Below are 114091 nucleotides of genomic sequence, written 5' to 3' on the forward strand. Positions count from 1 at the left end.
AGGCTCTGAGTGATTTTGAAAAAGACCTGATCATCGCTCACTATGCAAATAGTGACATGCCGCTCACAGCGTTTGCAGATCGACTTGGTCAAGATCCCGAACGTTTGCGGCGACTGAAAAACAGGAAGGCCGGTAAGCAACTTCTTGCGTGGTTAGAAAGAACCAACCCACCTTACCATTACATCAATTACCACTTCACTGATGAACGACCAGTCCCCTATGCGCTTTCGCATTATCGAGAAATTAAGGAGTTCTTGGAGAAACGCGGTGATGACTAAGCGCCCATACCCCGCATGGCAGCACCGTCACGAAGCGGTGCTGCTTTGGATGCTGCAAAATCCGGCAGGCAAGCGATACGAATGCGCTCGGGCTACCGGATACTCCCGCTGGCAAATCAGCAGGATTGTGAACTCACCGGAGTTTAAACGGCGGTATCAGGAAGTGCTGGATTGGCGTCTTGAGCAAGTGGCGTTACGGATGTTTGACGGACGGGGTTCCGACCGATCTGGTGAACAAAAATAGTTAAAGAAAAACAAAAATGTGGTTTGGTGCGCTGGACAGCGTCTCCGCTTTTGACGCGAAAGCAACAAATTATCCAGACTACCACATGAAGCCGACGATTGATCGATACTGGTTCAAGAAAACTGAGAACGCTCAGCCCTAGACCAACCAGTGATGTGCTCCAGCGCAACACGCAAGACTAAGATTGGTACCTGTGCGACATTTCCAGAACGCGCAAGACAAACCCGCAGATCCAAAACCCATTTACTGCAGGCACGTCTAAGGCAGGTAAGCGCAGTCTTGGCATCGATAGGGAATGCAGCGGCTCCCTACACGATAAAGGAAGCTAGCCGCCTTCGCAGTGTTGAGTTAAAACTGACCTAACATCCCGTTATCGTCCAATTGGAATAGTTGCCGAAAATTCTTCCCCGGCCTTTTTGGGTTGAACCAACCAGAACCCTACAAGGACAAGCCCGAAGGCTAGCCAGGCAATGAGGGGAAGGATTTCGTTTAAAAGCAACATGCCCCATGCGATGCCTGCGAGTGTTTGGGAATACGCAATCTGACCGGCGAAAACGGCACCAGCTTCGGCCACGATGTGCAGGGCCAATGCAACCGCGACGCCGGAGGCAAGACCAAGGACAAGAATGATCATTCCCACCCGGCCACCGCCAGCCGAGGGCCAGATCATCGTATCCGTCGCGATGGCGACAGGAGCAAGCATCACGGTCGACAGCGCCATCATGATCCCAACCGTCATAAAAGCGTCTATCTCCCTCGGTCGCCAAGTCATGAGGATGGTGTGGATTGCAAGCAGCATAGGAAGAAGCAACGCAGCACCTAGCCAAAGAATACTGTCCGCGGCGCTTCCGCCACCCTGACCAAACAGAACTGCTGAAACGGCGACAAATCCGATGCCAAGACCAAGTAGCCTTTGCAAACTCGGTCGTTCAACCGCGATCAATGCTGCCAGCGCAAATACCATGAAACCTCTGGAACTGCCGATCAAGGCGATCATAGATGCTTCGACATGGCTTGCGATCGTCACTGTGGCAATTTGATAGAAGCAACCCAGCACCAAGGCCCAGATTAGGAAAAAGCCGAGATGTCTCTTGCGGATTTTCGGCCTACCGCCCCTCACGATCCCAATTCCGAAGCATGCCACCGCAGCGACCGAATTCGCCCAGACCACGACACCAAGCGAAGGCACTTCGAGCGCGGCGGTCATGCGGCCGAGTGCAGGAACGATCCCGAATATCAGCCCGGCAATTAGAACCAGAATAGTTCCGCGCAAGGTTCGTGCCGTCTGATCAAAGCGCTTTTCGCGCACGTAGACCTCTTGCGCAAGGCTTTGAAATACGATCGCCAGGCGGCCTAGGGAGTCCGAACGCGTTGAAACATCCTCGATGGCAAGCTCCGTCGGCCGAAACGCTCCGGCCTCAATTATGTGCGCAGCTTTTATCAAGCGATCCACATCGCGAAAATATGTCAGCTCCCGGTCACGGAGCCGTTTTGCAGCAAGTACAGCCTCCATTCTAGCGTTCAAGATCGGGGGCTCGAAATCCTTGGGGAGGAAATCGACCGCGCCAAGCTCTATGGCTCGAACGACACTCGCTGTTTCGTCATCCAGCGAGGAAACAACGATTACCGGGATTTCACTAAGCGCATCGTCGCTGCCCATCGCTTCCAATACGCCGTAACCGTCAAGGCCCGGCATAACGATATCCAGAAGTACGGCATCAAATTCTTCTTCGCCCAGGCGCCGGAGCGCTTCGCCGCCATCGCTTGCTTTCGCGGCCCGGTGACCGAGCGCGATCACCGCCTTGGCCAGTTTCGTCGCGCTAGTGCGGCTGTCATCAACGACGAGAATGGAAGCCGTCATCTCTTCTGTCTCGGCACTTGGTTGGCTGGCCGCAAGGGATTGGTTGGCTTTATCGCTCAATCGGTCGCTCCGCTAGCATTCAATCCGACCTCGACTAACTTGCTAAGTTCCTGCACTGCCAATGCCATTTGCACAGCGATCTCATCCACCTTTTCTCCATGCTCCGAGCCCCGGTTGTCTCGGCATTCCTGCTCCATTGTTGCGCATAATGCGGAGAGTTCAACAGCCCCGAAATCGCGTGCATTGGATTTCAGTGTGTGCGCAGCGATGCGCAAAGCATCGATATCGCCCAATCGGGAAGCCAACTGCATCCTGTCCACCAGTTCCGGTGCTTCGCTCTGGAAATCACGCAAAAGCTCATCAAGATCCTCAGTGTCGCCACCGATTACAGCCAGTAGACGCCGGAGCGCATCGATATCGATTACCGAAGCATTCATGTCAGTCTTCCCCATCGTTGGTTTCACCACCTTCGTCCGCCAAATCATGCCTGAAAAGCGCTGCTGTCTGTAAGCTTGCCAGGAGCTTTTCTTCGTCGATTGGTTTACTCAGATAATCGTCCATTCCGGCGGCCAAATAGCTGTCGCGGTCCGATACCATTGCATTTGCCGTTAGGGCAACGATGAAGGGCCGCTCGCCATCGCCGGCAGCTTCACGAATTTTCTTGGATGCCTCGACCCCATCCATCTCAGGCATTTCGATATCCATCAACACTACGTCGTAGGTAGCCACCGCGCATCGATCGACCGCTTCCTGTCCGCTAGCTGCAATATCCGCGGTATAACCGTTCTTATTCAATATTTTTTTCCCGACTTTCAAATTGATCTTGTTGTCGTCCACCAGGAGAATCGTTATTTCAGCGGGCGGCCAGACTTCTTCTTCCGCCGGGACTTGATGGGTTGCGGAGCCAGTGCCGGAGCCAACCGCCAACGACAACCCCCTTAGCAATTGCGCCGACTTTGGTGGCCTCGTCAGCAATGTAATCTGGCTAGTCAAACGCAGGCGGCTCAAAAACGTATCATCGGTTGGCAACATCGATGTTAACATGATAGCCGGAAGCTCAATGCCCCTGCTATTTATGCGAATTTTTTCCAACAGCTCGAGTCCGGGCGTGTCGGGTAGATCGAAATCAAGTAACACGACGTCGAACTTTTCCCCTGCATTGACCAAATCGATTGCTGATTTCCCCGTGCCCAACGAAGTACAATTTATACTCCATTGGGATAATTTCTCACTCAAAATATTCCGTCTGGTTTTATTGTCGACGACAAGCAGTGCACGCTTGTTCCGAACGGTGTTCAGTTGGATTGTGGTATCCAGAGAAACCGGTAAGTCGGCAACTTGTACCGGCAGATCGAAGCTGAAGGTTGAACCGCTTCCAAATTCGCTTTCAACGTGGATTTTTCCGCCCATCAACTCAACTAGACTTTTGGTTATCGCAAGCCCTAGACCGGTCCCCCCGAAGCGCCGCGACGTCGAGGCATCTACCTGACTGAACGAATGGAACAATCGAGTCATGCGGTCAGACGGGATACCGATCCCTGTGTCGCGCACAGAAAACCGGAGGGCAGCTTCCTTGGGTGTGGCGTAAGTGACAGAAAGTACAACTTCGCCTGAATCAGTGAATTTCACCGCGTTGTTGAGCAGGTTTAATAGAACTTGTTTCAATCGTGTCGGGTCACCAACGATTCCGCGCGGAACATCTCGAGCTATATTGCAAACAAGCGCTATTCCCTTTTCATCCGCTTTAGCGGCAACAAGCTCAGTTGCGGCCTCAACGGATTCAGTTAAATCTATAGGGATTTCCTCGAGCTCGAGCGCCCCTGCTTCGACTTTGGAAAAGTCAAGAATGTCATTGATGATTTCCAGCAACGTTTCAGCAGCATCGACAATCGTCGTGGCAAAGTCGTGTTGCTCAGAGTTCAGCCGCGTACCCATAAGTAAGCGGCTCATGCCGATAACCCCGTTAAGCGGTGTTCGGATCTCATGGCTCATGGTAGCCAAGAATGCACTCTTCGCTTCGTTTGCAGCTTCGGCGGCATTCTTGGCCATTTCCAACTCGTTGCTCATCAGCTTTATGTCGGAAATGTCGGAAATAACTACCACAGTGCCACCGTTTTGGGATTTTCGGATGCTAACCCTATACCAAGTGTCGTGTTCACCTTCCTGGACATAGGCACGGGTCCCGCTGCGGAATCGCTCTTTCTGCCGCTCGGCCCAGCCATCGTCATTGGCTGCTTGCAAAAACCGCCTTTCCCGGCGGGACAGATCGATGATTTCAGTAAATGAATTGCCCGGCTGACAAGCGCTCTGCACAGTGCCGAACATGATCTCGTGATAACGGTGGTTTGCCACAACAAGGCGCTCATCCTGGTCGAACAGAGCGAAACCCTCCGAAATGCTCTCGATCGCATCAGACAGCCTTTGACGAGCCTGAGAGATTTCGCGTAGATTGCTTTCTTCCATCTCCACCGCAGTGTTCCGAAATACGGTGAGCGCCCGCATCAAATGCGCGATTTCGTCGTTACCGCTGGGCTTGGGAAGAGGATCGCGTAGATTGCCTTCAGCTAGGGCAAGTGTCGCGCCACTGAAGGCACTGAGGCGGGCTCCGAGGCTTCGGTTCAAATAATAAATCGCTCCAATAATCGCCAATAGGAGCCCGCCAAACACGACCAATAGTGTCGTTCGGCTTGACTTTAGGGAAGCGAGAACATGCGCCGCGCTGCTGTTCGTCATCTCGCGGGCGCCAGAGACTATCTCATCGGAAATATTGCTCATTTCAAGCGTGAGCCCATTTGTCTTCAAAAGCGTTTCTTCGACGATCGAAATGTTGCGTAACTCACTTTCGCGGAGCGCGAGAACACCAACCTCGCCATCACCCGAACCAATCAGCTGGGCGACCATCTCGACCACAGACATGAAATCCAGAACTCCTGATAAGCGATTGGAAACCTCACTTGTTGCGGCTTTAATGGTGCTAAGTTCGCCTCGTAAAAGATCCAAATCCGATTTGTCACGCGCGAAAGCGGCCACCGACAGGATACCGACGACCCGGTTTCCCAGCGCCTGCAATTCCAAAAGTGCTCCAAACCGGCTGACGCTCGCTTCTGTGATCGCCTCAAGGCTCTCCGACACCTGTCGGTTGAGGTCGACACTTTCCGTTACCGTCTGTCCGCGGAGCAGCGTTACGGAAAGACGCACCTGCCGGTCAAATCCAACGAATGCGTCTTCGATCTGCTTAAAAAGGTCATCGCGCACCAAGGGCTGTGTGATGCCCTCCGACAAGTTTATCCTTAGCTGGTCGAACGCACCGGACTTTCCCACAGTCAGCGACAGCAGGTATTCGAATGCGCCTCTCAGATCGGCGGTATCGACAATCCGATTTGCCGAGGGGTCAGAATTGATGATGACGATATTCCGTCTGGCCACCGAACTGGATCGCACGAACTCGCGCCAATGTTCGTCATGTTCGTCAATAGATATCGATGCGAAAGCTCCCGCGACTGCCTCTCGCATCTTTGCTTGCTCTGCGCTTATCGCCAAGATTGGAATAAGCCCTTTCAAACTGATGCCACTTATCCGAACAAGCGAAGCATCCGTGAACGCCGCAATTCGTTCGCTTTCTTCCCCAAGCTTGACTGTTTCATATGCGATAAGCGGTCTGAGCGTTTCGTTGAACGCAAAGTGCCGATCAGTCAGCAACTGGATTTCACGGTCTGCCTGCTCGCGGATCTGAAGCCTTTGATCGACGGTCTGTGACAGCTCGTGTGTAAGGGCAGAAACTTCCGACAATAGCGCTTTGAGACTTATTTCGTCATCGGCGCCAGCGCCGGTCAATTCGAGATCTGAAATTTCATCTAGCGTTTTTTCAATGTGATCGTTCAAGGCGCTGTTTTTTGACGTCAATGCGACGACGTTTTCTGCGGTTGCCATGGCCGCGGCCGCCGTCCTGATTTTGGTCATCGACTGTGACACGTTATAGGCAGCTATGACCGAAGGCAGGTTTTCTTGTGTAATCGAGGAAAGTTGAACCTGAACCAAATTAATAGCGCTTTGTGCGACTATCGTGCCAGTTACCACCAGCAGCAAGATGAATGCAAAAACGGCAAACATTTTGGCGCGAATGGTTGACAGAAGACCGCCAATACCGTGCTTCCTGCGAGAGTCCGGGCCTCTATGCGCCCCACTCAGACGCGCATCGGGGCTAGCCGGTTGATTTTGTTCGCCCGCCCCGGTCACTCGAGCGAGAAATCTTTGATATCATCAGGCGACAGATAGGCCACCGACGGACTAAGCATGACGTCGAGATGAAGCTTGAAAATCCTCGTAGAATCTCTATCTTTTTTTGCCCACTTGAACCAGAGGGGCAGTGCGACCTTCCTGAACCTCTCAACATCGTCTTCGGTAAGCCGCGTCACTTCCACCCCTGCAGCCTGAAAATCCGCCCAGGCCTTGATATTTGCATTTTGGTGCGCCGTAAAATGCTCGGAGGAAAACGCACGAACCAATTCGGTGATAAGCGCCTGTGTCGGCGTAGGCAAATCGTTCCACACGCCTTGATTGAACGCGACTATAGTCAGGTCGACGGGTTGGTGGAGGCAAGGCGTCGATGTCGGTCCCATGACGATGTATTTGCTGACATCGGCGAACCCGAGGTCAAAATTCATTGCCGGTCCGGCAAAATCCGCGGCATCGATCGCTCCACTTTCCAGAGCAGGTTGAACTTCCGATCCAGCCAGTGCGATTGTTCGCGCGCCGATCGCCTCAAAGCAATCGGCAACCAATCCGCCGGGCATTCGAATACTCAATTCTTTGAAATCATCGAGCGAATGGATCGGCTTGTTTGAGTGGATCAAGTTCATGTCGTGGTGAACATGGCCAACGAATTGTAGCCCGTGCCGTGCATATAGCTCTTGCGCAAGTTCGGTACCGCCGTAGCTATCAAACAACATGTCCCACTGGTGTGGGTGAGGCAATCCCATTGGGAAGGACGTCAAGAACGCGCCTGCGGGCATGGCCCCTGTAATTGCTGAGTAATGGGGAACCCACTGCATGGCATCCAGCACCCCCGCCGAAGTAGCATCCATCATGTCGAATATCTCTGCGATAGAGCCCCCCGGGAATGGCAGAAGTTTCACTTCACCGCCCGTGAGTTCTTGAACGGATTCGCACCACTTCGCGAATGTCGAGTATCCGATGGTCTTCTCAGTCCACAGACTTTGTATTTTTAGGGTTTTCCCCTTGGCCGTCGCGGCATTGCTCAAAAACGGAGTCGAAACTCCAACCGCAGCCGCTGCGCTTCCTCCAGCGACTACACGTTTCATGAATCCCCGGCGCCCAGCACCTTTTACACTCTCCAATCGTCTCTTGGAAATTGGTGCTTCCATTTTTGGCTCCCCCCCCCCAAATATCTTGAGTAATATTCATGCACTATGCGCCAAATTGAGAAACTGGTTAACTATTTATTTTCAAAACGCAGTGGCGCCTCACGGAGATCTCACCTTTCAACTAGTAATTCGCATGATGTAAAGTAAGCAAATCTCCGAAGGTGTAGGCATTCACGTAGCCGCTAGATCTAGCCGCGTAGGATTTCACACTCCATGCAATCATGTAGAGTGATAACCTTAGTCGATGCCGCCTGAATGGCGTCTTTTCTCTATTATTCCGTTGGTTTGCACTTGTAGCAAACGGCTGTTTTCCACGCTTTTGCATCTAATTGCGAATGCTTGCGTTCACAATCGGAAGATGGCAACAGCCGCGGGGAAGGCTGACTGCACATGGAAAGCGGCTTTGGGGAAAGTGGTTTTGGGTATTCTCCCATGCGGCGGGAGAAATCGAATTCTTTTCTGACGATGATTTCGAATGTGGCCCGATGCACGATCTCGGTCGCGGGCTCATCGAGCCTCCGCTGAATTTGCCAGCGTTGGCTCAGCCTGGGCGAAAGGAAGCAGCATGACATTTCGTTTCTGGGTTCGATCTTTATGGCAGCGCTATGGTCCCAGGCGACGGCTGATCACCGTCGATTCTGACACGCCTCCAAGCCCGCTCCCATCGCGTCATATTTACCTTTGCCGCGATGATGGTGATGATTGGTCGGTGTCCATGCGGTGCCCCTGTGGATGTGGAGACGACCTCGAGCTTATGTTGTTGAAAGAAGTGAAGCCTAACTGGTCGTTCAAAACCAAAATTGAGGAGCCACCGACCCTTCGGCCGTCTGTTTGGCGAAAGTCTGGTTGCGGCTCCCATTTTTGGTTGCGCAATGGATACATTCACTGGTGTTAGGCCAAACGTCTTCCCCGTCACAAGATACCCGCCTTTCGCAAGAAATCTGCTTTTTACTCGAGGAAACTGACTTGCTGCTCTTGCAGCGAACCACGGCTTCCCGCCCTTTTCTGCTATAGGTTGAATTGTTGAGATTCCGTAATATTTCCTGTGTGTCCTTAGAAGGATGCGTGTGATGAGGCCAATGGGGGTCGGGTGGGGATCCAAATGAAGCCAACTTGGTTGAGCGCTATTCACGAATCTGGGAAAGCTGTCGATTTATGCAGCAATCAATGCGATTTGGTACCCATTGTGGTACCCAGAACGACAAAAGGCTCAACCATCTCTGGCTAAGCCTTTGATAATATGGCGATCCCTGAAGGACTCGAACCCTCAACCTGCTGATTAGAAGCTCGGTCCAGACGGTTTCTCTGTATTTCTCCCATTTTCGCCACACTGACAAAAACACATTTAAAACAACGATTTACGTTGACGCGCTCCACGCTCACATTTCATGAATAACGCCAGAATTCGGCGTCGATTGCTTCCTTATAGCTTCCTTATTTCCGCGCCGACTTGAACGGAGTGAGACATGAAACTGACAAAACGTGTGATCGAAGGATTGGAGCCGAAAGCCGATAGCTACCTTATCTGGGACGCCGAGGTGAAAGGATTTGGGGTTCGTGTCTACCCCACGGGCAAGCGCACCTATGTCATCCAGTATCGCGCCGGGAAACGCACACGTCGACTCACACTTGGGCAGCACGGACCTCTGACAACCGATGAGGCCCGCAAACTTGCAAAGCAGCGTCTGGGCGACGTAGCGCGCGGAGAAGACCCTTCGGCAGATCGGCAGACCCAGCGTCGCGCGCCTACTGTTGCGGCACTCTGTGACCGCTTTCTGGACGAGTATGTGGCGCAGCATTGCAAACCCAATACGCTGCGCTCTTACCGCACGATCATTAAGAACCACATTCGCCCTAAACTGGGCGCTTTCCTGATCAATGATGTGAAACGCGCGGATGTGGCAAACCTGCATTTTGACATGCGCAACACGCCCTACCATGCAAACCGCACGCTGATGGTGATTTCAAAGATGTTTAACGTCGCAGAAGATTGGGGATTGCGTGAGGAAGGCGCGAACCCAACCCGCCGCATCAAGAAATATCGCGAAGAAGAAAAGAAGCGCTATCTCTCCGATCAAGAGCAATATCGACTTGGTCAAGTTCTCCAAGACGTTCTCGCTGAAGGAAGCGAAACCATCCATGTGGTGTCAGCCTATTTGCTTCTGATGCTGACAGGGTGTCGCCGCAACGAGATCCAGACCCTCAAATGGGATTACGTTCATTACAATCACCTCGACCTGCCAGACAGTAAGACCGGACGTCGGCGCATTCCATTGCCCAGAGAAGCCTATGACATCCTCATGTCCCTGCCCCGCCGCGAGGGAAACCCTTATGCAATATTGGGGACCACTGACGAGGGACATATCACCGATCTGGAACGCCCATGGCGGCGCATCCGAGAACGTGCTGGTCTGCCAGACGTCCGCATTCACGACCTGCGCCACACCTATGCATCGGTAGCCATGAAAGACGGGATCGACCCGTTCACACTGAAAGAGATACTGGGCCACAAGAACCTGACCACCACGCTCCGATATGCGCACCTTGCCGACGATGCGGTGCAGAGGGCGGCGGGGTCGGTTGCCAGCCGATTGGCTGGGACATTGCAACAAACTTCAAATGATCACCCCAACCTACGTATCGTAGGAGTGTAAATCGCCTCGTATCTACATACGTAGGGAATCCTGCCCGGCGTATACCCGGGTAGGAAATTTGCCCCGAAGCAGGGCAGGTTCAGTAATGTCTGCAATGTGGACTTTACGTTCGTTCATCTCAACAATCAGGTCGACCACTACCCGTGCTTTGCGGCCATTGATGGATGAGGCTCGTTGCTCCGAGTTAATCCCCTAGGATAGCCTATCCAGAGAACGTTCGCCGAGCGCAGACATGCATTATGGATTAGGCTTGCTTCGCATCATCAGCTTTCTGCCAAGTCGAGCACCGTTTGCGCTGTATCCGAAACTTCTTTGCAACTTTGTCGTCCAGTGAATGCGCGGTCCTTATACACACAGCCGACAATCGAACTAGGTTGTCATAACCGAAGTGGGTTCGCTTTCCTTCTTTAAAATTGAAGCCAAGGTCCTCAAATGGCCCTACGCGTTCCAGAAAGATCTTGTTGAGGTGACCACGGTTGTGAGCGTGAATGTTTCTCATCTCCACGAAGATCTTTAGCAGCCTTCGATCTTCATCGCTCTCAAACATCTCGATGCCCAAGGCGTCTGAGATGTACTTTTCGACTTGCTTCATACCCCCATACGACAAGGCGTTGATCTTTCGATCGATCAGGTAATCAATCATTTCCTTGCGGCTAGCGAAGTCGAAGACTTCTTCAACACGAAGAGTTTCACCAGACTTCACTAGCTCATGTCGCCGTTGCATGCTTTCTTGAATGATCTTGGATAAGTACCAGAGAAAACCATCGACGATATTGGTATTCATGTTCTTAGAGTTCAGCCTTGCGAACGAGCTGTATCGCTTTACTGCTCTGTCAGAGTTTTCAAGCGTCTCTGTTAGTTCTGCGCGCCTTGTCTCGTCCGTCTCACCGGGGAGCAGTGCTTCACTGGTTATTTTCGCTGTCCTGTCCGTAGCGTGAGCTAGTTCCAGCCCAAAGTAGAATAGCTCGATTGTCTCCCGGTACTCTTTGAGGAAAAGCCAAAACGGCTCAGTGCAGGTCGACTGGAAGTTCGGCAGATAGAAGTTATCGAATTTATCAGTCAATTTCATTCAGCCTTGATACCGACGAGCTGACTATCGCTCCGATCTGCCAAGAAATCTAGCGGTCATTGCGATTTCCAATCCCATGGCACCTTCGCATTCCTCGATGGCCTGACCGATGGGTAGGCACACTACCAGTACGTCTGACTGCCGCATTCGGCAGTTTGGGCTTTTTGCGGTCTTTCGAATAGTCTGGTGGAGCTACTTGTTCATGCGCATTGAGACTATGCAGCCAACCTTACCATGTGCTTCAAAACAGATTTCCCCCTCAACCCAAGTCAGCAAAAACTCACATTCGGTACCACCTGATTATATAATTATGCGGTAATACCACGGTAGGGACGAGTAACTAATAAGCTCTGTGTCATGCCATTAAGTTTAAACCCGTGCGTTAGGCTGGATCCTACGCCTTATGCCCCATTCCCCTAACGCATTATAACGCTCGCCCCCACGGGTTGTGTTGACCGTCAATCCGTTACATTAGAGCTAGGCCTGCCAATTTGTTCTGGATTCCTGCCTTGCCTACCCATCGGACATTTCACATGGTCCCCCATTACTTCCTGCTTCAGGTTTTCGACAAAACGCCGGAAACAATACTTGTTGAAGCATCGCCCGGACGAGAAGCTGCGTGGTCAAATTTGTGGACCTTGGGCGTGAGCAAGCCGAATGACTGACACACTCGCAAGATACGATGATCCGGATTTCCCCGCCGAACGCCCCAAAGAAATCAGATCGCGCATCACACCTGAGCTTCTTGAAGAAATTCGTCGTGTAAGCGGAATTGAAACTGATGACGACAGTTTGAGGCACCGTCTTGGAAAAGACCTGCGGCGATATCAAGCGGCGGTCAGGCAAGCATACGAACCGGTTAATCCGTCGCAGATTAGAGAGTTGAGAAGTTTGCAAAAAGCTGCAGAGCGATTTTCTAAGGCGATAGAAAAGCTCAATGAACGAAACGTATTTGATATCGACTATGCGATACAGTACCGCCCACCATTTAATGGAAAATTCAACTTTCCCGAACAGGAGGATTATTGGGAGGCCAATGGAAATTCCACACAACGCGCTCAAAACCTTGCAAAAATGATCTCTTGGTCCATTGACCGCGTGTTTGACGAACGAGAGGAAGAAAAATCTCCAACCAAGCGCACTTTGAACACGCCGCTCGATCACCTTATTCAAGACCTTACCACCGCGTTCAGAAACGGTACGGGTGAAAGCCCCAAGCGCCATTGCCACTATCATCCCATAGAAGAAGCTTACACGGGTAGGTATTTCGATTTTGTGCTCATTATTCTGAAGGCATTTGCGGTTAAAAGTTTCCATAGCGAAGTCGCTTTAGGGAAACGAATTGTGCGAGTTCTTAGGGATATGAATTCTTAGGACAACTAAAAACACAAACGTGCATTCAACTGTCCTTTGAAGATCTTTCAGCCACGCCGCATCTTCCCCTCAACGCAACCAAATGCAGCGAGGTGAACATGCTAACCCAACCGCACCCAGACTATTTTGATCAACTGATCGACGAGAAAGAAGCCGCCAGCTACCTCTGTTATTCGGTTCGTGCCTTGCAGAACTGGCGCGTGCGCGGTGGCGGCCCGCTTTTCATCAAGGTTTCTGGCCGTTCGGTCCGTTACACGCGCCGAGATCTGCAAAAATGGATCGCCGAAAAACGCGTGGCCAACACCAGCGCTGCACCTTCTTAAAAATAGAGTTTTGCCCCGCAACGGTTGGTAGCGGTTGTGGGGATTTTGGGGCCGGACGGCTCTTCCAAGGGCGTGGGGTAAACGCACCTCACGCCCTTTCTGTATCCGCTGCCAGCAATTCAAAGGAGATTGCCACATGAGCAACCAACCCGCACACAAACTCAGGCTGGGCCTGATCAACGCAACCATCTGGGCTAATGATGGATTCTATTCCATCGACCTAACCCGGTCTTACAAAAACGCAGACGGGCAATGGCAGAACACAAACAGCCTTGCGCATTCTGACCTGCTGAACGCAGCCAAATGCCTTGAGCGGGCAGAAATCTGGATTGGGAGGCAGATCAATGCAAGCAAGTGAAGCAAAAGCCGGACAGCATGTCCGGCCCCAAAATAAAAGCTACCCCGCCGGAGGCTCCCAAGCGCGTGGCGAAGCACACCGTTCGAATGGGCGCACGCCCAAGAGGGGGGTGATAGTAGCACCCCCCTCTGGAAATACAGAACCCCCTGAAGACTACACAGTATTGCATCGGGGTTTTGACACTCTGGCCCTGTCTATTCAGGCCAATATCGGCCCGAAACTTTTTGAATATCTGGAAGCGCAGAAAGCAATTGCCGAGGAAGAACAGAAAGATGTGCTGATCTCCTATGGCAGCGCAGAGTTCTTACTGAAGCCCTACGGCGGCAAAGGCTATCGGTTCTTACTGGATGGTGGCCCCGAGGGGGCAAGCTGGTCGATCAAGAAACCCAATGCGCGGGACAAATGGGGTATCCGCCTGTCCTTCGGATCGTTCTTCCTGTCCCTCCATGGGCTGGGAGCCGCCAAGGCGCATTGTGAGCGCGTTCTGGACTACTTTGGTGTTCGCTATGGCCCAGAGGACGTCAGCATCTCTCGCGCTGATTTCTGCGTCGATGTGCTGGCGAATGATCTCACGCTGGACCCGAACAACCTGATTGCGCACAGCGCCGCCCGGCGGCGGGATAACATTACATATGAGGATGTGGCCGTGCACGGAAAGTCCGGTTGGGTTTCCTCCGTCACCTCGGGCAGCGTCTCCAACCGACAGGTGATCATATATAATAAACGGTCTGAAGTGATTGCCCATGGCAAACGCCATTGGTGGGACATCTGGAACCATACGTTACGTAGAGGTGTGGGCAACACCAACGCCCCCTATACATTACATAATGGGCACGTCCCCGGCCCGCTCTCCCCTGACAAGGAGCAGGCCGCTCAGAACCAAATCTGGCGGGTTGAATTCCGGGCAGGCAAAGACCTGTTAAAAGACCGCTGGGGCATTCGCACGTGGGAGCAGTTCTTCAACCAGTTTGGCGACCTCTGCCGGTCTTCTGGTGAACTTGTCCGATATGCGGAACCCGACCCCAACGACGGCAACCGCGCCCGCTGGCCCAATCATCCCCTGTGGGATGTGGTGTGTGCTGAAATGAATGACGACTTGATCGAGATGCGCAGCGGAGCAGATCCTAACCCAATGAAGGAAGTGCAGCGCGAAGAGCATATTGCAAGCTTGCTGAAACAGGTAACAGGCACCTGCATAACCATGGCGGCGCTCGAAGGGTGGGAGCATGAAGAACTGCCTGTGGCATTCACCAGCTTTGCAGAACGCATGACGGAAGCCGTGAACGATAACCCCGAGCGTGCGGCCAAACAGTTGCAGGACGCCAAGGATCGATATGTGTTTGTTCGAAGGCCGGAGGGACCTCCTACATAACGTTACCTATACGTAGGAATGATCCGAAATTGAGAAGCGCCCTATGTAACGTTTACGTAGGGCGCTTTGGGGGCTGGGTAGGTGCCATGACTCCGTTGCTTATGGTAGCATTGAGCATTGTTGGCGCGCTGCTTGACCATTGACATTTCCTTAGGTTTTAGCGCATAAATTGTCTAACAGCCTTATCCGGTGGAAAGCTCTAAGCGTGATTTTGAGTTGATCGTGTTAGAGGGGACTACATAAGTGCCGCGCCAGCTATGATCAAAAAGCTGGATTGCTGCACTCGGCGATCGACTACTTGGTAGTTGAATCCGTGGCAGAGAACTCAGCGTAATTCAAAACGGAGTATGACTTCATACTCCGTTTTTATTTTTCCGGTAGAAGGTGATCGTTGGGGAAAATGTTTATGTATCTCCGTTTTTCACTCTTAAGTGAGCGCTCTGCACCCGACGAAGTTTTAAGGTCCGACTGTATCGTTGCTGATTTCGCAGCGGTTACATCATAGTGGAAGCCTGGAAACAGTGCGACCCCGTAGCGAAACCTCCCGCACGCAAAAGCTTTTTCCTCAGATCCAATTGGGTGAGCAATTCCATGGCATTCGGTGTCTTTTGCGGGTTTAAATATCAACGCTTTATCATCTTTAAATCCTTCGCGGACTTTATCCCTAGTTTGGCGAAAGCGCATCTTTAAGGATTTTATTTCACGAGACAATTTATCCGAGCTAAGGTCATTGTACCAATAAGTTTTAAGATCTCTTGTGATGGAAGAATTGAAATTTCGTAACGGCAGGGAAAGAGGAGAAGATTTTCTGCTTGCGTATGTTGCTGCGGAAATCTCGTGAAGCATTGGGCGGACATCATTAATCTTGTTTTCAATGTACTCTCTCGTTGGCCGAACCTTGTTCACTAAGTTCCGTGGCACAGTTTCGACCCACGCAGAGTGACCAAATGTACTCCACACTTCTCTAAACTGCTCTGCCGTCTCTGGCTCATAGAACCACAAGGATAGTCGTGCTGGCTCAGAGTGGCCTCCCGCGTTATAAAGTTCCTTTACTAGCACCCTAAGCGCCAGCGAAATTGAAGCCCGCGTTGCGCCAACTTGTTTCTTCTTTGCTGCCGGCGCCAAGATGCACGCACCAGCAATTCGAGCCTTCATCGAAGTCAGCTCGGTCGACAAAGGAGCGTTTGCCCCAATGAAAACTATGTAATGCTCGACTGTCATTTCTTTGAGTTCAGCTTGACCAAGATATCGAGCGGAATGCTAATCCGAGAAAGCTCCTCGTCGGACAATCCATCAAAAACATTGAGAAGGTTTTGTAGATGACCGGTGCCTCTAGGGCTTGAAGGCCTCTTGAGAACCGAGAAAGCCTCTTGACCAAGCAAGTGCTTTTCCAACCAAAGTTCTATTGCTTGGTGAGTAGCAGCAACGCGTTCAGAAATCGGAGATCCTCGCATTTCCTTCGTCAGGTCATCCGGAAAAATTTTATAGCAATTCCCTTCCATTTTAGCGACTTGTTCATCAGATATCTCGACTTCACCGTGGTCACCAATGCACACAATTCGAACTATTCCATCAATAGGCTTGATGAATGCATCCCAGAACTCCTGCCTATAAGACACGTTTCGATTTGGTTCGGCTAGCTTGCCTTTTGGAGCGAACAAATTCTCAACATGGTCTGGAACTGTAATTGATAATGGTACAGCCCCGATTTTTTGATGGATGTTGGGATGTTGAACAACTTTCACTATGGGGTTTCGTCGCAGGTATTCATGCAAGCCATCATGGAGAACTGCGGCGCTTTCTGGCAGCTCATTCTTTAGCCTGAACCCCAAGTTACTTAGGTAACAGGCCGAACCATGTTCGTCCCAATGCTGCTGTACAATTTCCTCGATGAACTTTGAAGTTGCAATGTCCGGCGTTTCTGGATCAGTCATGATCAGTTCCATTCTCATTCGTTGGTCGGCCCGCATTCAATCCAAACCGATTTCCGCTCGCATCCATGGTGCTACTTAAGCCCTTGCTGCACAAGAAAATAATGTGTGGTTAAGCTCTACTCAAATCTCGTCTGCGGTCCGTGCGTCCACAAGTGGTTTGCTATGGTGCCCTGAATTTCTTCTGATTGAGCATCTCATCTCACAACCAAAGAGCAACTGACTGCTCGCGCCGACGGCATTTCCACGTCGTCTCTTGGAATTTGCGCCAGTTCACTTCGCGCTTGCAGTGAGCTTCCACAATTGCCCAACCTGCAAATGCAGCGTTGGCTGGTTGGTCACAGAATATGGGGTCGCGATAGGTTCGGAGCAGCTCTGAAGTGTGTTTCGCATCAAGTTCAGTAAAGGGCCGGAAGAAATGGTCAACAGTGCCTACAAAGATTCTAACCGTGATCCCAATACAACAAACAAATCTTGATTGTATTGCTTCCTTATCGCTTCCCTAAGAATATGCCCCTCATATTGCACAAGGCAGACAAGCTGATAACATACTGATTTATAGTAATAAAATGGCGATCCCTGAAGGACTCGAACCCTCAACCTGCTGATTAGAAGTCAGCTGCTCTATCCAGTTGAGCTAAGGGACCGCTGGGCACACGCATACCCTTGTCACCCGGTCCCTTTCAACCGCTAATTTGTCAGAGTTCGCTGATCTTTCTGGCCACCACCCAAGATGCGGGCAACCCCAGAATAAAACCAATTATCGCTGAATAAACAATAGGTTGCCCAGTATCAAATCCAGTTACCAGCGCGGCAATAATCAAGATCCCGGCAAATGTACCTCCAAGCAGAAGGTAAATAACGGCGGTCAAACGGAACATTGGCTTTCCTTCATGGCTATATATCAATTCCGCGAAGTCTTACGCCCCTGCCCGGCTCATTCCTTGATCTGGATCAGTCGCCCATCATTGCCCGTGCGACATAGTAACTCACTGGAAATCCTAAGATAAACCCGACCACAGCGGCCCCAAGCAATGCCCACAACCCGGTCACGCCAACCACCAATGCGCCGACCACAAACACCGATGCCACGGTTGACCCGATGATCCCGTAGAACGTCATGACAATCTTGAACAGCGGTGATTTCATCTGCCCCCCTGTGACCGCAACGCCGAACGCTCGGCTCAGCAAAACTTTAAACTCTTTAACGAGGATCGGGGACAAATTTGCAAGTTTTCACCCCCCGAAAACCGAAACTTTAAACTTTTTCAAGGCCCCAGATGTCCACAATCCTCCCACCCCTCTACATCCGCCTGACCGACGTGCGCCTCAACCTCACCGAAATGATCCGACGCACCCTGAAGGGCGAGGAGCGCATGATCATCACACGCCACGGCAAACCGATTGTCGCGCTGGTCACGATCAACGAATTGCACCGGATCTGGGCTGATGAGGATTACGAGCTTTTTGGGCCGGTGAATCCCGAAACCGGCAAACGCTATGGCCGGGATTGGGTTGCCCGGACGGGGTGGAAACGCCCCCTGTCCGAACAAGAGGTGCAGGCGAAAGAAGACGCGCGCGAGAAAGAATGGGCGCGGCTGGAAGAGAAGATCAATTCATGGGGCCCAGAGGATCTGGACCCGGAACTGGCCGAGGCTGCGGCAAAGCGGAAACGGAAGGAGAAGGCGCGTGCGGATGCGGAGGAACGTGAGGGGGATGGGGAACCCGTGGGGCGCAAGCGCTGGTGGAGGTGGTGGTGAGTTGGGTCACCTGAGCAGGGGCAGCGCCCGACCCTGGGTGGGCATCGGTATCGGCGTGTATGGTGACTGGGTGCCGCTGTCGGACTGGTTGCGTGTGGTGCGAGGCAGAGGAAGCGCCCTCCCGCAGGGATGAGGAAGGGACAGTCGCTCCAGTGGAGCGGCGAAAGCCCTTACGAACGGGCGCTGCCCCTGCGGGGCGGGATAATGACGCAGAACAGCAACAAGTGCGCCCGTGATTTACTGCGTAATTCGCCGCCGCGCACTGGGGCAATTTCAATTACCCCCACATCTTGCACGACGGCAACAATATTGTGGATACACTCCGCCACCCCACAATATCTTGTTGATCCAGACCGGCCCGATCCTTATAGATCACCCTACAGGTGCTAGACGCGGAATGCATACTGACGCAGCAAGCGGAGTTCGGGGGCCAGACGGCAAGCGGGCTCCGCTTCGCATTTGGGGCAACGCTTTTTCGATGTTGTGAGGGGGTAGAATAGGTAAAGGCGCCAGGTGCTCAGACGCGGTCTTTGCATTGGCCTTGCGGCCCCCTGACGCCTTCCTGAATTGGCTTTCCCGAAGGTCGGCCCATTCAACGGTTCGGGTTCGAAAGAACCCTCCCCTGCCAGTTCCGATCCGGAGATCTTTCCCGGCGAACCAGTCCCGATCCGAAGACCTGTCCCGGCAAACCAGTCCCGATCCGAAGATCAGTTCCGGCGATCCAATCAAGATCCGAAAATCTCTCTTGGTAAACCAGACCGGACCCGAAGACCCTTTCCAGCCCACCTCAACCCGAGGGCCTTGGTGTCCAGCGTGCCTTCCGAAGATGACCTGCTGTAAGAAGACTGTTGCACCGGGATGCGATTCCCTCAAGCAAAAATCTGCGAATTTCGCAAATTTCTTGGGGATAAGCTGTTGATAAACAACGGTTTTATTTGTGGAAAAACTGTGGACGCATGCCGAATCCCATCGTGATCCCAAGGGGTTGGGATGTGGATAACTCTGTGAAGGGAGGTGCAGGCGATTTTCCGGGAAACGCGCCTGCGATCAGTTGTCCATCTTCAATGCGCTAATGAAAGCTTCCTGAGGAATATCCACCTTACCGAACTGGCGCATCTTCTTCTTACCCGCCTTCTGCTTCTCCAGCAGTTTCTTTTTCCGGGTCGCATCGCCGCCGTAGCATTTCGCGGTCACGTCTTTGCGCATGGCCGAAAGCGTCTCGCGCGCAATCACCTTGCCGCCAATCGCCGCCTGGATCGGGATTTTGAACATGTGGCGCGGGATCAGGTCCTTGAGCTTTTCAACCATCGCCCGGCCGCGCATTTCGGCACGGTCCCGGTGCACCATGGTGGAAAGCGCGTCGACCGGCTCGTCATTCACAAGGATCGACATTTTCACGAGGTTGTCCTCGCGATAGCCGATCATCTGGTAATCGAAGCTCGCGTAGCCCTTGGTCACCGACTTCAGGCGATCATAGAAGTCGAACACAACTTCATTGAGCGGCAGGTCATAGACCACCATCGCGCGGGAGCCGGCATAGGTCAGGTCCATCTGGATGCCGCGGCGGTCCTGACACAGTTTCAGCACGTCGCCCAGATATTCGTCCGGCACCATGATCGTCGCCTTGATGCGCGGCTCCTCAAGGTGGTCAACGGTGGAGAGGTCGGGCATGTCCGCCGGGTTGTGCAATTCGATCATCGAGCCGTCTTTGAGATAGACGTGATAGATCACGCTGGGCGCGGTGGTGATCAGCTCGATGTTATATTCGCGTTCGATCCGGTCGCGGATCACTTCGAGGTGCAGTAGACCAAGGAAGCCACAGCGGAAGCCAAAGCCCAGCGCGGCCGAGGTTTCCATTTCAGAGCTGAATGACGCGTCGTTCAGCGCCAGCTTCTCAATCGAATCCCGCAGGTCTTCAAACTCGGCATTGTCCACCGGAAAGAGGCCACAGAACACCACCGGCTGGGCGGGTTTGAAGCCCGGCAGCGCCTCGGTTGTGCCCTTCTTCTCATGGGTGATCGTGTCGCCCACGCGGGTGTCGCGCACCTGTTTGATCGAGGCAGTCAGGAAGCCGATTTCACCCGGTCCCAACTCGTCAATCGGTTTCATCTCAGGCGTGAACACACCGACGCGATCCACCGGATAAACGGCGTCGGTCGACATCATGCGGATGCGGTCACCCTTTTTCAGTTTCCCGTCGATGATCCGCACCAGAACGATCACGCCGAGATAAGCGTCATACCAGCTGTCCACCAGCATCGCCTTGAGCGGCGCATCGGCGTCCCCTTTCGGGGCGGGCAGCTCGTTCACAATCGCTTCAAGCGTTTCGCGGATGCCCACGCCGGTCTTGGCCGACACCTGAATGGCGCCGGTGGCGTCAATGCCGATCACATCCTCGATCTGTTCCGCCACGCGGTCACATTCGGACGCAGGCAGGTCGATCTTGTTCAGGACCGGCACGATCTCGTGATCGGCCTCAATCGCCTGATAGACATTGGCCAGCGTCTGCGCCTCAACCCCTTGGGTCGAATCCACAACCAAGAGCGATCCTTCCACCGCGCGCATCGAGCGGCTGACCTCATAGGCAAAGTCCACGTGGCCGGGGGTGTCGATCAGGTTGAGCACATAATCATCGCCATTATCCGACGTGTATTCGATCCGCACCGTGTTGGCCTTGATCGTGATGCCGCGCTCGCGCTCGATATCCATACTGTCGAGCATCTGCTCTTTCATATCCCGATCCGCGACGGTGTTCGTCTCCTGGATCAGGCGATCAGCCAGCGTGGATTTCCCGTGGTCGATATGCGCCACGATGGAGAAATTGCGGATGTGGTTCAGGTCAGTCATAAGAGGAGCGTATTATAGGGATTTGGGGATTGGTCAATGGGTGACACGAAGCAAGCGCACCAAGACGAGTTAGAAATAGCCCAGAACACAGAGATTCAGAAGCTTGGTTGGTTATCTTCATATTCAAGGCAGATTTTGTTGGGTAGACACGCTTTGAGGTCTTTCTATGTGCTTTCTGATCAAATGGCGCAATATGAAGCTAAATCCGTTTCAACGCTCTCTCATAACACTGCGGGTGATACACTTCGATTACTGCGCGCTCTAGTTGAGGTCCTAAGCGGTATCAACAAGACCACGTCCCGAATCTCCGCACCGTATGAACCAATCGATCGACCTGTGGTCTTTTTCTTAGGAGAAAGCCGCATCGGAAGAATGTTGTCTGTTTCAACTAGCCCCACTGATATGCCGGCAATTGCGCCTGGCACCGGTTTTTCTATCGACGGCCTTTCTACAAACAATAATGCACGCTGGATAAGTCAGTCTGTGCAAGAACCTGCAATAGGGATTCTGGCCTTCGAAACAGCCAAAGTCAGAAAAGGTATTGGCCTAAGTAATAAAGCGCTTGCTGACTCGCGCTGCGAACAACTGCTCCTCACCAAGCTTTGGCCCCTCGAACAGGGCAGGGTTTGGCAAGCAGGCGAGCTGTTCGCACCATTCAACTCAGCGCACAAAGGGGCGTTCAACTTCTGGGCTGACTGGTACCAAGGCTTCCTCGACGGCAAACCGCTCGATTGGGAACTGCAACGCCGCGTGGCGCTAATCCCGGATGAGGACTGGGAAAATGGGCCGGAGCATATTGCGCAGAAGATTGAAGAGATCAAAGCCGCATATCTGGCAGAAAAGCTCCCCGTCGCAGAAGACCTTGCCTTTGACCAAGACACCTGCACCTTCCATACAGTCCCGCGCGTGATGGCCAAGCCCGACTTGCTGGGTGCAACCCTCAGTCAGGTTGAGGATGCGCTCGAGGATGTGATGGAGAATTACTCCAACGGAATCAATGAACGCTCAACCGAGTTTAAGAAGCTTTCTCGCACCTTCCGCAAATACGGCAATGACCCGCAACGGATCGAGATGGATTTCACAACGGTTCATGCGGGGCTGACGCGTCAGATTATCAGCGGCGAACTCCCCCCAAGCGAAGAGAACCTCGCCCTGCAATCCGCTCTGGAAGAAGGGGCCAAAGCCGTGCGGGCGACCCACCCAGAGGTGGCCGAGAACCGACGTATATTGCAAGAGCAGAGCTTGCGGGAGTTGACCCCTGACGAGAAATCCACACTGGAAGAGGCACTTCCGGTCTTGCAGGCCATTTCTGATGAAGCATTGGCCGAGGAATGGGCGCAGGACATTCCCGCGCTTACCAATGACAGCCTGATGCCCATACCAGATACAGCTCCGAGATTGCCCGGGGCAGACGAAGCAACGCGCATCTTCGGGCGCACGTCGAAGATGGCCATCATGATGCAGAAATATCCTGAAATCGTGGAGCGTATTCACAACAGCACAACCTATAAATCTGTAAAGTTGATCAAAGACGGTGCCACTGTGGTCGGTTGGGTTATGCTAATTGTTGGATTGGGATTGCGCGTTCTGGGTATCATCTAACCGGCACGGCGGAACGCCTGGCCACTCCCGACCCTCCCCGTCACACCAAAGGTGTGCCGTTGATAATTGGCATGCCTTCGGCATGACGGGAGGGCGTTTTGCGACGTTTCAACAAACGATGGGTAGCGCGAGAAGAAGTGACATCGCAAAGTGCGAGGGTTTCGACGCCCACCCAGGGTCGGGCGAGGCCCTTCCATCGCCCCTCACCCCATCGGCAGGCGGTTCCTTCGCACCATTGTCCGCAACGTAAAGCTCGACCGCATTCGGTTCACCCCGTCCACCCGCATCAGGTGGTTTTCCATGAACTCGTCAAAAGCGGTCAGGTCGGCCACCACGACGCGCAAAAGGATGTCGCGGGATCCGCTCATCAAATGGCATTCCATCACCTCTTCCATGCGGGAAATGGCACGTTCGAAGGCGGTGATTGCCTCGCGGCTTTGGCTTTCCAGTTCGACCTCGATGAACACCGTGACCGGCAGGCCAAGTTTGGTCTGATCGACCCGCGCGCCATAGCCGGTGATCACGCCGCTTTCTTCCAGTGCCGCGACCCGCCTTGCGCAGGGGGTCGGGGACAGGCCGACCGCTTCTGCAAGCTCCCCGAGTTTCTGGCGCCCATTCACCTGAAGGGCGGAAATGATGCGTCTGTCGGTGGCGTCCATAAATTTTCTCTCGTGATTCTGGTTTTGACATCAGATTATCACCAAAATTAGAAACCTTCACGCGTGAAATTGGTGAAAATCCTCACCGGGCCCCGGCTACCCTTGGGGAAAGGGAGAATTTCATGACCATCACCACCATCCCGACGAGCAGCCATGAAGAGGTTGTGCGCGTCGAAGACAAAGCCACCGGTCTGGTCGGCTTTATCGCCATCCACTCCACCACGCTGGGCCCAGCGGCTGGCGGGCTGCGTATGCGGCCCTATGCCAGCGAAGACGACGCACTGACCGATGTGAAACGCCTGTCCGAGGGTATGACCTATAAGAACGCGGCGGCTGGCCTGCCGCTGGGCGGTGGCAAGGCGGTGATCATGGGGGATCCGCGCACCGAAAAGACGCCGGAACTGCTGCGTGCCTTCGGAAAGGCCGTTGAGGCCTGTCAGGGGCGCTATTGGACCGCCGAGGACATGGGCATGACCACGGGTGACATGGCGGAACTGGCCAAGGAAACCCGCTATGTGGCGGGGCTGGCGGATGGTGAGTTTGCGTCGGGAGATCCCTCGCCGATCACCGCGCGCGGGATCTTCAACTCGATCCGCCGGGCGGCGCTGCATCAGTTCGACAACCCATCCCTGCGTGGGCGGACCATCGCCGTGCAGGGGCTGGGCAATGTGGGATGGAACCTGTGCTATCGCCTCGCCGCTGCTGGCGCCAAGCTGATCGTGACCGACATCAATCCCGAGCGGGTGAAGATGGCCGTGACCAGCTTTGGGGCAGAAGCCGTGGGGCTGGATGAGATCTATGCTGCAAAGGCCGATATCTTTGCCCCCTGCGCGATTGGTGGCATCCTGAATGCCGACACCATCCCGCAATTGCGGGTCGAGGCCGTGGCCGGTGGGGCCAACAACCAGCTGGCCACCCCGGAAGATGCCAAGCGCCTGCATGATCGTGGCATCCTCTACGCACCTGATTTCGTGGCCAATGGCGGGGGCATCATCAATGTCGCCACAGAGATCCTCGAAATCTCGGGTCGGGTGGATTGGGTCGACGACAAGCTCGCCGCGCTGGATGCCACCATGGATGCGATCCTGTCCGAAGCGGCCCGCCGCAAGGTCAGCCCGGCGGATGTGGCACAGGATGTGGTCGGCCAGACGATCCGCACCAAGGCGGCCTGACCCCACCCGCCAACAGATGCCGCTATATTGCGCATGGACCTTGCAAGGGACCAGCGCTAGGCTCCGGTCAATAACCATTGGCCGGAGCTTTCCATGCCTGACCAACTGCCCATCCTGACGGTCACATTGAACCCGTCCCTCGACATGACCACCGAGGCCGACAAGGTCCGGCCCGAGGACAAGATCCGCTGTGATGCGCCCAGCCTTGATCCCGGTGGGGGCGGCACAAATGTGGCCCGCGCCATCAATATCCTAGGTGGTGAGGCAACGGCTTTTGTGGCGTTGGCCGGGTTTCGGGGCGATCAGATCGCAGCACTTCTCGCCCAAGAAAAAGTTCCGTTCGACCGGTTTGACATGCCGGGCGAAACCCGTCTTTCCCTTGCGGTCAGGGATCGGGCACAGAACACACAATATCGCTTTGTCATGCCTGGTCCCCAGTGGACACCGGTCGATGCGCACCACTGCCTGAAAGAAATCAAAGCTCGGCTGCAACCAGAGATGATGGTGGTGCTGTCGGGCTCCATGCCTCCGGGGCTACCCGATGATTTCACGACATCTCTGGCCACTCTGGTCGCCCAGCAAAAGGGCACGCTGTTGCTGGACACCTCCGGGGCTGCGCTGGTCCATGCGGCCCAGCAGGGGCAGGCGGATGACGGCGCGCACCAGATTTCGGTGCTGCGTCTGGCTCAGGCAGAAAGTGAAATGCTGGCCGGGACTGCCCTGATCAGCCTACGGAACGCTGCTGATTTTGCCTCAGGTCTGATTGATCGCGGAGCGGCCAAGATGGTTGTGCTCGGGCGTGGCGCGGACGGGTCGATTCTGGCCACACGAGAGGGCGCTCATTTGGCAAGTGGCCCCGATGTCCCGGTGCGCTCAAAAGTGGGGGCCGGAGACAGTTTTGTCGCGGCGTTCACCTTGGCGCTGGCGAACGGGTGTCCGCCCGAAGATGCACTTGTGAATGGTGTTGCCGCCGCCTCTGCCGCAGTGATGACCGACGCCACCGCCCTTTGCACCCGTCCGGATTTCGAGGCTTTGCATCCACAAATCAAACGCATTAATGTGTGACCAGACACAATTCGGATCGGTGGTTCCATTCGCTGGATTCACCGCAAAAATTGCATAAAACCCGTTTTTGTGTTAAAATGAGAGCAATGAGCCCCCACCAATGGGGGCCAAATTTCGGGCCACAGCGCCCAGCAGTCGAGCAAAGAAGAGGCCGCCGAATGAAACATCTGGTGATCACCTGCATCATGAGTGTCAGTGTTGTCGCGTCCACCCCCGTCTCGGCGGGGAGCATCCAGAAAGCCTGCCTGAGTGCGGATCGTTCATCCGCATCCCGCAATCTCTGTGGATGTATTGAGGATGTAGCAGGGGCTATGTTGAGCAGGAGCGAACAATCGCGCGTGGTTAAGTTTTTCAAAGATCCGCACAAAAGCCAGGAGCTGCGCCAGTCGGATCGTCGTACGGACGAGAAGTTCTGGCAAAAGTACAAACAGTTCGGCGAAGCTGTCAGCACCTACTGCAAAAGCTGATCTTCGTGCTGCGTCTTACCGATTAAGGGACGTCAACAGACCACGGGACGCCGCTTCGACCAGATCCAAAGTCTGATCGAAATCGCGGGTGTAATAGGGGTCGGGCACGTGATCCATTCCGCTGTCCGGCGCGTAATCAGTGAAGATTTTAACCGGGGTGTTGCTGCCAGTCGGACGCAGCCGTTCGATATTCGCAACATTTTCGCGGTCCATGCCGATGATCAGGTCAAACCGATCAAAATCATTCCGCAGGAATTGGCGCGCACGCAGCGGTGCCAGCTCATATCCCCGCCCTCTTGCGGCCTGTTGCATTGGACCGTATGGAGGCGCGCCCACATGCCAGTCGGATGTGCCGGCGCTGTCGATCACAAGGTCCAGTTCCGGAGCCGATTGTGCGGCAATCGAACGGAACACGCCCTCGGCGCTGGGAGATCGGCAGATGTTGCCGAGGCAGACAAAAAGAACACGCGTGGTCATTTGGATCTGATACCGGATCCCTCTGGCCTTGTCACCTGATCCGCAATAATGCGCCCATGCACTCGCCATGTGCTTGCAAACTTTAGAACCATCAAGATGATGACCCCATGAAACGTGCAAAACCATATGCCCAAACCTGTCCGATCTCCCGGTCGCTTGATGTCATCGGGAACCGATGGGGGCTTCATGTCCTGCGGGAGCTGCATGCAGGGCCCACATCCTTTGGTGAAATCAAGGCTGGGCTGCCCGGTATTGCCACCAATATGCTCTCATCCCGCCTGTCCGAACTGGTTGACGCCGGGCTGGTGCATAAGGCGGGGCGGTCTTATCGCCTGACCCCGTCAGGGATCAACACCCGCGGCATCCTGTTCGAGCTGGCCCGATTCGGGCGCCAAATGCCAATACCGGATGAGCCGTCAGAGCCGGAAAACAGCCGCTACCGCGCTGTATCGCTGGCGGGCGCAATCGAACGGGTAGCGACCCCGCAGACAAACTTGCGGGCCGAACTGGTGATTGACGGCGAGCCGTTCACGTTGATCGTCGCAGACCGGCATGTCTCGCTTGAAATGGGTCCCTTGCCCTTGCCGCCGGTGCGGCTGCGTTTCGCATGGGATGACGTGGACAGGGTCGCCGATGACATGGGCCGTTTTGCCGAATTTGCCGAAGCGCAGGGGATCGAAGCACAGGACCCGGCTGATGTGGCCGCCCTGCTTGACCTTCTGCAAAAAGCCATCGACTGTCTGGGCGGGCATCGCTGATCCCTCCAGACGGAACCCTGCGCTTGCCCGGACAATGAAGGGCAAGTCATGGCACATCACCAGAATATCGTCATCCTCACCGGCGCCGGTGTCTCGGCTGAAAGCGGGCTGGGCACGTTTCGTGACGCGGGTGGTATCTGGACCAAATACGACCTCGAAGAGGTGGCCACACCGGAGGGGTTCGCCAGGAACCCTGCCTTGGTGCATGAGTTCTACAACGCCCGTCGCGCAAATTGCCTGGATGCTCATCACAACGAAGCCCACACAGCGCTTGGCCGCCTGCAAGCCGAGCATCCCGGCCGTGTGACTCTGATCACCCAGAACATCGATGACCTGCACGAACGGGGCGGCGCGACAGGGGTGGTCCATATGCATGGCGAACTGCTTCGTGCCCTCTGTGCCGCCTGTGCCCATCGCTGGGATGCCCCCCGCGAAATGGACCCCACCGCCCCCTGCCCGTCCTGCAACGCCGCTGCCACCCGCCCCGACATCGTCTGGTTTGGCGAGATCCCCTATCACATGGACGAAATCTACAGCTTGCTCACCGAAGCTGATCTGTTTGTGGCCATCGGCACCTCTGGCACCGTCTACCCGGCTGCGGGATTTGTCTCCGAGGCCCGCGCCATGGGAATCGCCACGCTTGAGATCAATCTCGAACCGTCCGAAGGCAGCGCGCTTTTCGACCGGACCCTGCACGGGCCGGCCACCGAAACGGTCCCAGAATGGGTGGAAGGCGTGCTTGGAGCATAGGGGACCCCGCCCCATCACGTTTAAAGGCAGTCCATACCCGACCCACACAAACCCTGACCGCACCCAATTGGGTGCGGTCATTCGGAGAGTTTCGGCACTCTATTTGCAAAGGGAAATGCCGAGGCGCTACAAAAGCGCTCAATCTCATACGCGTTTCGAGACGAACATGTGCCCCATGTTCACCCCGAAACACCGATGGGGGTGACTAAACCCCAGATCGGAATGCCCGGCCCGCAGGGGACGCGAAGACCGCGTGGCCGGACAATTCGAATTCTACGCCTTTTCAGTTGCTTGCGCCAGATGCGGCGCCCTCGCCTTGGTTCATGTTTCCGTGATCCATATTGGAATGATCCATTGCCCCCTGGTTCATCTTCATTTCGCTGCCCATCTGGCCACGCTTCAGATCCACCGGGATCTCGACAACAAGCTCACCCGCCTTTTCAAAAACGAGGGTCACGGTCACCACATCCCCGTCAAGTATCTTGCCCTTGAGGCCCATGAACATCACGTGATCCCCACCACGCTTGAGCTCATGCATGCCACTTGCGGGGATCGCAAACCCTTCGGGCACATGCATCATCTTGGCCACACCCTGATCGTCGATTTTGTGGGTGTGCAGCTCGACCCGCTTGGCAATATCCGAGCGCACGTCGATCAGCTGATCCGCCTCATCTCCATGGTTCATGATCTGCATGAAAGCAGCCCCGGCCTTGGCGGACAGACCTGAAGCACGGGCATAGGCGTCTTGCACCATGATGTGGGTTTCGGCAAAGGCGGGAAGGGTGACAAGCGCAGCAGCGCTGGCGAAAAGAAAGGTTTTCATCTTGGACATGTTAGCTCCTATAGTCCTGACCTGAATGGGAAATGCGCGAGGTTGCGCGAAAGGGAACACCCTGCAATCACAGGTGTTTTGCGCTCCGCTCATTGCGTGAAGAAGATGGGCAGGCCTGTGCCGGACACGGCTTTCCCACGCAAACGGACGGCAAAACGCCCGGACGAAGGGTCAGATCAGGGTTGGAGGACCGCGGGCCGCAGGGGTGGTTTCGGGGCGTTCTGTCACCGAAAGCGTAACCGTGATCGGGGTAAGAGTGACCAGACGCCCTTCGGGGCGATCCATCACAGGCACATGGAATTCAGCCACAAAATTCTGCGCCCCATCGGGGCAGACATTCTGGGTCTCGATCGGTTCACCATCGGGTCCCACGGTGATCGTGGTCATGCCGATACCGGTACAGATCACCATCTCCAGCCCGACCATGCCAGACGGCCCCATGAGCAGCGGACCTTCGCCCCGCGCCTGCGCAAGCGAAAAGCCGGTCACAACAAGGACCAACGTAAGGAGATATGCGACAAAACCGCGGATCATGCGTAATGGCTACGCCTGTCTATCGGGCTTGGCAAGCGACAAAAGGTAACAGGGGGGCGGAGGACATTAGACTTTGGTCTTCGCATCCAAGCGCTGCCCAAATATCCGCTGTGAGCCCATTGTGACGGATACTACAAAACCCACACGTGCTTGCTATATCGGCCATGTGCGCAATTGAAGTTCATACTGAAACTTGAACTCGGCCTAGATGGAGAATTAGTTCCACTTCGTTTTGAAGGATTCTGCCAGTACGCTTGAAACCGAAAGCCTCATAGAGCGGTAACGCACATCCCGGTTCATCGACAACTCCGACCACAAGTTTGCTACGCTTCTTTCTGTGCGCCAGTTCTCTTGAGAAATCCAAAGCGGCCAATCCGTGGCCACGGCGCTGATAATTCCGATCAACCATCAAGCGCCAAATATATATTCCGTCCGGGTCATCACCTTCGTCCAGTTCGGCTTCGGGGTGTGACATATCGACGATTGCCAATAAACCGACCGGCTCATCGTTATCCCAGATCCCAAAAATTTCAGAACCGGGTTCAAATATTGATTGAGCCATCGTCAAAAGGTTGGAAGCCACCAAATTTGCCTGATCTTCCCTCACTTCAAGGGCGGCAAGTTGGCGTACTGTGCCTCGCGATAATGGATGAAATTCTGACATAAAAAACAGATAGCAGAAATTGGTCCATGCTCAAAATTCCAAGACTGGTTTTGGGGATACCTGAAGGGTTCTAGATTCTGCTTGGTCACGCATAGCCGCCTTTGATTAAGGTCAAAAATGCCTGACAGTTGGGCCTCATTTTCCTGAGGGGCGGCGATGAGTTTCACAGAGTCTCGCGCATTGTGTCAAAGGTTCGAGACATCCCACATTGCGCGGCGAATTGAAATTTGACTGGCCCCAAACAGGAAAAACCGCCCGGAGGTTTCCCTCGGGCGGCATATCCTACCGGTCTGAACCGGGATGCTAAAGCTTAGGCAGCGGGCTTATGCTGCGGCCTGGGCTTTTGCGACGTCTTTTTTGATCTTCAGCGCATTGGCCGACAGCTCAGTGTCTTTGGCTTTGGCCAGGAACGCGTCCAGACCACCGCGGTGATCAACCGAACGCAGGGCAGCAGCCGAGATGCGCAGTTTGAAACCACGACCCAGAGTCTCTGACTGCAGGGTAACGTCGTTCAGGTTCGGCAGAAACCGACGACGGGTTCTGTTTTTCGCGTGGCTGACATTGTTGCCAGTCATCGGGCCTTTTCCGGTCAGTTCGCAAACGCGCGACATGGTCTCTTCCTTGCTTCTCGGGCCAAATTGGTAGGATTTTGCGATGTTTGGGCGATAGGGTTCTTCCCCTGTTCCCGCACACCGTCCGCTTTGGATACCCACATTTGGCCGGTCAATAGTCATAGGCGCCGCAAAAGCAGCACCTCGAATTCCGTTCGCGCTCATTAAACGTGATTTGGGGGCACGTCAAGTGAGTCGGAACGAGAAGTTCGACGTACGGCTTCGGGGCCGGTTCAGTCAGGGAACTAAGGGATTCGCGGGACCGGGGCAAGGAAAACCCTGCCAATAGAGACGGGAAAGCCCCGGAATTTTGAGGACACTCCGTTTCATGCTAGGTTCACCTTCCATTTCAAGGTCCTGGCATGACATTCACCCATCGCATTTCTGCTCTTCTGCTGACATTCTCTCTTCTGCTTCCGGCAGATCTTCATGCGTCTGATCTGATGTTGCCACGCGAACCGAGTAAAGCCGATATCCCGGCTCGCAATTATCTGGGAGAGCGGGTGCGCGGCCTGACCTTTCGCGCCACCAGCGTGAGCCGACGTTCAGATGGGCAAATGGTGGTGATGTATGGTTTCATTGTCGGGCGCCCCAGTGGACGTGCCAATTTCTTTTACTGGAATGATCTTCAAGGCATCGAATGCCATGGCACCACACGCAAAGACGACCGGGGGCGTGGTGTGGGCGTAAATATCTGCCGCCAGAACGGGCGGACCATCCTGCGTGACAAGGTTACGATCCCGTCAGAGAAATACATGCACTTCCACGGCACCACCAAGCAAAAGAACCGGGACCTGCAAGGCCGGGTGGTATGGACCATCCTGCGCTGGCATCTGCGGTCGGGCTTTCCCAACCCGCAGCCGCTGATTGATGCGTTTGGGCACGAATGAAAAAGCGCGCACCGAGGCGCTCGCTTTTATGTCATTCATCCGCAAGGAACCCGCCGGACTGCCGCTCCCACAGACCTGCATAGGTGCCGCCCATGTGCAGAAGCTCGTCATGTGATCCCTGTTCAATCACCCGGCCCTCATCCAGCACGATGATCCGGTCCATCTGGGCAATCGTCGACAGGCGGTGGGCAATGGCAATCACCGTCTTGCCCTCCATCATGCCGTAAAGGGTTTTCTGGATCGCGGCCTCAACCTCGCTGTCGAGCGCCGAGGTGGCCTCGTCCAGCACCAGAACAGGCGCGTCCTTGAGCATCACGCGGGCAATGGCGACGCGCTGGCGCTGACCACCCGACAGTTTCACACCGCGTTCGCCCACCTGGGCGTTATAGCCCCTGCGTCCCTGCGGGTCGGCAAGCGTCTGGATGAACTCATGCGCCTCAGCCCGCTTGGCGGCGGCCATCATGTCGCCCTCGCTGGCATCAGGGCGACCATACAGGATATTGGCGCGCACCGAGCGGTGCAAAAGCGAACTGTCCTGCGTGACCATGCCGATCTGCTTGCGCAGACTGTCCTGCGTGACCTGCGCCACATCCTGACCATCAATCAGAATGCGCCCGCCTTCGGGGTCACGGAACCGCATCAAGAGGTTGACCAGCGAAGATTTCCCCGCACCGGACCGCCCCACAAGCCCAACCTTCTCACCAGGGCTGACGGTGATCGACACATTGTCCAAGCCTCCTTTGCCCTTGCCGTAGTGATGGGTCAGCCCGTCAAAGCGGATCTCACCCGTCTTGATTGCCAGCTCACTTGCATCCGGCGCATCGGTCAACTCATGCGGCACGGCAATCGACCGTAGCCCCTCGCGGATCACACCGGCATGCTCAAACAGCCGAATGGTCACCCACATGATCCAACCGGACATGCCGTTCAACCGCACGGTCAGCGCCGAGGCCGCGGCCACTTCACCCACGGAAATCAGTCCAGATGTCCAGAGCCAGAGCGCGGGACCAAGCACGCCGGTGATCAACATCCCGTTGAGGATATTGAGGCCAAAAGAAAGCTCGGTCATCAGCCGCAGAAATCGCATGAAACGCAGCCGCAAGCGGCGCAAGGCCGAGAGCACATAGCGCTCCTCGCCTTGCCCCTGCGCAAACAGTTTCACGCTTTCGATATTGGCATAGGCATCCACCACCCGCCCAGTGACCAGCGAGCGCGCGTCCGACCATTTCTCGGAGGCCACGGCCACGCGTTTGGCGATATGGCGGGTGTAAAGCACGTAGAGGGCCAACCAAATCCCCAACGGTAGAGACAGACGCCAATCGACCGCACCAAGGATCAGCATTGCCGACAGCACATAGGTGGTGGCGTAGAAGATCCCTTCGAAGAACATATAGGTGCTGTCCTCGACCGCCGGGCCAATCTGCATCACCCGGTTGGACAGGCGCCCGGCGAAATCGTTCTGGAAAAAGGACAGCGACTGACCCAGCATGTGCTTGTGCGCGCGCCAACGCACCTGCTCCTGCATATTGCCCGCAAGGGTTTGTTCAAGGAAAAACCGGTTCGCCACAATCGCAATAGGGCGCAAGATCAGGATAAACAGCGCGGCAGACAAAAGCTCCCACCCATGAGCAGACCAGAAGCTTTGCGGCTCAGATGCGTTCATCAGGTCGACCACGCGACCGGTATAGAAAATCAGCCCGGTCTCGATCAGCGCCACCAACACACCGGTCAACGCCATCCAGACCATCCATTTTTTGAACGGTCCATACTGGCTTTTCATGAACGCCCAAAGCGTGGCAGGCGGGGCGCCGCCCTCATGGGGGGCAAATGGATTCACAAGGTTTTCGAAATAACGAAACATGAGGGACTCCGAATGTCGGAACATATACTTGCGCAAATACTGGAATGGCGCAGAAGGATGGGATGAAACGTAGGGGCGGTCAAATCACGACAGCCCAAAACAGGACCGGCGAATTAATCTCGGTATAGGGTCCTGGCTGGTTTCATCGGCATATCTCCTTCAATGCTGCTTCATGCCTAGCCCAGATGTTAGCGCATATCAAGCCCCCGCCGAAAGGGCTCACACAGCTCCCATCCACCTCAAAGATGAGTGTAAACGCGTCCCACCCGCATTTTCAGGAAATGGGAACTGGGGCAATGGTCGCACACAATCTTGAACGGCAACGCAATCGGAGGGCGTGGATTTGGATATTTATAGTCAGAAGAAGGGCAATCTTTCCGTTTCTTCAGACCCTAAATATCCCCGCCGGAGGCATAGGCTCACGCAGTGAGCCACCCCCCATCGACCAAAGGGAGAGAAGGTGCGGGAGGAGATTCTCAACCTGGCGTCAGCTCATCTCGGCGCGAATATGGGAAATCATTTCCTCCGCCGCCTTGCTTGCCCCAACTTCGCCACGCTCCACCTGCCCACCAAGCACATTCAACCGATCGCGGATCTCGCCTTTTTCCAGCGCGGCGAGAAGGCCGATCCGCACATCTTCTTCAAACCAGTGGCGCGCCTGCTCGGCCCGGCGGGTCGACCAGTGCCCCTCGGCACGGCGCCAGTCGGTCAGTTCGGTCATCGCCTCCCAGGCCTCCGGCAGGCCCGTATGGGTCACAGCAGACACCATCAGCGCTTTGGGGAAATGGACAGGATCATAGGGGCGCTTGCGCAAAAGGCGCAGCGCGCCCGCATAATCGGCACAGGTGCGCATGGCGGTTTCCTTGAGCGGACCATCGGCCTTGTTCACCAGAATGATGTCGGCGATTTCCATGATGCCGCGTTTGACCCCCTGCAACTCGTCGCCGCCCGCCGGGGCGATCAGCAAGAGAAACAGGTCGGACATGTCCGCCACCATGGTTTCGGACTGCCCGACCCCCACGGTTTCAATCAGCACCACATCAAATCCCGCCGCCTCGCACAGCGACACCGCCTCGCGTGTCCGCCGCGCCACGCCCCCCATCTGCGCCTGCGAAGGGGAGGGCCGGATAAAGGCGTTTTTCTCGCGCGACAGGCTTTCCATCCGGGTCTTGTCACCCAGAATGGATCCACCGGAACGGGCGGAAGACGGGTCAACTGCGAGCACCGCCACCTTCAGCCCCTTTTCGATCAGGAACATGCCAAAGGCTTCGATAAAAGTGGATTTGCCCACGCCCGGCGTGCCGGACAGGCCGATGCGCAGCGCTTCGCGTTTCAGGGGGGCAAGGGCCTCAAGCAACACGCCCGCCTGCGCCCGGTGATCCTTGCGCGCGCTTTCCACCAGCGTAATTGCCCGCGCCAATGCCCGCCGTTCACCCGCGGCCACGCGATCTGCCAGATCCTGAATATCCATACCTGCCCTCCCGAAATCTGAAAATTGAATAGCGAGGGCACAGGCCTTCGTCCAGAGAGTTAGCGCTACATTGTTATGTTTCAGAAGGGGCTTTGCCCCTCGCCCCTTCGAGACTCACCCCAGGATATTTTAGACCAGAAAATGAAGGGCTGGACGGGAGCGGCGCGCTTTCCGATAAGGGGGCATGATTGATGATCTGCCCATCCATGACGCCATTCCTGATCTTCTTGCTGCTCTGGAACAGGCGGGACGCGCGGTGTTGATGGCCCCTCCGGGAGCGGGCAAGACAACTGTCGTTCCGCTGGAAATGCTCGCAGCGGGGGCGTTTGACGGGCGATTGATCATGCTCGAGCCGCGTAGGCTGGCGGCGCGTACCGCCGCCGAACGCATGGCGCAGACACTGGGGGAGCGTGCGGGCGAAACGGTGGGCTATCGCATTCGCGGCGAGGCAAAGGTTTCGAAAGCCACCCGGATCGAAGTCGTCACCGAAGGGATCCTGACCCGGATGCTGCAATCCGATCCCTCACTTGAGGGCGTGGGCGCGGTGATTTTTGATGAATTTCACGAACGCTCCTTGGTGGCGGATCTTGGACTTGCGCTGACTTGGGAAGCAATGGGCGCGCTGCGCGATGATCTGAAGCTTGTCGTGATGTCTGCCACGCTTGATGCTGATCCGGTGGCGCGCCTTTTGGACGATGCGCCGATTGTGCGCTCAGAAGGGCGCGCCTTTCCGGTGGAAACGAAGCATTTGGATCGGCCTCTGGCCAAGGGTGCGCGGATCCCCGAGGCAACGGCTGATCTGGTTCTTCAAACGCTGCCACAGACAGAGGGCGGCGTTCTGGTGTTTCTGCCTGGCGAAGGGGAAATCCGCCGTTGCGAAACCGCCTTGAAACGGCGGCTGCCCGCAGACTGCCATTTGCACCCGCTTTTTGGCGCGATGGAGTTTGCGGCCCAGCGTGCCGCAATCCAACCCGCCAAGAAAGGCCGCAAGATCGTGTTGGCCACGGCCATCGCCGAAACCTCGCTGACCATTCAGGATATTCGGGTGGTGGTCGATGCCGGGCTTGCACGCCGCGCCCGGTTTGATCCGGGGTCCGGCATGTCACGGCTGGTCACCGAACGGGTGTCCAAAGCCGAAGCCACCCAGCGGCAGGGCCGCGCCGGGCGGGTGGCCGAGGGAACCTGTTATCGCCTCTGGACCAAAGGCGAAGAAGGCGGCCTGCCCCCCTTCCCGCCCGCCGAAATCGAAACCGCCGACCTTGCCCCCCTGGCACTGGAGCTTGCCATGTGGGGCAGTACGGACGGATCCGGCCTGGCCTTTCTCACCCCCCCCAACTCCGGTGTTCTGAGCGAAGCACAGGCTCTGCTGGTTGACCTCGGTGCACTCGACACGGACGGAAAGATCACCAATCACGGGCGACAGCTTGCCCGCCTGCCGATGCATCCACGTCTGGGACATATGATGGCCACAGCCGGGAAACCCGCGGCTCCGCTGGCGGCGCTTTGGGTGGATCGCGATCCGCTTTCGCGCGGGGTGGATCTCGACCTGAGCTTGCGACTTGATGCGATCCACGATCCCAAGGGCTTTGCCCGGAGGCGCGGTTTGCAATCCAACAGAGGAGCGGTTGAGCGGATCCGGGCTGAGGCCAAACGCCTTGCACGCATGGTCACACACACATCTGAATTCACCGACGCGCAAATGGCGGCGCTGGCCTATCCTGACCGGGTGGGCCTTCGCCGCCCCGGTGACATCCCGCGCTTTGTTTTGTCAGGCGGCAAGGGCTGCGTGATGGATGAGGTCGCCTCACTGGCGGGCACCCGCCTGATTGTCGTCACCGACACCGATGGCAACCCGCGCGAAGCAAAGATACGTCAGGCCATCCAGATCAGCGAAGGTGAGCTGCGCGAGATCTTTGCAGGTCAGATCGTCTGGCACGACCACTGTGAATGGTCGAAACGAGACGGGCGCGTGGTGGCGCGGCGGCAGGAACGGTTGGGTGCGGTTGTTCTGGATGACCGGATCTGGAAAGACGCGCCCCCTGCCTCCATCGCCCACGCAATGCTGGATGGCGTGCGCGACATGGGATTGCGCCTGTCAGATGCCGCGAAACGCTTTGTGGCGCGGGTCGAGCTGGTGCGGACGGGTGGTACGGATCTTCCCGACATGACCGAAGCTGCCCTGATGGACACTCTTGAAGACTGGCTCCTGCCCCATCTGACAGGTGTGAAAACCACCGCAGACTGGAAAAAGTTTGATGCGCTTGAGGCACTGCGCGCGCGGCTTGACTGGAACCAGATGCAGGCGTTGGATCAAGCTGCCCCTGCGCATTTCACCACACCTTTAGGCCGCAAAGTACCCATCGACTATTCCGGCGAGACGCCGGAAATTGAAATCCGCTTGCAAGAAATGTTCGGCGTGACCCGACACCCCACCGTGGGCCGCACGCCACTGCGCGTCACCCTGCTCTCGCCTGCGCGCCGCCCCGTGCAGACCACGCTCGACATTCCCGGTTTCTGGGCCAACTCCTATGCGGATGTGCGCAAGGACATGCGCGGACGCTATCCGAAACACCCCTGGCCCGAAGACCCAACCCAGGCGGATCCAACCTTGCGGGCAAAACCCCGTTCCAAATAGCACATTGTATCGCACCGAGGGATGCTGGCCGCTGAGATCCCCCTTCTCTTTTCCTTGTTCCAAATATTCTGGGGGAGGGTCCGCCTAATAGGCAGGAACGGGGGCAAAGCCCCCGTCAGGCTCACGAAGTGAGCCACCGGACGCACCATGCAAATGACATGCCCCTTTCCGCCGCCACACCCTGTTGTGAGGCAAAAGGTTGCGGTTCAAAAGCGCGGCCATTGGGTTGAAGTTTATCCACAGACCCCTTATTTCCCACCGATACGCAGTAAAAATACAATAAACAGGCCGTTCCCGAACCAACCATGCCACCAATGCTGAAATACGCTTGGGATGAATTTGTATTCCCTATGTTCCGCCGCCCGCGCCGCGCGCAGGTGGCTGCATTGTGCTATCGGGGCAATGGAGATGAGAAAGAGGTCCTCTTGATCACATCGCGTGGCACCGGTCGCTGGATCCTGCCCAAGGGCTGGTTGATGGAAGACAGGCCCGCCTCCGAAGCCGCCGCTCAGGAAGCCTGGGAAGAGGCCGGTGTGACAAAGGGCAATCTGAACGAGACGCCTGTCGGGGCCTTTTCCTATGACAAGGAACTTGAGGATGGCGCCATTGCCCCCTGCGAGGCCACCGTCTTCCAGCTCAAGGTCAAGGAACTGACCGACGACTTCCCGGAAGCCAACGAGCGCAACCGCACTTGGGTGCGGCCGGATGAGGCGGTGAAGATGGTGAACGAGCCTGGCCTGAAAAAGCTGTTGCGCAATTTCTGACTTGCTTTGAAGCCTTCTCTTCTAAGCTTCTGTCGTTCGGGAGCTGCGTGACAATTTGCTTTTCCCCTCACACGCAGAATCCCTTGCATTTGCACCGTCGACCCGCTAGCGCAGCCAGAGAATGTAACGTCTGCGCGACGGATTTATGACGCCCCTCAATAGAATCGGGCAAAATCCGTTCTCGCATGATCGGGCCAGAGACGAGAGGGAACCGGGCCATGACAAAGACAACGAAAGGCCGTCAGTGGCGCTCGCTGGACAAGGATCTCAAAAGGATCAGCCAGCTTGAATATGCTGCACAATATACATCGCGCCCTCTGGTGGGCATGGGCATTGCGCTGGCATTCATCGTGATAGCTGCCCTTGTAGCTGCAATCTTCTTCGGATCAACACCAACCTCGTTTGTGGTGGTAATGGCAGCCGCGTTCGGTGCCTACATGGCAATCAACATCGGCGCCAATGATGTTGCCAACAACATGGGTCCCGCCGTGGGGGCAAATGCTCTGACCATGGGTGGCGCCATTGCGATTGCCGCGATTTTCGAAAGCGCTGGCGCGATGCTTGCAGGGGGCGATGTTGTGTCGACCATCTCGAAAGGCATCATTGATCCGTCTGGCTTTTCTGAAGTGCGCGTCTTTGTCTGGGCGATGATGGCAGCGCTGATCTCATCCGCGCTTTGGGTGAACCTTGCGACCTGGATCGGGGCACCGGTCTCGACCACTCATTCGGTTGTGGGGGGCGTGATGGGCGCCGGTATCGCAGCGGCGGGTTTCGCCGCCGTGAACTGGCCGACCATGGGCAAGATTGCCGCCAGCTGGGTGATTTCTCCGGTTCTTGGGGGTGTCATTGCCGCCCTTTTTCTGGCGTTCATCAAGGTCAAGATTGTCTATCAGGATGATAAGATCGCAGCCGCGAAACGTTGGGTTCCGGTGTTGGTTGGCATTATGGCAGCCGCCTTTGGCACCTATCTCGCCATCAAGGGTTTCAAACGTATCATAAAGATCGATCTGGTGACTGCGCTGATGATCGGAGCTTTGGTTGGCGGCGCGGCCTATGCGATTTCGGCTCCGCTGATTGCAAAACAGGCTCGAGGTCTTGAGAACCGCACCAAATCTCTGAAAACGCTGTTTGGCCTGCCACTGATCTTCTCGGCTGCGATGCTGTCCTTTGCGCACGGCGCCAATGATGTGGCGAATGCGGTCGGTCCTCTCGCGGCCATTGTGCATGCCGAAAGCGTGGGTGATTTTGCCGCCAAGGTTCCGATCCCGGTCTGGGTGATGGTGATCGGTGCCTTCGGTATCACCTTCGGTCTGGTGTTGTTTGGCCCGAAACTGATCCGCATGGTGGGCAGCCAAATTACCAAACTCAACCCGATGCGCGCCTATTGTGTAGCCCTTTCGGCCGCCATCACCGTGATTGTGGCCAGCTGGCTGGGCCTGCCCGTCAGCTCGACCCATATCGCTGTTGGCGGCGTGTTTGGTGTTGGTTTCTATCGCGAGTGGCACATGGAGCGCCGCCTGCGCAACAATGTGGCCAAACGTCCAGACGCAAAGCGCCTGGGTGCCGAGGAGCGCCGCCGCCGCAAGCTGGTCCGTCGTTCGCATTTCATGACAATTGTGGCCGCCTGGGTGATCACCGTCCCGGCCGCTGCGATCCTGTCCAGCGTGATCTTCTTCATCCTGAACTCGGTCGTCGGCTGATCATCTTCAGACCCTGAAACACCAAAAGCCGCGCTCACCAGCGCGGCTTTTCATTTGAAACGACACAATTTTCACGATGGCGATTGACCAAACCACCACTCTGCCAGCTGTGCCCCTGCCCCCAACGCCAGAATTCCAATCAGGTAAAAGATCAGCATGATCAGCAGCACCAGCCCCGCAAGGCGGATATATCGCATGATCCAATACCGCGCATAAATCCCTCCGAACCAATAGGACCAGAGACCTGCCACCAGCAGCGCTCCGAACAGCGGATCCCCAAGGGCTTGGGAAAAGGGAGAATAGGGTTCAAAACTCATGCGGGACACTGGGGTTGAGGTGGCGCCTACCGCTGGCAGAAATACAAAAAAAATGCACTTAAACAGGGAATGAATAAAACACGAGGAACCGTTTAATACTGGCAGGTCTGCGCAACAGAAATCCCGGCCACCTCAGGGTCAGAATAAACCCGGAACGCGACACAAATTAAGACGGGTGGACCAAAAAAGCCCACCCGTCACATCTTTATCACGTGATGGTTGTTTTACTTATCCAAACACCAGCGCATCACCGCCTTTTGGGCGTGGAGCCGATTTTCGGCTTCGTCAAAGATCACTGACTGCGGGCCGTCCATGACCGAATTGGTGACTTCTTCCTCACGGTGCGCTGGCAGACAATGCATGAAAAGCGCGTCGTCTTTGGCGGCCTTCATCAGATCATCATTGACCTGATAGGGCCGCAGCAGGTTGTGGCGGCGTTCGCGCGCCGACGGCGCATCATGCATGCTGACCCAAGTATCGGTCACAATCAGATCCGCATTTTTCACCGCTTTTGTCGGGTCGCGTTCGATCTCAACCGCGACACCAGCCTTACGTGCCTCATCCACAAAGACCTGCTCGGGGTTAAGCACTTCCGGCCCGGTGAAGGTCACATCAAATCCAAACTTGCCCGCGGCGTGCAGGAAAGATGCGCAGACATTGTTGCCATCCCCGGCCCAGACCACTTTCTTGCCTTCGATCGAGCCGCGATGCTCTTCATAGGTGAGGATATCAGCCATGATCTGGCATGGATGCGAACGGTTGGTCAGCCCGTTGATCACCGGCACATCGGCGTATTCCGCCATCTCCAGCAGCGTGGCCTCTTCAAAGGTACGGATCATGATCAGGTCCACGTAACGCGACAAAACACGAGCGGTATCGGCCACGGTTTCCCCATGACCGAGCTGCATCTCAGAGCCGGACAGCACCATGGTCTGCCCGCCCAACTGGCGCACACCCACGTCAAAGCTGACGCGGGTCCGGGTCGAGGGCTTTTCAAAAATCAGCGCCACCATGTGATCTTTCAGCGGCAGATCACTGTCAGGCGTGGCCTTGGGCAAACCCTTGCGCGCCTGTTTCATGTCATGCGCGGTGGAGAGCATGGTTTTCAGGTCCGCAATGTCGGTTTTGTTAATGTCGAGAAAATGGGTCATGCGTCCTGCTCCTCTTGAGCGGCAATGGCGGTTTCAACGGCCTCGGCCGCTGTATTCAACCGCTCCAGCGCGGCGTTGATGTCTTTGTCGTCGATGTTCAGCGCAGGCAACAGGCGCAGCACATTGTCGCCTGCTGGCACCACCAGAACATCGGCGTCATAACAGGCGGACAGCACGTCGGTGTTTGGCGCCTTGCATTTGAGGCCCAGCATCAGGCCCGATCCACGCACGCTGTCAAAGACCGCGGGATGTTCGGCCACCAGCCCTTCGAGTTTCTGACGCAGAAGCCCCGCCTTGCGGTTTACCTCAGCCAGGAAGGCTTCATCCGACACGATCTCCAGCACCTTGCCGCCCACTGCGCAGGCCAGCGGGTTGCCGCCATAGGTCGATCCGTGCGTGCCCGCCACCATGCCCGAAGCCGCATCTTCGGTGGCCAGAACCGCGCCCAGCGGAAAGCCCCCACCAATGCCCTTGGCAACCATCATGATATCCGGCACTACCCCGGCCCATTCATGGGCAAAGAGCTTGCCGGTCCGGCCCACGCCGCATTGCACCTCGTCAAATATGAGCAAAACGCCAGCCTCATCACAAATCTCGCGAATCTGTTTCAGATCCGCATCCGACACCGGGCGGATACCCCCTTCGCCCTGAACGGGCTCGATGATTACCGCGGCGGTGGTGTCACTGATCGCGTCTTTCAACGCGTCCAGATCCCCAAAGGGAAGATGCGTGAACCCGGGCAGGAGCGGCCCAAATCCGGTGGTGAGCTTCTCGCCACCTGCCGCGGCAATGCCCGCTGACGACCGGCCATGGAACGAACCCTCAAAACCGATGATTTCGACGCAGTCATGATCGCCTTCGTCATACCAGTATTTACGTGCCATCTTCACCGCCAGTTCACAGGCTTCGGTGCCCGAGTTGGTGAAAAACACGGTGTCTGCGAAGGTCTTCTCGACCAGCGCATCCGCCAGCGCCTGCTGGCCCGGGATCTCATACAGGTTCGACACATGCCACAGCTTTGCGGCCTGATCCGTAATCGCTTCGACCAGTGCAGGATGGGCGTGCCCCAACGCATTCACGGCGATGCCTGCGCCCAGATCCAGATATCGCTCGCCCCCATCCGTGACGAGCCAGCTGCCCTGGCCCTCAGCAAACGCAAGGGGAACACGGTTATAGGTCGGCAAAAGCGACGGGATCATGGTCATTTCCTTCTAGGATACAAGAAAGCCCTTTGGTGCCGTGTGGCGGGCCTCAAGTCAACAATTTCAATTGGTTTGGAAGAGATGCGCCAAAATGGCGCGGATCAAGCGAAAGCGGACGTCAGGCGCAAGTGCGTCGGCGTCGGTCAGCAGCGCGAAGGCCGCGAATTGTATTGGTCCGTTTGATCATGCGCCGGGATGTAGCTTGCAACACGCATTCTGTCCAGTCATTTCAACTCCCCCTTTCGCTTGCACGGACTGCGCGATAGGCAGGAGAGATGGAAACGCGCCAAGACCCAGTTGCCGCTGCAGGGTTCATCCTGCTGGCCTCGGCTCTCATTGCCGGAACGACCCTGCTTGCCAAACTGGCAGGGCAGGACCATCTGGGTGATCCGCTGCATCCTTTGCAGATCAGCCATGGACGGTTCCTGTTTGCCTTCATTGCCATCAGCTTGATGGCAGGCGTGTTGCGTCCACGCTTCTCGCGCCCCGCTTTGGGCCTGCACGTGGCGCGCTCGGCCTCAGGCTGGGCTGGAATATCGCTGATGTTCGCCGCGGTCACGTTCATTCCGTTGGCGGATGCCACGGCGATCAGCTTTCTCAACCCGATCATCGCCATGGTACTGGCGATCCCGCTGTTGGGCGAGCGGGTTGGCCCATGGCGCTGGGGTGCGGCGGCAATTGCCCTTGTCGGTGCCTTCGTTCTGATCCAGCCCGGCACTGGAAGCTTTCACCCCGCCGCCCTTCTCGCGCTTGCTGCCGCCTTTATCATGGGGTTCGAGATCACCCTGATCAAACGGCTGACCGGGCGCGAGGCCCCGTTGCAGATCCTTTGGTTCAACAACGCGATCGGCTGCACCATCGCGACTATTGCCGTGCTGTTTGTCTGGCAGACACCCAGTGCCGGGCAATGGATCGCGCTGGCTTGTCTTGGCACCATGATGGCCACAGCGCAGGCCTGTTTCATTCAGGGCATGAAGCGGGCGGATGCGAGCTTTGTTGCCCCGTTCCAATATGCGACGTTGATTTTTGCGGGGCTTTACGACTTTGTGGGCTTTTCCGCGATTCCCGCTGCAACCAGCATCTTGGGCGCCGGGATCATCATTGCTGGTGGTGTGATCCTGGCCTGGCGTGAGACCCGAGCAACACGCCGCCCAATACAAGCGCGCTAATGGCTTGTATCCCGCGCCGGGGTGACTAATATAAGCCTTCGTGAATTCACGGGGCTGACGGGCCCTGACAAACGTGGGCCTCTGGCCCGGATAAATCGTGGGCCTATGGCCCAACAGACCGAAAGACGGGAAAATACATGTCCTGGACCGACGAACGCGTTGAGATTCTGAAAAAGATGTGGGGCGAGGGGCAATCAGCCTCGGTGATCGCCAAAGAACTGGGTGGCGTGACCCGCAACGCAGTGATCGGCAAGGTGCATCGCCTTGGCCTGTCAAACCGCACCGGCGGTGGTGGCAAGGCCGCGAGCAAGGAAAAGGCTGCTCCAAAAGCGGCGGCCAAACCCAAGGCCGCGCCCAAGCCCAAACCCGCACCCAAGAAAGAAGCGGCCCCCGCCAGCGAGGCGCCGGCTGCCGCACCAGCGGCGGAAAAGCCGGCTGTGCCCGCCCGCAAACAGATCATCCCGGCCGGCCAACCCCTGCCGCCGCAACCCTCGGCCAACGAGGTTAGCCCGGAAGCGCTGGCCAAGGTCAATGAGATCGAAAAAGGGGCCAAGAAGCTCAACCTGATGGAGCTGACCGAAAAGACCTGCAAATGGCCGATCGGCGACCCGGCCACTGAAGAATTCTGGTTCTGCGGTCTGCCGGTCCAACAGGGCAAACCCTATTGCGAGGCCCACGTGAGTGTGGCCTTCCAGCCGATGAGCTCGCGCCGCGACCGCAAGCGGTAATCGCTGTAACAACAGAAATTCAGAAAGGCGTGGGCATGTCCCGCGCCTTTTTTATGGTCCAAATTCTGGATGTGATTGAGGGGGCGCTGCCCCCGCCTTCGGCCCCCCGGGATATTTAAGGCAAGAGGAAGGCGGCAGAGCCGGAAACATGCTATACTGCGGCAGGATCTGGACGAAGGAACCCATCATGCAGCTCGGCACGTTTTCCCTAAGCCTCACGGTAAAGGACATCGCGGCATCGCTGAAATTCTATCAGGCGCTCGGATTTAGGCAGATCGGCGGTGAGATGGATCAGAACTGGGTGATCGTGCAAAATGGTGACACTGTGATTGGTCTGTTTCACGGGATGTTCGAGCGCAATATGATGACCTTCAACCCTGGCTGGTCGGCACCGGGTGTAAGCGCCGAAGAGTTCGACGATATCCGCACCATCCAGAACCTGTTGCAAGAGGGCGGTATCACCCCCTCCAGGCCTGTTGATCCGGATGGTACTGACCCAGACCACCTGCTGATCACCGATCCTGACGGCAACACGATCATGCTTGATCAGCACGTGCCAAAACAGGAGTGACGGCTGAGTGTCTGCCCGAAGGTCACTCTCCTCCACAAGAAGCAGATCAGAGAATCCCCTTTATTGCCTGACCGGATGCCGCTATACGGCCCGCCATGACTGACGCCATCAACCCGCCCAACCTCCGCCCCGACCTGGCCCCCAAGGCCCGGATCACTGACCCCGTTCGTGACGGACAGCCAAAGATCGGCATGGTCTCTCTTGGCTGCCCCAAAGCTCTGGTGGACAGCGAGCGGATCCTGACCCGGCTGCGCGCCGAAGGGTATGCGATCAGTCCGGATTATTCCGGCGCCGACGCGGTGATCGTAAACACCTGCGGGTTTCTTGATTCAGCCAAGGCCGAAAGCCTTGAGGCCATCGGGGAAGCGCTGAACGAAAACGGCAAGGTGATTGTGACCGGCTGTCTGGGCGCAGAAGAAGATTACATTCGCGGCACCCATCCCAGCGTGCTGGCCGTGACCGGTCCGCACCAATATGAGCAGGTTCTGGATGCGGTACATGGCGCGGTGGAACCGTCACCAGATCCGTTTGTCGACCTGCTGCCAGCCTCTGGCGTGAAACTCACCCCGCGGCATTACAGCTATCTGAAAATCTCGGAAGGCTGCAATCACAAGTGCAAGTTCTGCATCATCCCTGACATGCGCGGCAAGCTTGTGTCCCGCCCCGCCCACGCGGTTGTGCGTGAGGCCGGGAAACTGGTGGAAGCGGGCGTCAAGGAACTCTTGGTGATTTCGCAGGACACCTCGGCCTATGGGGTTGATATCAAACACGCGGAAGAGCGCGGCCATCGGGCCCATATCACCGATCTCGCCCGCGATCTTGGGGCGCTTGGCGCGGGTAAAGACCTGTGGGTGCGGATGCACTACATCTACCCCTACCCGCATGTGCGCGAGATGATCCCGCTGATGGCGGACGGGCTGATCTTGCCCTATCTCGACATTCCGTTCCAACACGCCCACCCCAACACGCTGAAACGCATGGCGCGCCCGGCGGCGGCTGAACGTACGCTGGACCGGATTGCAGAGTGGCGCGACATCTGCCCGGATATCACCCTGCGCTCGACCTTCATCGTCGGCTATCCCGGTGAAACGGAAGAGGAATTTCAGACGCTGCTGGATTGGATGGACGAGGCGCAACTGGATCGGGTTGGCTGCTTCAAATACGAGAACGTCGATGGTGCACGGTCAAACGCCCTGCCAGATCACGTCCCCGCCGAGGTAAAACAAGAGCGGTGGGAGCGGTTCATGGAGAAGGCGCAAGCGATCTCCGAAGCAAAACTCGCCGCCAAGGTCGGCCAGACCATGGATGTGATCATCGACGACATCGACGAAGACGGCATCGCCACCTGCCGCACCAAGGCGGATGCGCCCGAGATCGACGGGAACCTGTTTATTGACGAGGGGACCGAGGGGCTGAAGGTTGGTGAGATTGTGAGTGTTGAGGTGGATGAGGCTGGGGAATATGATTTGTGGGGGCAACTACGATAGAGTTTGTAGATGAGCAGAACGAACTGGCGAGACCAGCTACCTTCGATGAAATGGTTCAGGAGCTGGCATTCTCTGTTTGATGTAGAGCAGAAGCTATGGCGAACTGTCGACAAACTAGAAGAAGTAGCTGGTGGACACTTTGCTCGACACGCTGAACGCACCCATAGCCAACTTCGTGATGAAGTCCTGCCTACTGTCCAGTTTGCGAAAAAGCTCTGTTCACTGCCAAATCATTGGGACCAATCAATTGAGTTGCGCTTTTGCCTCGATAACGGCAAAGGCGGTGAGGTCGAGTTCGATGCAGAATACCGCTGGCATTCTTTACAACCGAATTTCAAAGCGTCGTCTTTGGGCAGAATAGAAGTTACAAGAGTAGGCGTAGAATTCAAGAAAGACAAAGACAGAGATTTTGCCTGGCAAAAAGCCGAAACGCCTGAAGAACACCTTGCGCTCGTACATGCCAAGGATTCAGAAACTTGGCCTCTGATCCGACAAGAGATGCTAGATTCCGTAAATAAGAAGCTTGCGAACAAGAGGTACTCCGAAAACACAGCTCTGCTGCTCTACGTAGATTGTGATGAAAGCTGTAATTCTATCAATTGGATTCGCCATCATGATCAGAACTTCTTCTCATCGCTTTGCGATCAAACCCGAGGTTCTTTTTCACACCTTTTCGCATGGGGGCCGTCCTCTGGGGTGTTTTTCAAAGACCTGACAAAGCCTAGCGCCTCACATTAGCTGGGTAGGAAGCACCCTCCTTCGGGGAGGGTCGTGCGCTGCCCCGCCTACAGCCGAGAGATACAGAAGACATAAACGACCAATACGAAAAACGCCGCCCAAAAGGGCGGCGTTTTCGTTTCCAATGTGCGGTCAATCACGCGTCTTGCAGCGGCGCCACTTCAATCTCGCGTTCCACCCGGGCTTTCATCGCGCGTGCGGCGGCGTGGGAGGCGGCCAGCGTGGTGAAATAAGGGATCTTGTCCATCAGGGCGACGTTGCGCATCTGGCGGCTATCGTTCACCGATTGCGCGCCGTCGGTTGTGTTCATCACCAGTTGCACGTCACCGTCTTTCATGTGGTCGACGATGTTGCGGCCCGGCTCGTAGAACTTATTCACCTCTTCCGCTTCGATGCCATTTTCCTTGAGGTATTTGGCGGTGCCGCGGGTAGCGATGATCGCAAATCCCAGATCTTTCAGCATCTTGGCAGTTTCAACAAGTTGCTCAGACTTGTCGGATTCTTTGATCGACAGGAACACTTTGCCTTCGCTCGGCAACACGGTGCCTGCGCCAAGCTGTGCCTTGAGGAAGGCCATGGCAAAGCTTTTGTCCGCGCCCATCACCTCACCGGTTGAGCGCATTTCCGGCCCAAGCAGCGTGTCGACACCGGGGAAGCGGGCGAACGGCAGAACGGCCTCTTTCACTGCATAGGTGTCGATCTCAGGATCCACCAGATCAAAGGCGTCGAGCTTCTCGCCCGCCATGACCCGTGCCGCAATCGAGGCAATCGGGCTTTGCACTGCTTTCGCCACAAAAGGCACGGTGCGCGACGCGCGCGGGTTCACTTCGATCAGATAGATCTCGTTATCCTTTACCGCGAACTGGACGTTCATCAGGCCCACCACGTTCAGCGCCAACGCAAGCGCTTTGGATTGCTCACGCAGACCAAGGATAATTTCCGGCGAAAGCGAATAAGGCGGCAGCGAACAGGCGCTGTCGCCCGAGTGCACGCCGGCCTCTTCGATGTGTTGCATGATGCCCGCCACATGGACCTTTTCACCGTCCGAGAGTGCATCCACGTCGACTTCAACGGCCCCTGCCAGATAGCTGTCGAGCAGCACCGGGCTGTCGCCCGACACCACAACGGCTTCGGCGATGTAACGCTCCAACTGGGCCATGTCGCGCACGATTTCCATCGCACGGCCACCCAGCACGTAAGAGGGGCGAATGACCAGCGGGAAGCCGATGTCTTCGGCGATGGCCAGCGCTTCGGCGTCGGTGGACGCAATGCCGTTCTTCGGTTGCTTCAGGTCAAGCTGGTTCACCAGCGCCTGGAACCGTTCACGGTCTTCGGCAAGGTCAATTGCGTCCGGCGTGGTGCCGAGGATCGGAATGCCTTCTGCTTCAAGCGCGTTTGCCAGCTTCAGCGGGGTCTGACCACCGAACTGCACAATCACACCATGCAGGGTGCCGTTTTCCAGCTCTTTGGTCAGGATTTCCATCACATGCTCAAAGGTCAGCGGTTCGAAATACAGACGGTCCGAGGTGTCATAGTCGGTCGAAACCGTCTCGGGGTTGCAGTTGACCATGATGGTTTCATAACCCGCATCGGTCAGTGCAAAACAGGCGTGACAGCAGCAGTAATCGAACTCGATCCCCTGACCGATCCGGTTCGGGCCACCGCCGAGGATGACCACTTTCTTGCGATCCGACGGGCGGGCCTCGCATTCCACTTCGCCCATCATCGGGGCTTCGTAGGTCGAGTACATATAGGGCGTCTGGGCCTCAAATTCGGCCGCGCAGGTGTCGATGCGTTTGAACACCGCATTCACACCAGCCTTACGGCGGGCATTGCGCACATCGGTTTCATCAAACCCGGTCAGCTTGGCCAGACGGGCGTCCGAGAAGCCAAGCATCTTGAGCTTGCGCAAACCGGCGGCGTCCGAGGGCAGTCCGCTTTCTTTCACGGCATTCTCGGCATCCACAATCTCGCGGATCCGGTCGAGGAACCACGGGTCGAATGCGGTCACGCGCTGGATTTCGTCGTTCGACAGACCAAAGCGCATGGCTTGTGCAATTTTCAGGATGCGATCCGGGCGCTGCTCGGAGATTGCCTTGATGATCGCGGCTTCTTCCGGGGCACCGGGGATTTCGATCTCATCAAAGCCGGTCAGGCCGGTTTCCATCGAAGCGAGTGCCTTTTGCATCGATTCGTGGATGGTGCGGCCGATCGACATCACCTCACCCACCGATTTCATTGCGGTGGTCAGCTCGGGCTTGGAACCCGGGAATTTCTCGAATGCAAAGCGCGGGATCTTGGTCACGACATAGTCGATGGTCGGTTCAAACGAGGCAGGCGTGACTTTGGTAATGTCATTGTCCAGCTCGTCGAGCGTATACCCCACGGCGAGTTTCGCAGCGATTTTCGCAATCGGGAAACCGGTGGCTTTTGATGCTAGCGCGGACGAGCGCGACACGCGCGGGTTCATCTCGATCACGACCATACGGCCATCTTCCGGGTTCACCGCCCATTGCACGTTCGACCCGCCGGTTTCCACACCGATCTCACGCAGCACGTTGATCGAGTGCGTGCGCATCAGCTGGTATTCCTTATCGGTCAGCGTGAGCGCCGGGGCCACGGTGATCGAGTCGCCCGTGTGCACGCCCATCGGATCGACGTTTTCAATGGAACAGACGATGATTGCATTGTCGGCGGTGTCGCGCACCACCTCCATCTCGTATTCTTTCCAGCCCAGAAGGCTTTCATCGACGAGGATCTGGTTCACCGGGCTCGCATCCATGCCGGTGCGGCAGAAATGTTCATATTCTTCACGGTTATAGGCAACACCACCACCTGTTCCACCGAGGGTGAAGGCGGGGCGAATGATGGCCGGGAGGCCGATGTCTTCCAGCGTTTCCAGCGCGATTTTCACACCTGCATCAAGGTCGGTTTTGCCATTCTGGTTGGTGGGTGCGGTGACGATGGTGGCGCGGGGATTTTCAATACCCAAGCGGTCCATTGCCTCGCGGAACAGTTTGCGATCCTCTGCCATTTCAATCGCGTCACGCTTGGCGCCGATCAGCTCCACATTGAACTTCTCAAGCACACCGAGGTCATCCAGTTCCAGCGCGGTGTTCAGACCGGTCTGACCGCCCATGGTCGGCAGCAGCGCATCGGGACGCTCTTTCTCGATGATCTTGGCCACCACTTCCGCGGTGATCGGCTCGATATAGGTCGCATCTGCCATATCCGGGTCGGTCATGATGGTGGCCGGGTTCGAGTTCACCAGAATGACGCGGTAGCCTTCTTCGCGCAGGGCTTTACAAGCCTGAGCGCCGGAATAGTCGAACTCACATGCCTGACCAATGATAATGGGGCCCGCCCCGATGATCATGATGGAATTGATATCGGTTCTTTTAGGCATGGGGTCCCCCGTCGGCAGGTCAAGGCAGAGTGTACGCGCGAGTCTGCCTCACACGCAAATTGTCCTGCGTTATAGTGATCGGAAGTCGCAACGCAAGCCCCCAATGCACCTTCTCCTCACCTATTGAGCAAACCGGGGGCTGAAGAAGGGGGTGACGGAGGGATGTGAGAGCCGACGGCCTGGTCTTTTGCACGTGCCAACATCCAAACCACACCAAGGAAGAAACTCAGGGCCGCTATTATCTGGTAAGCCGAGAGAAGGATGCCTTGCTCCAATCCCGCCAACATGCTGAAGGCTGTGTAGGACCAGACCATGATTGCAATCACGTTCACCAACACCGATTGCCAGCCAGGCTGATATCCGATCAGGCCGGGCAACAGGATCAGCGGCAAGATCATATAGTGAGACCACGACAGCGGTGCGGCGAGAATGAGCAAAAGGGACATGGCCAGAAATCGCAGGAACAAACGTGGATGCTCTGGCAGATGGCGCGGCAATCGCCAGATCATCAAAGTGCCCACCACAAGGGTCAGTTTCCCGGCCCAACCGATCCACACCGGGCGCGGCTCTAATTCAGGGGACGCCATGAGCAGATCCAAATTGCCCAAGAAGAGACCTCTTATGTGATAAAGTCCAAGTTCCAGAGTGACATTCAGTTGTGACACCAAGAGGCCGGCGTTGGCATGATAAAGTTTGGTCAGAAACGCCTGATGCAAGGGCCAGCCCGCAACTGCGACGGACAAAAGTGCCAGCGCGACCCCCGTCAAGACAAACCCCGCCACGGACCGCCAGTTTCGGTCCATCACAAACAAAACCACGAAAAGCAGCGGCATCATCTTCACGGCGGCGGCAGCGGCTAGCAAAGCGCCTCCCAGCATCCGATACTCCCGTGTCACGCACCAAAACGCGGCCACGGTCAACAGGGTGACCAGCACATGAGGCTGACCGTACAGCAGCAGGATTTGAGGCGCAGCCGTCAACAAAAGCCCGGCGGCGGCAATCAGGGAGTAGAGCATGAATCCCGGCCCGCCGGTCTGGGAAGTTCTCAACCCGCGACTGGTCCAGTCCCAGATCATCAACGCACAAGCGACCAATCCCAGCACGTTCAGAACCAGAATTATCTTGGCAAACTCCAGATACTCCAGAATCGGGGTAAGCGGTGCCAGAAGCCCGGCCCAAAGCGGTGGATAGACATATGGCATGATCTGCTGTGGATGGCCGCCAAAGGCGATTGCAAGCGCTTCCCATTCAGCTGGATTATGAACCCAGAGAAAGCTGTCAACCGGACCGTACACCAGATCCATCTGCCCCGATTGAAAGAAATGAGCTGCGAAGTAGACGGCGGTCAGGTCAAGCGGCCACGCCCCCCAAAAGCGGTACAGGAGTTGGGCGGCCAAAGCGGCCCAGATCAGCGTTCCAATCATGCGGTCGGATTGCCCCGTCACGAACCACCTGTTTCCATTTTCATCAGTCGTGCCTGCCCGGATTTTTCTGAATTGCAACAGCTCCGGTGTTCTGACAACTATACCGCGCAATCCCCTCGGCGCAAATCCCGCAAAAGGACTTTTCTCGTACCGGGCACCCTGTTCCTCTATCGCCGACGCGTAAAACTTCGACAAAGTGGCGCATTCTGCCCTTCACCCTGCGCACCACGATCTATAAAGGCCAGCGCGAGAGCAAAAGGACCGCACGTTGCAGTTAAGATTTGACCAAGGCCCGGAAGGTGATGCCATCCAGTTTGCCCGCCCGATCGATGTGATTGAGGCGATGGGTCCGGATGAGGTCCCTGCTGCGCTCGCCGCTTTGGATCTGGCCCGCGCGAACGGGCATTGGTTGGCAGGGTACGCCAGTTATGAGCTGGGCTATGCGCTGGAACCGAAGCTTGCGCCCTTGATGCCGGAAAACCGTCGCCTGCCGCTTTTACGTTTCGGAGTGTATGAAAACCCGGTGCCGGCCACCCCGCTGCCCGAAGGCGAGGCCGGGTTGGGGGCGTTGAAACCACAATGGACATCCACCCGTTATCGCAGCGCTTTTGATCAGGTGCATGAGGCGATCGGGGCCGGTGACATCTATCAGGCCAACCTGACCTTCCCGATCACCTGTGACGCCTATGGCGATCCGGCGGCACTTTACGCCACCCTGTCTGCCCGCCAGCCCGTCTTACACGGGGCAATGGTGCAGCAGGACGGGTTTCCCGACCTTCTGTCCCGCTCGCCCGAGCTTTTCTTCCGCACCGATGCGGAGGGACGGATTGAAACCCGCCCGATGAAGGGTACCCAGCCGCGCTCGGTTGATCCGGAGGAAGATGCGGCAAATCGCGATTTCCTGATCCACGACGAAAAGAACAACGCCGAAAACCTGATGATCGTGGACCTTCTGCGCAATGACATCTCGCGCGTGGCCAAACCGGGTTCTGTGCATGTGCCCGAGCTTTTCCGGGTGGAAAGCTACGCCACCGTGCATCAGATGGTGTCGACCGTGGCTGCGGAACTGGCTGACGGCGTCGCGCTGTCTGACATCCTGACGGCACTGTTTCCCTGTGGCTCAATCACCGGGGCGCCGAAGATCCGCGCAATGGAGATATTGCGCGAACTGGAGCCCAACCCGCGCAACATCTATTGCGGCACCATCGGCTGGGCGGCACCGGATGGCGCATCCTGCTTCAATGTGGCCATACGCACGCTTATGATTGAAGATGGCGAGGCCACGCTCAATGTTGGGGGTGGCGTGGTCTGGGACAGCACCGCCCTGTCGGAATATGAGGAAGCCCTATGGAAAGCCCGCTATGCCGAAGCATTACGGATCTTCCCGAGCGAACCCAACTGATCGAAACGTTTGCGCTTGGGCCGGATGGGGTGGATCGGCTGGATCTGCACATGTCACGGATGGCGCGATCGGCCGACGCTCTGGGATTTGAGTTTGATGAACCCAAAGCGCGCGTTCTGGTGTCAGGAACAGACGCATCCGAACCGCTGCGCGCGCGCCTCACCCTTTCGCGGGACGGGATGTTGGATCTGAGCACCGCCCCCATGCCCGCCCCGGCAACAATGTGGCGGTTTGCAATCCATGACACGCGATTGTCGTCACATGATCTCTTGCTGCTTCACAAAACGACCCAGCGCGAACTTTACAATTCTGCCCGCGCCGCCCTGCCCTCAGACATAGACGAATGGGTTTTCCTCAACGAACGGGATGAAATTTGTGAAGGCACGATCACCAATATCGCTGCGCGCATCGAAGGCAGGTGGCTGACCCCACCACTGGCGTCCGGCTGCCTGCCGGGCACCTTTCGTCAACACCTTCTGAACCTCGGCGAGATTGAGGAGGCAGTTCTGCATCCCTCAGATCTGCATCGCGCAGAAGAGATCCACCTGATGAACGCTTTACGCGAGCGGATCCCTGTCCAGCTTGTTTCGTAATCACACCGCGACCCGGAAAACCGCACCTATGATCTGATCAACCTGCGTTTCCAGGCGTTTCCCGCAGCGTTCCGCCCAGCGGACGCAGGATCGCAAATGCCAAAAGCAGGAACAAGATTGGCACATACACCATCAGATGCAGCATGACATGCAGTTCGGCCCACAGCTGCGCTTCGAGCAAGAACCACATGACCGGAAGATTGAAGGCCAGAAGGAAGCCGAGATATTGTCCGATCCCCACCCGTGTCCATTGCAACACCAGTGCGGGCATCAGGTAGGCCGGAAGCAGGAAGTAGTGCACCCAGGCGAGTGGTGCGGCCAAAGGCACCAGAAGAGCCAGCGCATAAAGCTGCGCCCCGACCCGCTCATGGCGTGGCATCTTGCGGGTACACCACCAGATCGCCGCCAAGCCAGCCACAAAGATGGGTTTCACAATCACCTCGACCCAGACCGGACGCGGCACCACATGCTCGGCGCTGTCATAGACCGGAGCGGTCCCACGGATCAGGTCGATGAGCTGATACAGGTAGGCATCCAGTGGAACACCAACATTGGACATGAACAAAAGCCCGTTCAGCGTGCTCATCTTGCTGAAGAACGTGTCATGCAACGGCCAGCCCATCCATAGAATGCTTACGGCAAGTCCCCCAAGCGAGGCCACGGTAAATGTAATCAGCGCCTTCCAACTGCGATCCCAGAGAAAGACAATCGCAAAAGCCGCCGGGGTAATCTTCAGGCAGGCCGCAAGCGCCAAAAACAAGGCGCCGCTCATGTCGGATCCTGCCTGATATCGCTCAAACGCCAACAGGCAGAGGAAAAACACCAAAAGCTGCATCTGCCCCAACACCAGTGCAAAGTTAGACTGCACGGTGATCGCAAGGATTGGCAGGCTCATCAGCATCCAGACCGGCAAGCTGGTCAACCGGCGCCCCACCAAACGCCATGCAAGGAAAACCGATCCATAAAGCAGGGCAATATTGATAAAAAGCAGGGCTTTCATTGCGGTGCGCGGGGACATGAGGTCCGCAATCGGCGCCATCACTGCCGCAGTCCAGGGCGGGTAAAGGAACGGATAGGTCGCCACATTGCTTTCCCCAAACAACGCCAATGCCTCGGCCCAGCGTTTGGGGGTTTCCGGCCCGATCACGTCAGAGGGGCCAGCATAGATCTGGTCCAGTTCTCCGAGCCCATAGAAATACCCGGCGAAATAATAGGCGCTGAAATCCGCAGACCAATTGCTCCAGAACGTCATCAGGAAATAGAGCGTGGCCCCGAGATAAAGGAGCACCACAAATTTTCCTGCCCGCGCACCGGTCAGCAGCGAGGCAACCGGTTCGGTCGCCTGCACGGGGTCATACCCCTGCGCCTCACCCGGGCTCTTTTCATCAATTGACGTCATGAATTCTTCTCTGCTCGAAACGCCTATAGTTGCGTCATCCTACCGTTTGCAGAGCTTTCTTGCCAAGTAGAATGCAAAATCGCCCCCTTCTGCTTGACTTTCACGCCAGAGACTAGTGTATCAGCCTGAAGTTCAGAGGCCTCCCCGAAGAAAGGGTGAATTCATGCACGCATATCGCAGCCACACCTGCGCCGAGCTCAACAAATCCAACGTGGGCGATACCGTTCGCCTGTCCGGCTGGGTCCATCGTGTCCGTGACCATGGCGGGGTGTTGTTCATCGACCTGCGCGATCATTACGGCATCACTCAGGTGATCGCCGACGGCGACAGCCCGGTGTTTGCCGAGCTGGAAAAGGTCCGTTCCGAATGGTGTATCCGCATCGACGGCAACGTGCTTCAGCGTGACGAAAGCCTCGTGAACCCGAACCTGCCAACCGGCGAGATCGAAGTCTTTGTGCGTGACCTCGAAGTTCTGGGCGACGCGGGTGAGCTTCCGCTGATCGTATTCGGCGATCAGGAATACCCGGAAGAGACTCGCCTGAGATACCGTTTCCTCGACCTGCGCCGCGAGCAGATGCAGGACAACATGAAGCTGCGTTCGGACGTGGTCATGTCGATGCGCAAACGCATGTGGGACGCCGAGTTCCGCGAGTATCAGACCCCGATCATTACTGCATCAAGCCCTGAAGGCGCGCGCGACTTCCTCGTGCCGTCACGCCTGCACCCGGGCAAGTTCTATGCCCTGCCACAGGCGCCGCAGCAGTTCAAACAGCTGATGATGGTCGCAGGCTTTGACAAGTATTTCCAGATCGCGCCGTGCTTCCGTGACGAAGACCCGCGGGCTGACCGTTCGCCCACCGACTTCTACCAGCTCGACATGGAGATGTCTTTTGTCGAACAACAGGACGTGTTTGACACGATCCAGCCAGTGCTGCGCGGCGTGTTCGAGGAATTCGGCGGTGGCCGCAAGGTCGACACCAACTGGCCGCAGATCTCCTATAAGGACGCGGCCCTGTGGTATGGCTCCGACAAGCCGGACCTGCGCAACCCGATCAAGATGCAGGTCGTGTCCGAGCATTTCGCCGGCTCCGGCTTTGCGATCTTCTCCAAGCTGCTGGAGAACGAAGGCACGGAAATTCGTGCTATCCCGGCCCCGAAAGGTGGTTCGCGCAAATTCTGTGACCGGATGAACAAGTTTGCCCAGCAAGAGGGCCTGCCGGGCATGGGCTATATCTTCTGGCGTGATCAGGGTGAAGGCATGGAAGCCGCCGGTCCGCTGGCCAAGAACATTGGCCCCGAGCGCACCGAAGCGATCCGTCGCCAGCTGGGGCTGCACGTGGGAGATGCCGCCTTCTTCCTCGGCGGCAAGCCGAAAGCCTTTGAAAAGGTCGCAGGTCGTGCCCGTGACGTGATCGGCGAAGAACTCGGCCTGACCGACAAAGATCGTTTCGCCTTTGCCTGGGTCGTCGACTTCCCGATCTATGAACAGGACGGGGAAACCGGCAAGATCGATTTCGAACATAACCCGTTCTCGATGCCGCAAGGTGGTATGGATGCGCTGAATGGCAATCCGCTGGACGTGCTGGGCTATCAGTATGACCTGGCTTGTAACGGGTATGAAATCCTGTCCGGCGCGATCCGGAACCACAAGCCCGAGATCATGTTCAAAGCCTTTGAACTGGCCGGATACGGCAAGGAAGAAGTTGAAAAGCGCTTTGGCGCTCTGGTCAACGCGTTCCAATACGGCGCCCCACCGCACGGTGGCTGTGCCGCTGGCGTGGACCGGATCGTGATGCTTCTGGCCGATCAGGAAAACATCCGCGAAGTGATGATGTTCCCGATGAACCAACGCGCGGAAGACCTGATGATGGACGCGCCCAGCGTGCCAGACAACGAGCAACTGCGTGAATTGCATCTGCGGGTCATCCCGCAGGAGTGATCTTGCATCGGTGTTGAAACAACAAAGCCCGGGTCCAGTGCCCGGGCTTTTGTTTTGCATGGTTTGCGAGTTGATCACAGATGAGGTGGAAACGCGCGCTTTGCAGGCACTTGGATCCAATCAGACCTTGGTGCCATCGGCATCCAACAGCTGCTCTGGTGTGGGCAGGCCATTTGCTACCGCATCGCCCGGAACCACAAACGACAGTGCAATGGCAAGCATCAACATCATTACGCCGATCGACAGAACGGCCCAGTCAATAACGGCATTGCCGTATTCGTCATCAGCAAAGGCTTTCAAAATCGTCTTCATTGGCCAATCCTCTCCGCATCTAGGTGTCGCAAAAATATTCAGGACATCCGTCGCATTGATTAAAGCTCGCATGGAATTGGGGCGGGAATATGAACCTGTTTGGGCAAAAGCAGGCTATCCGGCGGCAAATTGGGTTAGAGATACTGGTTTGCCTTATCACCAAATAAACAATCAAATGCGTTAGTTGTGGCAGGTTTGCGTGCGAATTTCAGGGCGCCAGTAAGGCCTGCATCCCCATGACGGCCTTTGCAACGACCGCATTTATGCAAAGGCATTTCAATGCGTTATCGCTCACAAAGCGCGACGTTCAGACAGGCGTTTCTCTATTAGTCCTGCAACCCGATCATACCGCTGACGCAGCTCGGTGTGGGTTGCCCCGCCTCTTGCCAGATCATCAGCGGCGATTTGCAGCTTTTCATCATGCGCTGTGCGCGCAACCCCGCCAAGAAACCGTGCAATGTACCCAATTTCTGCGGCATCCGGGTCATCCCGCATGATCTCGGCCATGTGGCTTAAATCATCCTGTAACGCCATCTCATCCGGATGCACCACATCGCTGGGCAACTCACGTAGCCCTTTTGGACCTTCGCCCTGCGGCAGCAGGTCCAGCACTGTTTGCTGGAAGACGGCAAGGCTTTCCAGCGGTTTGGTCATGAACCGATCCGCCCCCGCCTTGAGCGCCGCCGCATGAGCCCCGTCATCACCACTGATCGCAAGGATCACCGATACCCGACAGGTTTCCATTGCCAGTTCCCTGATCAAATCGGCCCCCGATCCATCCGGCAGCCCCATATCCACAATCACGATGGTCGGGCGATAAACCCGCAAATGGCGATGCGCCGAGGCCAGGCTGTCCGCTCGCCGGATCCGCGCCCCGGATCGCAAACACAAAAGCCGGATGGCTTCCGACGCATATCTGCTGTCTTCAACCACCAGAACGGTCTTGCCTTGCAACGGACGGTCAGGGGTTGCGGGTTGGTTCATCATGAAGCGTTCGAGATCATCACTCATAGCAGCGATTCCTTTCCCTTCCCACGAAAGCGAAAAAGGGTGAACAGCGGGTTAACACCTAGTGCCTCTACATCAAACGCACCGCATATGCTGCCCTGCGGCATAACATTCCTTGCCCCATTGCGCCCAACACGGCATAAACCCTCAACACTTGATGTAAGGGAGAGAGAGATGATTGGACGCCTGAATCACGTCGCCATTGCCGTGCCGGATCTGGAGGCCGCATCGGCGCAGTATCGTGACACTCTTGGGGCCAAGGTGAACCCGCCGCAAGACGAACCGGATCACGGCGTGACCGTGGTGTTTATCGAATTGCCGAACACCAAGATCGAACTGCTTTACCCTCTGGGTGAGAACTCTCCTATCGCCGGGTTTCTTGAGAAAAACCCCGCCGGTGGCATCCACCACATCTGTTACGAGGTTGATGACATTCTTGCCGCGCGTGACAAGCTGAAAGAGGCTGGTGCGCGTGTGCTGGGCACCGGAGAGCCGAAGATCGGCGCCCATGGCAAGCCGGTCCTGTTCCTGCATCCGAAAGACTTCAACGGCACCCTGGTCGAGTTGGAACAAGTCTGATGAGCATCACCGCGGCCATTGTCCTTTACGTCGTGATCTGGTTCGTGACCATGTTTGTGGTCCTGCCCATCCGTCTGCGCACGCAGGGGGATGAGGGTGAGATTGTGCCGGGCACCCATGCTGGTGCCCCTGCCAATTTCAATCTCGGGCGGACTCTGATCATCGTCACGATCTGGGGCACCATCGTCTGGGCAATCGTGGCAGGGATCATCGTCTCCGGTGTGATCGAAGTGCGCGATTTCGACTGGTTCAATCGGATGGGACCGGAAGAGTAACCACCGTAGGTTACTCTTTTCCATCGGACGCTAAAACCATGATATCATTGAGTCTTTTTAAGCTTTCCGGGCGCCAGGTGGTTTTGGTATCGTAATAGGTCTCAACCGCCATATGATCCGGCGGCAAGATCACCCAAGGCTGTTTGGTAGATGTGAAAATATGCACGTCCGGCGGCATTAGATCAGGGTTGTCCAAAGACCCCACCCGCACAAAGCGGATGTAATCCCGCAGCCCCCCGAAGTAATAATTGCTCCACACCGTCACCCTGCATTTCGGGCATCGCGCCATGCGTTGGCCTTTTCCTGACGGCGACGGAAGCATCATCTCTTCAACATCACCGGACAGCAACTTCACCCGGTCAGTTTCAACCAGGGCATTGACCGCAAAGGCCCCGCCGGATTGCCTCTGACACCATCGGCAGTGGCATCCATGTACGATCAATGGACGAGACGTAACCCGGTAGCGCACATGCCCGCATGTGCATCCCCCGTCACACGGCTGAAATTCATCCGACATCATGAATACCTCCCCTTCCTCTGCGGATCATACCCAATTTGCGCCAATTTGCGAAATACAAGCGTTGATCCGACCTGTGAGACTCACTTCATCCGTCACTCTCATGTTATACTCTCGGCAGCAGGAGGGAGGATCATGGTCAAGACAGCTCTTATCACCGGTGCGTCGAGTGGTATTGGTCAAGGGACCGCCATAAGGCTTGCATCCGAAGGTTGGCACATTCTGGCCCATGGCCGCCGGTCCACGGCCCTTGAAAAGACACTGGAACTGGTCCGGTATGCCGGCGGAACCGGAGAAACCTTCGAGGCTGAGATGGGCAACATGGAGGCGGTTGCCGAACTGGCAGATTGGGCTACATCGCGAGACCGGCTTGATGCCCTTGTTCATTGCGCTGCAAAGTTCACCTATGGTCCGGTTTCGACGGATCGGTTTGACGACTGGGACCAGTCGATAGATCAGGTGCTGAGGGCCACCATTCGACTGACAGCCCATATCCTTCCGGCCATCCGCAACACCGAAGGCACATTTGTTTACATTTGTGGGCCAACATCCTGGCTCGGCTGGAAAAACCACGCCATCCATTGTGCACTCCGCCATGCGCAGGCCGGATTTGCCAAGGCTCTGTTTGAAGATGTGCGGGAAGATGGGGTGCGGGTGACGCTTGTCCATCCGGGTTTTGTCAATACAGCGGGCATCAATCCAGAGGGGAAAGATCCAGCGAAGATGATCCAGATGGAGGACATTGCCGAGGTGATCGCATCATCAATCACCCTGCCAAACACAGCTTGCGTTACTGAATTGAAACTGATGCCGCAACGCAGCCCCTATCTATAGTGGCGTGTCAGCGCAGCACAACCATCATCAAAATGCCAAGCGCGCCGCCAAATACCAACACCATCATGATCGGATTGGCGATGAATGCGGTCCACCAACCGGGCAGTTCACCACCCCCGGTCATTGCCAACGCAAGTGCATATTCCAGCATGTTGTCACCCCCTGCCCTAAAACGGGCTTGGATATTCTACCACATGCGGGGGAATATCCCTAATGTGAGGCGCTTAGCGCCCCACCAATCGGTGGAACATATGGGTAAACGTCGCCGCGCCAAGGATCGGGATCAGCAGGTTGACCAGTGGGATCGACAGCGGCACCGCCATCAGCGTGCCCGCAATCCAGATCTGGCCATTATGGCGTTTGCGTAAGGCATGAGCGGCATCGCGCTCTATCCGGCGCATCGCTGCCATGGTGAAATACTCCCGCCCCAGCAGATAGCCGTTCACCGCGTAAAACAGGATTGGCGCAAGCGGGCCGACAAAGAAAAACAGGATCAACGCGATCAGGTTCACGCCAACGATGACGCCGAAAAACCCAAGGCTTTCACGGATCGCTGTGGTGATGGGCTGTTCAGCATTGGGGGCGAGATGGGGGTAGTGCTTTGCTTCAACCGCGTCTGCCACTTCGTCCAGAAACAGGCCCGTAAACGCACCCGCAACCGGCACCATCAGCACTGCCGAGAGCACAATCATCAGAAGGAGCGCCAACCACATGGCGACACCGCCCACAAACGACACCTCTCCCACAAAAGGCAGACTCAAAACGTCGGGCATCAGGAACCCGACCAATGTGACCATACCCCAGCTGATTGCCACCAGAAGGCCCACGGTCAGGCCCAATCCCTTGAGCAGAACATTGCGAAATCGCGGATCGGTCAATTGCCCGACCGAGCGGAAAAAATCGTCAAACATCTGTCGCTTACCTTATTTCTCCACCCAAGTGGTGATCGCATCAATGTCCGGGCGTGGGCGCTCTGGCGGGGCGATGGTTTCGGTGCCGATATGCACGATGCCCGCGATGCATTCGTGGTCTTCAAGACCCAGCCCATCCCGGATGAAATCGCGATCCAGCGCAGCCCAACCGGTCAGCCAGTTTGCCCCCCAGCCGCTCGCCAACGCGGCATTCAACAGCTGCAAACAAGCCGCCCCCGCCGAATAGGTCTGTTCAATCGCTGGCACCTTCTCAGATGCAACGGGGCTTTCCACCACAACCACCGCAAGGGGCGAGTTGTCATAGGCGTGGCGCTCCTTGGCCACCTTCATCTCGTCGATACCCAGCGCCGCGCCACGTTCGCTGACCAGCGCGCCCAATCGCTCCAGCGCGGGCTTTTCCAGCACGATAAAGCGCCAGGGCTCCAACTTGCCATGATCCGGCGTGCGTCCAGCCGCAGTCAGGATCGGCAACAAATCAGCCCGGTCTGGACCCGGTCCTGTCAACGTCTTGGCAGGCCGCGAACGGCGGGTCAGCAGGAAATCAAGGGCAGCTTGGTTGCGATCAGGCATGACATATTTCTCTTTCGTCTGCAGAATTGCCGGCTGGGCCGCAGAACGGCAGGCACCGGGAACATGTCGGGCCTTGTACCGCATTCGTCAAGATGTAAACCAAATTTACATCCAGAAATCTTGCCCCAAATTCCGCGCGCCCTTGCCCGGTCCGGCAATTTCCGCCACCAAGGCCATATGAAGAAAGGCGCCCTCACTCACCTCGCGATCCCCGGCACTTCATTGGCCGTGCGCGTCACTCCAAAAGCGGCGCGCAATGCGGTGGAAGAGGTCGAAGGTGGCTTGAAAATCAGCGTGACCGCGGTGCCCGAGAATGGCAAAGCCAACAAAGCGGTCGAGAAACTCCTCTCGACCGCCCTGGGCATTTCGAAATCACGCCTGACACTCACCCAAGGGGCGACGTCACGCGACAAGATCTTTCTGGTGGATTAATTGTCCACGCGGGGAATTGAAGACGGTGCGTAGTCATACCCCGCATCACCGCCTTCATCCCCACCAAGCGGGTCCGGACCATAGCGGTTTGCACCGCGCGTGCCTTCGGTCACGAACCAGAACAGAAGCAACAGGAAGCCAAGGACCGGCACCAGCACGATCCAATACCACCAGCCGGTGCGGTCTTTGTCGTGCAACCGACGCACAGCAACCGAAATGGCCGGAAGGAAGGTCGCAAGGGCAAAGAGACCGGACAGGATCGGCATGTTCGTCTGGGCCTCAAACCCGCCTTCCATCGTGGTCACGGTGCCAAACACAACGCTGTCCACCATCGACAGAATGATCTGTCCGCCCCAAACAAAAAGCGCAAACCACCAGAACTCTGACCGCGCGGCCCGACCTTGGAAAGTTACGTATTTGGAGAAACAGGTTTTGATCGCGGTTTGAAAATTCACGTCATCTACTCCTTTTTGCCAATCTTCGGCTCTTCACCCTTCAGAATACGTGTGATGTTCGCCTTGTGACGGTAGAAAATCAAGACAGCCAGTGCTGCCGCGAGAAACGTAAGGCTGCCCTTGCCCAGAAGAAGTGCCACCATTGGTGACAGTGCAGCGGCCACCAGTGCCGACAGGCTTGAAATACGAAAGATTACCGCTGTGACCAGCCACGCACCGCAGGCCGCCAGCCCCAATGGGAACGACAGCGCCAGCATCGTGCCCAGCCAGGTCGCCACGCCCTTACCGCCTTTGAACCGCAGAAATACAGGAAAACAGTGCCCAAGAAAGGCAAAGAACCCGGCCACTTGCGCCGCATCTTCTCCAATCAGGAAACGCGCAATCAGAACCGCCGCCCCCCCTTTGCCCGCATCGCCAATCAGCGTCAGAAATGCCGCCAGCTTATTTCCGGTGCGCAACACATTGGTGGCGCCGATATTGCCCGACCCGATCTGGCGCAAATCCCCCAATCCAAACAGCCGTGCAATCACGATGCCAAACGGGATCGAGCCCAGCAAATAGCCCAATACGGCCACAAGGATCAGGGCGACCGGCGCCGAAGTGATGTCAGGCATGGTGGTTCCTTTGTTTCAGATCTTATCAGTGGCACAAGGCAAGCGCGTCTTACAACCCAAAGCCTGACGCCCTTTTTCTTGCCTAAAATACCTCGGGGTGAGCGGCAGAGCCGCGAGGGGCGGCGCCCCTTCACCCGTCAAAGACACTCTCACCCGCCACCCAGGTGCCAATCACACGGCCTTCCATGCGGGCCCCGTCAAAGGGAGTATTTTTCGACTTGGACCTTAACTTTGACCGATCGAGCACAAACGGCGCATCCGGATCAAAAAGCACAAGATCGGCCGGCGCCCCTTCGTCCAGACGCCCCCCGGGCAGGCCCAACAGCTTGGCAGGATTGAGCGACATGGCCCGCCAGATGGTCGGAAGGTCAATCAGCCCCGAATGCACCACACGCATCGCCGCTGGCAGCAGGGTTTCAAGACCCACGGCCCCTGAAGCGGCTTCTTCAAATGGCAGGCGTTTGCTTTCCTCATCCTGCGGAGTGTGGAAGCTCGACACCACGTCGATCAACCCCGAGGCCACCGCTTCGATCATTGCCAGCCGGTCCTCTTCCGCGCGCAGCGGGGGCTTCAGCTTGAAGAAGGTTCGATAGTCGCCCACGTCCAGCTCGTTCAGGCAGAGATGGTGAATGTTTACACCGGCGGTTACGTTCAGACCTGCCTCTTTGGCGCGGTTCAGCGCTGGCAGGGTCTTTGCTGTCGACAGGCTGTCGGCGTGGTAACGCACGCCGGTCATTTCCACGAGGGCCAAATCCCGCTCCAATCCCATCCGTTCCGCCATCGGCGACACGGCAGGCAGGCCGCGCAGGCTTGCAAATTTGCCCGAGGTCACGGCGGCCCCCTTCGAAAGGGTCGGCTCTTGCGGGTGGCCAATGATCAACGCGCCCAGCGACTTGGCATAGGTCATCGCGCGGGAATAGACCTTGGGGTCGGTCACGACATGATCACAGTCGGTAAAGGCAACAGCACCGGCATCAAGCATGAAACCCATCTCAACCATCTCGCGCCCGGCGCGTTCTTTGGTGAGAGCGGCAAGAGCGACCACATTCACCGGAGCCACTTCCGCCGCCCGGCGGGTGGCAAAAGCGAGCGTTTCCGGCGTGTCCACGGCAGGGGTGGTATCGGGGCGAATGACCATCGTGGTCACGCCACCGGCTGCTGCGGCTGCGCCCGCGGTGCGAAAGCTTTCCTTGTGGCGCTCGCCCGGTTCGCCGATTTTCACACCCATATCGATGAGGCCGGGGGCAAGACATTTTCCACCGCAATCGATCACCTCGCCTTTCGGTTTCTTGTTGATCGACTTGATCACTCCATCTTCGACCGTCAATGAGCCCAGCGCATCCTCGCCGGTTTCCGGGTTGATCAGGCGGGCATTGGTGAAAGTGGTGGTCATCGAAGCAGTCCCTTTGGCATGGGGTTTGGTTGCAAATGTCCTAATGTGTTTTGGCGGGCGTTTCTACAGAGAGTTTATGGGCGGTGGATCTCTGAGGGAAAGATACTTCTGACAGGGATATTTTCGAACCAAAGATGAGGGGAAACTGCCGGCGATTTTTTACCTCTGACTAAGGATTCTGACAGAGTTTGGGAAACCTATAGATGCCGATTAGATGCCGATTGATGCCGATTGATGCCGAGATTTCAGATTGAATCCTCTGACCGCAATGAGCCCAAACAAACCAGATATCTCCTATTATCGAACGTCTTTTTGCAAGGTAGGAAAACACTTTCTTCTATCCCGTTAATTCAATCTCACACCGCTTAAGATTCGGATGGTTTTGCAGTAATTGCGGAAACTCAGCAGGACCCTCAGGTATCAGTTTGCCGGTGATGTCTATGCAGGTGGCAATCTCAAGCATTCGCTGAGCTATGTCCGCAAAGTTTTGCCCGTATTCCGTGACCAAACCGGGGAGGATACGGAATCCATTCAAGACGATGTTCGTGTCGTAGGGATAGACGACCACTACGCTACAACTGTCCAACTCACCAGGTTGAATACGTTGCGGTTGGAGTTCGCATCGAAAGCCGTGCTCAATCTCTGCGTTTTTCGGTAGAAACTTCAACGTATAAAAGCCATTCCAATAGGTGTCGTAGCCTTCGACCTGTAGGAATGGGTCATTCACTAAGTCGAAGAAGCAATGACTACAGTCTCGAGAAGGAATGGGCGTCAATGCCATTTGTAAGGCTAGATACCGAGCTCCGGTAAAACTCTGATCTCTGGTGCGACGTATGACGAAGTCCTGATACTTCAAAACCGGGTCATTATCCAAAAATTCCCGCAGCCAAATTGACGAGCGGACCCCGAAGTGAGTGGAGAAATCCACGTTCGCTTTTGGCCATTGGTGAAGCTCTCCCAACAAGAACTCACGTGTCTGAACGTGAATCACGCCGTTGTCCAAATGGTTTTCGCGATCTTCGTGAGCCAGCACCGTCGCCGGGACGAGCAATAACGCAATCAGCACAAAAGTTTTCATCAAACCCTCAGATCAACACGCCGTTGGTTGCCAAGATCACGCCGGTTTCCGGCTGTTCCAAAGTCATCAGAGTAGAAGCAGACATTTGCGGCAATATTGTGAACGGCAGTTTCGTCCGCAAGGCAGCCGTTGCCGCTGTTCTATTGGAACAACCGCGTTCGCAGCGGTGTCCGATCAAGCCCCACGCGCCCGATCAATCTGCGCCTTCGTCTCTTTCGCATCCGCCTGGTATTTCAGCATGTGCTTGTCACCGGCGATAGTCACCACTTGGGCGGCGGTGAAGATTGTGTTCACGGCGGTGATATTGTCCATAAGGATCCCTGACCCGGTCGGGCCAATCAGGCGGCGGTTGGTGAGGGTCCAGATGAACCCGGTCTGCTCTTTGATCAGGTAGACTCCGCGAATGGTGATCGCGGCCACAGCTCCAACCACCCCGGTCCACGCATGGGCATTTCCCATCGCCATCAGCACAACCACCATCAGCACCGACCCAAGTGCCGCAAGCATGACATGTTCTTTGACATAGGTGGTGCGGTTGCCCTGAAAGCGCGCGATCACCTCTTCGCCCAGATCAAGATCGGGGGTGGTTTGATCCTCAAGTCTTGGTTCCAGTTTCATTTCAGCCATGCTCCGCGCCTTCGCTCTCAAGCGTTTTTTTCAGTTCTTCGGTCAGATCGCTGGGGGCATCTGTATCCAGCCGTTGAGTGGCAATTGCATTGCCCCGCCGGATCGTAACCACGACCGCGTGCGGCATGGGCTTGACTGCCGCAACACTGTCGCGCCCAAATCGCATCCCTTTGCGCAAATGAAGCGCGCGGTCGGTCAAAGCCCAATCCCCCTGATGACGAAGCCCCAGCATGAAAGCAGCAAAAGCGAGGTAAAATATCAGCGCAAAGACGGGCACCAAGGACCAGCTGAACAGCCCGACGAAACTGCCGAGCACGCCGTAGACCGCGGTGGTGCCAAGTGTCGTGTAAACGGCAATTCTGAGCGCGGTTTCGCGCCGGGCTTCGCCTCGAAGGATCACCTCTTCGCCCTCATCCAGCGACAGCCAGTCTTTTGCGGCTCGCTTAGGCATAGGTTTCTTTCTCGGCCTGTTCCTGGGCGATGATCCGGTGGTTGCGGGCCAAGAGGTCCATCGCGGCCATGCGCACGGCCACGCCCATTTCGACCTGTTCCTGAATGACGGATCGGTTGATGTCGTCGGCAATGGTCCCGTCAATCTCCACCCCCCGGTTCATCGGACCGGGGTGCATGACAATCGCGTCATCCTTGGCATTAGCAAGCTTTTCGGCGTCCAGCCCATAGCGGTGGTAATATTCCCTCTCGGATGGGATAAACCCGCCATCCATACGCTCTTTCTGAAGCCGCAGCATCATCACGACGTCGGCGTCTTTCAGACCCTCATTCATGTCATGAGACACCTCAACCCCGAACTGGTCGATCTGGCTGGGCATCAGGGTAGGTGGTCCGACAAGGCGCACACGGTTTTCCATTTTCCCCAGCAGGATCAGGTTCGAACGCGCCACGCGCGAATGGGCGATGTCACCGCAAATCGCGATGGTCAGACGGTGTAGGCGGCCTTTTTCGCGCCGGATCGTCAGCGCATCCAAAAGCGCCTGCGTCGGATGTTCGTGCTTGCCGTCGCCCGCATTCAAGACCGCGCAGTTCACCTTCTGCGCCAAGAGGTCCACCGCGCCGGAATGCGGGTGACGCACAACCAGCAGGTCAGGATGCATGGCATTCAGCGTCAGCGCGGTATCGATCAGGGTTTCGCCTTTTTTGATCGAACTGGCCTGCATCGCCATGTTCATAACATCCGCGCCCAACCGCTTGCCAGCAATCTCAAACGACGCCTGCGTGCGTGTGGAGTTTTCAAAAAACATGTTGATCTGCGTGAGCCCCTTGAGCGCATCAGAATGTTTCACCTGCCGGCGATTAAGCTCTACATATTCATCCGCAAGATCGAGGATGGCTTTGATTTCCTCGGGGTGCAGATGCTCGATGCCCAGAAGATGGCGCTGGCGAAATGTCATGGGGGCCTCCGGTCCGTGTCTTCCTGCGTGTCTGGGCCGGTTATATGGGCGGGCGAGCGCGACGTCTATCCTGCATTGCCCATGGGGTGAGGGCTTTGCGGCACCGGAAGCGATTAATTCTAGAAAACTAGAAAACTAGAAAACTAGAAAACTAGAAAACTAGAAAACTAGAAAACTAGAAAAGAGGAGCCAGACCCGCCCGCGCTGGTCAAGCCGTTCTCCTGGAAAACACGCGTCCATGTTTACCACCTTTCAACCAAAATCGTTGCTTCCAGCCTGTTGCCCGCACGGAATGCTCTCACAGCCTTCCCGATCCCACCGGGAATTTTGATCAGAGAAAGCCCCAGAGCAACCGGGCACTTTGGCACTCCAAGTCGCAACACCCGTTGCCCCTGCCTTTCCCACCGCCTACCCTGCATCTCATGGAATCACCCGCGCTCTCTGATCTCGACTGGCACATCGCCCGCGCACATCTTGACTGGCAGGTCGAGCTGGGCGTGACAGACGCCATTTGTGACGCGCCGATCAACCGGTATGAACTGGAAGCGCGAAAGCCCAAAACCGCCGCCCCCGCACACCCAAAACCGCAGGCCATCCAGCCGGGGAAAGTCACCGAACCAGAAGTGGATTACGTGGCGATTGCCAAGGAACAGGCGGCACGGGCGCAGGATCTGGATGGGCTCAAGGCAGCGCTTGAGGCATTCGAGGGCTGTGACCTGAAAAAAGGCGCACGCAATACGGTGCTGGCCGATGGCAATCCCGCGGCACGCGTGATGATCATTGGCGAGGCCCCCGGTCGAGACGAGGATATTCAAGGCAAGCCTTTTGTGGGACGCGCCGGGCAATTGCTTGACCGGATGTTTGCCGCGATCAACATGGGACGCGAGGCACCGCTGTCGAAAGATGCGATCTACATCACCAATGTGATGCCGTGGCGCCCGCCGCAGAACCGCGAACCCACCCCACAGGAAATGGCGATGATGGTGCCGTTTGTGCAGCGCCATGTGCAGCTGGTGGCCCCTGATGTGATCGTGCTGATGGGCAACACGCCGTGCCAGGCCGTTCTTGGCAAACGCGGCATCACCCGGATGCGCGGCCGTTGGGAAGAAGCGTGGCACAAACCGATCCTGCCGATGTTCCACCCCGCCTATCTGCTCCGTAATCCGGCCGCAAAACGCGAGGCCTGGGCTGATTTGCTGGAGCTGCAGGCCAAGCTGCGTTCGCTCTGATCACCCCTTGATCCACATCAGGGATTTCCCGATATGTTCAGGGCAGAACTGCGCCACATGCATTGAAAGGCCCGACCATGTCTCACATCCCCGCCAACAACACCCGCGCGTTCATTCCGGTGCGCATTGCGATCCTGACGGTCTCAGACACGCGGAGCATGGATGAAGACCGTTCCGGCGACACGCTGGTGAAGCGGTTGGAAGGCGCCGGACACCAATTGGCCGATCGCAAAATCATCCGCGATGAACGCGGTGAGATTGCCGACCAGCTGCGCGCATGGTCGCTCGATCCCGAGATCGACGTGATCATTTCGACCGGAGGCACCGGGCTCACCGGGCGCGACGTGACGGTTGAGGCGCATCGGGACGTGTATGAAAAAGAGATTGAGGCCTTCGGCACCGTCTTCACCATGATTTCAGTGCAGAAAATCGGCACTTCTGCGGTGCAATCGCGCGCCACGGGTGGCGTGGCCAATGGCACCTATCTCTTTGCCCTGCCCGGCAGCACCGGGGCCTGTAAGGATGCATGGGACGAGATCTTGGAGGCGCAGCTCGACTATCGCCATCATCCCTGCAATTTCGTCGAGATCTTTCCTCGCCTTGAAGAACACAAGCAGCGCAAGAAATAAACGACGGAAATCGCCCATTTAGGCGTATCACCTCCAACACATGTGACCATCCACACCTTGCCACCGGGCAAAAGCCGGGCAAGATGGGAAGGTACCCAATTGGAGTGACGCATATGCGCTTTCTTGGCCGCAGCCTGTCCGGGCTTTTCCTGCTTGCCGCCACACTTGGCCTTCTGGCGCTTGCGGGCCTGCAGCTGTCTTCTGCTTTCAAAGAGCGGGCAGAACGCGAAAATGCGCGCCCGCAGGGGCGTGAACGGCTATTCACCGCCAATGTGATCCCCTATCTCGAAGGTCGTCAGGTGCCGATCCTTTCTGTGCACGGCGAACTTGCCGCGCGCCGCTCACTGGATGTGCGCACCTTGGCAGGCGGCACCGTGGTGGAAATGACCGAGGCGTTTGAAACCGGGGCACGGGTCACCGAAGGCCAGCTTCTTCTGCGCATCGACCCCACTGATTTCCTGCGGGCGCTTGAGCTTGCAGAAACCGACCTGACACAGGCCGAGGCTGAACTGCGCGACGCTCGTGCTGCATTGGATCTGGCACAGGATGATCTGGCAAATTCCAAACGTCAGGCAGAACTGCGCGAAGCGGCTTTGACACGCCAGAAAGATCTGGTCTCGCGCCGGGTTGGTACCGAAGCTGCCGTGGAAACCGCCGCCCTTGCAGCCGCCAGCGCCCAGCAGGCCGTTTTGTCCAAGCGCCAGGCCGTGATCAGCGCCGAGGCCCGTGTGTCGACCGCTGATGCCACACTCACGCGCCGCAATATCCAGCTGGACGAAGCCCAGCGCCGTCTGGAAGAAACCGAAATCCATGCTGAGATTTCCGGCACCTTGGCTGAGGTGACCGCCCTGCGCGGCGGCGTTGTGACCAATAATGAAAAACTTGCGCAGATCATCGATCCGACCGACCTTGAAGTGAGTTTCCGCCTATCCACCGCGCAGTATGCCCGGCTTTTGGATGTGGCCGGAAACCTTCCCGCCGCTTCCGTTACCGTGCGGCTGGACAGTGGCATCGTTGCACTGACAGCACAGGGCACCATCACCCGAGAAGCCGCGGATGTGGGCGAAGGTCAGACGGGCCGGTTGATCTTTGCTACGCTCGACACATCAACAGGTCTGCGCCCCGGCGATTTCGTAACCGTGGAAGTGGCCGAACCTGCGCTTGAGCGCGTTGCCCTGCTGCCCGCCTCAGCCCTCGGAGCAAATGGAACTGTTCTGGTGCTGGGGGACGGGGATCGTCTTGAGGAGGCTCCGGTCACTCTCATGCGGCGTCAGGGAGACAGCGTTCTTGTGCGCGCCAAAGGACTATCAGGGCGTGAGGTTGTGGCAGAGCGCAACCCGGCCTTGGGGGCAGGCATCCGTATCAAACCCGTGCGACCGGGTGGCAGCCCAGAAGAGCCGGAAGAGGTGGAGTTGAGCGCGGACCAGCAATCCGCCATTCGTGCTTTTGTCGAACAGAGCACAAGAATGCCGGATGACGCGAAGGCGCGGATCCTGAAACAGGTTGAAACGGGCAAGATGCCAGCAGAAACACTCGCCCGCCTGCAATCGCGGATGGGGAGCTGATCGATGAAGTCCCCCCTCAAATCTGCCATCGGATCCGCTGACGGGATCCTGTCCTATTTCACCCGACATGCGACATTGGCCAACCTTCTGCTGGTGATCCTGATTGCTCTGGGCGTTCTGTCCTATCCACGTATGCGGGCGCAGTTTTTCCCCGATGTAGTGGTGGAAAGTGTCACGGTATCAGTGGCCTGGAGTGGGGCTGGTGCAGAAGATGTGGACGCCGGGATCATTCAGGTTCTGGAACCAGCTTTGCTGGCCGTAGACGGCGTGGAAAGCGTGGAATCGCGTGCCACCGAAGGCCGCGCCCGGATCGACATGGAGTTTGAACCCGGCTGGGATGTCTCGCAGGCGGCGGATGACGTTCAGGTCGCCGTGGATGAAACCACCACCCTGCCAGAAGATGCCGACGCCCCGCAGGTAAGGCGCGGCGCGTGGCGGGACAGCGTGACGGATGTGGTGATCACCGGGCCTGTTGGCATCGACCAGTTGGGACGTTTTGCCGACGAAATGATCGTGCGGCTGTTTGATCGAGGTGTAACCCGCACCACGATCCGCGGTGTGGTCGCTCCGGAGATCCTGATCGAAGTGCCTTCTCTCTCACTGATCGAACATGACGTAAGCATGTCACAGATCGCCTCCGCGATCAGCGAAGAGGTCTCAACAGACCCGGCGGGGGACGTGGCATCTGGTGCGGCCCGCGTGCGTACCGGTGTGGCCAAACGCTCGGCAGATCAGATCGAAGCGATTGTGCTGCGGTCAAACCCTGACGGATCATCCCTAACGGTTGGGGATGTGGGGCGGGTTCTGACCAAAGGCGTGGACCGAGATCGATCCTATTTTGTAGGGGATCAGCCCGCCGTGGCGCTGAACGTGTCCCGCTCGGCGGCAGGGGACGCGATTGCGCTTCAGGAAGAGGTCGAGAAAATACGCGAAGAGATGCTGCTCTCGCTTCCGGAAGGAGTCGAGATCACCTTAATGCGCACGCGGTCCGAGCTGATCACCGCGCGGATCAACATGCTGATGGAAAACGGTGCGATGGGGCTGGGCTTGGTCCTGATCCTGCTGTTTCTGTTTCTCAATGCCCGCACCGCCCTATGGGTGGCAGCGGGGATCCCGGTGGCCATGCTCACCGCGCTTTTCCTGATGTATATGGCGGGGCTGACGATCAACATGATCTCGCTCTTTGCGCTGATCATCACGCTGGGCATTGTGGTGGATGACGCGATTGTGGTGGGAGAGCACGCCGATTTCCGCGCACGTCGTCTGGGTGAAGGCCCGATTGAGGCGTCCGAGAACGCCGCACGCCGGATGTTTCCCCCGGTCTTCTCCGCCACCATGACCACCGTGATCGCCTTTTTCGGTCTGACCTCAATCGGTGGCCGTATGGGGGATCTGATCGAAGACATTCCCTTCACCGTGATTGTGGTGCTGATCGCCTCGCTGATCGAATGCTTCCTGATCCTGCCACATCACATGGCCCATGCGCTGACGCATACTGCAAAAGAACACTGGTATGATTGGCCGTCGCGGCAGGTGAACAAAGGGTTCCGCTGGGTGCGTGATCATGCCTTCCGTCCGCTGATGAAAGGGGTAGTGAAGGCGCGTTATCCGGTGATGGCCGCCACCATCCTGCTGCTTGTCACTCAGGTCTCGATCTTTATTCGCGGCGATCTGACCTTCCGCTTTTTCAACGCGCCGGAACAAAGCACTATCACGGCCAACTTTGCGATGCTGTCGGGCGCAACCCGTGATGACACGCAAGAGATGATGGGACTTGTTCAAGATGCAATCGACCGCACCGCCACGGCTTTTGAAACCGAATATGGCGTGGAGCCAATCACGGTCGCCCTTGCGCAAACCGGTGGCAATTCCGGCCGTGGCCTGTCGGGCGTCGAAAGCAAGGACACGGAACTGCTTGGTGCGGTGATCATGGAGTTGATCGACGCCGATCTGCGCCCCTTTACCACCGGGGATTTCGTGGCTGCCCTTCAGGACAATGTGACCCGCCACCCGATGCTGGAAACCCTCAGCTTCCGCCGCGCGCGCTATGGACCGGGGGGGGATAGCCTAGACGTTGAATTGTTCGGTGCAGACAGTGACACGTTGAAAGCGGCAGCTGAGGCGCTCACCGAAGCACTGGCGCAATATCCCGAAGTCTCCGCTCTTGAAGACAGTATGGCCTATGACAAGGATGAGCTCATTCTGGATCTGACCCCACAAGGTCAGGCGTTGGGCTTTACCATCGACGGTCTGGGCCGCGTGTTGCGCGCGCGCCTCAACGGGCTGGAGGCTGCCACCTTCCCCGATGGCACCCGCACAGCGGCCATTCGGGTCGAATTGCCAGACGACGAGCTAACCGCTGACTTCCTCGACAATACGCAGATGCGCACACAGGCGGGTAATTACGTGGCCCTATCCGATCTGGTGTCGGTCCGTTCGCGCACGGGGTTTTCCAGTGTCGAGCGTGAAAACGGAATTCGCCTGATCAACGTGACCGGGGATCTTGACGAAAGCGACCCGGCACGGGCCGAGGAAATCACCCGCACGCTGGAAACCGAAATCCTGCCGCAGATCGCCGAAGACTTCACCGTGACCTGGCAGTTGGGAGGGCTTAGCGAGCAACAAAACGAGTTTCTGGCAGATGCGCGGATCGGATTGATCCTGGCGCTGTTGGGGATCTACCTGACGCTCGCATGGATCTTCTCAAGCTGGACAAGGCCAATTGTGGTGATGGCGATCATTCCATTTGGGCTTGTTGGTGCGATCATTGGCCACGTCCACTGGGGCGTACCCCTGTCGATGTTCTCGGTGGTGGGCCTGATCGGTATGACCGGGATCATCATCAATGACAGTATCGTTCTGGTCACAACCATCGACCAATACGCCCGAGAACGCGGCCTGATCCCCGCGATCATCGACGGAGCAGCAGACCGGCTGCGCGCTGTCATGCTGACGACAGCAACAACCGTGCTGGGCCTTGCACCGCTGCTTTACGAATCCTCGCGTCAGGCGCAGTTCCTGAAACCCACGGTCATCACCCTGACCTACGGGCTAGGATTTGGCATGCTGCTGGTCTTGCTGGTGGTGCCCGCACTTGTGGCCATGCAAGCGGATATTGGTCGAATGGTCAGTTCCCTTGGCCGTCTGTGGCGTGCCCGCCACCACAAGGCTGTGCGCAAGGTGATGGGTTTGGTTGCGTCAGTGGTCGTGCTGATGGCAGTTTCAGCAGGGGCAATGATCGCGCTCTTTGGCCTCACCCCACTGGCCGTGGGCGGATTTGTCGCCTCTGCACTGGGCATCACCCTGATTGCCTATCTGGCATCTTTCCTGATCTGGCATCCAAGCGGAAGTTGATCCGCCTTTTTCTTGCTTCAAATACCTTTGGGTGAGCGAGCTTGCCTCGCGAGGGGCAACGCCCCTCAGGCTCACAAAGTGAGCCGCCAATAGCGCGCCTGAACGTAAGAGAAGGCGCCCCATTGTCTCGATTGGTGTATTCTAATCGGCTCCCGCGCCTTTTCTCCCTCACGGTCGACTGGCTTGGGCCAGGCCTCGGCTACGCCTCGGAAAGGGGCGCTGCCCCTCGCGAGGCAAGCTCGCTCACCCCGGGATATTTCATGCAAGAGGAAAGAAGATGTTAGTCGAATGTGCCCGTCACACGGCCAAGCAACATAAACGCGCGGGCGGTACGCGTATCGGACAGGGCAGCGATATCAGCATCCGATGCGTTTCCTTCGAACCCAGCAAATGTCTGGTCGAATTTGCGCAGGAAATGGTGAACAGCGTCTCGAAAGATCGGATCTTGCCGCATCCGTCCGGCGGTCAGTGCCAGCGATGAGCGATCCCGCACGCCGCCCAAGGCGGCCACGGATCGGCCGCGTTCGCCTGCGGCAAATTTTCGCCAGACCTCGGGTTTGGCGCGGTCCGGGCGCAGATCATCCATATAGATTCCATCTTGCGACAGAAGTGTCAGTACATCCTGAGCGGCATGAACCAGCCCAGAGACTTGTCGGTCAGACAGGGCACGGCGCAGGGCGCGGAAACCCTCGGCGTCATTTTCAGTTTCCGGGAAGTGCAAGGCGCTGATGAAATCTTCGATCGACAGCGGCGGCGAAAAGTCTTCCAATGGCGTGCCCAATGCAAGGCTGGCCTGATCCTCAGGCACCAGCTGCCCATCTTCCGGGTTCATCGCTGGTGTCGCAGCAGGGTCGGTTTTAATGCCCCCCGGGCGGATCGAGGTAAATGTCGCCAGCGCTGTTTCGGTCTTTTTGCTGACCGCCGCGATTTCTTCGAGCTTCCTTTCCACCTCCGAGGGTTGCTTTACCCCTGCCGCCTGATGTTGCAGGTAGGTATGGCGCATCCCGTCGATAGCTGCCTGAAGGCGATGGCTCTCTTCACGCATGATCCGGGCAGAGCGCATGGCAGCCACCGCCACCCAGATCAACGCCACGGGCATGAAGATCGCCAGAAGTGTCATGATAAAACGCAGCGGGTCAGCCCCTTCTGACGACCCCCCGCCAAGGACAAGAAAGAACACCGCACAGGCGAACAGCCAAACCGCCGAAATCGACAGGCCGATGATCTCGCTCCGGCTGATCGACGGTTGATCTGCCGTGGGCAGAGAGGGCGTTGCCTGCGCGCCCGGCCTTGTCAGCTCTGGCTTTTGATCCGCATCCATGCCCTCACCCCCGGCAATCAACCATTTTAACTAAGATCTCAGATATACTCGATCTTTAGGATCTCATAGCCACGTTCCCCACCCGGGGTTCGGACCTCTACGCTGTCCCCCTCTTCCTTGCCGATCAGGGCGCGGGCAAGAGGGGATTTGATATTGAGTTTACCACGTTCCAGGTCCGATTCCGGCTCACCCACGATCTGATAGGTTTTTTCCTCATCGGTATCTTCGTCAACCAATGTGACAGTCGCAGAGAATTTCACCGTGCCGGACATATTGGCCGGGTCGATCACTTCCGCCAGCGACAGAATGCCTTCGAGCTCTTTGATCCGGCCTTCGATAAAGCCCTGTTTTTCGCGCGCCGAGTGGTATTCGGCGTTTTCCTTAAGGTCGCCAAGCTCGCGCGCCGAGGCAATGGCCTCGATGATCGCCGGGCGTTCGACGCTCTTGAGTTGTTTCAATTCCTCACTCAGCGCGGTGTGTCCCGCGCGGGTCAGCGGTATCTTGTCCATGAAGCGTAACTGTCCTGTTCGGCCCTGGAGCTGCACCAAGGCTTCGTTATCGAAATTTTATAGGCAATGCGCCGGTCAGGCGCTAGGTTGACCATAAAAGAAAAACAAATCTGAGCAGTTTGCAATGCGATTATTCGCCCTGACCATTCTTGCATACATTGTTATCAGCGGATTGGTGACAATGATATTCCGGGATAATCCGCTGCATCTCTTCGCTGAGATGGTGGAATTTGTGCCTTGGATCGTGCTTGAGACCCTCTCAAACGGCTGGTGGGGTGTCCCTTTGTTGTTGGTTGCAACCGCCCTCTACAACCGCGCGGATATCGTGAACCGCCTGTCAAAAGCGATCATAACGGTGGGGCTGTGTGCGGTTTTCATCTCGATGTTCACGATCATGAAGGCGACGATGCCATTTCTGGTCCCGTTTTGGGCGGATCCGCTGTTTGCAGATCTGGACCGTGTTTTGCATTTGGGCCGTGATCCATGGGTGTTCACACATGCAGTGTCGGGGTGGATAAACCCTGATTGGGTGGCCCCGATCTACTATCCAATATGGTCCGTTCCCGCGATTTTCCTACCGGTTCTGATGGTGCTTTTCGACAATGACACGCAGCGCATCCGCAGGTTTACAATTCTCTATCTGTTTACCTGGATTGGGCTTGGCAATGTGCTGGCGGTGGCGTTTATGTCTGCGGGTCCGGTTTACTATGATCGCCTGGTCGGTGGCAGTGACTTTGAGGGGATGAGAGCCGCTCTGCACGACGTAGGTCTCATGCCCAATTACCTCTACGCCCTGACCGAGAACCTCTGGTCCTACTACATCAACGATGTGCAAAGGGCGGGTGCAGGCATTTCTGCCTTCCCATCCGTGCATATTGGTGCGGCCACCATGTTCGGGCTCTATCTCTACGACAGGCACCGCGGATTTTTGCCGATCTCGATCTTGATCGTCGCACTATACCAATTCCTGTCCGTTTATCAGGGGTGGCACTACGCCATTGATGGCTATTTTTCGATTCTTGCCGTGGTTGTTGTCTGGATTTGGTTGCGCCGAAAAGAACGCGAGGATGCAATATCTCCCGCTGCCGTCACCTGATCCGCAACTGGCAGCGCAAACAATAGGAAAAAACCGTCAGATAAGTCGCAAACATCTGGAATGACGCCGTGTAGCGATTGACCCTGCCCATACGGCGGGCTAACGATCTTGCCGAAACGGTCACTCCGGGGAAAAGATTATGAGCGAGATTGAACGCGAAAGCATGGAATACGATGTGGTCATCGTGGGCGCTGGCCCCGCTGGTCTATCAGCCGCCATCCGTTTGAAACAGCTGAACGCTGACCTTGAGGTTGTTGTTCTGGAAAAAGGCTCGGAAGTGGGCGCGCATATCCTGTCGGGTGCCGTTCTGGACCCGTGTGGCATTGACAAACTGATCCCCGATTGGAAGGAAAAAGGCGCGCCGATCACAGTTCCGGTGAAGGAAGACAACTTCCTGATGCTTGGGCCTGCAGGCTCGGTTCGTCTGCCCAACTGGCCGATGCCGAAGCTGATGAACAACCACGGCAACTATATCGTCTCGATGGCGAATGTCTGCCGATGGATGGCCGAGCAAGCCGAAGAGCTGGGCGTGGAAATCTTCCCCGGAATGGCAGCTTCGGAACTCGTCTACGGCGAGAATGGCGAAGTCAAAGGTGTGGTTGCCGGTGTGTTTGGCTTGGAAGAAGACGGCTCTTACGGGCCGAACACCGAGCCAGGTATGGAACTGCACGGCAAATACGTGTTCATCGGTGAAGGTGTACGCGGTTCGCTGGCCAAAGAGATCATCGGCAAATACGACCTTCAGGCCGGTCGCGACGTGCAGAAATTCGGCGTCGGCATGAAAGAGATCTGGGAAATTGACCCGGAAAATCACTCCGAAGGCACCGTGACCCACACAATGGGTTGGCCGCTTGGTTCAAACGCCGGTGGCGGGTCGTTCCTCTATCACCTGGACAACAATCAAGTCTATGTGGGCTTCGTGGTGCACCTGAACTACAAGAACCCGCATCTCTATCCCTACATGGAATTCCAGCGCTTCAAGCATCACCCCGAGATCGCGAAGGTGCTGAAGGGCGGCAAGCGCATCGCCTATGGCGCACGCGCGATTTCCGAAGGCGGTTATCAATCGATGCCGAAATCGGTCTTCCCGGGTGGCGCGCTGCTGGGTTGCTCGGTGGGTCTCGTGAACGTGCCGCGCATCAAGGGCAACCACAACGCCATGCTGTCGGGCATTGCCGCCGCTGAGGCCGCCGTGAAAGCCATCGCCGCCGAGCGTTCGGGCGACGAGCTGTCGGACTATGAGACCGAACTGCGCACAGGCGAGATCGCCAAGGACCTCAAGAAGGTCCGCAACGTGAAACCGATCTGGTCCAAGTGGGGCCTGACCGCATCGCTGATGCTGGGTGGTCTGGACATGTGGACCAACTCGCTCTTTGGCTTCTCACTCTTTGGTACGGTGAAGCACGGCAAGACCGATGCGGAAGCCACCGAAGATGCATCGAAGCACAAGGAAATCGATTATCCGAAACCCGATGGCACGCTGTCCTTCGACCGCCTGACCAACGTCAGCTTCGCGGCAACAAACCACGAGGAAAGCCAGCCCTGCCACCTGCGTCTGGCTGACGCCGAGATCCCGATCAACGTGAACCTGCCGAAATACGCAGAACCCGCCCAGCGCTATTGCCCGGCTGGTGTTTACGAAGTGATCGAGGAAGAGGGCGCAGAGCCGCGCTTTGTTGTGAACTTCCAGAACTGCGTGCACTGCAAAACCTGTGACATCAAGGATCCCAGCCAGAACATCACCTGGACGGTTCCGCAGGGTGGTGACGGGCCAAATTACCCGAATATGTAAATCGGCAAAATCTGACCGAGATGTGAGGGGCTGCATATGCGGCCCCTCATTGTCTTTGGATATGGGTGCAGGTAGGGTCGAGCCAACTGCTTCGAGCCATAGAAAGAGAGAGAAGCCCTTGCGATTTTTCCGGCGCCTTTCCAGCCCCCTCCTCCCGCAATTTTCCCTGCGCGCGCCCCTTGCTGTGGCGCTGACCCTCTCGACCCTCCTGACCGCTGTTCCCACAGCGCAGGCCGAGGCCCAGGAGACCGGGCTTGGCCCCTATCTTGCCACGCGGATGGCCGACTTTCAGGGCGATTTCAACGCGACATTGGACTACGGCACCCGTGCCATTGCGCAGAACCCGGAAAATGAGGGAATCCTTGAGGGCGTCACAATCGCCCAACTGGTATTGAACCCGCTGCCGGACGCCACCCCATACGCCAGACGGCTGGAAGCCTTGAATGCCGATAACCGTGTCGCCCGCTTGGTGCTTTTAGGTGATGCGCTGGGGCGTGAAGACTGGGACAGCGCCTTGGAGATGCTTGATGCCGGCGTATCGGTTGGCAGCCTGATGACCAACATGCTGCGCGCCTGGGCTGAACTGGGCCGCGGGCGGATGTCTCAGGCGCTATCCATCTACGATGAGTTGGCCAAGGACGAAGACACCGCCGGATTCGCACTTTTCCAAAAAGCGCTCGCTACCGCACTTGTCGGGGATTTCGAGACGGCAGATGCCTTGTTGCGCGATCAGCTGGCCGAGTTCCAACTGAACCGGCGCGGGGTGGTGGCTTATGCCCAGATCCTGAGCCAGCTTGAGAAATATGACGAAGCGATTGCCCTGATTGAAGAAGCCACCGGTGGTGTGCTGGATGATGAACTCACAGCGATGGTTGATACTCTCAAGTCGGCGACCCCCCTGCCCTATACCGCGATCAGCGGGGCGCGAGATGGTGCCGCAGAGCTGTTCTACATGATCGCTGACAACCTGTCGCTGGACGCCTCACATTCCACCGTGCTGATCTATGCCCGGATTGCAGAACATCTGGCCCCGACCCTGCATGCTGCCACGTTGCTGACAGCGCAACTACATGAAGAGCTGGGGCAATATGATCTGGCAGTGGCAGCCTATGCCCGCATTCCACAAGACAGTCCGATCTTTTTACAAGCCGCCCTTGGGCGCGCATTGGCGCTGAACAACAATGATCGCGCGGATGAAGCCATTGGCGAGTTGCGCGCCCTGTCTGGCCAGTTCCCGGAGCGTGCGCGCATCCCGACCCTGCTGGGTGAATTCCTGTCTCGCCAGGACCGGCACGAAGAAGCCCGTGTTGCCTTTGATCACGCAATTTCCCTATTTCAGGGCGAGGTCAGCACGCAATGGCGGGTTTATTTCCAACGCGCGATTGTCCTGTCAAAGCTGGATGACTGGCCTGCTGCAGAGGCCGATTTCCGCAAGTCACTGGATCTCAGCCCCAATCAGCCAAATGTCCTGAACTACCTCGGGTATAGCCTTGTCGAACGGCGCGAAAAGCTGGACGAGGCCCTTGGCATGATTGAGCGCGCGGTGGCGGAACGGCCAGATAGCGGATATATCACCGACAGCCTCGGCTGGGTCTATTACCGTCTGGGCCGCTATGATGAAGCGGTCAAACAGATGGAACGGGCTGTGGAACTCCTGCCAATCGATCCAATCCTGAATGACCATCTGGGCGACACCTATTGGGCCGTGGGGCGCAAGCGTGAGGCAGAGTTCCAATGGAAACGCTCGCTGAGCTTCGTGACCGACGATACGGATCTGGAAGAGCTGAACCCAGACCGCATTCGCCGCAAGCTGGAGGTGGGGCTGGATCAGGTACTCGAAGAAGAAGGGGCTGCCCCATTGCAGGCCGGCAACTGAATTCGTGGATCTGAATGAGATGCAGATCACCAAGATATTTGCACCCGCCAAGGTGAACCTGACCCTGCATGTTACCGGGCAGCGGAAAGATGGCTATCACTTGCTGGACAGCCTTGTCGTCTTTGCCGACGTCGGTGACCGGATTACGGTGCGCCCGAATGACGCCAATCGCCTGGAGGTAATTGGACCAAAAGCTGCGGGTGTGCCCACAGATGGGTCAAACCTCGTCTGCAAGGCCGCCGATCTTTTTGGGGTGCCGGTACACATCACGCTCTCCAAACATCTTCCGGCAATGGCGGGGATCGGAGGGGGCAGTTCGGACGCGGCGGCAACTGTTCTGGCGCTTGCAGAATTGACCGGAGACGCGCGGCTGCCTGATGTGACCACACTTGGGGCGGATGTTCGGGTTTGCCTCATGAGGCAGGCCTCGCGGATGCGCGGGATCGGCGAGGACGTGAGCCCCATCGAAGCTATGCCACCGCTTTTTGCAGTCCTGGCCAACACTGGTGTTGAGGTGTCGACCCCGTCGGTGTTCAAAGCGCTCGAGTGTAAGAACAACCCCCCGATGCCCAAGAAACTGCCACGCTGGAAAACCACCGCGGCGTTTATCAACTGGCTCGCAACCCAGCGCAATGACCTTGAGGCACCGGCGATCAAGGGCACGCCGCAAATCGCGGATACTCTTGAGGCGCTGAACGCGCTTCCCGATGTCCGCCTTGTTCGCATGTCGGGATCGGGTGCGACCTGTTTCGCTTTGTTTGAAACGCGTGAGCAGGCTGAAAGGGCAGCGGCGGTGTTACGGGATGAGCAACCAAATTGGTGGGTCGAAGCCTGTCAATTGTCGTGATGTTGTGCTGGGGCTCTGCCCCCAGACCCCCGAGGTATTTCAAGCAAGAAAAAAGGGCGCGCCAATCTGGCCGCCCTTCTGTCATTGCTTGCAGATATTCAGTGGTGGCGGTCAGTTGACCCGTGCCACCACGTAATCCGCGATATCAATCAGCATGTCGCGGATCGGATCCTGGGGCAGCGTTTCCATGGCGGTTTTGGCTTTTTCCGACCAGGCCAACGCCTCTTGCCGTGTCTCTTCGAGTGCATTGTGTTTGTTCAGAAGTGCAAGCGCGTGTTCAAGATCACCCTCTTCCTGACGACCGCGCTCAATGGTGCGGGTCCAGAAGGCGCGTTCTTCATCGTCTCCCTTGGCCACCGCTTTGATCAGCGGCAGGGTCAATTTGCGTTCGCGGAAGTCGTCGCCAATGTTTTTACCGGTGGCATCCCCGCCCCAGTAATCCAGCAGGTCATCGACGATCTGGAACGAGATCCCCAGCGCGTCACCATAATCAAAAAGCGCCTGCACATGGGCCGGATCTGCACCGGCGATCACTCCGCCGACCTCGGTCGCTGCGGAGAAGAGCGCTGCGGTTTTGCCGCGTACCACCTGCAGATAGATGTCTTCATCTGTTTTCAGATCCTGCGCCGCCGTCAACTGCAACACTTCACCTTCGGCGATGGTCGCGGAGGCATTGGACAGGATGCGCAGAACGTCGATCGATCCGGTTTCAGTCATCAGCTGGAACGAGCGCGAGAAGAGGTAGTCGCCGACCAGAACGCTCGATTTGTTGTCCCACAGAAGATTGGCCGTAGGGCGTCCACGTCGCTGCGCGCTTTCGTCCACCACGTCATCATGCAAAAGCGTTGCCGTGTGGATGAACTCAACCGTGGCGGCCAGATGAATGTGATAGGGGCCGTCATAGCCGCACAGACGCGCCGCGGCGAGGGTGAGCATCGGACGCAGGCGTTTTCCACCAGCTTCAACCAAATGCGCGGTGACTTCAGGGATACGTGGGGCGTGTTTTGACGCCATCCGCTCACGAATCAGCGTGTTCACCGCGTCCAATTCAGCCGTCAGGTGCGCCCCGAGGCGTTCATGCGGCTTGTAACTTGCGTCTTTCATCTTGCTCACGATCCCGTCACATCGTTTGACAAACCCATTGGAAAACTATCGGCTTGCCCTTAAGTCTTTGTCCATGAAAGAGCTTCTTCGCACCACAGACCCCACACTCATACCATACGTAACAGCCCTTCTTGAGGGCGAGGATATAGCCTTATTTGTGATGGACGTCCATATGAGTGCGCTAGAAGGATCGATAGGAATCTTACCTCGCCGCATCATGGTCCGCGATCAGGATCTGTTCAGGGCACGGGCAATTCTGCGGGATCTTGATATTGCAACGGAAAGCTAGTGGATTGAACGCAAAGCAGACGGGTTTCAGCGAGGACAAGTTTCTGGGGGGGCAACTGGTGTTGACCCAACCGGTCAATGGCTATCGCGCAGGTGTGGATCCCGTATTTCTGGCCGCCTCGATTGCCGCCAATCCCGGTGATACAGTTCTCGATCTGGGCTGTGGTGCAGGTGCTGCCGCCTTGTGTCTGGGCACGCGCGTCGACGGCCTGCATCTCGTTGGTGTTGAACGCCAGCCAGAATATGTGGAACTTGCCCAGATGAACGCCAAAAACAATGGCATTGCGTTCGACGTTCACGAAGGGGATCTTGCCCGGATGCCCGGCGACGTACGGGACATGAGCTTTGACCACGTTATCATGAACCCCCCATACTATCTGCGCGACCGCGGTACAGCCTCACCTGATGCGATGCGCGAAGGGGCTTTGGGCGAAGATGTGCCGCTGGCGACTTGGCTCGATCAGGCCACGCGTCGACTCAAACCGCGTGGTTATGTCACCATGATTCAAAAGGCGGAACGGCTGCCCGAGATCATGGCCGGTATCGATGGTCGGCTTGGGTCGATATTGGTCCAACCGCTCTGCCCGCGGATTGGGCGAGAATCTGCTCTGATCATCGTTCGGGCCCGCAAAGGTGGCCGCGCAGCCTTTCGTTTGGCCGCTCCTCTGATTTTGCATGATGGACCACAACATGTAGGGGATGTAGAGCATTACACCCCCGAGGTTTCGGCTATTCTGCGTGATGGTCACCCCTTCCCGATTGGGTAACTGGTTAATAATATTTCGCAGAGAGTATAATTATGCCAAGAATTGCAACGAATTGGTGACACCCGCGTAATTTTGTGCTGCACTGAGCAGGTAATCACGTTTCAAAGGAGGATCGCCATGAGCGTCAGTTCGCATGTGGAAGAATTGCGTCGCAAACACCAGGCCCTGGAGGGTAAAGTCGAAGCCGCACAAAGATCACCTGGAAGCAGCGACAGCGAAATCACCGAACTGAAGAAGCAGAAGCTTAAGATCAAGGAAGAAATTGCTCGGCTGGAAAACGCCTAAATCTTCTGCCCCAATTGCGTGCGCCATTGCCTTTGGCCCCATGACGGGTTGGATGTTATCCAGCACTGGCGCGCGCTGCCAAAACGGCTCCGGTCGTGATCAGGATCCCGGCCAATAAGAGAGTTATACTCGGAGCTGCGATTCCGGCCAAGATCAGCACAAGTGTTGACAGCAATGGCGCGGAATAAGATGCGACACCCAGCAATTGGATGTCCCCGCGTTTAACCCCCACATCCCAGACATAGAACGCCAGTCCAACAGGGCCGAGGCCAAGGCCAAGGATGGAAAGCCAGCCAAGATTGCTGTCTGGCCAGACTGTCTGTTCCCACATCAGATGTGCAGCTGTGGCAAGAACGGCCGTTGCAAGGCAAAACACCACCACTGACGCGGTCGGGGTGTCGCCAAGCCGACGACTGAGCACCGAATAGCCTGACCAAGTCAGCGCGCAGAGGAAAGCAAGCCCAAAACCGGGCAGTGCCTCCACAGAAAAGCCTTTTGCCCCCCCGAGAACGATCAGGGCTGCCCCAGCAAACGAAATCAGCGCCCCAACGACATGCATCGGGCGCAGATGCTCCCCCGGCAGCAAGCCGGAAAAGAGAACAATCAGAAGCGGCCAGAGATAGGCAATAAGCCCCGCTTCAGCCGCAGGCGCCAAACGCAACGCCGAGAAGTACAGCGCATGGTAGCCAAACAGGCCGAGCGTTCCGAAGAGATACACCCGCCAACTCACGTTGCGAAGAATGGAAAACCCGCTTGTGGTTCCGATCCAGACCACCCCCAAACCGCCCCCGACGGCAAAGCAGAGGGCGGCAAGCTGAAAGGGGGGGACTGGTGCCGATCCAACCGTGAACAGGGCCAAAAGCGCCCAGAGCAACACGGCAACAAAGCCGACAAGGGTCGCGCGGGATCGGGTCATGTAAGCTCCTCAACGGGTGTGATCATCATCCCATCGGACACATGAGCGGTCTTGTCAATTTCCTCGAGCATCCAATCGCGAAGCGCCTGAATTTCAGGTCGGGTCTCGCGCCCTAACGCACAGAGAAAACGGAAATGCGCGCGCGTGGATATCGCAATCCCATAAGGTGCCACCAAGCGCCCTTCCATCAAGTCCTTCGAGACAAAGAAACGGCGACCAAGCGCCACCCCTGCCCCCGCCAAGGCGGCATCCAGCGCGTGATCTGCCTGATTGAACCGAAGCGCAGGCTGCGGGTTGGCGGTCAGATCCACAGAGCGAAACCAAGCCGCCCAATCACAGCGCGGTTGCAGAAAGTCGATTGAATGATCAGTGATGAGGGGAGCCTGAAGCAAAGTATCCGGTGTTGGGTATTGCGATGCCATTTCCGGCGTCATGACCGGGGTGATCCATTCCTCAGACAAAGGATGCGAATACAGCCCACCATCTGGCCCGTATCCAAATCGGATTGCCACATCCACCTCATCACGTGACAGGTCCACCATCTGCAAGCTGGCCGCAAAGCGCAGCTCCACTTCGGGGTGGGACTGAGCAAAGGCATACATGCGCGGGGCCAGCCATTTCGATGTGAAAGCGGGGCCAGCAGTCACAGTCAGCACATTTGTTTCCAGGCTGCGCCGTGCAGCACGCCATGCGGTCGACAGCGCTTCGAACCCCTCTTGTGCCCCCGGTGCCAGTGCCCGCCCTGCCTCGGTCAATTCCACCGCACGGTTGAGACGATAAAACAGCGGGCCGCCAAGATGTTCCTCCAGCGACTTGATCTGAAAGGACAAGGCTGCGGGTGTCACATGAAGTTCGCTTGCTGCTTTTTGAAACGACATGTGGCGGGCAGCAGCATCGAAAGCGCGGAGGGCGGTCAGGGGAGGAAGGCGATCAGACATTTCAGTTCAATATCACTTAACTGAAAGTCGCGAAAGTCTCGTTTGTTCGGCAGCTTCAATGCCCTCATATTAAATTTCATCAAACTATATTGAGGACTTCAAGATGCTGGAAACCACGGATAACACCAAAATGCAGCACTATTATCGTTGTGCCCATGCGCTCCGGGCACAGGCCTTTCGTGAAATCTTTTCTCTGTCTTGGATTCGTTCCGCCACAAAAAAACGGGCCGCGGTAACGCGACCCGTTCAGCAAGTTTGCCCGTGCTAGATCAGACGAAGAACTGAGCACCGTTGGCCGAGATGGTCGAGCCATTGATGAACTCGGATTTCTCATCCGCGAGGAACGCCACACAGCGGGCGATTTCTTCCGGCTCACCAAGGCGACCGGCGGGGATCTGACCGATAATGGCTTCACGCACTTTTTCCGGCACGGCCATCACCATTTCGGTGCCGATGTAGCCGGGGCAAATGGCGTTGGCGGTGATGCCAAAACGCGCACCTTCTTGTGCCAGCGACTTCACGATACCCAGATCGCCAGCCTTGGTGGCGGCATAGTTCACCTGGCCAAACTGACCCTTCTGACCATTGATCGAGCTGATCACGATCACGCGGCCATATTTGCGTTCACGCATACCCGGCCAGAGCGGGTGTACGGTGTTGAACACGCCAGTCAGGTTAGTGTCGATCACCTCCTGCCACTGCTCGGGCGACATCTTGTGGAACGGTGCATCGCGGGTGATACCAGCATTGGCCACAACAACGTCAATCGGGCCCAGATCGGCTTCGACCTGAGCAAGGCCCGCTTTTGAATCTTCATAGCTGCCCACATTCCACTTGTAGGTCTTGATGCCGGTCTCTTCGGTGAAGGCGGCAGCTTTCTCGTCATTGCCGGCATAGGTCGCGGCGACCTCATAACCTTCGGCTTTCAGGGTTTTCGAAATGGCGGCGCCAATACCGCGCGACCCCCCGGTGACGAGTGCAACTTTTGCCATGGTGTGATCTCCCAAAATGATTGAATTCCTCGGTAATGTTATTACCCGTCGAAACAGGAAAGAGCAACAATATTGCGGAAAGAATTTCTGCGCTGCGGCTATTTTATTGCAATCGCAGCAAGAATTCCGGCAAATCTCTCATTTCCCAACCGATTTTCAACTCTCGTCTTTGCTGCCAGAGCGAAAACCACCGCCAGTGTGGCGAATCAACCCCGCCTTGCAAGAGGTGCGTGAAACAAATGCGAAAGGGGAGGGGTTTCCGCTCATTTGGCACAAAAAAAGGGCGCCAAAGCGCCCCTTTTGATGAGATATTTTGCACTTACGGACGTTCAAGGCACATGGCCACACCCATACCGCCGCCGATGCACAGCGTGGCCAGACCTTTGCTGGCCTCACGGCGCTTCATTTCAAACAACAGCGTGTTCAGGATACGGCAGCCCGAAGCACCAATCGGGTGACCAATGGCGATGGCGCCTCCGTTCACGTTCACGATCGACGGATCCCAACCCATATCCTTGTTCACGGCACAGGCCTGCGCTGCAAAGGCTTCGTTGGCTTCGACCAGATCCAGATCGCCCACGGCCCAGCCAGCTTTGTCCAGCGCCTTGCGCGATGCATAGATCGGACCCACGCCCATGATCGACGGATCGAGGCCGGCAGTGGCGTAGGACGCGATGCGGGCCAGCGGCTCAAGACCACGTTTCTCGGCCTCATCTGCCGACATCAACAGCACGGCGGCAGCACCATCGTTGATGCCCGAAGCGTTGGCCGCAGTCACAGTGCCACCATCACGGACAAACGCGGGACGCAGTTTTTGCATCGCTTCCATTGTGGCGCCGTGACGGATGTATTCGTCACTGTCGACAATGATGTCGCCCTTGCGGGTCTTCACGGTGAAGGGAGTGATTTCATCGGAAAATTTGCCAGCTTTCTGTGCGGCTTCGGCCTTGTTTTGCGACGCCACTGCGAACTCGTCCTGCATATCGCGCGAGATCTGCCATTCATTGGCAACGTTTTCCGCAGTCTGACCCATGTGGTAGCCGTTAAATGCATCCCACAGACCGTCCTTGATCATCGAATCGATGAACTTCATGTCGCCCATTTTATGACCAGCCCGCAGATGCGCGACGTGAGCGGACAGCGACATGTTTTCTTGACCACCAGCAGCAACAACACCTGCATCACCCAGTTGGATGTGCTGGGCTGCCAGCGCCACGGTGCGCAGTCCAGAGCCACAAACCTGGTTGATACTCCAAGCAGCTGATTCTTTCGGCAGGCCAGCGTTGATATGCGCCTGACGTGCAGGGTTCTGACCCTGCCCTGCGGAAAGCACCTGGCCCAGGATGGTCTCATCCACATCCGATTTATCGATCCCAGCACGCTCGACCACTGCCTCAAGCACGGTAGCGCCGAGATCGTGGGCGGGGGTGTTGGCGAACGAACCTGAGAAACTTCCAACCGCGGTACGTGCGGCCGATACGATTACGACATTGGTCATGGTCTTCCTCCAGCGATGTGGTCTGAGCGATGGTCCTTCCCTCGGCCATCGTCGCCACGTTCCGTGATATTGAGCGGGTCATGCACCAATTCTCCCCCGAGACTGGCCACCCCACTCAGTGTGTTTGCGGTGCCGGCATCCTGTGCTGCATCGCAGAATAAAGTCAAGCTTGGGGTGAGGAGACGTCAAAAAAGCCTGGGGAACCCATATAAATTCAGAAATCCAACGGGAAACAACGCGATGCTATCCACCTGATACAAAACGATTTCAGCCAGCCTTCCCAAGCTGATCCAACAGGCGCCAGTAGGGTGTGAACGTAGGGACCCCAAAATAGTATCCCTGCATACAATCCATCCCGATAGTGGTCAGGAACGCAGCATCTTCATAGGATTCGACATTCTCAGCGACGGCAAACATATCGAGCTTGTGGGCGAGTACCAAAAGCGCTTCGGTCAGAACCTGTGCGTCAGGATCGTCGTGAATCCCCTTAATCAGTTCCCCATCGATCTTGATCAGATCGAAATAGAAATCTTTGAGATATTTGAAAGATGTGTATCCAGCTCCAAAATCATCCAAAGCAAACGAAATACCTTTGCTTTGTAAATCCGACATGAAATTTTTAACCGTTTCATGTTTCTCAAGTGCGGTGCGTTCTGTGATTTCGATGATAAGCCGTTCGCCGACCGTTGGGTCTTCGGACAGGGCCGAAAGCAGCGCCTCATTCCACGGGGCATAGCCGATGGTCAGCGCGGACATATTGATCGATAAGCGCAGGCTGGGCTCTTCCATAAGAGCCTCCATCCCTTTCTCGATCGCCAACGCATCGAGTTGGCGCCCCATGTCAGTGTCTTCAACCACATCAATAAAGTCCTTGGCGGGGATAATTCGACCTTGCTGATCCGTAACCCGCAAAAGCCCTTCATAGAACGCCATATGGTCCGGGCGGGCGGTTTGCACCACGGGCTGAAACGCCAGTTTCACCTGTTTACGCGCAAGCGCGACCCGCACCATATCCAAAGTTTCGCTTTCACGCCTTTGCATGGCAAAATCGAACGGGCTGCTTTTGATCTCTTTGCTCATCTTGTTCCCCAGCTCGGCATCCAATTTGCCAGTAACAAGCACCTTGGTCACGGCGGCGGATCCAATATTGCCACCTTGGCGTCAAACTCGATAACAATGTGTAAATGCTAGAATTTGTTGTAAATTCCATCGATCGAGGGCAAGACTTTGATATCTGATGATAAAATGCACAGATGCAGCTGGTGTGGTGAAGATCCGGTTTACCAAGACTATCATGATCTCGAATGGGGAGTGCCGGAATGGGACGGACGCGCCCTTTGGGAAAAGTTGATTCTCGACGGGTTCCAAGCTGGCCTCAGCTGGATCACAATACTTAGGAAGCGCGATAATTTTCGAACCGCCTTTGACGGCTTCGATCCTGAACAAATTGCCCGCTGGGGTGAGGATGAAGTGGCCCGACTATTGTCCGATCCCGGCATCATTCGCCATCGCGGCAAAATCGAAGCCACAGTCACAAACGCACAGGCCTATCTGGATCTGGGTGGATCCGAAGCCTTTGCAAAGATGATGTGGGACTATGTCGATGGCGCCCCTCTGATTGGGCATTACACCTGCCAAAAAGATGTCCCGACAAGCTCTCCCCTCAGCACACAGATCTCAAAAGATCTGAAGAAAGCCGGGTTCAAATTCTGTGGCCCGACAATCGTTTACGCCTGGATGGAGGCCTGCGGTATAATCATGAACCATACAACGGATTGCCACCGCTACAGCGATCTTAGCGAAGGCGGATAAGCAATTCGAGGCTGGGCACACCGGTCACACGCAACCCTTCGGCTCGTTCATAGGCGCGTATGGCCGCGCGGCCTTTTTCACCAATCACGCCATCGGCCCGGCCTGCTTCATATCCAAGTGCATTCAGACGGTTCTGCAACGCGACCCGTTCTTTGGTGCTCATGCCCCACGGGCGTTTGGGCACAGATGTTCGAAACGGACCTTCGCCCGCCATCCGATCCGCCAGATGCCCTACGCTGATCGCATAGCTGTCAGCATAGTTGTAGGCCTTGATCACCTGAAAGTTGGGATAAATCATCAGGGCCGGCCCGTTGGGTCCAGCCGGTAAAATAATCGCCCCCTTGCGTTTTCCCGACACCCCACGCCCGCTTGGGCGGGTGATCCCGAGCTTTGCCCATTGATCCAGAGAGCGAGGATACACTCGACCGGTCAGCGCAAGATCGAACCCCTGTGGCAGTCGCACTTCCTCCCCCCATCTTGGTCCTTTGGACCATCCATTTTCGGCCAGAAATGCCGCCGTTGATGCCAGCGCATCTGATGGATCAGCGCCCCAGACATTGCGCCGACCATCGCGATCATGATCCACCGCATGTTTCAGATAAGAACTGGGCATAAACTGCGTATGCCCCATGGCCCCGGCGTAAGACCCAACCATTTGCGAAGGCGACACATCCCCGGCTTGCAAAATCTGCAACGCAGCAATCAACTCCGCCTCAAACTGCTCGCGCCGTCGCCCCTCATAGGCCAGAGACGCAAGCGCTGAGAGGGTCGAGGTCTTGCCTCGAAATCCGCCAAAACTGCTTTCCATGCCCCAAATCGCCACAATCACGTATCGCGACACGCCATAGCGGCGTTCAAGCCCATCCAACAGACCGGCATACTTGCGCACCATGGATTTGCCAGTGTTGATCCGCGATTGGGACGCCGCCGAGGAAATATAGAAATCCAATGACTTAGCTGTTTCCGCAGGCTTGCGATCCGCTTTGATTACTGAGGACAGGTATTTCACTGACCGCAAGTTCTTCAACGTCGCCTGCTTGATCCCCGCGCGCCGGGCGCGTTTCTCAAACCCAGCCAACCAAGCACGGAAACCTGCATCAGCCATCAAGGCACTCGGAGCGACCGCTGCTGCAGCCAATACCATCAAAGAATAACGCCGTGAAACCATAACACTCCCCCATTCAACAGGCCCACCATACCCCAGCGGCGCCCCCTCTCAATCCCCCAACAATGCAAAAGGCGAGCTTCCGCCCGCCTTTTTTCTTGCCCGAAATACCTTGGGGGGGAGCCTCGAAGAGGCGAGGGGCAATGCCCCTGCCCGCTTTTGCGCGACACATAGCTTGCCCCGATGGACAACGCTGCCGCCCGTTCGACAGATGGGTTGCACTTTCAGCCCGCACCACCCACCCATCCAAGCGAAGCCCGCGTTCGTTCATCGCGCGGCGAATTGGGCAGAGAACTCCGTTTAACCAATGAGGTGGGCCGCGAAACAAATCTTTGGATGGTTGTTTAGGCCAAATTGGACTAATGAAACTCAAACAACCTTCCAACGTCTGCACATGTGAATATTTTGAACAGCCAACTGATCATAGCTTCCCACATTCTTGCCGTGCTCGCGCACCACAGAGATGATGGTGCAATAACGTCAGACATGTTGGCTGAAGGGTTCGGAACAAACCCGGTCGTGATCCGCCGGGTCCTTTCACAATTAAAGAAAGCGGGACTTATAGAAAGCCGCCCAGGGGCTGGCGGCGGAAGTATTCTTGCAAGGCCGCCAGAAAAAATTTCTCTCCGCGATGCCTATGGCGCGGTCGACGACGGCTCGGGCGGGTTTCTTTTTCGCCCGCGTGGCCAGTGCAGGGAGGGCGTCGATATTGCGCCCATAATCGGTGAATACCTGAACGAGCTGGCCGTCGATGCCAAAGAGACCCTTCTCCAAAGCCTCGAGAAGGTAAGCATTGCAGATCTGACCAGCGAGATCGGCAATCGTATTCGCTTAATCTCAACAGCTGCTTCTACTACGACCAAGTAAACGACCAGGCCTTGCAATCAGTAACTTTGGCGGTTACGAAAGCACGCCATTTCGTAACATCAAATGTTACTTTTAGCTCGACTTTGGAGAACCTTGAGAATGCAGACGGCGACAAACAGCAGATTTTCGGATCTAAATGGTATGGAACGGGTATTCCTGATCGGAACAGTCATCTGGACGCTGCTGCAGTTATCCCGGTTCATCGCGATCCCGCTTATCAATGAAATCGCCGCGGGCGCCGAATCAGAAGCCTGGTGCTATCCTGCATATCTCGATTTGTTTGCGGCGGTCTTTGCCGTGCCGCTGGCTTGGGCGGTCATTGCACGTCGGGGACTGTTGGTTTGGATCTTGGCTGTAGTGTACTGGGCAATCTCAATTGTTGATCACTTCGGCAACTTCGTCACGACGACCTATGTTGGCCCTCCATCCATCGCCGAAGGCATGAGCAATCCCTACCTCGTTCCCGCCATCATGACAGTGCTGGACGTGATCTTTCTGATTCTGCTGTTTGTGCCGCAATTTCGAAACATGTTCTTTCGCATGATCGGACCCGACAACAACTAGCATCGCGTCCCCGGCGTGAAATCAGTGAACGAATCTGATCGCACGCCGGGCAAGCACTTTCGACCCGCTTCGGCGCAGCGGGCGTTCCTTAATTTGGCCGAAAATTCGCGCATAAAGCCTACTCTGGCAATTGCTGCGTTGCGCTCAGACGTCATCAGACGTGCCCTGTTTGCCAAACCACCCCGGTCAATCTAAGCTTTTCGAATGAGACGTGCCATATTCGCAATCGCCGCCCTGAACTTTGTTTGGTTTTTCGCACTTGCTTTCGACCCACCCAATTTTCCAGACGTGGCAGGTCAGGGTTGGATAACACTCATTGGCCTCATACTGGCAGCGTTTCATATTCCGGCACTTATTCTCGCAGTTAACAGAAAAGCCGAATGGCTGGCGCTAAGCCTCGTACTCATCCCACTGATCTACTACCTCAACGGTGTGATACAAGGGGCGGTAAGCTAAACACGCAACAGATGATTTGCGTTCAGCGCCATCAGGCCAATTGTCCGCACCCCATTCAGCAGGTGTGATCGCTTCATCCACCAACACAAACCGAGGGTCAAAATCGGGGCAACACCAAAGCTCATGCATACCGCCGGCACATGCATGTCACTCAAGATCTTGCCTCTTTTTCTTGCTTCATATACCTCGGGGTGAGCCGCGCATGCGGCGAGGGGCAGCGCCCCTTCAGGCTCACGCAGCAAGCCCCTCCAATCGGCAAAAGCCTGGCTCATCCGCAATGGAAAATGCGCGAATTACCCCTCAATCAGAGAGGTCAAGATCGCTCTGGCGCTATCGGAATTCCAATTCGCTTCGCCGCGCATCCGCGCGATTTCATTGCCTTCCGGATCCAGGATTACGGTGGCAGGCAAACCAAACACCCCCATGTCACGGGCCAGAGCCTGAGTGGGGTCCAGAAGGATCGGAAGATCGGTCACACCAACCTTTTCGAAGAACATCTCGATGGCTGGCACCCTGTTACGCCCAGTGGCGATGGGAACCACTTCAAACGCCTCTCCCCCCAGTTCCTTTTGCAACGCATCCAGCGCTGGCATTTCCTTGCGGCAAGGAGCGCACCAAGTGGCCCAGAAATTCAGGAGGACGTATTTCCCTTGATAGTCGGACAGGCTGTATTCCCCCCCCGACGTATCCAAGAAGGAAGCTGCGCTGGCAACCACTGGCTCGGAATGGAACACAAGCTTTTTCATCTCGCCTTCACGCAACGCTTCCAAAGCCGCTGTATCGGCAAACGCGGCATTTGCACCAAGCGCGAGGGACGCGTATAGCAAGGCGGAACGCAAGACAGACATGTGACCTCCGAAGGGCAAACGAATGAGTGACAGCACGAAATCTGCAAACGCCATGTGGGGCGGCCGTTTCAGCGCCGGTCCAGACGCCATCATGGAAGCGATCAACGCATCCATCGGCTATGACCAGCGCATGGCCCGACAAGACATCGAAGGCTCGCGCGCCCACGCCGCGATGTTGGCGGCGACAGGCGTGATTACAGATAGCGATGCAGATGCGATCCGTGAAGGGCTTCTCACCGTATTGTCAGAGATCGAGAAGGGCGAGTTCCAGTTCTCAACCGCTCTTGAAGACATTCACATGAATGTCGAAGCGCGTCTGAAAGAGATCGTGGGCGAGCCCGCAGGCCGTCTGCACACGGCGCGCTCGCGCAATGACCAGGTCGCGACCGATTTCAAATTGTGGGTGCGCGGTCAGATGGATGCCGCCATTGAAGGTCTGACTGCCCTTGTGCGGGCGCTTTTGTCGCAGGCCGAAATGGGCGCGGATTGGGTGATGCCCGGCTTTACCCATCTGCAAACCGCCCAGCCGGTGACTTGGGGCCATCACATGATGGCCTATGTCGAGATGTTTGGCCGCGACATTTCCCGCTTTGAAGACGCGCGCAAGCGGATGAACGAATGCCCGCTGGGCTCGGCGGCGCTCGCTGGCACTTCTTTCCCGATTGATCGCCACATGACCGCCGAGGCGCTTGGTTTTGACCGCCCCACCGCCAACTCGCTCGACGCTGTGGCGGATCGGGATTTTGCGCTGGAGTTCCTCTCCGCGTCCACTCTTACCGCCATGCACCTGTCGCGCCTTGCCGAAGAGCTGGTGATCTGGTCCTCCGCCCAGTTCCGTTTTGTACGCATGTCGGACAAATGGTCCACCGGGTCGTCGATCATGCCGCAGAAACGCAACCCGGATGCCGCAGAACTGCTGCGCGCTAAGATCGGTCGGATCATGGGCGCCTCGGTGGGTCTGATGACAGTGATGAAGGGGCTTCCGCTCGCCTATTCCAAGGACATGCAGGAAGACAAGGAACAGGTCTTTGACGCTGCCGACAACCTGATGTTGGGGCTTGCCGCCATGACCGGCATGGTCAGCGATATGGAAGGACAGCGCGAAAACCTCGAAGCCGCAGCGGCGTCGGGCTTTTCGACGGCCACCGATCTCGCTGACTGGTTGGTGCGTGCACTGAATATGCCATTCCGCGACGCCCACCATGTGACCGGATCGCTGGTGGCCATGGCCGAGGGTAAAGGCTGTGACCTGCCGGACCTGTCGCTTGAGGAAATGCAGTCTGTGCATGACGCGATCACTTCGGAGGTGTTCGACGTGCTGGGCGTACACAATTCGGTTGCCTCGCGCACGTCTTACGGCGGCACCGCCCCTTCTGAGGTTCGTAAGCAGATCGCGCGCTGGACGGAGAAGCTGGCATGATCCGCATCGTCCTGATCCTGACCCTTCTGGGGCTTGCTGCATGCGGCGCAGATGGCGAGCCGATCCGACCGGGATCGCCCGAGGATGGGGCGGCGCAGTAACCCCGCCTGGTTCAACAATCCTGAACGCCGGTCCCTATGGCCGGCGTTTTCATTTGCGAGGCTCTGCCTCGCGCTCCGGGATTCTTTCAGTCAGAAGAAGAAAGGGGAGTTCTTGTTGAACGTGCGGCGCAGTTCCGCTAGGGCAGAAGAAAGCGCAGACAGAACAACAAACACGAGGAACCCTCGCCCGTGGATCATTTCCTTTATCGCGATGGCGTGTTGCACGCCGAAGACGTTTCCATACCCGAGATTGCAGCCCAGGTGGGCACGCCGTTTTATGTCTATTCGGCGGCAACGCTGAAACGTCATATCTCGCTGTTCAACGAAGCGTTGGAATGGGCGGATCATCTGGTTTGCTTTGCGGTGAAATCCAACTCGAACCTCGCGGTGTTAAAGCTCTTGGGTGATTTGGGCGCGGGTATGGATGTGGTGTCGGGTGGCGAGTTTCACCGCGCGATTGCCGCCGGTGTGCCGGGTGAACGGATTGTCTTTTCCGGCGTGGGCAAGACGAAAGATGAGATGCGTTTGGCATTGGGCCACAATATCCGCCAGTTCAATCTTGAAAGCGAACCGGAATATCGTGCGCTGTCTGAAGTAGCGAGCGAGATGGGCGTAGAAGCCCCGGTGGCCGTGCGGGTGAATCCGGATGTGGATGCCAAGACCCATGCCAAGATCTCAACCGGGAAGTCGGAAAACAAGTTCGGCATCCCGATCGCGCGCGCGCGTGAAGTTTATGCCGAGATCGCCAAGCTGCCGGGTCTCAAGGTGGTTGGAATTGATGTGCATATCGGCAGCCAGTTGACCGAGCTGGAGCCGTTCCGGCTGGCCTATCAGAAAGTGGCCGAATTGACTGAAGCGCTCCGTGAAGACGGCCATGACATCACCCGGCTGGATCTGGGTGGCGGGCTCGGCATTCCTTATGAGCGTTCAAATGATGCGCCACCCCTGCCAATTGAATATGGGCAGATGGTGCGCGAAACCGTCGGCCATCTGGGTTGCGAAATCGAGATTGAACCGGGGCGGCTGGTCTCGGGCAACGCAGGGCTGATGGTCAGCTCTGTCATCTATGTGAAAGAGGGCGAAGGCCGCGATTTCCTGATTGTGGACGCGGCGATGAACGACCTTGTGCGCCCGGCCATGTATGAGGCACATCACGACATCATTCCGGTGATCGAGGCCGAGCCAGGCGTTGAGCAGCGTGGCTATGACATTGTCGGACCGATCTGCGAAACCGGCGACACTTTTGCGAAAGAGCGCAATATGGCGCCGCTGAAATCCGACGACCTGATCGCCTTCCGTTCAGCCGGGGCCTATGGTGCGGTGATGGCGTCGGAATATAATTCGCGCCCCCTGATCCCGGAAGTTCTAGTCTCGGGTGAGCAATTTTCCGTTATTCGCGCCCGTCCCACCTATGAAGAAATGCTTGGCCGCGATACCATCCCCGAGTGGATGTAACCAAAACGGGGTGACATGACCCGGCCAAACCTTTCGCCCGAGCTGATGAAACAGCTGCGCTGGCCCCTGCGATTGACATGGGCCGCGATTGGGTTGGAGCGGGGCTGGCGTGCATTCTGGCCCCTGGCAACGGTGGGCATGAGTGCGGTGGCATGGGCTCGGTTTGTAGGGTTTCAGGCGACAGGGTTTGCGATTCTGGGCGTTGCAGTGCTGGTCACGCTGGTCTGGGGGTTGCGCAAGTTCCACCTCCCGTCACGTAGAGATGTCGAGGCAAGGTTGGATCAAACGTTGCCTCACGCCCCTTTTGCCGCCTTGCGAGATCTGCCAGCGCAACCAGAAGGGTCGGACGCATCGCAAACGTTATGGCAGGCACATGTGGCAAGGATGGAAGAGGTCGCCACACATGCAACGGCGCCCCAGCCCAATCTGAGTGTTGCTGACAACGATCCATTTGCCCTGCGCCTGATGGCGGCGGTGGCCTGCGTCATGGCCTTGGGATTTGGGGGCGTGCCAGGCCATATGCCGATCATTGACAACACCGCCACGGCGTCCTGCCCGGGCTGCCCCGTGGCCCCATCCTGGGAAGGCTGGATCGAGCCGCCTGCTTATACTGGCCACCCTAGCCTTTACCTGAACGATCAGCCCAACGGGGCCCTTCCCGTTCCGGCTGGAAGCCGCCTGACCTTGCGGTTTTATGGTCTTGAAGATGGGGCGGTGTCGTTATCAGGAGAGGTGTTCTCAGGTTCTGCTGCTGCCCAGATGCAGGCCGAGATCTCGCAAGACAGCAACCTTTCCATCAATTTGGGCCGCGGCGAGCCGAACCCCAGCTGGCGCTTCTCCGCAATTGGCGATTTGCCACCAGAGATCCGAACCAATGGCGATCTGACGCAAGAGCTTTCTGGGACATTTCAACAAGGGTTTGTGGCAACAGATGACTATGGGGTGGCTGCGGGTACCGCCACAATCAACTTGAACCTGCCGCGCGTGAACCGGAGCTACGGCCTTATCCATTCTCCCAACCCGCGCCCGGAATTGCAACTGGACCTGCCGCGCCCCTACCGAGGGGAGATGCAGCAGATCGAAGAGGTATGGGAGGAAAACCTCGCGCAACATCCTTGGGCCGGGCTTGCCGTAATCGTGGATTTGATGGTGGAAGATGCGATGGGCCAGACGGGCGAGGCCCGCCCACTTCACATTTCCCTTCCTGCGCGCCGATTTTTCACGCGTGAAGCCCGCGCGCTTATCGAGCTTCGTCGCGATCTGCTTTGGGCTCGCGAAGGGGCGGCCCGTGTTGCGCAACTCCTTCGCGCGGTGTCACACCGCCCGGAAGATCTGGCCTTTCCAGAAGGAAGCTATCTGGCGCTGCGCGCTACAATTCGGGATCTGGAGGAAGGTATCAGGGCAGGGCTAACCCCGGATATACAAGACAGGATCGCCCAATCACTTTGGGACATTGCCCTCTCTTTTGAAGAGAACGGGCTTGAAAGCGCCCGCGATAGGCTGACCCGCGCGCAGAAACGCCTTGAGCAGGCGATGCAAGACGGTGCGACTCCGGAAGAATTGGCAGAACTCATGGACGAGCTGCGCCGTGCGATGAACGATTATCTCGACCGTCTTGCCCAGATGCCGCAAGATGCCCAGCCTGATCAACAAAGCCCAAATGGCAATGGCATGGAAATGAGTTCTGCCGACCTCGACGCCATGATGGACCGGATTGAAGAATTGATGCGTGAAGGGCGCATGGATGAGGCCATGCAGATGCTCGAAGGCCTCCGGCGCATGATGGAGAACATGCAGGTCACACAGGGCCCGGGCGAGGGGCAAAACCAACAGGCCCGCGATGGGTTGGAAGATACCTTGCGTCAACAACAGGGGCTGTCAGACGAAGCATTCCGAGATTTGCAGGAACAGGGTGGACAGGGCAATCAGGCCGGGGAATCCCAGGGTAATACCGGACGTGATGGCGGTCAGGGACGAGGGCAAAGCCATTCGGGTGAAGGCGGCGAACAAGGCGAAAATGGTCAACAAGGCGAAGGGCTAGCCTCGCGACAACGTCAACTTCAACAACAGCTTGATGCCCAGCGCCGTGCCCTGCCCGGCGTCGGGAGTGAAGCTGGCAACGCGGCCCGCGATTCCTTGGGTCAGGCAGGGCGTGCCATGGATGACGCCGCAGATGCATTGGACGAAGGCGATATCGCGGGCGCACTGGACCGTCAGGCCGAGGCGATGGAAGCGCTGCGCGAAGGCCTGAGACGCTTTGACGAAGCCATAAGCCAACAGGCAAACCGAGAAGGGCAGCAAGGGCAAACCGGACAAGATCAGGGCAATGCCAATGCGCGCGATCCTTTGGGCCGATCCACAGGAAGCCAATCAGGTCGAGGTGCAACTGATGGAGGTTTTGTCAGTGAAGAAGACATGCGTCGCCGCGCACAGGAACTCACCGATGAATTGCGCAAACGCTCTGGTGAAACGACCCGTCCACAGGGTGAACGGGACTATTTCGAACGGTTACTGGAACAATTTTGATCGTCGCGATGCGACGGGATCGGTCCCAAAGGGGCGCTGCCCCTCGGCCATTCGGCCTCACCCCGGGATATTTCCGACCAGAAAATAAGGAAATGTTAACCAATACCACAAAGACTGTGCAGTGCGGTACAGGCGGGGACGCCGATGACCGCACCAGGAAATGAGGCAACTCATTGTTCGACGTCAGATAACTTTGACCTTTGCGTCTTAAATTGACACGGACACCCAGAACCGGATGTTTGTGGTTGCGCTGCGAATGTCCGGTTCATACAGCGCGGCGGTTATAGTCGGGAAGGATGCGGTGGGTTTGCTTTGCCGGACAAAATTGCTATCTGCGCAAAGTCCGCTTTCGATTATTTGAGAGACTGGGCGTATTCCTCAAGCTGCGTCGCGACGGTGCCCCACCCATCGTAGAACCCCATGTCTTCGTGGCTCTGACGGGCTTCTGGAGATCGGTGACGTGCGGTGGCGGTGTAGGTCGTTCCGCCATTTCCATCGTCGGCAAACTCGATGATGGCTGTCATAAAGGGATCAGCGGCCGGCTTCCAACCTTCGCAATAGGTGTCGGTGAAGACCAAGCGTTCCCCTTCAACCACTTCGAGATAGACGCCTTCGCTTTCCATCCTATGGCCTTCGACGTTCATCGTAGTGTTGAACTTACCGCCGACCCGCAAGTCAATCTCGCTGGCATCGACCCCATGCGGCTTGGGCACAAAGAAATTCTTGATGTGCTCCGGTGTGGTCCAGCACTCCCAAAGCAGGGTGCGGGGCGCATTGATCGTGCGGGTAAATGTGAGGTCAGTTTTCGGATCAAGTTTCATATGTTGCGCTCCTGCGTAAGGTTTTTGACATAGTCGTCAAAGCGGTCGAGCCGTCCCTCCCAAATCGCGCTCTGTTCGCTCAGCCAGTCTTTGGCAGGTGTAAATGCATCCGGCGCAAGCGCGCATATGCGTGTTCGGCCCTGCTTCCTCGATATGATAAGATTGGCTCGCTTCGAGCTTCTTCAGGTGCGCCATAAACGAAGGCAGCGCCATGTCGTGCGGCTTAACCAACTCGCTCACTGACGCTTCGCCCCTTGCAAGACGCTGAAGGATCATACGCCGTGTCGGGTCACCAAGAGCTGAGAAGTACAGGTCGAGGTCAGAATCATACTTAGACATATCCCTTAGCAATGCGAGAATCAGGCGCGATCAAGATACTTAGCGAAATTCCTAAGTGATGCCGAAGCTGACATTCACTGCACCCTGCCGAATATGAAATTTGAACTCACAGTTCGCTGCCCCAGCATCAAGCAATGAGCTAACTCATTGGGGAGGCTTTACGGTCTCCCCTTCCCTTTTCTGGTTAAAATATCCTGGGGTGAGCGCATAGCGCGAGGGGCAAAGCCCCTATTTGTGACGCGTAGCGGCGCATAAAAAGCCCGAGCTTTGCGAGGTCAATCTTACAACGCCAATCACATCCGTTTGCGAGCCGAAAGCGCGGCGGAAATTGTGCCTTCGTCGAGATAGTCGAGCTCCCCGCCGACCGGCACACCTTGCGCGAGGGAAGAGACCAAGCAACGTCCCTCGAGTTCTTCGGCGATATAATGGGCCGTGGTTTGACCATCAACAGTGGCATTCAGTGCAAGGATGACTTCGGTGATCTCTTCTTCAATCACACGGGTTACAAGGCGCGGGATACCCAGATCCTCGGGGCCAACGGCATCGAGAGCCGAGAGCGTGCCGCCAAGCACGTGATAGCGTCCCTTAAAGATGCCAGCACGTTCCATCGCCCAAAGGTCGGCTACATTCTCGACCACACAGATCTCACCTTTGGCGCGTTTGGCAGACGTACAGATGTCGCAACGATCCGAGGTCGAGACATTGCCACAGGTCACACATTCCCGCGCCGTTTCAGCGACTGCCTGCATGGCGTCAGCCAACGGCGTCAGCACAAGGGCACGTTTTCGGATGAGGTAAAGCACCGCGCGGCGGGCCGAGCGCGGACCAAGGCCGGGCAGCTTGGCCATCAGCTCGATCAGGTTCTCGATATCACGCGGTGCGTCTGTCATGAAAAACGACTGCCGATCAGAACGGCAGGTTCATATCCTTGGGCAGGCCGAGGCTGTCAGTCAGTTCCTGCATCTCGCGCTGTGAGCGATCCTGCGCCTTAGCCTGAGCATCTTTGATGGCGGCGAGGATCAGGTCTTCGACCACTTCCTTTTCATCCGGGTTGAAGATGGTCGGGTCGATTTCGAGCGCAGTCAGCACGCCTTTGGCAGTGGCGGTGGCTTTCACCAGACCTGCGCCGCTTTCGCCGACAACCGTCATGGTTTCCAGGCTCTCCTGCATTTCCGCCATGCGGGTCTGCATTTCCTGCGCCTTTTTCATCATCCCGGCCATGTCGCCGAGCCCACCAAGTCCTTTGAACATCTGATGCTCCTTAAATTTCAGCTTGGCCCTTAGATACGGGCGGGGATGCGGGGTTACAAGAAGAGGTTATTCTTCCTCAAACGGATCCCATTCGTCTTCGACCTCTTGCAGGCCCTCCGTGGCGGCCTCTTGAGCGAGGTCGGCAGTGGATCGGATGTCTGTCACCTTTGCCTTCGGGAACGCCGCAATGACCGCCTGAACCAACGGGTGCGCTTCAGCTTCTTGCCTCAAGGCGAGCTTCTCTCCATCTCGCACTTCTACGATGGTTGGCTCTTCGCATCCGTTGACCAGCGTGACGCCCCAGCGCACCCCGGTCCATCCATGCAGACGCTGCGCCAGACGCGCGGCGAGATCCTTGGGGGCATCCTCTGTCGGCGTGAACTCGATCCGTCCCGGTTGATAGGCCGCCAGACGCACACAGCCTTCGACTTCAACAAGCAGCTTCACGTCGCGGTTGGTGCGGATCAGCTCCAGCACGTTTTCAAAACGCGCGTAGTGTGCAAGTGCGTTGTCCGGGGCCGTCGCCACCGCAAGTGCGGTTGGGCCAGACGGGCGGCCTGTCGGGGCGGACGCATATCCGCCGATTGCCGAGTTGCCGCCATTTCCACCGGGCGCAGGAGCCCCGCCTCCACCATCAGGTGCAGGTGGCGGAGCAGGGGCGTCTTTCAGTTTTTTCACAAGCTCTTCTGGCGTTGGTAAATCCGCAACATGGGTCATTCGAATGACCGCCATTTCCGCTGCCATCATGGCATTCGGGGCATGGGCCACTTCTTCCAGTGCAGTCAAAAGCATTTGCCACATGCGCGCGAGCACCCGCATTGGCAGTTTTTCGGCCATCGCCTGACCACGGGTACGTTCGTCAGGCGACACGGTGGGATCGTCCGCCGCTTCGGGCGTGATCTTGATCACCGAGACCCAATGGGCGACTTCAGCCAAATCCCGCAGCACGGCCATCGGATCCGCCCCATCGGAATACTGCGCGCCGATTTCCGAAAGCGCACCAGCCGCATCGCCGCGCATGATCAGATCAAAAAGGTCGAGCACCCGGCCCCGGTCGGCCAGCCCCAGCATGGCACGCACCTGATCAGCAGTTGTTTCACCAGCCCCATGAGAAATCGCCTGATCGAGAAGCGACTGCGCATCACGGGCAGACCCTTCCGCAGCACGGGTGATCAGGGCAAGCGCGTCATCCGCGATCTCAGCCCCCTCCGCCGCGGCGATCCGTTTCAGCATCGCCAACATATCTTCGGGTTCAATCCGGCGCAGGTCAAACCGTTGGCAGCGCGACAGCACCGTGACTGGGACTTTGCGAATTTCAGTGGTGGCGAAGATGAATTTCACATGGGCGGGCGGCTCTTCGAGTGTCTTCAGAAGCGCGTTGAACGCGCTGGTCGAGAGCATGTGAACTTCATCGATAATGTAGATCTTGTAGCGTGCCGAGGCCGCCCGGTAATGCACACTTTCGATGATCTCGCGAATGTCGCCCACGCCGGTCCGCGAGGCCGCGTCCATTTCCATCACATCCACATGGCGGCCTTCGGCAATCGCAACGCAATGTTCACATTTGCCACAAGGTTCGACTGTCGGTCCGCCTTGCCCATCCGGCCCGATACAGTTCATCCCCTTGGCGATGATCCGGGCAGTGGTGGTCTTGCCCACACCGCGGATCCCGGTCATCACGAAGGCCTGCGCGATCCGGTCGCTTTCAAACGCATTCTTGAGCGTCCGCACCATCGCCTCTTGCCCCACGAGATCGGCAAAGGTCTCGGGGCGGTATTTACGGGCAAGCACCTGATAGGGCTTGTTTTCCTGCTGGGCGTCGGCGGGCGTGTCGGACATGTGAACCTTATGAAGCGGATTCGTATTCAGGGCAGAGTAAGCGCCCCGGTCCGGTTCGTCCACCGAAAGACCACCGGGAAAGCCCTAGACCCTCTTGGTCAATCCCAGACCGCATGATAGGTGCGTCGCATGACGTTCTTTGCCATCCATTCCCTGCCCGCTGGCAACGGCACTTTAGGCATCTGCCCCCTGCCCGGGGTTCTCTCCCCATACGCTGATGACCTCACGCTTGTCACAGCATGGAACCCGGACTTGGTGCTGACCATGACCGAACATGCTGAGATGGTAGCAGCGGGCGCAGCATCCTTAGGGGATGACCTGCAGGATGAAGGTTTCAGTTGGTATGCGCTTCCAATCGCAGATTTCGGAACACCGGGGGATGAGGTGGTCGCGACATGGCCAGAAGTCTCTGCATTAGCACTGGCGATTTTGCGAAGTGGAGGCAAGGTGTTGGCCCATTGTCGCGGTGGCTGCGGTCGCTCCGGCATGGTGCTGATGCGGTTGATGGTCGAACTGGGAGAGGCGCCAGACGAAGCACTGGCCCGGCTGCGCGCGGTGCGCCCCTGTGCGGTGGAAACACAGGCGCAGCAGGACTGGGCCGCCGCGCCTGCACATGACGGGGCTTAACGTCCTTTTTTGTGATGCGAATCTCGAACCACACTATTCACCATCTTGCCGAACGCTTTATCGCGCGCACGGGACTCGGCGATGGTCTCAGAGTTGCGCCGATCTTCCGCCTGTAGTTTTTGCCAGCGACGCAACCGATCCGGATCAAGCTCGTCATTTTCGATAGCGGCCTGCACCGCACAGCCCGGTTCAGAACCATGCTGGCAATCGGAAAAGCGGCAGGCTGCGGCGAGTGTGACCAGATCGTCAAACAGTGCGTCGATCCCTTCCCCCGCATCCGCCAGACGCAAAGCCCGCATTCCCGGCGTGTCGATGAGCCAACCACCGTTTCGTGTGGGCCGAAGCGCCCGGGATGTGGTGGTATGGCGCCCTTTTGCATCATCCTCGCGGATACCCTGTGTGGCGTCATACAGCCCGCACAGACCGTTCATCAGCGTGGTTTTCCCAACACCGGATGAGCCGACAAGAGCCGCCGTCTGCCCTGGCGACAGCCAGCCTTCCAGCTGGCCAATCCCGTCCGGGTCCAGAGCGTTGATTGCGAGCACCGGGAGCGCTGGCGCAAGTCGCTCTGCCTCGCGCACCATCTCGCGGGGATCGTCGCATTGATCCGCCTTGGTCAGCACCAAAACCGCAAAGCAACCGGCCTCATGCGCCAGCGCCAGAAAACGTTCGATCCGCGCCGGATTAAAATCAGCGTTGCAGGACGAGGTGATGAAAAGCACATCTACATTGGCCGCAATCAACTGCATCCGTGCATCCGTGCCAGCGGCGCGACGCTTAAGCTCGGTCTGGCGTTCCAGCAGATGGGTAATGCGATACTGTTCATCTGCCAGCACCCAATCCCCCACGGCAAAATCGCCGGTGGAGTGATCGGTCGAGATCAGACCAGTTTCGCCCTCCACCCCAAGGGCGGACAGTCGGTCGCGGTGCACTTCGCTGATGCGAAACGGGGTAAGCTCACTCAGATCCAAAGCCTGGCGAGCAAAGTAATTGGACCATCCAAGGTCCGTCAGATTGTAAGTCATGTGTTTGCCTGTGTGATAGGACACAACAATTCCGAATATCGCAGTGCGACGGCAGAATGGTGGATCAGGCAGTGATCTTGGCCACTTTGGCGCAGTAGATCAGAAACGTCCTGCCTGAAGGGTGTTTGCGACAATCATAAAGTCCCTCCATCTAGTGTTTCGCGTTCGTTACCCTCTCGGTGATTGCTCCAATCGCCTAACGGGTGCTTCAAAATCTGCGATTTTGAAGCTAGGTGAGAGGCTGAACACGACCCAAGCGGGGCTCGTTGTGGCTGCTTCCTTCCGGACCTGACCAGGTTGGCGAGGCGCCTGCCCGCGCCAACCTCTCGCTGCCTCATATAAGTTGGGTCGCGGGGTGATGCAAGCCTTGCGAGCAAGACCGCCATGGGAATTCATCGTCTTTGCTGATGTCGTCACAACATCAGCTCGTAAACAGAGAAACCACGCGCGTTCTTTTCGCGAACCATGCGCATATTCATCTCAGGAAAATCCTCTAGATACCGTCGCGCTTCAGGTGCCGAGGGAAACTGAACGCTGGCACCGGCCACCGGAGCAAAGCTCCATTGGCGGTCATATCCCGGAGCGATCCGCCCTGTATCCTCGACAAAATGGCGCAGCAGATCACGGATCGAAATTGGCTTAACCGGAACGATTCGCGACGGGTCAATGATGGGAAAACCTCCGCCGCCCCGAATGCGGAAATCACTGGTCGCCAGCAGGAACTCATCACTTTCAGCGACAGGCTTACCCTGATAACACAAATCCCGAACCCGTAGGGAATTTGGGTCGTTCAACTGACCTGACGGGGAAAATCGAGCAGGTTGCGAAAGGTCGATCTGATAGGTCAGCCCCAATACGCTTTCGAGCAGATACCCCGGCGTGCCGGGCGCTTTCAGGGTCTGAAACCGCTGACCAGGCACCACTTGACTGAACACACTGGCTGACCGTTCGAGCCAATTGTGCAGATACGCGCCATTGGCCCTCACCAAGGCAAGCTCATTGGGGAATATGTAAAGATCCGCAACCGAACGCAGCGTGAGTTCACCTGCATCGATTGACGTGTAATATCCGGGTCCACCCAGCCCCCCGCATTTGAACGCGGCAGATGACGCCAATACCGGCAGGTCGGGGGCTGCTCCGGCTTCGATCAGCTGACAGGTGAAATCAGCCATCGCCTGTTGAACTAGGCGCGTCGAGGGGTCTGCCCCGACAAGCGAGAAATAGCTGTTCAGATCCTGATGTGCATATCCGATCCTTGTGCGCACATGCGTCAGGGTGCTTTCGTGCAACTGGCCCAGAAGTGTCGAAAACTCTGGTCCAATCTGCTCACTTCCCCGCTCTGCAACCTCGCGCAAATTGGCGCTCTTTGAGACGACCCGCCAGCCATCAGCAGTCCCTTCCAGATCTAGGTCAATCACACCGAGATGGGATCCCCAAAATCCGGGTACGACAACGGGCTTGCCGTGTATCAATCCGGGATCTTCCTCCACCTCGGGATGATCCAACCAGTGATGAGCAGTCTCTAAATCAGACGCTGGGCGTGGGAAATGTTGATGTGCATGGCCGCCGATCACAACATCCACCCCGGGTAGTGCACAAAGAGGGATGATGGCATTTTCCATGCCCTCCTGCGGCTCAACTTCACCTATTCCGCTGTGCGCCAGAGCCACCACCAGATCCACACCTTTTGCCCGCAGCCGAGGGATGAAATCACGCGCCGCTTCAAGTATGTCTCGGGTCGAAAGCGTGGGGGCATCATCTAAGTCTGAGTGGATCGAGTTGGGTGGCAGAAAACCGATTACGCCGATCCGGACCAATTTCTGTTCGCCTTCGCTATCAGGAAACACACGATTGAGGATTGTGTAGGGCGGTACAAAAGTACTGTCATAGGAGGGTCTCCCACCTCTGTTCAAAACCGTATTGGCCGAGATGATCGGAAATTCAGCCTGCTCAATCGCCGAGAGAAGGACATCCACACCACGGTCGAAATCATGGTTGCCCAGCGTCGCCACATCATAGCGCAAGTGATTCATTGCAGCGATCATTGGGTGGACATCAGCATCGGTTGAGGCATTCGATGCACGCTCGACCACCAAATCCCCCATTGCTGTCCCGTGCAAGAAATCTCCCGCATCAAAAAGCAGCGTATTTCGTTTCTCTGTTCGGGCCTGCTGGATCAATTTCGCGGTTTGCGCCAGCCCCAGTCGCGAATTGGGCCGGTCGGTCAGATAGTCATAGGGCAGAAGGTGCATGTGCAGATCTGTCGTCGCCATAAGCCGAAGTTGCATTCGACTGATGACTTCCTGCTGCGGATCCTCTGACACGGCATCTAACATATGTTATCGCCTCACATTTCTGCCTCTGAGCCGCGCATGTCCATCATTTTGCCTAGGGTATTTGCACATTGCATTGCGGCGGAGTGTTCTGCAATGTCAGCTTAACCCTGCTCACCGCCACCCACCATCAAAAGATGAGTATTTCTATATAATACCCCCAAAGGTTGCATTAACGCCTCACCAGAACAGGCTCTACCGCCCACTCCCTGCCAAGAATGGAAACTTTCATGAGAAACTCTGAAACCGTCAGCTTTGGTGCAGGACGTCTGGATCGCGCGGCCCATCTGCGGAATGAACCAGAAAAACTCGCAGACATGCAGACGGGTGGAAAGTATCTGCCAATATGGCGCGGGAAACCTCTTGTGCGCCAGTTGGATGATGGCACATGCCAACTTGAGTGGTTGGAGCCAACACATGAAATCATATCCGAATGCAACGAGGCGCCGAATTTTCTTGGACTGTCCGACGGCACTCCCGTTTTTGCCTGCAATGTGCCGGACTGGGAGGGCGTGTTGCACCCCGACACCAGCAGCTTTCTGGATACGGCGGAACATCATAACCCGGCTGCACCTGATGGGGCAGGTTTTCTTGAGCTTCGCACGATGCTCACGACCCTCTCCCCGCAGGAAGGAGAAATCGCTGCCACAGCCCGTGCCATTCTCGAATGGCATCGCACCCATCGGTTTTGCTCATTCTGCGGGCAGGCATCGGAAAGCGCTGACGCTGGCTGGCAACGCAACTGCCCTTCTTGCGGACGAATGCATTTCCCGCGCACCGATCCAGTGGTGATTATGTTGATCACCCATGGGAACCGGGTTCTTGTTGGGCGGTCCCCGGGCTGGCCAGACGGGATGTATTCCCTTCTTGCCGGGTTTATGGAACCGGGCGAAACGATTGAAGCTGCCACACGACGAGAGGTGTTTGAGGAAACTGGCGTGAAGGTGGGCGCGGTGTCTTATCTGGCGTCCCAACCTTGGCCCTTTCCGGCCTCGTTGATGATAGGTACATGCGGAGAGGCCACCACAGATCAAATCAGGATTGATCCGCATGAGCTTGACGACGCGCTATGGTTGACACGCGAAGAAATGATGCAGGCCTTCGCAGGCCAACACCACAAGGTCAAACCCGCGCGCGCAGGCTCCATCGCCCATTTTCTGCTTAGAAACTGGCTTGCAGATCAACTGGATTAGACGCACATTAAAGCGCGAAACCAGACCCGGATCTGACCGGGCACGCGACGGGGCCATCATGAAATTTTCCACTCGTGAAGATATTGCTGCCAACATCGAATATGTTTTTGCAGCTGTATCCGATTTCGATGGCATGGAACGTGCCGCGCTGCGCCGGGGGGCTGAAGTGGTGCGCACCGATGCATTGGCTGCACCTGGGCGCGGAATGACCTGGCAGGCCCGCTTTCCTTACCGCAATCGAGATCGCGATGCGGATCTTGAGCTGATCAAGTATGATGCCCCACATGGGTTGACCCTGTTTTCCAAAGTGTCTGGGATTGAGGCGCAAGTGCGGGTGGACCTCATGTCCCTGTCTCCGCACCGCACACGGATGAACCTGGACGTGGAATTGAAACCAAAATCCATTCCTGCCCGACTGCTATTGCAATCAATGAAATTGGCGCGGGCCAATATGGTCAAGCGGTTCCGCCATCGCGTCGCTGACTACGCGCAAACAATCGAAGACCGTGTGCGGCGGTAATTCGTCCGCCCGCCGCGCGTAGGGTCTGGGGTTAAATATCGCGACTGGGATCGCGCGGATAAACACCCAGAATATCCACCGTCTCAGTAAAGTGGTCCAATTCTTCCAATGCCAGACGCACGCCCGGATCTTCCGGATGCCCGTCGATATCCGCATAGAACCGCGTTGCCGTGAAAGACCCATCCACCATATAGCTTTCGAGCTTGGTCATGTTCACACCATTGGTCGCAAAGCCGCCCATTGCCTTGTAAAGCGCAGCCGGAATGTTGCGCACCTGAAAAACAAAAGTGGTGATCATACCGTGCTCGCCGCGGCGCTCATGTTGCGGCTCGCGCCCCATGATGACAAACCGTGTGGTGTTGTGACCGTGGTCCTCGACATCTTCTGCCAACACATCGAGCCCATAGATCTCGCCTGCCAATGAGGACGCGAGAACCCCTTCGCCCGCCACTTTGGTCTTGGCCAGCTTTGCGGCCGCCCCAGCGCTGTCGGCTGCTGACACACCCTTGATTCCGTGCAGCTTCAGGAAATTCGCGGATTGTGGCAGCAAGACCAGATGGGCGCGCACCAGATTGATATCAGCAACTTTTGCACCGGGCAGCCCCAGCAGGCTGATTCTCACTCGCACAAAGGCTTCATCAAGAACATGCAGTCCACTTTCAGGCAGCAGACGGTGGATGTCAGCGACCCGCCCATAGGTCGAGTTTTCAATCGGCAACATTGCCTGATCCGCCGCACCGGACCTGACGGCTGCGATCACATCCTCAAAGGTGTCACAAGGCATTGCCTCCATATGCGGACGCGCCTTGATGCAGGCCTCGTGTGAATAGGCTCCGGGTTCCCCCTGAAATGCGATCCGACCGGTCATTTGCTACCTTCCTTCTGCGCCTAGGGCAATTTGTCCATGGCTGTTAGCGTCATATCGCTTGAAATGACAGTTGGGAAGCGGCTAGAAGGCTTCTAACTTTAGGATGAGACGAGACGCGACATGTTCGACACTATGACACTGACGAAAGCTGGTGGGGCCATCTGTAGCGCCCTGCTGATCTTCCTTCTGGGCAACTGGGTGGCCAGCAGCCTTTATGCCTCGGGTGGCGGACATGGCGACGAAGACCATGCCTCAACCGGTTATGTAATTGCCGTGGCAGATGACAGCCACGCCGAGGACGAAGCCGAAGAAGCCGTGCCCTTCGCCGACCTTCTGGCGGCAGCCGACGTTGCCAAGGGCGAAAAAGCCTGGAGCAAGTGTAAAGCCTGTCACAAGCTGGAAGACGGCGCCAACAGCAGCGGCCCCCATCTCTTCGGTTTGGTGAACCGTCCAATCGCATCGGTTGGTGGCTTCAACTACTCTGAGGCCCTGCTCGGCCACGGCAGCGACACCTGGACGCCAGAAAAACTCAATGAGTGGCTCGCCAGCCCGAAAGCCTTCGCGCCTGGCACCAAAATGAGCCTGAGCGTGAAAAAAGAGGGCGACCGCGTCAACCTGATTGCGTATCTGCAATCAATCGGCGGCTAAACGTCTGACCACATATTCTTAAAAGGCCGTCAGCCCCGTGCTGGCGGCCTTTTTTATGGCCAACAAAACGGAAGCCGCCAGTTAGCGTGCAAAAACTTGCTCAGTGCGGGCGTTTAACGCAGAGTTCACCAAGTTGCGCCTTGAATGTTATCCGGGTGCAGTTTTAGCTTGGAATTACAAAAATTTCGCGCATTTACGGAGGAGAACACATGCAAGAGGCCCGCAAAGGAAAGACCCGTTCGGCTGTGGCAAAAGCCGTACCCGCCCCTGCCGAAGCGCCCGTATGGCAAATCGCCCTGACTGGCATGGTTGCGGCCGCAGCACTTACCCTCACCGCGTGGTCCGCTCGGGCAGATGCGGTTACCGTAGCGCATGGATATTCCAATTTTGGATCCCTCAAGTACGAACAAGGGTTTACGCATCTTGATTATGTGAACCCGGACGCCCCAAAAGGGGGCACCTATTCGGAATCCGGGCTTGGTAATTTCGACAGCTTCAACCCCTACACCCGCAAAGGCCGCCCCGCCCAGCGCGCCACGATCGGAGTGGAGAGCCTGATGGCAGGCACTGCGGACGACGCTTATGGGATGTATTGCTTCCTTTGCACCACACTGGAATATCCCGAGAACCTTGATTGGGTGGTCTTCAATCTGCGCGACGATGTGACGTTTGCCGATGGCACGCCCATGACCGCCGCGGATGTTGAGTTCAGCTTTAACCTCATTCTTGAACAAGGAATCTTCGAATATCGGTCAGTTGTCTCCAGCCTTGTGACCAACGTCGAAGTGCTTGGACCCTACCAGATAAAATTCACATTCTCTGACACCGCCCCCATGCGCGAGAGGATCAGCTTTGCCGGCTCTTCCTCCGTATTCTCCAAAGCATGGTTCGAGAAAACCGGGGCGCGTCTTGATGAGCGCAGCGACGCACCTTTCATGACCACCGGCGCCTATATGCTCGACAATCATGAATATAATCGCTTTGTCACCTACAAACGCAATCCCGATTACTGGGGCTATGATCACCCTCTCAATGTCGGAACGAACAATTTCGACAAAATCCATATTGTTTATTTCGGTGACGGCACCGCAGCGCTGGAAGGCTTCAAAGCAGGAACCTACACCTTCAGGAACGAAAACTCCTCAAAGGACTGGGCACTAAGTTACGATTTCCCGGCGATGAAAAGCGGGGATGTGGTGAAGGAAGAGATCACTGACGAAACGGTCGGACAGGCGCAAAGTTTCATCTTCAATCTGGATCGCACAAATTGGCAGGACAAGCGGGTTCGTGACGCCATCGAGATGATGTTCAATTTTGAATGGTCCAATGAGACACTCTTTTACGGGCTGTATGAACGGGTCGATAGTTTCTGGCCCGGGTCGGATCTTGCGGCCGCTGGGGCTCCCAGTGCAGGTGAGATTGCCATTCTGCAGCCGTTGGTCGATCAGGGCCTGATCCCGGAGAGTGTATTGAGCGAAG

At 56.8% G+C, this 114091-nt stretch carries 110 protein-coding genes, 1 tRNA gene, 1 other RNA gene and 1 pseudogene (1 of these 113 cut by a window edge); 55 read left to right on the top strand and 58 right to left on the bottom strand.

All coding sequences use genetic code 11. The annotated features are described in order from the left end of the window. Positions 1-278: hypothetical protein (locus O2N63_RS00005; RefSeq protein WP_271051936.1), on the top strand; the 278-nt coding region annotated here is incomplete at its 5' end. Further along, entirely contained in the window at positions 271-522 is a 252-nt protein-coding gene (locus O2N63_RS00010) for a hypothetical protein (RefSeq protein WP_271051938.1), read from the top strand. The genes O2N63_RS00005 and O2N63_RS00010, both read left to right, overlap by 8 nt. 370 nt (positions 523-892) lie before the next feature. On the opposite strand, the gene O2N63_RS00015 is transcribed toward O2N63_RS00010, so the two are convergent. From O2N63_RS00015 to dctP, 4 genes are all read right to left on the bottom strand, one after another. Then, a complete protein-coding gene (locus tag O2N63_RS00015; protein WP_271051940.1) occupies positions 893-2443 on the bottom strand; it encodes a response regulator in 1551 nt (516 codons plus the stop codon). Continuing rightward, a complete protein-coding gene (locus O2N63_RS00020) occupies positions 2440-2835 on the bottom strand; it encodes an Hpt domain-containing protein (protein ID WP_271051942.1) in 396 nt (131 codons plus the stop codon). Before O2N63_RS00020 ends, O2N63_RS00015 begins: the two co-directional genes overlap by 4 nt. Further along, on the bottom strand, positions 2822-6460 hold the full coding sequence (locus tag O2N63_RS00025) for a response regulator (RefSeq protein WP_271052778.1): 3639 nt from the start codon (positions 6458-6460) through the stop codon (positions 2822-2824). Before O2N63_RS00025 ends, O2N63_RS00020 begins: the two co-directional genes overlap by 14 nt. A 155-nt stretch (positions 6461-6615) precedes the next feature. Beyond that, the gene (dctP, locus tag O2N63_RS00030) at positions 6616-7767 is read right to left on the bottom strand and encodes a TRAP transporter substrate-binding protein DctP (protein ID WP_271051943.1); all 1152 of its coding nucleotides are present in this window, start codon (positions 7765-7767) and stop codon (positions 6616-6618) included. A gap of 715 nt (positions 7768-8482) precedes the next feature. On the opposite strand from dctP, the gene O2N63_RS17540 reads away from it, so the two are divergent. Beyond that, positions 8483-8662 carry a DUF6527 family protein gene (locus tag O2N63_RS17540; protein ID WP_408629776.1) on the top strand — a complete coding sequence of 60 codons (180 nt, stop codon included), beginning with the start codon at positions 8483-8485 and terminating at the stop codon, positions 8660-8662. Between the two features lie 571 nt (positions 8663-9233). Next, positions 9234-10421 carry a site-specific integrase gene (locus tag O2N63_RS00035; protein WP_271051944.1) on the top strand — a complete coding sequence of 396 codons (1188 nt, stop codon included), beginning with the start codon at positions 9234-9236 and terminating at the stop codon, positions 10419-10421. Between the two features lie 244 nt (positions 10422-10665). Here O2N63_RS00035 and O2N63_RS00040 read toward each other — a convergent pair whose 3' ends face one another. Further along, on the bottom strand, positions 10666-11490 hold the full coding sequence (locus tag O2N63_RS00040) for a hypothetical protein (RefSeq protein ID WP_271051945.1): 825 nt from the start codon (positions 11488-11490) through the stop codon (positions 10666-10668). A gap of 657 nt (positions 11491-12147) precedes the next feature. Between O2N63_RS00040 and O2N63_RS00045 the strand changes: the two genes are divergently transcribed. The 4 genes from O2N63_RS00045 (at position 12148) to O2N63_RS00060 (ending at position 14917) form a co-directional block, all read left to right on the top strand. After that, positions 12148-12864, top strand: coding sequence for a hypothetical protein (locus tag O2N63_RS00045; RefSeq protein ID WP_271051946.1), 717 nt, complete (start codon positions 12148-12150; stop codon positions 12862-12864). A gap of 98 nt (positions 12865-12962) precedes the next feature. After that, on the top strand, positions 12963-13187 hold the full coding sequence (locus O2N63_RS00050) for a helix-turn-helix transcriptional regulator (protein ID WP_271051948.1): 225 nt from the start codon (positions 12963-12965) through the stop codon (positions 13185-13187). A gap of 136 nt (positions 13188-13323) precedes the next feature. Beyond that, complete coding sequence (locus O2N63_RS00055; protein WP_271051950.1) at positions 13324-13545, top strand: hypothetical protein; 222 nt, start codon at positions 13324-13326, stop codon at positions 13543-13545. Positions 13546-13708: 163 nt separating this feature from the next. Then, positions 13709-14917: a hypothetical protein gene (locus tag O2N63_RS00060; RefSeq protein ID WP_271051951.1), complete on the top strand. Its 1209-nt coding sequence runs from the start codon at positions 13709-13711 to the stop codon at positions 14915-14917. A 366-nt stretch (positions 14918-15283) separates the two neighbouring features. Here the strand turns inward: O2N63_RS00060 and O2N63_RS00065 are convergent, their stop codons facing one another. The 5 genes from O2N63_RS00065 to O2N63_RS00085 all read right to left on the bottom strand — a co-directional run bounded on the left by O2N63_RS00065 (position 15284) and on the right by O2N63_RS00085 (position 17997). Next, positions 15284-16138, bottom strand: a complete 855-nt coding sequence (locus O2N63_RS00065) for a hypothetical protein (RefSeq protein WP_271051952.1) — start codon at positions 16136-16138, stop codon at positions 15284-15286. Next, entirely contained in the window at positions 16135-16851 is a 717-nt protein-coding gene (locus O2N63_RS00070) for a hypothetical protein (RefSeq protein WP_271051953.1), read from the bottom strand. Before O2N63_RS00070 ends, O2N63_RS00065 begins: the two co-directional genes overlap by 4 nt. A 567-nt stretch (positions 16852-17418) precedes the next feature. Further along, positions 17419-17495 (bottom strand) — tRNA-Arg (locus tag O2N63_RS00075). 51 nt (positions 17496-17546) lie between these two features. After that, positions 17547-17729 (bottom strand): CTP synthetase, encoded by a 183-nt coding sequence (locus O2N63_RS00080; RefSeq protein ID WP_271051954.1) that lies wholly within the window; start codon positions 17727-17729, stop codon positions 17547-17549. 73 nt (positions 17730-17802) lie between these two features. Further along, positions 17803-17997: a CTP synthetase gene (locus tag O2N63_RS00085; protein ID WP_271051955.1), complete on the bottom strand. Its 195-nt coding sequence runs from the start codon at positions 17995-17997 to the stop codon at positions 17803-17805. Positions 17998-18128: 131 nt separating this feature from the next. On the opposite strand from O2N63_RS00085, the gene O2N63_RS00090 reads away from it, so the two are divergent. Beyond that, positions 18129-18608: a type II toxin-antitoxin system Phd/YefM family antitoxin gene (locus O2N63_RS00090; RefSeq protein ID WP_271051956.1), complete on the top strand. Its 480-nt coding sequence runs from the start codon at positions 18129-18131 to the stop codon at positions 18606-18608. Positions 18609-19655: 1047 nt separating this feature from the next. Here O2N63_RS00090 and lepA read toward each other — a convergent pair. Beyond that, a complete protein-coding gene (gene lepA / locus O2N63_RS00095) occupies positions 19656-21455 on the bottom strand; it encodes a translation elongation factor 4 (RefSeq protein WP_271051957.1) in 1800 nt (599 codons plus the stop codon). A gap of 36 nt (positions 21456-21491) precedes the next feature. Here lepA and O2N63_RS00100 point away from each other — a divergent pair, with 36 nt between their 5' ends. Then, on the top strand, positions 21492-23057 hold the full coding sequence (locus O2N63_RS00100) for a hypothetical protein (protein ID WP_271051958.1): 1566 nt from the start codon (positions 21492-21494) through the stop codon (positions 23055-23057). Positions 23058-23260: 203 nt separating this feature from the next. Here O2N63_RS00100 and O2N63_RS00105 read toward each other — a convergent pair whose 3' ends face one another. Further along, positions 23261-23716, bottom strand: coding sequence for an Lrp/AsnC family transcriptional regulator (locus tag O2N63_RS00105; protein WP_271051959.1), 456 nt, complete (start codon positions 23714-23716; stop codon positions 23261-23263). Between the two features lie 122 nt (positions 23717-23838). On the opposite strand from O2N63_RS00105, the gene O2N63_RS00110 reads away from it, so the two are divergent. The 3 genes from O2N63_RS00110 to O2N63_RS00120 all read left to right on the top strand — a co-directional run bounded on the left by O2N63_RS00110 (position 23839) and on the right by O2N63_RS00120 (position 26420). Then, positions 23839-24888, top strand: a complete 1050-nt coding sequence (locus O2N63_RS00110; protein WP_271051960.1) for a Glu/Leu/Phe/Val family dehydrogenase — start codon at positions 23839-23841, stop codon at positions 24886-24888. Positions 24889-24981: 93 nt separating this feature from the next. Beyond that, complete coding sequence (locus tag O2N63_RS00115) at positions 24982-25953, top strand: 1-phosphofructokinase family hexose kinase (RefSeq protein WP_271051961.1); 972 nt, start codon at positions 24982-24984, stop codon at positions 25951-25953. 158 nt (positions 25954-26111) lie between these two features. Next, on the top strand, positions 26112-26420 hold the full coding sequence (locus O2N63_RS00120; RefSeq protein ID WP_271051962.1) for a hypothetical protein: 309 nt from the start codon (positions 26112-26114) through the stop codon (positions 26418-26420). A gap of 15 nt (positions 26421-26435) precedes the next feature. Here the strand turns inward: O2N63_RS00120 and O2N63_RS00125 are convergent, their stop codons facing one another. Continuing rightward, a complete protein-coding gene (locus O2N63_RS00125) occupies positions 26436-26897 on the bottom strand; it encodes a low molecular weight protein-tyrosine-phosphatase (protein ID WP_271051963.1) in 462 nt (153 codons plus the stop codon). A 107-nt stretch (positions 26898-27004) separates the two neighbouring features. Here O2N63_RS00125 and O2N63_RS00130 point away from each other — a divergent pair, with 107 nt between their 5' ends. Together O2N63_RS00130 and O2N63_RS00135 are read left to right on the top strand one after the other, a co-directional pair. Continuing rightward, positions 27005-27655, top strand: coding sequence for a winged helix-turn-helix transcriptional regulator (locus O2N63_RS00130; RefSeq protein ID WP_271051965.1), 651 nt, complete (start codon positions 27005-27007; stop codon positions 27653-27655). A 48-nt stretch (positions 27656-27703) separates the two neighbouring features. After that, on the top strand, positions 27704-28405 hold the full coding sequence (locus tag O2N63_RS00135; protein WP_271051967.1) for an NAD-dependent deacylase: 702 nt from the start codon (positions 27704-27706) through the stop codon (positions 28403-28405). Positions 28406-28688: 283 nt separating this feature from the next. Here the strand turns inward: O2N63_RS00135 and O2N63_RS00140 are convergent, their stop codons facing one another. The 4 genes from O2N63_RS00140 to rpmB form a co-directional block, all read right to left on the bottom strand. Next, a complete protein-coding gene (locus O2N63_RS00140) occupies positions 28689-29237 on the bottom strand; it encodes a copper chaperone PCu(A)C (protein WP_333780713.1) in 549 nt (182 codons plus the stop codon). Between the two features lie 171 nt (positions 29238-29408). Next, positions 29409-29771: a hypothetical protein gene (locus O2N63_RS00145; RefSeq protein WP_271051969.1), complete on the bottom strand. Its 363-nt coding sequence runs from the start codon at positions 29769-29771 to the stop codon at positions 29409-29411. Between the two features lie 181 nt (positions 29772-29952). Beyond that, positions 29953-30435 carry a GNAT family N-acetyltransferase gene (locus O2N63_RS00150; RefSeq protein ID WP_271051971.1) on the bottom strand — a complete coding sequence of 161 codons (483 nt, stop codon included), beginning with the start codon at positions 30433-30435 and terminating at the stop codon, positions 29953-29955. A 323-nt stretch (positions 30436-30758) separates the two neighbouring features. Beyond that, positions 30759-31046: a 50S ribosomal protein L28 gene (gene rpmB, locus O2N63_RS00155; RefSeq protein WP_271051973.1), complete on the bottom strand. Its 288-nt coding sequence runs from the start codon at positions 31044-31046 to the stop codon at positions 30759-30761. Between the two features lie 362 nt (positions 31047-31408). Here rpmB and O2N63_RS00160 point away from each other — a divergent pair, with 362 nt between their 5' ends. Then, complete coding sequence (locus O2N63_RS00160; RefSeq protein ID WP_271051974.1) at positions 31409-31936, top strand: hypothetical protein; 528 nt, start codon at positions 31409-31411, stop codon at positions 31934-31936. A gap of 31 nt (positions 31937-31967) precedes the next feature. Here the strand turns inward: O2N63_RS00160 and O2N63_RS00165 are convergent, their stop codons facing one another. Then, positions 31968-33797, bottom strand: a complete 1830-nt coding sequence (locus O2N63_RS00165) for an ABC transporter ATP-binding protein (RefSeq protein ID WP_271051975.1) — start codon at positions 33795-33797, stop codon at positions 31968-31970. A 487-nt stretch (positions 33798-34284) separates the two neighbouring features. Next, positions 34285-35268, bottom strand: coding sequence for a methylmalonyl Co-A mutase-associated GTPase MeaB (meaB, locus tag O2N63_RS00170; protein ID WP_271051976.1), 984 nt, complete (start codon positions 35266-35268; stop codon positions 34285-34287). Between the two features lie 184 nt (positions 35269-35452). On the opposite strand from meaB, the gene hrpB reads away from it, so the two are divergent. The 3 genes from hrpB to O2N63_RS00185 all read left to right on the top strand — a co-directional run bounded on the left by hrpB (position 35453) and on the right by O2N63_RS00185 (position 40367). Further along, positions 35453-37903, top strand: coding sequence for an ATP-dependent helicase HrpB (gene hrpB, locus O2N63_RS00175; protein WP_271051977.1), 2451 nt, complete (start codon positions 35453-35455; stop codon positions 37901-37903). A 305-nt stretch (positions 37904-38208) separates the two neighbouring features. Beyond that, on the top strand, positions 38209-38667 hold the full coding sequence (locus O2N63_RS00180) for an NUDIX hydrolase (RefSeq protein ID WP_271051978.1): 459 nt from the start codon (positions 38209-38211) through the stop codon (positions 38665-38667). Positions 38668-38885: 218 nt separating this feature from the next. Further along, positions 38886-40367, top strand: coding sequence for an inorganic phosphate transporter (locus tag O2N63_RS00185; protein ID WP_271051979.1), 1482 nt, complete (start codon positions 38886-38888; stop codon positions 40365-40367). A 71-nt stretch (positions 40368-40438) separates the two neighbouring features. Here O2N63_RS00185 and O2N63_RS00190 read toward each other — a convergent pair whose 3' ends face one another. The 3 genes from O2N63_RS00190 to O2N63_RS00200 all read right to left on the bottom strand — a co-directional run bounded on the left by O2N63_RS00190 (position 40439) and on the right by O2N63_RS00200 (position 43034). Then, positions 40439-40684: a hypothetical protein gene (locus tag O2N63_RS00190; protein ID WP_271051980.1), complete on the bottom strand. Its 246-nt coding sequence runs from the start codon at positions 40682-40684 to the stop codon at positions 40439-40441. 224 nt (positions 40685-40908) lie between these two features. Next, positions 40909-41835 carry an ornithine carbamoyltransferase gene (argF, locus tag O2N63_RS00195; protein ID WP_271051981.1) on the bottom strand — a complete coding sequence of 309 codons (927 nt, stop codon included), beginning with the start codon at positions 41833-41835 and terminating at the stop codon, positions 40909-40911. Further along, positions 41832-43034 carry an aspartate aminotransferase family protein gene (locus O2N63_RS00200; protein WP_271051982.1) on the bottom strand — a complete coding sequence of 401 codons (1203 nt, stop codon included), beginning with the start codon at positions 43032-43034 and terminating at the stop codon, positions 41832-41834. Before O2N63_RS00200 ends, argF begins: the two co-directional genes overlap by 4 nt. A 278-nt stretch (positions 43035-43312) precedes the next feature. Here O2N63_RS00200 and O2N63_RS00205 point away from each other — a divergent pair, with 278 nt between their 5' ends. From O2N63_RS00205 to O2N63_RS00225, 5 genes are all read left to right on the top strand, one after another. Further along, complete coding sequence (locus O2N63_RS00205; protein ID WP_271051983.1) at positions 43313-44206, top strand: DMT family transporter; 894 nt, start codon at positions 43313-43315, stop codon at positions 44204-44206. A 137-nt stretch (positions 44207-44343) separates the two neighbouring features. Beyond that, positions 44344-44934, top strand: a complete 591-nt coding sequence (locus tag O2N63_RS00210; protein ID WP_271051984.1) for a GcrA family cell cycle regulator — start codon at positions 44344-44346, stop codon at positions 44932-44934. 187 nt (positions 44935-45121) lie between these two features. Beyond that, positions 45122-45505: a VOC family protein gene (locus O2N63_RS00215; RefSeq protein ID WP_271051985.1), complete on the top strand. Its 384-nt coding sequence runs from the start codon at positions 45122-45124 to the stop codon at positions 45503-45505. 95 nt (positions 45506-45600) lie between these two features. Beyond that, the gene (rimO, locus tag O2N63_RS00220) at positions 45601-46992 is read left to right on the top strand and encodes a 30S ribosomal protein S12 methylthiotransferase RimO (protein ID WP_271051986.1); all 1392 of its coding nucleotides are present in this window, start codon (positions 45601-45603) and stop codon (positions 46990-46992) included. Between the two features lie 9 nt (positions 46993-47001). Continuing rightward, positions 47002-47730 carry a hypothetical protein gene (locus O2N63_RS00225; protein WP_271051987.1) on the top strand — a complete coding sequence of 243 codons (729 nt, stop codon included), beginning with the start codon at positions 47002-47004 and terminating at the stop codon, positions 47728-47730. A 136-nt stretch (positions 47731-47866) separates the two neighbouring features. On the opposite strand, the gene carB is transcribed toward O2N63_RS00225, so the two are convergent. After that, positions 47867-51136, bottom strand: a complete 3270-nt coding sequence (gene carB, locus O2N63_RS00230; RefSeq protein ID WP_271051988.1) for a carbamoyl-phosphate synthase large subunit — start codon at positions 51134-51136, stop codon at positions 47867-47869. Positions 51137-51252: 116 nt separating this feature from the next. Continuing rightward, complete coding sequence (locus tag O2N63_RS00235) at positions 51253-52581, bottom strand: glycosyltransferase family 87 protein (protein WP_271051989.1); 1329 nt, start codon at positions 52579-52581, stop codon at positions 51253-51255. 247 nt (positions 52582-52828) lie between these two features. Between O2N63_RS00235 and O2N63_RS00240 the strand changes: the two genes are divergently transcribed. Continuing rightward, positions 52829-53962, top strand: a complete 1134-nt coding sequence (locus O2N63_RS00240; protein WP_271051990.1) for an aminodeoxychorismate synthase component I — start codon at positions 52829-52831, stop codon at positions 53960-53962. Beyond that, positions 53908-54555, top strand: coding sequence for an aminotransferase class IV (locus O2N63_RS00245; RefSeq protein ID WP_271051991.1), 648 nt, complete (start codon positions 53908-53910; stop codon positions 54553-54555). The genes O2N63_RS00240 and O2N63_RS00245 overlap by 55 nt, the downstream gene beginning before the upstream one ends. A 37-nt stretch (positions 54556-54592) precedes the next feature. Here the strand turns inward: O2N63_RS00245 and O2N63_RS00250 are convergent, their stop codons facing one another. After that, the gene (locus tag O2N63_RS00250) at positions 54593-55954 is read right to left on the bottom strand and encodes a glycosyltransferase family 87 protein (RefSeq protein WP_271051992.1); all 1362 of its coding nucleotides are present in this window, start codon (positions 55952-55954) and stop codon (positions 54593-54595) included. Between the two features lie 163 nt (positions 55955-56117). Between O2N63_RS00250 and aspS the strand changes: the two genes are divergently transcribed. Continuing rightward, entirely contained in the window at positions 56118-57893 is a 1776-nt protein-coding gene (gene aspS, locus O2N63_RS00255) for an aspartate--tRNA ligase (protein ID WP_271051993.1), read from the top strand. A 120-nt stretch (positions 57894-58013) separates the two neighbouring features. Here aspS and O2N63_RS00260 read toward each other — a convergent pair whose 3' ends face one another. Together O2N63_RS00260 and O2N63_RS00265 are read right to left on the bottom strand one after the other, a co-directional pair. Continuing rightward, positions 58014-58205 carry a hypothetical protein gene (locus O2N63_RS00260; protein WP_271051994.1) on the bottom strand — a complete coding sequence of 64 codons (192 nt, stop codon included), beginning with the start codon at positions 58203-58205 and terminating at the stop codon, positions 58014-58016. A 291-nt stretch (positions 58206-58496) separates the two neighbouring features. Continuing rightward, complete coding sequence (locus tag O2N63_RS00265; protein ID WP_271051996.1) at positions 58497-59216, bottom strand: response regulator; 720 nt, start codon at positions 59214-59216, stop codon at positions 58497-58499. 171 nt (positions 59217-59387) lie between these two features. Between O2N63_RS00265 and mce the strand changes: the two genes are divergently transcribed. Together mce and O2N63_RS00275 are read left to right on the top strand one after the other, a co-directional pair. Next, a complete protein-coding gene (mce, locus tag O2N63_RS00270; RefSeq protein ID WP_173484935.1) occupies positions 59388-59792 on the top strand; it encodes a methylmalonyl-CoA epimerase in 405 nt (134 codons plus the stop codon). Then, entirely contained in the window at positions 59792-60067 is a 276-nt protein-coding gene (locus O2N63_RS00275; protein ID WP_271051999.1) for a DUF1467 family protein, read from the top strand. Before mce ends, O2N63_RS00275 begins: the two co-directional genes overlap by 1 nt. Before the next feature lie 10 nt (positions 60068-60077). On the opposite strand, the gene O2N63_RS00280 is transcribed toward O2N63_RS00275, so the two are convergent. Continuing rightward, positions 60078-60587 (bottom strand): GFA family protein, encoded by a 510-nt coding sequence (locus O2N63_RS00280; protein ID WP_333780714.1) that lies wholly within the window; start codon positions 60585-60587, stop codon positions 60078-60080. 132 nt (positions 60588-60719) lie between these two features. On the opposite strand from O2N63_RS00280, the gene O2N63_RS00285 reads away from it, so the two are divergent. Continuing rightward, positions 60720-61418, top strand: coding sequence for an SDR family oxidoreductase (locus O2N63_RS00285; protein ID WP_271052001.1), 699 nt, complete (start codon positions 60720-60722; stop codon positions 61416-61418). Positions 61419-61425: 7 nt separating this feature from the next. Here the strand turns inward: O2N63_RS00285 and O2N63_RS00290 are convergent, their stop codons facing one another. The 3 genes from O2N63_RS00290 to O2N63_RS00300 form a co-directional block, all read right to left on the bottom strand. Beyond that, positions 61426-61569: a hypothetical protein gene (locus tag O2N63_RS00290; RefSeq protein WP_271052003.1), complete on the bottom strand. Its 144-nt coding sequence runs from the start codon at positions 61567-61569 to the stop codon at positions 61426-61428. Positions 61570-61642: 73 nt separating this feature from the next. Beyond that, on the bottom strand, positions 61643-62329 hold the full coding sequence (locus O2N63_RS00295) for an EI24 domain-containing protein (protein ID WP_271052005.1): 687 nt from the start codon (positions 62327-62329) through the stop codon (positions 61643-61645). A 12-nt stretch (positions 62330-62341) separates the two neighbouring features. Next, on the bottom strand, positions 62342-62920 hold the full coding sequence (locus O2N63_RS00300; RefSeq protein ID WP_271052008.1) for a nitroreductase family protein: 579 nt from the start codon (positions 62918-62920) through the stop codon (positions 62342-62344). Between the two features lie 177 nt (positions 62921-63097). On the opposite strand from O2N63_RS00300, the gene O2N63_RS00305 reads away from it, so the two are divergent. Then, positions 63098-63352, top strand: coding sequence for a DUF167 domain-containing protein (locus O2N63_RS00305; protein WP_271052010.1), 255 nt, complete (start codon positions 63098-63100; stop codon positions 63350-63352). On the opposite strand, the gene O2N63_RS00310 is transcribed toward O2N63_RS00305, so the two are convergent. The 7 genes from O2N63_RS00310 to O2N63_RS00340 all read right to left on the bottom strand — a co-directional run bounded on the left by O2N63_RS00310 (position 63349) and on the right by O2N63_RS00340 (position 68928). Beyond that, positions 63349-63807, bottom strand: a complete 459-nt coding sequence (locus O2N63_RS00310) for a DUF805 domain-containing protein (protein WP_271052011.1) — start codon at positions 63805-63807, stop codon at positions 63349-63351. The genes O2N63_RS00305 and O2N63_RS00310 overlap by 4 nt on opposite strands. A gap of 5 nt (positions 63808-63812) precedes the next feature. Beyond that, entirely contained in the window at positions 63813-64421 is a 609-nt protein-coding gene (plsY, locus tag O2N63_RS00315) for a glycerol-3-phosphate 1-O-acyltransferase PlsY (RefSeq protein WP_271052012.1), read from the bottom strand. Positions 64422-64551: 130 nt separating this feature from the next. Further along, the gene (gene pyrC / locus O2N63_RS00320; protein ID WP_271052014.1) at positions 64552-65814 is read right to left on the bottom strand and encodes a dihydroorotase; all 1263 of its coding nucleotides are present in this window, start codon (positions 65812-65814) and stop codon (positions 64552-64554) included. Positions 65815-66151: 337 nt separating this feature from the next. Then, entirely contained in the window at positions 66152-66892 is a 741-nt protein-coding gene (locus tag O2N63_RS00325; protein WP_271052016.1) for a hypothetical protein, read from the bottom strand. 174 nt (positions 66893-67066) lie between these two features. Beyond that, positions 67067-67519 (bottom strand): hypothetical protein, encoded by a 453-nt coding sequence (locus O2N63_RS00330; RefSeq protein ID WP_271052018.1) that lies wholly within the window; start codon positions 67517-67519, stop codon positions 67067-67069. Then, on the bottom strand, positions 67512-67970 hold the full coding sequence (locus O2N63_RS00335; RefSeq protein WP_271052020.1) for a hypothetical protein: 459 nt from the start codon (positions 67968-67970) through the stop codon (positions 67512-67514). Before O2N63_RS00335 ends, O2N63_RS00330 begins: the two co-directional genes overlap by 8 nt. Beyond that, positions 67963-68928 carry an aspartate carbamoyltransferase catalytic subunit gene (locus tag O2N63_RS00340; RefSeq protein WP_271052022.1) on the bottom strand — a complete coding sequence of 322 codons (966 nt, stop codon included), beginning with the start codon at positions 68926-68928 and terminating at the stop codon, positions 67963-67965. Before O2N63_RS00340 ends, O2N63_RS00335 begins: the two co-directional genes overlap by 8 nt. Positions 68929-69350: 422 nt before the next feature. Between O2N63_RS00340 and O2N63_RS00345 the strand changes: the two genes are divergently transcribed. From O2N63_RS00345 to O2N63_RS00360, 4 genes are all read left to right on the top strand, one after another. After that, entirely contained in the window at positions 69351-70157 is an 807-nt protein-coding gene (locus O2N63_RS00345) for a uracil-DNA glycosylase (protein WP_271052024.1), read from the top strand. A 119-nt stretch (positions 70158-70276) separates the two neighbouring features. Then, positions 70277-70786, top strand: coding sequence for a molybdenum cofactor biosynthesis protein B (gene moaB / locus O2N63_RS00350; protein ID WP_408629769.1), 510 nt, complete (start codon positions 70277-70279; stop codon positions 70784-70786). Between the two features lie 113 nt (positions 70787-70899). After that, the gene (locus tag O2N63_RS00355; RefSeq protein ID WP_271052027.1) at positions 70900-72351 is read left to right on the top strand and encodes an efflux RND transporter periplasmic adaptor subunit; all 1452 of its coding nucleotides are present in this window, start codon (positions 70900-70902) and stop codon (positions 72349-72351) included. A 3-nt stretch (positions 72352-72354) separates the two neighbouring features. Further along, positions 72355-75705 carry an efflux RND transporter permease subunit gene (locus O2N63_RS00360; RefSeq protein ID WP_271052028.1) on the top strand — a complete coding sequence of 1117 codons (3351 nt, stop codon included), beginning with the start codon at positions 72355-72357 and terminating at the stop codon, positions 75703-75705. Positions 75706-75985: 280 nt separating this feature from the next. Here the strand turns inward: O2N63_RS00360 and O2N63_RS00365 are convergent, their stop codons facing one another. Both O2N63_RS00365 and greA read right to left on the bottom strand, forming a co-directional pair. After that, complete coding sequence (locus O2N63_RS00365; protein WP_271052029.1) at positions 75986-77026, bottom strand: hypothetical protein; 1041 nt, start codon at positions 77024-77026, stop codon at positions 75986-75988. 38 nt (positions 77027-77064) lie between these two features. Then, positions 77065-77535, bottom strand: coding sequence for a transcription elongation factor GreA (greA, locus tag O2N63_RS00370; RefSeq protein WP_271052030.1), 471 nt, complete (start codon positions 77533-77535; stop codon positions 77065-77067). A 124-nt stretch (positions 77536-77659) separates the two neighbouring features. Here greA and O2N63_RS00375 point away from each other — a divergent pair, with 124 nt between their 5' ends. The 4 genes from O2N63_RS00375 (at position 77660) to O2N63_RS00390 (ending at position 83146) form a co-directional block, all read left to right on the top strand. Then, the gene (locus O2N63_RS00375; protein ID WP_271052031.1) at positions 77660-78631 is read left to right on the top strand and encodes a phosphatase PAP2 family protein; all 972 of its coding nucleotides are present in this window, start codon (positions 77660-77662) and stop codon (positions 78629-78631) included. A 139-nt stretch (positions 78632-78770) separates the two neighbouring features. Further along, positions 78771-80423, top strand: coding sequence for an electron transfer flavoprotein-ubiquinone oxidoreductase (locus O2N63_RS00380; RefSeq protein ID WP_271052032.1), 1653 nt, complete (start codon positions 78771-78773; stop codon positions 80421-80423). 184 nt (positions 80424-80607) lie between these two features. Beyond that, positions 80608-82299, top strand: a complete 1692-nt coding sequence (locus O2N63_RS00385) for a tetratricopeptide repeat protein (RefSeq protein ID WP_271052033.1) — start codon at positions 80608-80610, stop codon at positions 82297-82299. A gap of 25 nt (positions 82300-82324) precedes the next feature. Then, on the top strand, positions 82325-83146 hold the full coding sequence (locus O2N63_RS00390) for a 4-(cytidine 5'-diphospho)-2-C-methyl-D-erythritol kinase (protein WP_408629777.1): 822 nt from the start codon (positions 82325-82327) through the stop codon (positions 83144-83146). Positions 83147-83257: 111 nt separating this feature from the next. Here O2N63_RS00390 and O2N63_RS00395 read toward each other — a convergent pair whose 3' ends face one another. Continuing rightward, entirely contained in the window at positions 83258-84250 is a 993-nt protein-coding gene (locus O2N63_RS00395) for a polyprenyl synthetase family protein (protein WP_271052035.1), read from the bottom strand. 73 nt (positions 84251-84323) lie between these two features. On the opposite strand from O2N63_RS00395, the gene O2N63_RS00400 reads away from it, so the two are divergent. The 3 genes from O2N63_RS00400 (at position 84324) to O2N63_RS00410 (ending at position 85590) form a co-directional block, all read left to right on the top strand. Next, complete coding sequence (locus tag O2N63_RS00400; RefSeq protein ID WP_271052037.1) at positions 84324-84539, top strand: putative signal transducing protein; 216 nt, start codon at positions 84324-84326, stop codon at positions 84537-84539. Positions 84540-84543: 4 nt separating this feature from the next. Further along, positions 84544-85305, top strand: a complete 762-nt coding sequence (locus O2N63_RS00405) for a tRNA1(Val) (adenine(37)-N6)-methyltransferase (RefSeq protein WP_271052038.1) — start codon at positions 84544-84546, stop codon at positions 85303-85305. A 117-nt stretch (positions 85306-85422) separates the two neighbouring features. After that, on the top strand, positions 85423-85590 hold the full coding sequence (locus tag O2N63_RS00410; protein ID WP_271052039.1) for a YdcH family protein: 168 nt from the start codon (positions 85423-85425) through the stop codon (positions 85588-85590). A 55-nt stretch (positions 85591-85645) separates the two neighbouring features. Here O2N63_RS00410 and yddG read toward each other — a convergent pair whose 3' ends face one another. The 3 genes from yddG to phbB form a co-directional block, all read right to left on the bottom strand. Further along, on the bottom strand, positions 85646-86506 hold the full coding sequence (yddG, locus tag O2N63_RS00415; protein WP_271052040.1) for an aromatic amino acid exporter YddG: 861 nt from the start codon (positions 86504-86506) through the stop codon (positions 85646-85648). Then, entirely contained in the window at positions 86503-87444 is a 942-nt protein-coding gene (gene gcvA, locus O2N63_RS00420) for a transcriptional regulator GcvA (RefSeq protein WP_271052042.1), read from the bottom strand. Before gcvA ends, yddG begins: the two co-directional genes overlap by 4 nt. A 269-nt stretch (positions 87445-87713) precedes the next feature. Further along, positions 87714-88436: an acetoacetyl-CoA reductase gene (gene phbB / locus O2N63_RS00425; protein ID WP_271052044.1), complete on the bottom strand. Its 723-nt coding sequence runs from the start codon at positions 88434-88436 to the stop codon at positions 87714-87716. A 16-nt stretch (positions 88437-88452) separates the two neighbouring features. On the opposite strand from phbB, the gene O2N63_RS00430 reads away from it, so the two are divergent. Further along, positions 88453-88740, top strand: coding sequence for a hypothetical protein (locus O2N63_RS00430; RefSeq protein ID WP_271052045.1), 288 nt, complete (start codon positions 88453-88455; stop codon positions 88738-88740). A 15-nt stretch (positions 88741-88755) separates the two neighbouring features. Here O2N63_RS00430 and O2N63_RS00435 read toward each other — a convergent pair whose 3' ends face one another. Together O2N63_RS00435 and O2N63_RS00440 are read right to left on the bottom strand one after the other, a co-directional pair. Further along, entirely contained in the window at positions 88756-89934 is a 1179-nt protein-coding gene (locus tag O2N63_RS00435; RefSeq protein WP_271052046.1) for an acetyl-CoA C-acetyltransferase, read from the bottom strand. A 267-nt stretch (positions 89935-90201) separates the two neighbouring features. Further along, complete coding sequence (locus O2N63_RS00440; RefSeq protein ID WP_333780716.1) at positions 90202-91065, bottom strand: EAL domain-containing protein; 864 nt, start codon at positions 91063-91065, stop codon at positions 90202-90204. A 114-nt stretch (positions 91066-91179) separates the two neighbouring features. Between O2N63_RS00440 and O2N63_RS00445 the strand changes: the two genes are divergently transcribed. Then, on the top strand, positions 91180-91746 hold the full coding sequence (locus tag O2N63_RS00445) for a DNA-3-methyladenine glycosylase I (RefSeq protein ID WP_271052047.1): 567 nt from the start codon (positions 91180-91182) through the stop codon (positions 91744-91746). Here the strand turns inward: O2N63_RS00445 and O2N63_RS00450 are convergent. After that, positions 91730-92914 (bottom strand): lytic murein transglycosylase, encoded by a 1185-nt coding sequence (locus tag O2N63_RS00450; RefSeq protein WP_271052049.1) that lies wholly within the window; start codon positions 92912-92914, stop codon positions 91730-91732. The genes O2N63_RS00445 and O2N63_RS00450 overlap by 17 nt on opposite strands. A 393-nt stretch (positions 92915-93307) precedes the next feature. On the opposite strand from O2N63_RS00450, the gene O2N63_RS00455 reads away from it, so the two are divergent. The 3 genes from O2N63_RS00455 to O2N63_RS00465 all read left to right on the top strand — a co-directional run bounded on the left by O2N63_RS00455 (position 93308) and on the right by O2N63_RS00465 (position 94798). Beyond that, on the top strand, positions 93308-93778 hold the full coding sequence (locus O2N63_RS00455; RefSeq protein ID WP_271052050.1) for an Rrf2 family transcriptional regulator: 471 nt from the start codon (positions 93308-93310) through the stop codon (positions 93776-93778). Positions 93779-93877: 99 nt separating this feature from the next. Next, complete coding sequence (locus tag O2N63_RS00460; RefSeq protein WP_271052051.1) at positions 93878-94342, top strand: hypothetical protein; 465 nt, start codon at positions 93878-93880, stop codon at positions 94340-94342. 204 nt (positions 94343-94546) lie between these two features. After that, positions 94547-94798 carry a hypothetical protein gene (locus O2N63_RS00465; protein ID WP_271052052.1) on the top strand — a complete coding sequence of 84 codons (252 nt, stop codon included), beginning with the start codon at positions 94547-94549 and terminating at the stop codon, positions 94796-94798. Here the strand turns inward: O2N63_RS00465 and O2N63_RS00470 are convergent. Then, positions 94795-95070, bottom strand: a complete 276-nt coding sequence (locus tag O2N63_RS00470; RefSeq protein WP_271052053.1) for a hypothetical protein — start codon at positions 95068-95070, stop codon at positions 94795-94797. The genes O2N63_RS00465 and O2N63_RS00470 overlap by 4 nt on opposite strands. A 21-nt stretch (positions 95071-95091) precedes the next feature. Further along, positions 95092-95646 carry a TlpA family protein disulfide reductase gene (locus tag O2N63_RS00475; RefSeq protein WP_271052054.1) on the bottom strand — a complete coding sequence of 185 codons (555 nt, stop codon included), beginning with the start codon at positions 95644-95646 and terminating at the stop codon, positions 95092-95094. Between the two features lie 22 nt (positions 95647-95668). Between O2N63_RS00475 and argH the strand changes: the two genes are divergently transcribed. From argH to O2N63_RS00490, 3 genes are all read left to right on the top strand, one after another. Continuing rightward, positions 95669-97066 (top strand): argininosuccinate lyase, encoded by a 1398-nt coding sequence (gene argH / locus O2N63_RS00480; RefSeq protein WP_271052055.1) that lies wholly within the window; start codon positions 95669-95671, stop codon positions 97064-97066. A gap of 290 nt (positions 97067-97356) precedes the next feature. Further along, positions 97357-98622 carry a diaminopimelate decarboxylase gene (lysA, locus tag O2N63_RS00485; RefSeq protein ID WP_271052056.1) on the top strand — a complete coding sequence of 422 codons (1266 nt, stop codon included), beginning with the start codon at positions 97357-97359 and terminating at the stop codon, positions 98620-98622. Positions 98623-98637: 15 nt separating this feature from the next. Continuing rightward, positions 98638-101148, top strand: coding sequence for a DUF4175 domain-containing protein (locus tag O2N63_RS00490; RefSeq protein ID WP_271052057.1), 2511 nt, complete (start codon positions 98638-98640; stop codon positions 101146-101148). A gap of 353 nt (positions 101149-101501) precedes the next feature. On the opposite strand, the gene O2N63_RS00495 is transcribed toward O2N63_RS00490, so the two are convergent. The 5 genes and pseudogenes from O2N63_RS00495 to O2N63_RS00515 form a co-directional block, all read right to left on the bottom strand. Next, complete coding sequence (locus O2N63_RS00495) at positions 101502-101969, bottom strand: SRPBCC family protein (RefSeq protein ID WP_271052059.1); 468 nt, start codon at positions 101967-101969, stop codon at positions 101502-101504. Then, positions 101966-102308: pseudogene (locus O2N63_RS00500) on the bottom strand (ArsR/SmtB family transcription factor). The gene O2N63_RS00495 and the pseudogene O2N63_RS00500 overlap by 4 nt, the downstream one beginning before the upstream one ends. Before the next feature lie 293 nt (positions 102309-102601). Continuing rightward, entirely contained in the window at positions 102602-103198 is a 597-nt protein-coding gene (gene recR / locus O2N63_RS00505; protein WP_271052061.1) for a recombination mediator RecR, read from the bottom strand. Between the two features lie 16 nt (positions 103199-103214). Continuing rightward, on the bottom strand, positions 103215-103559 hold the full coding sequence (locus O2N63_RS00510; protein WP_271052063.1) for a YbaB/EbfC family nucleoid-associated protein: 345 nt from the start codon (positions 103557-103559) through the stop codon (positions 103215-103217). Positions 103560-103625: 66 nt separating this feature from the next. Beyond that, complete coding sequence (locus O2N63_RS00515; protein WP_271052064.1) at positions 103626-105398, bottom strand: DNA polymerase III subunit gamma/tau; 1773 nt, start codon at positions 105396-105398, stop codon at positions 103626-103628. 129 nt (positions 105399-105527) lie between these two features. Here O2N63_RS00515 and O2N63_RS00520 point away from each other — a divergent pair, with 129 nt between their 5' ends. Further along, positions 105528-106025: a phosphatase domain-containing putative toxin gene (locus O2N63_RS00520; protein WP_271052066.1), complete on the top strand. Its 498-nt coding sequence runs from the start codon at positions 105528-105530 to the stop codon at positions 106023-106025. Here the strand turns inward: O2N63_RS00520 and rsgA are convergent. From rsgA to O2N63_RS00535, 3 genes are all read right to left on the bottom strand, one after another. After that, positions 106022-107050, bottom strand: a complete 1029-nt coding sequence (gene rsgA, locus O2N63_RS00525) for a ribosome small subunit-dependent GTPase A (protein WP_271052068.1) — start codon at positions 107048-107050, stop codon at positions 106022-106024. The genes O2N63_RS00520 and rsgA overlap by 4 nt on opposite strands. Before the next feature lie 231 nt (positions 107051-107281). Next, positions 107282-107379: signal recognition particle sRNA small type (gene ffs, locus O2N63_RS00530), an RNA gene on the bottom strand. Between the two features lie 84 nt (positions 107380-107463). Next, complete coding sequence (locus tag O2N63_RS00535; RefSeq protein ID WP_271052069.1) at positions 107464-109386, bottom strand: bifunctional 2',3'-cyclic-nucleotide 2'-phosphodiesterase/3'-nucleotidase; 1923 nt, start codon at positions 109384-109386, stop codon at positions 107464-107466. Between the two features lie 227 nt (positions 109387-109613). On the opposite strand from O2N63_RS00535, the gene nudC reads away from it, so the two are divergent. Further along, positions 109614-110576: an NAD(+) diphosphatase gene (gene nudC, locus O2N63_RS00540; RefSeq protein WP_271052070.1), complete on the top strand. Its 963-nt coding sequence runs from the start codon at positions 109614-109616 to the stop codon at positions 110574-110576. Between the two features lie 58 nt (positions 110577-110634). Beyond that, positions 110635-111096, top strand: coding sequence for an SRPBCC family protein (locus O2N63_RS00545; protein ID WP_271052071.1), 462 nt, complete (start codon positions 110635-110637; stop codon positions 111094-111096). A gap of 31 nt (positions 111097-111127) precedes the next feature. Here O2N63_RS00545 and O2N63_RS00550 read toward each other — a convergent pair whose 3' ends face one another. Continuing rightward, positions 111128-111964 carry a prephenate dehydratase gene (locus tag O2N63_RS00550; protein ID WP_271052072.1) on the bottom strand — a complete coding sequence of 279 codons (837 nt, stop codon included), beginning with the start codon at positions 111962-111964 and terminating at the stop codon, positions 111128-111130. 120 nt (positions 111965-112084) lie between these two features. Here O2N63_RS00550 and O2N63_RS00555 point away from each other — a divergent pair, with 120 nt between their 5' ends. Continuing rightward, positions 112085-112612, top strand: coding sequence for a c-type cytochrome (locus O2N63_RS00555; RefSeq protein ID WP_271052073.1), 528 nt, complete (start codon positions 112085-112087; stop codon positions 112610-112612). A gap of 209 nt (positions 112613-112821) precedes the next feature. Continuing rightward, a protein-coding gene (locus O2N63_RS00560; RefSeq protein ID WP_271052074.1) for an extracellular solute-binding protein crosses the window boundary here: on the top strand, positions 112822-114091 show its 5' portion. 662 nt of this gene lie beyond the right edge of the window; 1270 of the gene's 1932 nt are visible here — the first part of the coding sequence; it begins with the start codon at positions 112822-112824; the stop codon falls past the right edge of the window.

Origin of the sequence: Aliiroseovarius salicola, assembly GCF_027891095.1 — a bacterium.
GTDB classification, from domain to species: Bacteria; Pseudomonadota; Alphaproteobacteria; order Rhodobacterales; family Rhodobacteraceae; genus Aliiroseovarius; species Aliiroseovarius salicola.

Excerpts from the sequence above, each read along its gene's own strand:
- O2N63_RS00010 (WP_271051938.1), top strand. The coding sequence starts at position 271 with ATGACTAAGCGCCCATACCCCGCATGGCAGCACCGTCACGAAGCGGTG.
- O2N63_RS00020 (WP_271051942.1), bottom strand. The coding sequence starts at position 2,835 with ATGGGGAAGACTGACATGAATGCTTCGGTAATCGATATCGATGCGCTC.
- dctP (WP_271051943.1), bottom strand. The coding sequence starts at position 7,767 with ATGGAAGCACCAATTTCCAAGAGACGATTGGAGAGTGTAAAAGGTGCT.
- O2N63_RS17540 (WP_408629776.1), top strand. The coding sequence starts at position 8,483 with ATGCGGTGCCCCTGTGGATGTGGAGACGACCTCGAGCTTATGTTGTTG.
- O2N63_RS00035 (WP_271051944.1), top strand. The coding sequence starts at position 9,234 with ATGAAACTGACAAAACGTGTGATCGAAGGATTGGAGCCGAAAGCCGAT.
- O2N63_RS00040 (WP_271051945.1), bottom strand. The coding sequence starts at position 11,490 with ATGAAATTGACTGATAAATTCGATAACTTCTATCTGCCGAACTTCCAG.
- O2N63_RS00045 (WP_271051946.1), top strand. The coding sequence starts at position 12,148 with ATGACTGACACACTCGCAAGATACGATGATCCGGATTTCCCCGCCGAA.
- O2N63_RS00050 (WP_271051948.1), top strand. The coding sequence starts at position 12,963 with ATGCTAACCCAACCGCACCCAGACTATTTTGATCAACTGATCGACGAG.
- O2N63_RS00055 (WP_271051950.1), top strand. The coding sequence starts at position 13,324 with ATGAGCAACCAACCCGCACACAAACTCAGGCTGGGCCTGATCAACGCA.
- O2N63_RS00065 (WP_271051952.1), bottom strand. The coding sequence starts at position 16,138 with ATGACAGTCGAGCATTACATAGTTTTCATTGGGGCAAACGCTCCTTTG.
- O2N63_RS00070 (WP_271051953.1), bottom strand. The coding sequence starts at position 16,851 with ATGACTGATCCAGAAACGCCGGACATTGCAACTTCAAAGTTCATCGAG.
- O2N63_RS00080 (WP_271051954.1), bottom strand. The coding sequence starts at position 17,729 with ATGTTCCGTTTGACCGCCGTTATTTACCTTCTGCTTGGAGGTACATTT.
- O2N63_RS00085 (WP_271051955.1), bottom strand. The coding sequence starts at position 17,997 with ATGAAATCACCGCTGTTCAAGATTGTCATGACGTTCTACGGGATCATC.
- O2N63_RS00090 (WP_271051956.1), top strand. The coding sequence starts at position 18,129 with ATGTCCACAATCCTCCCACCCCTCTACATCCGCCTGACCGACGTGCGC.
- lepA (WP_271051957.1), bottom strand. The coding sequence starts at position 21,455 with ATGACTGACCTGAACCACATCCGCAATTTCTCCATCGTGGCGCATATC.
- O2N63_RS00100 (WP_271051958.1), top strand. The coding sequence starts at position 21,492 with ATGGGTGACACGAAGCAAGCGCACCAAGACGAGTTAGAAATAGCCCAG.
- O2N63_RS00105 (WP_271051959.1), bottom strand. The coding sequence starts at position 23,716 with ATGGACGCCACCGACAGACGCATCATTTCCGCCCTTCAGGTGAATGGG.
- O2N63_RS00110 (WP_271051960.1), top strand. The coding sequence starts at position 23,839 with ATGACCATCACCACCATCCCGACGAGCAGCCATGAAGAGGTTGTGCGC.
- O2N63_RS00115 (WP_271051961.1), top strand. The coding sequence starts at position 24,982 with ATGCCTGACCAACTGCCCATCCTGACGGTCACATTGAACCCGTCCCTC.
- O2N63_RS00120 (WP_271051962.1), top strand. The coding sequence starts at position 26,112 with ATGAAACATCTGGTGATCACCTGCATCATGAGTGTCAGTGTTGTCGCG.
- O2N63_RS00125 (WP_271051963.1), bottom strand. The coding sequence starts at position 26,897 with ATGACCACGCGTGTTCTTTTTGTCTGCCTCGGCAACATCTGCCGATCT.
- O2N63_RS00130 (WP_271051965.1), top strand. The coding sequence starts at position 27,005 with ATGAAACGTGCAAAACCATATGCCCAAACCTGTCCGATCTCCCGGTCG.
- O2N63_RS00135 (WP_271051967.1), top strand. The coding sequence starts at position 27,704 with ATGGCACATCACCAGAATATCGTCATCCTCACCGGCGCCGGTGTCTCG.
- O2N63_RS00140 (WP_333780713.1), bottom strand. The coding sequence starts at position 29,237 with ATGTCCAAGATGAAAACCTTTCTTTTCGCCAGCGCTGCTGCGCTTGTC.
- O2N63_RS00145 (WP_271051969.1), bottom strand. The coding sequence starts at position 29,771 with ATGATCCGCGGTTTTGTCGCATATCTCCTTACGTTGGTCCTTGTTGTG.
- O2N63_RS00150 (WP_271051971.1), bottom strand. The coding sequence starts at position 30,435 with ATGTCAGAATTTCATCCATTATCGCGAGGCACAGTACGCCAACTTGCC.
- rpmB (WP_271051973.1), bottom strand. The coding sequence starts at position 31,046 with ATGTCGCGCGTTTGCGAACTGACCGGAAAAGGCCCGATGACTGGCAAC.
- O2N63_RS00160 (WP_271051974.1), top strand. The coding sequence starts at position 31,409 with ATGACATTCACCCATCGCATTTCTGCTCTTCTGCTGACATTCTCTCTT.
- O2N63_RS00165 (WP_271051975.1), bottom strand. The coding sequence starts at position 33,797 with ATGTTTCGTTATTTCGAAAACCTTGTGAATCCATTTGCCCCCCATGAG.
- meaB (WP_271051976.1), bottom strand. The coding sequence starts at position 35,268 with ATGGATATTCAGGATCTGGCAGATCGCGTGGCCGCGGGTGAACGGCGG.
- hrpB (WP_271051977.1), top strand. The coding sequence starts at position 35,453 with ATGATTGATGATCTGCCCATCCATGACGCCATTCCTGATCTTCTTGCT.
- O2N63_RS00180 (WP_271051978.1), top strand. The coding sequence starts at position 38,209 with ATGCCACCAATGCTGAAATACGCTTGGGATGAATTTGTATTCCCTATG.
- O2N63_RS00185 (WP_271051979.1), top strand. The coding sequence starts at position 38,886 with ATGACAAAGACAACGAAAGGCCGTCAGTGGCGCTCGCTGGACAAGGAT.
- O2N63_RS00190 (WP_271051980.1), bottom strand. The coding sequence starts at position 40,684 with ATGAGTTTTGAACCCTATTCTCCCTTTTCCCAAGCCCTTGGGGATCCG.
- argF (WP_271051981.1), bottom strand. The coding sequence starts at position 41,835 with ATGACCCATTTTCTCGACATTAACAAAACCGACATTGCGGACCTGAAA.
- O2N63_RS00200 (WP_271051982.1), bottom strand. The coding sequence starts at position 43,034 with ATGATCCCGTCGCTTTTGCCGACCTATAACCGTGTTCCCCTTGCGTTT.
- O2N63_RS00205 (WP_271051983.1), top strand. The coding sequence starts at position 43,313 with ATGGAAACGCGCCAAGACCCAGTTGCCGCTGCAGGGTTCATCCTGCTG.
- O2N63_RS00210 (WP_271051984.1), top strand. The coding sequence starts at position 44,344 with ATGTCCTGGACCGACGAACGCGTTGAGATTCTGAAAAAGATGTGGGGC.
- O2N63_RS00215 (WP_271051985.1), top strand. The coding sequence starts at position 45,122 with ATGCAGCTCGGCACGTTTTCCCTAAGCCTCACGGTAAAGGACATCGCG.
- rimO (WP_271051986.1), top strand. The coding sequence starts at position 45,601 with ATGACTGACGCCATCAACCCGCCCAACCTCCGCCCCGACCTGGCCCCC.
- O2N63_RS00225 (WP_271051987.1), top strand. The coding sequence starts at position 47,002 with ATGAGCAGAACGAACTGGCGAGACCAGCTACCTTCGATGAAATGGTTC.
- carB (WP_271051988.1), bottom strand. The coding sequence starts at position 51,136 with ATGCCTAAAAGAACCGATATCAATTCCATCATGATCATCGGGGCGGGC.
- O2N63_RS00245 (WP_271051991.1), top strand. The coding sequence starts at position 53,908 with ATGGAAAGCCCGCTATGCCGAAGCATTACGGATCTTCCCGAGCGAACC.
- O2N63_RS00250 (WP_271051992.1), bottom strand. The coding sequence starts at position 55,954 with ATGACGTCAATTGATGAAAAGAGCCCGGGTGAGGCGCAGGGGTATGAC.
- aspS (WP_271051993.1), top strand. The coding sequence starts at position 56,118 with ATGCACGCATATCGCAGCCACACCTGCGCCGAGCTCAACAAATCCAAC.
- O2N63_RS00260 (WP_271051994.1), bottom strand. The coding sequence starts at position 58,205 with ATGAAGACGATTTTGAAAGCCTTTGCTGATGACGAATACGGCAATGCC.
- O2N63_RS00265 (WP_271051996.1), bottom strand. The coding sequence starts at position 59,216 with ATGAGTGATGATCTCGAACGCTTCATGATGAACCAACCCGCAACCCCT.
- mce (WP_173484935.1), top strand. The coding sequence starts at position 59,388 with ATGATTGGACGCCTGAATCACGTCGCCATTGCCGTGCCGGATCTGGAG.
- O2N63_RS00275 (WP_271051999.1), top strand. The coding sequence starts at position 59,792 with ATGAGCATCACCGCGGCCATTGTCCTTTACGTCGTGATCTGGTTCGTG.
- O2N63_RS00280 (WP_333780714.1), bottom strand. The coding sequence starts at position 60,587 with ATGATGTCGGATGAATTTCAGCCGTGTGACGGGGGATGCACATGCGGG.
- O2N63_RS00285 (WP_271052001.1), top strand. The coding sequence starts at position 60,720 with ATGGTCAAGACAGCTCTTATCACCGGTGCGTCGAGTGGTATTGGTCAA.
- O2N63_RS00290 (WP_271052003.1), bottom strand. The coding sequence starts at position 61,569 with ATGCTGGAATATGCACTTGCGTTGGCAATGACCGGGGGTGGTGAACTG.
- O2N63_RS00295 (WP_271052005.1), bottom strand. The coding sequence starts at position 62,329 with ATGTTTGACGATTTTTTCCGCTCGGTCGGGCAATTGACCGATCCGCGA.
- O2N63_RS00300 (WP_271052008.1), bottom strand. The coding sequence starts at position 62,920 with ATGCCTGATCGCAACCAAGCTGCCCTTGATTTCCTGCTGACCCGCCGT.
- O2N63_RS00305 (WP_271052010.1), top strand. The coding sequence starts at position 63,098 with ATGAAGAAAGGCGCCCTCACTCACCTCGCGATCCCCGGCACTTCATTG.
- plsY (WP_271052012.1), bottom strand. The coding sequence starts at position 64,421 with ATGCCTGACATCACTTCGGCGCCGGTCGCCCTGATCCTTGTGGCCGTA.
- pyrC (WP_271052014.1), bottom strand. The coding sequence starts at position 65,814 with ATGACCACCACTTTCACCAATGCCCGCCTGATCAACCCGGAAACCGGC.
- O2N63_RS00325 (WP_271052016.1), bottom strand. The coding sequence starts at position 66,892 with ATGAAAACTTTTGTGCTGATTGCGTTATTGCTCGTCCCGGCGACGGTG.
- O2N63_RS00330 (WP_271052018.1), bottom strand. The coding sequence starts at position 67,519 with ATGGCTGAAATGAAACTGGAACCAAGACTTGAGGATCAAACCACCCCC.
- O2N63_RS00335 (WP_271052020.1), bottom strand. The coding sequence starts at position 67,970 with ATGCCTAAGCGAGCCGCAAAAGACTGGCTGTCGCTGGATGAGGGCGAA.
- O2N63_RS00340 (WP_271052022.1), bottom strand. The coding sequence starts at position 68,928 with ATGACATTTCGCCAGCGCCATCTTCTGGGCATCGAGCATCTGCACCCC.
- O2N63_RS00345 (WP_271052024.1), top strand. The coding sequence starts at position 69,351 with ATGGAATCACCCGCGCTCTCTGATCTCGACTGGCACATCGCCCGCGCA.
- O2N63_RS00355 (WP_271052027.1), top strand. The coding sequence starts at position 70,900 with ATGCGCTTTCTTGGCCGCAGCCTGTCCGGGCTTTTCCTGCTTGCCGCC.
- O2N63_RS00360 (WP_271052028.1), top strand. The coding sequence starts at position 72,355 with ATGAAGTCCCCCCTCAAATCTGCCATCGGATCCGCTGACGGGATCCTG.
- O2N63_RS00365 (WP_271052029.1), bottom strand. The coding sequence starts at position 77,026 with ATGGATGCGGATCAAAAGCCAGAGCTGACAAGGCCGGGCGCGCAGGCA.
- greA (WP_271052030.1), bottom strand. The coding sequence starts at position 77,535 with ATGGACAAGATACCGCTGACCCGCGCGGGACACACCGCGCTGAGTGAG.
- O2N63_RS00375 (WP_271052031.1), top strand. The coding sequence starts at position 77,660 with ATGCGATTATTCGCCCTGACCATTCTTGCATACATTGTTATCAGCGGA.
- O2N63_RS00380 (WP_271052032.1), top strand. The coding sequence starts at position 78,771 with ATGAGCGAGATTGAACGCGAAAGCATGGAATACGATGTGGTCATCGTG.
- O2N63_RS00395 (WP_271052035.1), bottom strand. The coding sequence starts at position 84,250 with ATGAAAGACGCAAGTTACAAGCCGCATGAACGCCTCGGGGCGCACCTG.
- O2N63_RS00400 (WP_271052037.1), top strand. The coding sequence starts at position 84,324 with ATGAAAGAGCTTCTTCGCACCACAGACCCCACACTCATACCATACGTA.
- O2N63_RS00410 (WP_271052039.1), top strand. The coding sequence starts at position 85,423 with ATGAGCGTCAGTTCGCATGTGGAAGAATTGCGTCGCAAACACCAGGCC.
- yddG (WP_271052040.1), bottom strand. The coding sequence starts at position 86,506 with ATGACCCGATCCCGCGCGACCCTTGTCGGCTTTGTTGCCGTGTTGCTC.
- gcvA (WP_271052042.1), bottom strand. The coding sequence starts at position 87,444 with ATGTCTGATCGCCTTCCTCCCCTGACCGCCCTCCGCGCTTTCGATGCT.
- phbB (WP_271052044.1), bottom strand. The coding sequence starts at position 88,436 with ATGGCAAAAGTTGCACTCGTCACCGGGGGGTCGCGCGGTATTGGCGCC.
- O2N63_RS00430 (WP_271052045.1), top strand. The coding sequence starts at position 88,453 with ATGATTGAATTCCTCGGTAATGTTATTACCCGTCGAAACAGGAAAGAG.
- O2N63_RS00435 (WP_271052046.1), bottom strand. The coding sequence starts at position 89,934 with ATGACCAATGTCGTAATCGTATCGGCCGCACGTACCGCGGTTGGAAGT.
- O2N63_RS00445 (WP_271052047.1), top strand. The coding sequence starts at position 91,180 with ATGCACAGATGCAGCTGGTGTGGTGAAGATCCGGTTTACCAAGACTAT.
- O2N63_RS00450 (WP_271052049.1), bottom strand. The coding sequence starts at position 92,914 with ATGGTTTCACGGCGTTATTCTTTGATGGTATTGGCTGCAGCAGCGGTC.
- O2N63_RS00460 (WP_271052051.1), top strand. The coding sequence starts at position 93,878 with ATGCAGACGGCGACAAACAGCAGATTTTCGGATCTAAATGGTATGGAA.
- O2N63_RS00465 (WP_271052052.1), top strand. The coding sequence starts at position 94,547 with ATGAGACGTGCCATATTCGCAATCGCCGCCCTGAACTTTGTTTGGTTT.
- O2N63_RS00470 (WP_271052053.1), bottom strand. The coding sequence starts at position 95,070 with ATGAGCCAGGCTTTTGCCGATTGGAGGGGCTTGCTGCGTGAGCCTGAA.
- O2N63_RS00475 (WP_271052054.1), bottom strand. The coding sequence starts at position 95,646 with ATGTCTGTCTTGCGTTCCGCCTTGCTATACGCGTCCCTCGCGCTTGGT.
- argH (WP_271052055.1), top strand. The coding sequence starts at position 95,669 with ATGAGTGACAGCACGAAATCTGCAAACGCCATGTGGGGCGGCCGTTTC.
- O2N63_RS00490 (WP_271052057.1), top strand. The coding sequence starts at position 98,638 with ATGACCCGGCCAAACCTTTCGCCCGAGCTGATGAAACAGCTGCGCTGG.
- O2N63_RS00495 (WP_271052059.1), bottom strand. The coding sequence starts at position 101,969 with ATGAAACTTGATCCGAAAACTGACCTCACATTTACCCGCACGATCAAT.
- recR (WP_271052061.1), bottom strand. The coding sequence starts at position 103,198 with ATGACAGACGCACCGCGTGATATCGAGAACCTGATCGAGCTGATGGCC.
- O2N63_RS00510 (WP_271052063.1), bottom strand. The coding sequence starts at position 103,559 with ATGTTCAAAGGACTTGGTGGGCTCGGCGACATGGCCGGGATGATGAAA.
- O2N63_RS00515 (WP_271052064.1), bottom strand. The coding sequence starts at position 105,398 with ATGTCCGACACGCCCGCCGACGCCCAGCAGGAAAACAAGCCCTATCAG.
- O2N63_RS00520 (WP_271052066.1), top strand. The coding sequence starts at position 105,528 with ATGACGTTCTTTGCCATCCATTCCCTGCCCGCTGGCAACGGCACTTTA.
- rsgA (WP_271052068.1), bottom strand. The coding sequence starts at position 107,050 with ATGACTTACAATCTGACGGACCTTGGATGGTCCAATTACTTTGCTCGC.
- O2N63_RS00535 (WP_271052069.1), bottom strand. The coding sequence starts at position 109,386 with ATGTTAGATGCCGTGTCAGAGGATCCGCAGCAGGAAGTCATCAGTCGA.
- nudC (WP_271052070.1), top strand. The coding sequence starts at position 109,614 with ATGAGAAACTCTGAAACCGTCAGCTTTGGTGCAGGACGTCTGGATCGC.
- O2N63_RS00545 (WP_271052071.1), top strand. The coding sequence starts at position 110,635 with ATGAAATTTTCCACTCGTGAAGATATTGCTGCCAACATCGAATATGTT.
- O2N63_RS00550 (WP_271052072.1), bottom strand. The coding sequence starts at position 111,964 with ATGACCGGTCGGATCGCATTTCAGGGGGAACCCGGAGCCTATTCACAC.
- O2N63_RS00555 (WP_271052073.1), top strand. The coding sequence starts at position 112,085 with ATGTTCGACACTATGACACTGACGAAAGCTGGTGGGGCCATCTGTAGC.